The 115,343-nt window shown below is 57.6% G+C and carries 98 protein-coding genes, 3 tRNA genes and 1 riboswitch (2 of these 102 cut by a window edge); of the genes, 73 read left to right on the forward strand and 28 right to left on the reverse strand.

The annotated features are described in order from the left end of the window. Window positions 1-13: the beginning of a polyphosphate kinase 2 gene (ppk2, locus tag ASF69_RS06065; RefSeq protein ID WP_062587173.1), read on the reverse strand. It extends 869 nt beyond the left edge of the window; 13 of the gene's 882 nt are visible here — the first part of the coding sequence; the start codon lies at window positions 11-13; its stop codon lies off the left edge, out of view. 202 nt (window positions 14-215) lie between these two features. Between ppk2 and phoR the strand changes: the two genes are divergently transcribed. The 10 genes from phoR to ASF69_RS06115 all read left to right on the forward strand — a co-directional run bounded on the left by phoR (window position 216) and on the right by ASF69_RS06115 (window position 9,926). Beyond that, on the forward strand, window positions 216-1,484 hold the full coding sequence (phoR, locus tag ASF69_RS06070) for a phosphate regulon sensor histidine kinase PhoR (RefSeq protein WP_062587174.1): 1,269 nt from the start codon (window positions 216-218) through the stop codon (window positions 1,482-1,484). Window positions 1,485-1,700: 216 nt separating this feature from the next. Continuing rightward, window positions 1,701-2,735, forward strand: a complete 1,035-nt coding sequence (locus tag ASF69_RS06075) for a substrate-binding domain-containing protein (protein WP_062586360.1) — start codon at window positions 1,701-1,703, stop codon at window positions 2,733-2,735. A 275-nt stretch (window positions 2,736-3,010) separates the two neighbouring features. Then, on the forward strand, window positions 3,011-4,495 hold the full coding sequence (gene pstC / locus ASF69_RS06080; protein ID WP_062586362.1) for a phosphate ABC transporter permease subunit PstC: 1,485 nt from the start codon (window positions 3,011-3,013) through the stop codon (window positions 4,493-4,495). Continuing rightward, window positions 4,492-5,814: a phosphate ABC transporter permease PstA gene (gene pstA / locus ASF69_RS06085; RefSeq protein ID WP_062586363.1), complete on the forward strand. Its 1,323-nt coding sequence runs from the start codon at window positions 4,492-4,494 to the stop codon at window positions 5,812-5,814. The genes pstC and pstA overlap by 4 nt, the downstream gene beginning before the upstream one ends. Before the next feature lie 68 nt (window positions 5,815-5,882). Then, the gene (gene pstB, locus ASF69_RS06090) at window positions 5,883-6,698 is read left to right on the forward strand and encodes a phosphate ABC transporter ATP-binding protein PstB (protein WP_062586365.1); all 816 of its coding nucleotides are present in this window, start codon (window positions 5,883-5,885) and stop codon (window positions 6,696-6,698) included. An 86-nt stretch (window positions 6,699-6,784) separates the two neighbouring features. Beyond that, the gene (phoU, locus tag ASF69_RS06095) at window positions 6,785-7,501 is read left to right on the forward strand and encodes a phosphate signaling complex protein PhoU (RefSeq protein WP_062586367.1); all 717 of its coding nucleotides are present in this window, start codon (window positions 6,785-6,787) and stop codon (window positions 7,499-7,501) included. Between the two features lie 131 nt (window positions 7,502-7,632). Continuing rightward, window positions 7,633-8,316: a phosphate regulon transcriptional regulator PhoB gene (phoB, locus tag ASF69_RS06100; protein WP_062586368.1), complete on the forward strand. Its 684-nt coding sequence runs from the start codon at window positions 7,633-7,635 to the stop codon at window positions 8,314-8,316. A 524-nt stretch (window positions 8,317-8,840) separates the two neighbouring features. After that, window positions 8,841-9,050 (forward strand): cold-shock protein, encoded by a 210-nt coding sequence (locus tag ASF69_RS06105; protein ID WP_045229895.1) that lies wholly within the window; start codon window positions 8,841-8,843, stop codon window positions 9,048-9,050. A gap of 226 nt (window positions 9,051-9,276) precedes the next feature. Next, window positions 9,277-9,498 carry a hypothetical protein gene (locus ASF69_RS06110; protein WP_062586370.1) on the forward strand — a complete coding sequence of 74 codons (222 nt, stop codon included), beginning with the start codon at window positions 9,277-9,279 and terminating at the stop codon, window positions 9,496-9,498. Between the two features lie 38 nt (window positions 9,499-9,536). Continuing rightward, window positions 9,537-9,926, forward strand: coding sequence for a DUF6481 family protein (locus tag ASF69_RS06115; protein ID WP_062586372.1), 390 nt, complete (start codon window positions 9,537-9,539; stop codon window positions 9,924-9,926). 467 nt (window positions 9,927-10,393) lie between these two features. On the opposite strand, the gene ASF69_RS06120 is transcribed toward ASF69_RS06115, so the two are convergent. Further along, the gene (locus tag ASF69_RS06120) at window positions 10,394-10,927 is read right to left on the reverse strand and encodes a GcrA family cell cycle regulator (protein ID WP_062586374.1); all 534 of its coding nucleotides are present in this window, start codon (window positions 10,925-10,927) and stop codon (window positions 10,394-10,396) included. A 434-nt stretch (window positions 10,928-11,361) separates the two neighbouring features. Between ASF69_RS06120 and ASF69_RS06125 the strand changes: the two genes are divergently transcribed. The 3 genes from ASF69_RS06125 to ASF69_RS06135 all read left to right on the forward strand — a co-directional run bounded on the left by ASF69_RS06125 (window position 11,362) and on the right by ASF69_RS06135 (window position 14,867). Continuing rightward, window positions 11,362-12,558, forward strand: a complete 1,197-nt coding sequence (locus tag ASF69_RS06125; protein ID WP_062586376.1) for an aspartate aminotransferase family protein — start codon at window positions 11,362-11,364, stop codon at window positions 12,556-12,558. A 54-nt stretch (window positions 12,559-12,612) separates the two neighbouring features. Continuing rightward, window positions 12,613-13,530, forward strand: a complete 918-nt coding sequence (gene argF, locus ASF69_RS06130) for an ornithine carbamoyltransferase (protein WP_062587175.1) — start codon at window positions 12,613-12,615, stop codon at window positions 13,528-13,530. Between the two features lie 344 nt (window positions 13,531-13,874). Further along, complete coding sequence (locus ASF69_RS06135; RefSeq protein WP_062586377.1) at window positions 13,875-14,867, forward strand: Hsp33 family molecular chaperone; 993 nt, start codon at window positions 13,875-13,877, stop codon at window positions 14,865-14,867. A gap of 39 nt (window positions 14,868-14,906) precedes the next feature. Here ASF69_RS06135 and ASF69_RS06140 read toward each other — a convergent pair whose 3' ends face one another. The 3 genes from ASF69_RS06140 to ASF69_RS06150 form a co-directional block, all read right to left on the reverse strand. Beyond that, the gene (locus ASF69_RS06140; protein ID WP_062586379.1) at window positions 14,907-16,481 is read right to left on the reverse strand and encodes a tannase/feruloyl esterase family alpha/beta hydrolase; all 1,575 of its coding nucleotides are present in this window, start codon (window positions 16,479-16,481) and stop codon (window positions 14,907-14,909) included. 110 nt (window positions 16,482-16,591) lie between these two features. Then, the gene (gene apaG, locus ASF69_RS06145) at window positions 16,592-16,984 is read right to left on the reverse strand and encodes a Co2+/Mg2+ efflux protein ApaG (protein WP_062586380.1); all 393 of its coding nucleotides are present in this window, start codon (window positions 16,982-16,984) and stop codon (window positions 16,592-16,594) included. A gap of 287 nt (window positions 16,985-17,271) precedes the next feature. Next, window positions 17,272-18,456 (reverse strand): O-succinylhomoserine sulfhydrylase, encoded by a 1,185-nt coding sequence (locus ASF69_RS06150; RefSeq protein ID WP_062586382.1) that lies wholly within the window; start codon window positions 18,454-18,456, stop codon window positions 17,272-17,274. A gap of 43 nt (window positions 18,457-18,499) precedes the next feature. Continuing rightward, a riboswitch (SAM riboswitch) is annotated at window positions 18,500-18,578 on the reverse strand. Between the two features lie 74 nt (window positions 18,579-18,652). On the opposite strand from ASF69_RS06150, the gene ASF69_RS06155 reads away from it, so the two are divergent. The 3 genes from ASF69_RS06155 (at window position 18,653) to ASF69_RS06165 (ending at window position 20,284) form a co-directional block, all read left to right on the forward strand. Beyond that, window positions 18,653-19,747 carry a 2'-deoxycytidine 5'-triphosphate deaminase gene (locus ASF69_RS06155; protein ID WP_062586384.1) on the forward strand — a complete coding sequence of 365 codons (1,095 nt, stop codon included), beginning with the start codon at window positions 18,653-18,655 and terminating at the stop codon, window positions 19,745-19,747. Between the two features lie 55 nt (window positions 19,748-19,802). Then, a tRNA-Gly gene (locus ASF69_RS06160) sits at window positions 19,803-19,876 on the forward strand. An 84-nt stretch (window positions 19,877-19,960) separates the two neighbouring features. After that, on the forward strand, window positions 19,961-20,284 hold the full coding sequence (locus tag ASF69_RS06165) for a BA14K family protein (RefSeq protein WP_062586386.1): 324 nt from the start codon (window positions 19,961-19,963) through the stop codon (window positions 20,282-20,284). Between the two features lie 74 nt (window positions 20,285-20,358). Here ASF69_RS06165 and ASF69_RS06170 read toward each other — a convergent pair whose 3' ends face one another. Beyond that, a complete protein-coding gene (locus tag ASF69_RS06170; RefSeq protein WP_244475437.1) occupies window positions 20,359-22,254 on the reverse strand; it encodes a glycosyltransferase family 2 protein in 1,896 nt (631 codons plus the stop codon). A 208-nt stretch (window positions 22,255-22,462) separates the two neighbouring features. Here ASF69_RS06170 and ASF69_RS06175 point away from each other — a divergent pair, with 208 nt between their 5' ends. After that, window positions 22,463-23,224 (forward strand): transporter substrate-binding domain-containing protein, encoded by a 762-nt coding sequence (locus tag ASF69_RS06175; RefSeq protein WP_062587176.1) that lies wholly within the window; start codon window positions 22,463-22,465, stop codon window positions 23,222-23,224. Between the two features lie 50 nt (window positions 23,225-23,274). Here the strand turns inward: ASF69_RS06175 and ASF69_RS06180 are convergent, their stop codons facing one another. Together ASF69_RS06180 and ASF69_RS06185 are read right to left on the reverse strand one after the other, a co-directional pair. Next, window positions 23,275-23,943, reverse strand: a complete 669-nt coding sequence (locus ASF69_RS06180) for a helix-turn-helix transcriptional regulator (protein ID WP_062586390.1) — start codon at window positions 23,941-23,943, stop codon at window positions 23,275-23,277. 108 nt (window positions 23,944-24,051) lie between these two features. Next, window positions 24,052-24,702, reverse strand: coding sequence for a response regulator transcription factor (locus tag ASF69_RS06185; RefSeq protein ID WP_062586391.1), 651 nt, complete (start codon window positions 24,700-24,702; stop codon window positions 24,052-24,054). A gap of 224 nt (window positions 24,703-24,926) precedes the next feature. Here ASF69_RS06185 and ASF69_RS06190 point away from each other — a divergent pair, with 224 nt between their 5' ends. Next, window positions 24,927-25,280, forward strand: coding sequence for a DUF952 domain-containing protein (locus ASF69_RS06190; RefSeq protein WP_062587177.1), 354 nt, complete (start codon window positions 24,927-24,929; stop codon window positions 25,278-25,280). After that, window positions 25,280-26,368, forward strand: coding sequence for a quinone-dependent dihydroorotate dehydrogenase (locus tag ASF69_RS06195; protein WP_062586393.1), 1,089 nt, complete (start codon window positions 25,280-25,282; stop codon window positions 26,366-26,368). The genes ASF69_RS06190 and ASF69_RS06195 overlap by 1 nt, the downstream gene beginning before the upstream one ends. Window positions 26,369-26,976: 608 nt before the next feature. On the opposite strand, the gene ASF69_RS06200 is transcribed toward ASF69_RS06195, so the two are convergent. Beyond that, on the reverse strand, window positions 26,977-27,474 hold the full coding sequence (locus tag ASF69_RS06200) for a CAP domain-containing protein (protein ID WP_062586395.1): 498 nt from the start codon (window positions 27,472-27,474) through the stop codon (window positions 26,977-26,979). A 1-nt stretch (window position 27,475) separates the two neighbouring features. Further along, a complete protein-coding gene (locus ASF69_RS06205; RefSeq protein WP_062586396.1) occupies window positions 27,476-27,742 on the reverse strand; it encodes a DUF6460 domain-containing protein in 267 nt (88 codons plus the stop codon). A gap of 158 nt (window positions 27,743-27,900) precedes the next feature. Here ASF69_RS06205 and ASF69_RS06210 point away from each other — a divergent pair, with 158 nt between their 5' ends. From ASF69_RS06210 to pdeM, 5 genes are all read left to right on the forward strand, one after another. Next, window positions 27,901-28,845, forward strand: coding sequence for a class I SAM-dependent methyltransferase (locus tag ASF69_RS06210; protein WP_062586398.1), 945 nt, complete (start codon window positions 27,901-27,903; stop codon window positions 28,843-28,845). A gap of 194 nt (window positions 28,846-29,039) precedes the next feature. After that, complete coding sequence (locus ASF69_RS06215; protein WP_062587178.1) at window positions 29,040-29,651, forward strand: YitT family protein; 612 nt, start codon at window positions 29,040-29,042, stop codon at window positions 29,649-29,651. 56 nt (window positions 29,652-29,707) lie between these two features. Further along, window positions 29,708-30,349 carry a YitT family protein gene (locus tag ASF69_RS06220; RefSeq protein WP_062586399.1) on the forward strand — a complete coding sequence of 214 codons (642 nt, stop codon included), beginning with the start codon at window positions 29,708-29,710 and terminating at the stop codon, window positions 30,347-30,349. A gap of 39 nt (window positions 30,350-30,388) precedes the next feature. Next, the gene (locus tag ASF69_RS06225) at window positions 30,389-32,908 is read left to right on the forward strand and encodes a ligase-associated DNA damage response DEXH box helicase (RefSeq protein WP_062586401.1); all 2,520 of its coding nucleotides are present in this window, start codon (window positions 30,389-30,391) and stop codon (window positions 32,906-32,908) included. Between the two features lie 38 nt (window positions 32,909-32,946). Continuing rightward, window positions 32,947-33,675, forward strand: coding sequence for a ligase-associated DNA damage response endonuclease PdeM (pdeM, locus tag ASF69_RS06230; protein WP_062587179.1), 729 nt, complete (start codon window positions 32,947-32,949; stop codon window positions 33,673-33,675). 11 nt (window positions 33,676-33,686) lie between these two features. Here pdeM and ASF69_RS06235 read toward each other — a convergent pair whose 3' ends face one another. From ASF69_RS06235 to ASF69_RS06245, 3 genes are all read right to left on the reverse strand, one after another. Continuing rightward, window positions 33,687-34,508: a TIGR02186 family protein gene (locus tag ASF69_RS06235; RefSeq protein WP_062586402.1), complete on the reverse strand. Its 822-nt coding sequence runs from the start codon at window positions 34,506-34,508 to the stop codon at window positions 33,687-33,689. After that, window positions 34,505-35,431: a sulfite exporter TauE/SafE family protein gene (locus ASF69_RS06240; protein ID WP_062587180.1), complete on the reverse strand. Its 927-nt coding sequence runs from the start codon at window positions 35,429-35,431 to the stop codon at window positions 34,505-34,507. The genes ASF69_RS06235 and ASF69_RS06240 overlap by 4 nt, the downstream gene beginning before the upstream one ends. Before the next feature lie 202 nt (window positions 35,432-35,633). Further along, on the reverse strand, window positions 35,634-39,425 hold the full coding sequence (locus ASF69_RS06245) for a peptidoglycan-binding protein (RefSeq protein WP_062587181.1): 3,792 nt from the start codon (window positions 39,423-39,425) through the stop codon (window positions 35,634-35,636). A gap of 368 nt (window positions 39,426-39,793) precedes the next feature. Here ASF69_RS06245 and ASF69_RS06250 point away from each other — a divergent pair, with 368 nt between their 5' ends. The 7 genes from ASF69_RS06250 (at window position 39,794) to ASF69_RS06280 (ending at window position 48,065) form a co-directional block, all read left to right on the forward strand. Beyond that, window positions 39,794-41,590 (forward strand): acyl-CoA dehydrogenase C-terminal domain-containing protein, encoded by a 1,797-nt coding sequence (locus tag ASF69_RS06250; RefSeq protein WP_062586404.1) that lies wholly within the window; start codon window positions 39,794-39,796, stop codon window positions 41,588-41,590. A 92-nt stretch (window positions 41,591-41,682) separates the two neighbouring features. Further along, the gene (locus ASF69_RS06255) at window positions 41,683-42,891 is read left to right on the forward strand and encodes an acetyl-CoA C-acetyltransferase (RefSeq protein WP_062586406.1); all 1,209 of its coding nucleotides are present in this window, start codon (window positions 41,683-41,685) and stop codon (window positions 42,889-42,891) included. Window positions 42,892-42,904: 13 nt separating this feature from the next. After that, window positions 42,905-43,105: a hypothetical protein gene (locus ASF69_RS06260; RefSeq protein WP_062586407.1), complete on the forward strand. Its 201-nt coding sequence runs from the start codon at window positions 42,905-42,907 to the stop codon at window positions 43,103-43,105. A 31-nt stretch (window positions 43,106-43,136) separates the two neighbouring features. After that, window positions 43,137-45,353 carry an FAD-dependent oxidoreductase gene (locus ASF69_RS06265; protein WP_062586409.1) on the forward strand — a complete coding sequence of 739 codons (2,217 nt, stop codon included), beginning with the start codon at window positions 43,137-43,139 and terminating at the stop codon, window positions 45,351-45,353. A 200-nt stretch (window positions 45,354-45,553) separates the two neighbouring features. Further along, complete coding sequence (locus ASF69_RS06270; protein ID WP_062586411.1) at window positions 45,554-45,949, forward strand: hypothetical protein; 396 nt, start codon at window positions 45,554-45,556, stop codon at window positions 45,947-45,949. A gap of 264 nt (window positions 45,950-46,213) precedes the next feature. Then, window positions 46,214-46,289: transfer RNA gene (locus tag ASF69_RS06275), tRNA-Phe, on the forward strand. Window positions 46,290-46,931: 642 nt separating this feature from the next. Continuing rightward, complete coding sequence (locus tag ASF69_RS06280; RefSeq protein WP_062586413.1) at window positions 46,932-48,065, forward strand: porin; 1,134 nt, start codon at window positions 46,932-46,934, stop codon at window positions 48,063-48,065. A 440-nt stretch (window positions 48,066-48,505) separates the two neighbouring features. Here the strand turns inward: ASF69_RS06280 and ASF69_RS06285 are convergent, their stop codons facing one another. Genes ASF69_RS06285 through flgF form a run of 3 tightly spaced genes read right to left on the reverse strand, consistent with a single transcriptional unit; the run spans window position 48,506 to window position 51,210 of the window. Continuing rightward, a complete protein-coding gene (locus ASF69_RS06285; protein ID WP_062586415.1) occupies window positions 48,506-49,063 on the reverse strand; it encodes a hypothetical protein in 558 nt (185 codons plus the stop codon). A 2-nt stretch (window positions 49,064-49,065) separates the two neighbouring features. Next, the gene (gene fliI / locus ASF69_RS06290) at window positions 49,066-50,460 is read right to left on the reverse strand and encodes a flagellar protein export ATPase FliI (RefSeq protein ID WP_062586417.1); all 1,395 of its coding nucleotides are present in this window, start codon (window positions 50,458-50,460) and stop codon (window positions 49,066-49,068) included. 15 nt (window positions 50,461-50,475) lie between these two features. Then, on the reverse strand, window positions 50,476-51,210 hold the full coding sequence (flgF, locus tag ASF69_RS06295) for a flagellar basal-body rod protein FlgF (RefSeq protein WP_062586419.1): 735 nt from the start codon (window positions 51,208-51,210) through the stop codon (window positions 50,476-50,478). 248 nt (window positions 51,211-51,458) lie between these two features. Between flgF and motA the strand changes: the two genes are divergently transcribed. The 6 genes from motA to ASF69_RS06325 all read left to right on the forward strand — a co-directional run bounded on the left by motA (window position 51,459) and on the right by ASF69_RS06325 (window position 56,625). Next, the gene (gene motA / locus ASF69_RS06300; RefSeq protein ID WP_062586421.1) at window positions 51,459-52,331 is read left to right on the forward strand and encodes a flagellar motor stator protein MotA; all 873 of its coding nucleotides are present in this window, start codon (window positions 51,459-51,461) and stop codon (window positions 52,329-52,331) included. Further along, window positions 52,328-53,287, forward strand: coding sequence for a FliM/FliN family flagellar motor switch protein (locus ASF69_RS06305; protein WP_082469648.1), 960 nt, complete (start codon window positions 52,328-52,330; stop codon window positions 53,285-53,287). The genes motA and ASF69_RS06305 overlap by 4 nt, the downstream gene beginning before the upstream one ends. 66 nt (window positions 53,288-53,353) lie before the next feature. Then, on the forward strand, window positions 53,354-53,896 hold the full coding sequence (gene fliN / locus ASF69_RS06310) for a flagellar motor switch protein FliN (RefSeq protein ID WP_062586423.1): 543 nt from the start codon (window positions 53,354-53,356) through the stop codon (window positions 53,894-53,896). A gap of 27 nt (window positions 53,897-53,923) precedes the next feature. Further along, window positions 53,924-54,967: a flagellar motor switch protein FliG gene (fliG, locus tag ASF69_RS06315; protein WP_062586424.1), complete on the forward strand. Its 1,044-nt coding sequence runs from the start codon at window positions 53,924-53,926 to the stop codon at window positions 54,965-54,967. A gap of 123 nt (window positions 54,968-55,090) precedes the next feature. Beyond that, entirely contained in the window at window positions 55,091-56,173 is a 1,083-nt protein-coding gene (flhB, locus tag ASF69_RS06320; RefSeq protein ID WP_062586426.1) for a flagellar biosynthesis protein FlhB, read from the forward strand. 5 nt (window positions 56,174-56,178) lie between these two features. Further along, entirely contained in the window at window positions 56,179-56,625 is a 447-nt protein-coding gene (locus ASF69_RS06325; RefSeq protein ID WP_062586428.1) for a hypothetical protein, read from the forward strand. A 118-nt stretch (window positions 56,626-56,743) separates the two neighbouring features. Here ASF69_RS06325 and ASF69_RS06330 read toward each other — a convergent pair whose 3' ends face one another. Next, a complete protein-coding gene (locus ASF69_RS06330) occupies window positions 56,744-57,916 on the reverse strand; it encodes a pyridoxal phosphate-dependent aminotransferase (RefSeq protein WP_062586430.1) in 1,173 nt (390 codons plus the stop codon). A gap of 111 nt (window positions 57,917-58,027) precedes the next feature. After that, window positions 58,028-58,456, reverse strand: a complete 429-nt coding sequence (gene mscL, locus ASF69_RS06335; protein ID WP_062587183.1) for a large conductance mechanosensitive channel protein MscL — start codon at window positions 58,454-58,456, stop codon at window positions 58,028-58,030. 211 nt (window positions 58,457-58,667) lie between these two features. On the opposite strand from mscL, the gene ASF69_RS06340 reads away from it, so the two are divergent. Then, window positions 58,668-62,177, forward strand: coding sequence for a NahK/ErcS family hybrid sensor histidine kinase/response regulator (locus ASF69_RS06340; RefSeq protein ID WP_062586432.1), 3,510 nt, complete (start codon window positions 58,668-58,670; stop codon window positions 62,175-62,177). Window positions 62,178-62,268: 91 nt separating this feature from the next. Here ASF69_RS06340 and ASF69_RS06345 read toward each other — a convergent pair whose 3' ends face one another. The 8 genes from ASF69_RS06345 to ASF69_RS06380 all read right to left on the reverse strand — a co-directional run bounded on the left by ASF69_RS06345 (window position 62,269) and on the right by ASF69_RS06380 (window position 70,860). Continuing rightward, window positions 62,269-64,113, reverse strand: a complete 1,845-nt coding sequence (locus ASF69_RS06345) for a methyl-accepting chemotaxis protein (RefSeq protein WP_062586434.1) — start codon at window positions 64,111-64,113, stop codon at window positions 62,269-62,271. Window positions 64,114-64,367: 254 nt separating this feature from the next. Next, window positions 64,368-64,712, reverse strand: a complete 345-nt coding sequence (gene mnhG, locus ASF69_RS06350; protein ID WP_062586435.1) for a monovalent cation/H(+) antiporter subunit G — start codon at window positions 64,710-64,712, stop codon at window positions 64,368-64,370. Then, the gene (locus ASF69_RS06355; protein WP_062586437.1) at window positions 64,709-64,990 is read right to left on the reverse strand and encodes a K+/H+ antiporter subunit F; all 282 of its coding nucleotides are present in this window, start codon (window positions 64,988-64,990) and stop codon (window positions 64,709-64,711) included. The genes mnhG and ASF69_RS06355 overlap by 4 nt, the downstream gene beginning before the upstream one ends. Beyond that, a complete protein-coding gene (locus ASF69_RS06360; protein WP_062586439.1) occupies window positions 64,987-65,475 on the reverse strand; it encodes a Na+/H+ antiporter subunit E in 489 nt (162 codons plus the stop codon). The genes ASF69_RS06355 and ASF69_RS06360 overlap by 4 nt, the downstream gene beginning before the upstream one ends. Beyond that, entirely contained in the window at window positions 65,472-67,118 is a 1,647-nt protein-coding gene (locus tag ASF69_RS06365; protein ID WP_062586441.1) for a monovalent cation/H+ antiporter subunit D, read from the reverse strand. Before ASF69_RS06365 ends, ASF69_RS06360 begins: the two co-directional genes overlap by 4 nt. After that, window positions 67,115-67,450: a Na+/H+ antiporter subunit C gene (locus ASF69_RS06370; protein ID WP_062586443.1), complete on the reverse strand. Its 336-nt coding sequence runs from the start codon at window positions 67,448-67,450 to the stop codon at window positions 67,115-67,117. The genes ASF69_RS06365 and ASF69_RS06370 overlap by 4 nt, the downstream gene beginning before the upstream one ends. Then, entirely contained in the window at window positions 67,450-70,368 is a 2,919-nt protein-coding gene (locus ASF69_RS06375; RefSeq protein ID WP_062586445.1) for a monovalent cation/H+ antiporter subunit A, read from the reverse strand. Before ASF69_RS06375 ends, ASF69_RS06370 begins: the two co-directional genes overlap by 1 nt. 93 nt (window positions 70,369-70,461) lie before the next feature. After that, on the reverse strand, window positions 70,462-70,860 hold the full coding sequence (locus ASF69_RS06380) for a hypothetical protein (protein ID WP_062586447.1): 399 nt from the start codon (window positions 70,858-70,860) through the stop codon (window positions 70,462-70,464). A gap of 481 nt (window positions 70,861-71,341) precedes the next feature. Between ASF69_RS06380 and ASF69_RS06385 the strand changes: the two genes are divergently transcribed. The 15 genes from ASF69_RS06385 (at window position 71,342) to ASF69_RS06455 (ending at window position 93,952) form a co-directional block, all read left to right on the forward strand. Then, a complete protein-coding gene (locus tag ASF69_RS06385; protein WP_244475415.1) occupies window positions 71,342-72,949 on the forward strand; it encodes a methyl-accepting chemotaxis protein in 1,608 nt (535 codons plus the stop codon). Next, window positions 72,949-73,242, forward strand: a complete 294-nt coding sequence (locus ASF69_RS06390) for an STAS domain-containing protein (protein ID WP_062586448.1) — start codon at window positions 72,949-72,951, stop codon at window positions 73,240-73,242. The genes ASF69_RS06385 and ASF69_RS06390 overlap by 1 nt, the downstream gene beginning before the upstream one ends. A gap of 2 nt (window positions 73,243-73,244) precedes the next feature. Next, window positions 73,245-73,610: a chemotaxis response regulator CheY1 gene (gene cheY1, locus ASF69_RS06395; protein WP_007753206.1), complete on the forward strand. Its 366-nt coding sequence runs from the start codon at window positions 73,245-73,247 to the stop codon at window positions 73,608-73,610. 15 nt (window positions 73,611-73,625) lie between these two features. Continuing rightward, complete coding sequence (locus ASF69_RS06400) at window positions 73,626-75,887, forward strand: chemotaxis protein CheA (protein ID WP_062586450.1); 2,262 nt, start codon at window positions 73,626-73,628, stop codon at window positions 75,885-75,887. 12 nt (window positions 75,888-75,899) lie between these two features. After that, a complete protein-coding gene (gene cheR / locus ASF69_RS06405; RefSeq protein ID WP_062586452.1) occupies window positions 75,900-76,808 on the forward strand; it encodes a protein-glutamate O-methyltransferase CheR in 909 nt (302 codons plus the stop codon). Beyond that, entirely contained in the window at window positions 76,805-77,860 is a 1,056-nt protein-coding gene (gene cheB, locus ASF69_RS06410) for a protein-glutamate O-methylesterase CheB (RefSeq protein WP_062586454.1), read from the forward strand. Before cheR ends, cheB begins: the two co-directional genes overlap by 4 nt. Then, window positions 77,860-78,249 (forward strand): chemotaxis response regulator CheY2, encoded by a 390-nt coding sequence (gene cheY2 / locus ASF69_RS06415; protein ID WP_027673738.1) that lies wholly within the window; start codon window positions 77,860-77,862, stop codon window positions 78,247-78,249. The genes cheB and cheY2 overlap by 1 nt, the downstream gene beginning before the upstream one ends. Next, the gene (gene cheD, locus ASF69_RS06420; RefSeq protein ID WP_062586456.1) at window positions 78,246-78,791 is read left to right on the forward strand and encodes a chemoreceptor glutamine deamidase CheD; all 546 of its coding nucleotides are present in this window, start codon (window positions 78,246-78,248) and stop codon (window positions 78,789-78,791) included. Before cheY2 ends, cheD begins: the two co-directional genes overlap by 4 nt. Before the next feature lie 83 nt (window positions 78,792-78,874). Next, complete coding sequence (locus tag ASF69_RS06425) at window positions 78,875-79,258, forward strand: hypothetical protein (RefSeq protein WP_062587185.1); 384 nt, start codon at window positions 78,875-78,877, stop codon at window positions 79,256-79,258. A gap of 234 nt (window positions 79,259-79,492) precedes the next feature. Then, window positions 79,493-81,544, forward strand: a complete 2,052-nt coding sequence (locus ASF69_RS06430) for a glycosyl transferase (RefSeq protein WP_062586458.1) — start codon at window positions 79,493-79,495, stop codon at window positions 81,542-81,544. Window positions 81,545-81,661: 117 nt separating this feature from the next. Further along, window positions 81,662-82,819: a UDP-galactopyranose mutase gene (gene glf, locus ASF69_RS06435; protein WP_062586460.1), complete on the forward strand. Its 1,158-nt coding sequence runs from the start codon at window positions 81,662-81,664 to the stop codon at window positions 82,817-82,819. 300 nt (window positions 82,820-83,119) lie between these two features. Beyond that, complete coding sequence (locus ASF69_RS06440; protein ID WP_062586462.1) at window positions 83,120-90,295, forward strand: hypothetical protein; 7,176 nt, start codon at window positions 83,120-83,122, stop codon at window positions 90,293-90,295. A 122-nt stretch (window positions 90,296-90,417) separates the two neighbouring features. After that, window positions 90,418-92,106, forward strand: a complete 1,689-nt coding sequence (gene fliF, locus ASF69_RS06445) for a flagellar basal-body MS-ring/collar protein FliF (protein ID WP_062587186.1) — start codon at window positions 90,418-90,420, stop codon at window positions 92,104-92,106. A 356-nt stretch (window positions 92,107-92,462) separates the two neighbouring features. Then, window positions 92,463-93,194 carry a helix-turn-helix transcriptional regulator gene (locus ASF69_RS06450; RefSeq protein ID WP_062586464.1) on the forward strand — a complete coding sequence of 244 codons (732 nt, stop codon included), beginning with the start codon at window positions 92,463-92,465 and terminating at the stop codon, window positions 93,192-93,194. A 116-nt stretch (window positions 93,195-93,310) separates the two neighbouring features. After that, window positions 93,311-93,952, forward strand: coding sequence for a helix-turn-helix transcriptional regulator (locus ASF69_RS06455; protein ID WP_244475438.1), 642 nt, complete (start codon window positions 93,311-93,313; stop codon window positions 93,950-93,952). Window positions 93,953-94,070: 118 nt separating this feature from the next. On the opposite strand, the gene ASF69_RS06460 is transcribed toward ASF69_RS06455, so the two are convergent. Next, on the reverse strand, window positions 94,071-95,990 hold the full coding sequence (locus ASF69_RS06460) for a glycosyltransferase family 41 protein (RefSeq protein ID WP_062587187.1): 1,920 nt from the start codon (window positions 95,988-95,990) through the stop codon (window positions 94,071-94,073). 384 nt (window positions 95,991-96,374) lie between these two features. On the opposite strand from ASF69_RS06460, the gene ASF69_RS06465 reads away from it, so the two are divergent. The 17 genes from ASF69_RS06465 to fliQ all read left to right on the forward strand — a co-directional run bounded on the left by ASF69_RS06465 (window position 96,375) and on the right by fliQ (window position 112,752). Continuing rightward, window positions 96,375-97,250 carry a flagellin gene (locus ASF69_RS06465; protein WP_062586467.1) on the forward strand — a complete coding sequence of 292 codons (876 nt, stop codon included), beginning with the start codon at window positions 96,375-96,377 and terminating at the stop codon, window positions 97,248-97,250. Window positions 97,251-97,523: 273 nt separating this feature from the next. After that, entirely contained in the window at window positions 97,524-98,402 is an 879-nt protein-coding gene (locus ASF69_RS06470) for a flagellin (RefSeq protein WP_062586469.1), read from the forward strand. 317 nt (window positions 98,403-98,719) lie between these two features. Next, window positions 98,720-99,601, forward strand: a complete 882-nt coding sequence (locus tag ASF69_RS06475; protein ID WP_062586471.1) for a flagellin — start codon at window positions 98,720-98,722, stop codon at window positions 99,599-99,601. A gap of 260 nt (window positions 99,602-99,861) precedes the next feature. Continuing rightward, complete coding sequence (locus ASF69_RS06480) at window positions 99,862-100,827, forward strand: flagellin (RefSeq protein WP_062586473.1); 966 nt, start codon at window positions 99,862-99,864, stop codon at window positions 100,825-100,827. Between the two features lie 189 nt (window positions 100,828-101,016). After that, window positions 101,017-101,664, forward strand: a complete 648-nt coding sequence (locus ASF69_RS06485; protein WP_062586479.1) for a hypothetical protein — start codon at window positions 101,017-101,019, stop codon at window positions 101,662-101,664. Continuing rightward, window positions 101,657-102,946: a MotB family protein gene (locus ASF69_RS06490; RefSeq protein ID WP_062586481.1), complete on the forward strand. Its 1,290-nt coding sequence runs from the start codon at window positions 101,657-101,659 to the stop codon at window positions 102,944-102,946. The genes ASF69_RS06485 and ASF69_RS06490 overlap by 8 nt, the downstream gene beginning before the upstream one ends. Window positions 102,947-102,954: 8 nt before the next feature. Next, window positions 102,955-104,190 carry a chemotaxis protein gene (locus ASF69_RS06495; RefSeq protein WP_062586483.1) on the forward strand — a complete coding sequence of 412 codons (1,236 nt, stop codon included), beginning with the start codon at window positions 102,955-102,957 and terminating at the stop codon, window positions 104,188-104,190. A 1-nt stretch (window position 104,191) separates the two neighbouring features. Further along, window positions 104,192-105,640: a flagellar hook-length control protein FliK gene (locus tag ASF69_RS06500; protein WP_062586484.1), complete on the forward strand. Its 1,449-nt coding sequence runs from the start codon at window positions 104,192-104,194 to the stop codon at window positions 105,638-105,640. Further along, window positions 105,570-106,151: a transglycosylase SLT domain-containing protein gene (locus tag ASF69_RS06505; RefSeq protein ID WP_082469649.1), complete on the forward strand. Its 582-nt coding sequence runs from the start codon at window positions 105,570-105,572 to the stop codon at window positions 106,149-106,151. Before ASF69_RS06500 ends, ASF69_RS06505 begins: the two co-directional genes overlap by 71 nt. 280 nt (window positions 106,152-106,431) lie before the next feature. Further along, a complete protein-coding gene (locus ASF69_RS06510) occupies window positions 106,432-107,103 on the forward strand; it encodes a winged helix-turn-helix domain-containing protein (protein ID WP_062586486.1) in 672 nt (223 codons plus the stop codon). A gap of 277 nt (window positions 107,104-107,380) precedes the next feature. Next, window positions 107,381-108,649 (forward strand): flagellar hook protein FlgE, encoded by a 1,269-nt coding sequence (locus tag ASF69_RS06515; RefSeq protein ID WP_062586488.1) that lies wholly within the window; start codon window positions 107,381-107,383, stop codon window positions 108,647-108,649. Window positions 108,650-108,665: 16 nt separating this feature from the next. Next, window positions 108,666-110,108: a flagellar hook-associated protein FlgK gene (flgK, locus tag ASF69_RS06520; RefSeq protein WP_062586490.1), complete on the forward strand. Its 1,443-nt coding sequence runs from the start codon at window positions 108,666-108,668 to the stop codon at window positions 110,106-110,108. Window position 110,109: 1 nt separating this feature from the next. Next, window positions 110,110-111,123 carry a flagellar hook-associated family protein gene (locus ASF69_RS06525; RefSeq protein WP_062586492.1) on the forward strand — a complete coding sequence of 338 codons (1,014 nt, stop codon included), beginning with the start codon at window positions 110,110-110,112 and terminating at the stop codon, window positions 111,121-111,123. 52 nt (window positions 111,124-111,175) lie between these two features. Beyond that, window positions 111,176-111,523 carry a flagellar biosynthesis regulator FlaF gene (gene flaF, locus ASF69_RS06530; RefSeq protein WP_062586494.1) on the forward strand — a complete coding sequence of 116 codons (348 nt, stop codon included), beginning with the start codon at window positions 111,176-111,178 and terminating at the stop codon, window positions 111,521-111,523. Then, complete coding sequence (gene flbT, locus ASF69_RS06535) at window positions 111,520-111,966, forward strand: flagellar biosynthesis repressor FlbT (protein WP_062586496.1); 447 nt, start codon at window positions 111,520-111,522, stop codon at window positions 111,964-111,966. Before flaF ends, flbT begins: the two co-directional genes overlap by 4 nt. Next, window positions 111,960-112,382, forward strand: a complete 423-nt coding sequence (gene flgD / locus ASF69_RS06540) for a flagellar hook assembly protein FlgD (protein WP_062586498.1) — start codon at window positions 111,960-111,962, stop codon at window positions 112,380-112,382. The genes flbT and flgD overlap by 7 nt, the downstream gene beginning before the upstream one ends. 103 nt (window positions 112,383-112,485) lie before the next feature. Further along, window positions 112,486-112,752, forward strand: coding sequence for a flagellar biosynthesis protein FliQ (fliQ, locus tag ASF69_RS06545; RefSeq protein ID WP_062586500.1), 267 nt, complete (start codon window positions 112,486-112,488; stop codon window positions 112,750-112,752). Between the two features lie 102 nt (window positions 112,753-112,854). Here the strand turns inward: fliQ and ASF69_RS06550 are convergent. Beyond that, a tRNA-Thr gene (locus ASF69_RS06550) sits at window positions 112,855-112,929 on the reverse strand. A gap of 153 nt (window positions 112,930-113,082) precedes the next feature. On the opposite strand from ASF69_RS06550, the gene ASF69_RS23550 reads away from it, so the two are divergent. The 3 genes from ASF69_RS23550 to ASF69_RS06565 all read left to right on the forward strand — a co-directional run. After that, window positions 113,083-113,307 (forward strand): hypothetical protein, encoded by a 225-nt coding sequence (locus ASF69_RS23550; RefSeq protein WP_062586501.1) that lies wholly within the window; start codon window positions 113,083-113,085, stop codon window positions 113,305-113,307. 177 nt (window positions 113,308-113,484) lie between these two features. Beyond that, the gene (murA, locus tag ASF69_RS06560) at window positions 113,485-114,777 is read left to right on the forward strand and encodes a UDP-N-acetylglucosamine 1-carboxyvinyltransferase (protein WP_062586503.1); all 1,293 of its coding nucleotides are present in this window, start codon (window positions 113,485-113,487) and stop codon (window positions 114,775-114,777) included. 188 nt (window positions 114,778-114,965) lie between these two features. Further along, on the forward strand, window positions 114,966-115,343 hold the 5' portion of the coding sequence (locus ASF69_RS06565) for a DUF2948 family protein (RefSeq protein ID WP_062586505.1). Its footprint extends 60 nt past the window's final position; the window shows 378 of its 438 coding nt (coding positions 1-378); its start codon is at window positions 114,966-114,968; the stop codon falls past the right edge of the window.

Below are 115,343 nucleotides of genomic sequence, written 5' to 3' on the forward strand. Positions count from 1 at the left end.
TGTTTTCGCTCATCGTGGCTCCCATTGTGCTGCCGTTGTAACCGGCATGAAAATCCCCTCGTTTGCGAGGCGGACGACCCAGAAATATCTGCAATCCTGTTTCGCAACCGTGAAAGAACTGGCTGTGGAAAAGACATAGTGATGAATCTCTGTCATGAAAGGGCGGTAAAAGGGTCGATACGCTGATTTTCGGCGTCAGAGGAAAGCAGATGGCAATGGCGGTCTCGGAAAGCGGCAGCACGGTTGGGCGGTATTGGGGCGGGCTGCGCCGTAGCTGGTTGCCTATTCTGGTCGTTACCCTTTTGGCAATCGTGGCGATGACGGAGCTGCGCGCACCCTATGTTCCGCTGGCGCTGTGGGCCGGGGCCGTGCTGGCCATTCTCGCCATCGGCCCGGGCTCGGTGGCAAAGGCGCCAAAACGCGCTGCCGTGCAGGAGATCGATGAGGAGCAGGCTGTCAGCGAAAGTCATATTTCGGGTGTTCGCTCAGGTCTCGCTGTTCTCGATACGCCGGTCTTCATTCTGGATCGCAATGCCAGCGTTCTTTTCGAAAACAACGCGGCGGAACGGGCGTTCGGCACTCTTCCTGTGGGCTCGCATATTTCCGGGCGCCTGCGCTCGCCGGGTCTGCTGGATGTCATCAGGGAAACGATTGCCACCGGTCAGCCCAACCAGGTGGAACATTCAGAACGTCTTCCTTCCGAACGCGTCTTTGTGGTCAGCATAGCGCTTGCCGCGGCGCAGGAGCAGGCCGGGCCACCGCTCTATATTTTGTCCTTCCGCGATATTTCGGAGCTTCGCCGCATAGACCGTATGCGCAGCGATTTCGTCGCCAATGCAAGCCACGAACTGCGTACGCCGCTTGCGTCTCTTCGCGGCTTTATCGAAACCATGCAGGGACCCGCCCGGGATGATCCCAAGGCGCGTGAACGCTTTCTCGGCATCATGCTGGATCAGGCCACGCGCATGAGCCGTCTGGTGGACGACCTGATGTCGCTGTCGCGGCTGGAACTGCGCGCCAATATTGCACCCGACCAGAAAGTCGATCTGGTCCCGCTTCTGGGCCATGTGCGCGACAGCCTTCTGCCGCTGGCCGAAGAACTTGGTATCGAGATTAACCTTCATGTTCCCGATGGCAAGGTGGAGGTGACGGGAGACCGGGACGAACTGGTGCAGGTCTTCCAGAACCTTGTCGAAAATGCCTGCAAATATGGTCAGGATGGCAAGGTGGTCGATGTGTTCCTGCGGGCCGAAGCCGGTAAACCTGTTGAGGTCGGCGTGGTCGACAAGGGGCCTGGCATTCCGGCAGAGCATGTTCCCCGGCTGACCGAGCGGTTTTATCGCGTCAGCGTGGCCGATAGTCGCTCCAAAAAAGGCACGGGTCTGGGCCTTGCCATCGTCAAGCATATTCTCACGCGCCACCGCGCGCGCCTCATAATCCGCTCGGAACTTGAGGTGGGTACGGACTTTACCGTGCGTTTTTGACATAAAACCCGTATCACGTGATTTTGTGAAATAAAAAACTGTTTCTATTCAGAAACTTAGGCTGTCACAAATACTTCATCGAAGTGACATAAAAGGGTGTGGCAAGACTGGTTAAGAAGAGGCCGCCGGGGCAGCCCAGATTGGGCCAGCGGGTAAAAAGCTACTGCCGGCAGCGTTCACAAAAGCCCATTACAGGGCCCCATACGGGAGAGTCACATGAATATCGTAAAATTGTCCGCAGCAGCCCTGGTGGCTTCCGTTGCCTTCGCAGGCGCCGCCGCTGCTCGCGACCAGATCCAGGTTGCTGGTTCCTCCACCGTTCTGCCTTACGCAAAGATCGTTGCTGAAACTTTCGCTGAAACCTTCCCTGACTTCAAGGCTCCGGTCGTTGAGTCCGGCGGCACGGGCGGCGGTCTGAAGGCATTCTGCTCTGGCGTTGGTGAAGGCACCATCGACATTGCAAACGCTTCGCGCAAGATCAAGGCTGACGAACTCGCAGCCTGCAAGGCAGCTGGCGTTACCGACGTTCAGGAAGTCAAGATCGGTTACGACGGCATCGTTTTCGCGATGGACAAGTCCAACAAGGACGTCAAGCTCGAGCCAAAGGATCTCTACCTCGGTCTCGCAGCTGAAATCGTCAAGGACGGCAAGCTCGTTGCCAACCCTTACAAGAAGTGGTCCGAAATCAACAAGGAACTGCCTGATGTAGCGATTGCTGCTTACATCCCAGGTTCCAAGCACGGCACACGCGAAGTCTTCGAAGAGAAGATCATGGCTGACGGCTGCAAGGAAGCTGGCGCAACCGACGCCATCAAGGGTCTGGTTCCAGATGCCAAGCAGGCTGCTGCCAAGTGCATCGCAGTTCGCAAGGACGGCATGGCAGTCGACATCGACGGCGACTACACCGAAACGCTCGCTCGTATCGATGCGAACAAGACAGGTCTCGGCGTCTTCGGCCTGGCATTCTACGAAAACAACAAGGACAAGCTGAAGGTTGCAACCGTCAGCGACGTCGTGCCAACAACGGAAACCGTTGCAAGCGGCAAGTACCCTGTTTCGCGCCCACTGTTCTTCTACGTCAAGAAGGCACATGTCGGCGTTATCCCTGGCCTCAAGGAATATGTTGAGTTCTTCACCTCTGACGAGATGATCGGACCTGACTCTCCGCTGGCCAACTACGGCCTGGTTGCTGCACCGGAAGCCGAGCGCAAGGAAATCCGCGCTCAGTTCGAAGCTGGCAAGATCATGTAATCTGTCTGGAAGGCGCGGCTTCATCGTCGCGCCTTCCGTCCATCTTTCTGTTGGCAAGGCGCTGTGTGGGTTGACAGTTCCTATTTATCGTATGACCAAACGGCCGATAAATACGATGTATCAACCCGGAATGCCTGAGCCGAGAAACGCAACATGGCACCTTTCGCAAACCGCTTCCCGGAAACGGGCTCAAGGCTGTTTGCGATGATCCGATGTGCAAATATTAAAGCTGCCTGATCCCGCATCCATTTTCCGGTGCGCCGAGGAAAGTCTCCATGAACACATCCATTCTTTTGCTGATATTGGCGCTGATCGGCATAGCCAGCTATGTGCTTGGCTCTCGCCGTGCTGTCGCTCTGGCTGGCGGTCGTCCGTCGTCCATGCATTCCCGGGCCGGTTATCATGGCTCCTATGTTCTTATCTGGGCCATTATTCCGTCCGCATTTATTTTAGCAGTTTGGCTCATCGTCAGCCCCATGGTCATCACCTCGGCTGTGCGCGGAGCATTTCCAGAAGACATCAGGTCCCAGTCCGAGGCTCAGCAGAGCCTCAGCTACGGCATGGTCGGCTCGATTGCCCGCGGTCTTGAAAGGCTGACACCAGAAGAGTTCGCCCAGGCCAAGGCCGATCCGGCTTCGCTGCGTCCGCTTTTGGGGTCCAAGGGTGTCGCCATTGCCGGCGATCCGGAGCCCTTCATGGTCGAGGCGGCTGAAACGCTCAATACCATGACGGCGGCCAGCCGCATCGGCATGGTGCTGGTGGTGCTGGGCGCAGCCGTTGGCGGTGCGCTCTATGCCCTGCGCGGTATCGCCCCCCGCTTCCGCGCCCGTAACAATGTCGAAAAGGTCATTCTGGCGGCTTTGCTGCTGGCGTCCTCCATCGCCATTCTCACCACCATCGGCATTGTTCTGTCGATGCTGACGGAAGCGATCCAGTTCTTCAACATGGTCCCGGCCTACCAGTTCTTCTTCGGAACCGTCTGGGACCCGCGCTTTGCCGCCGCTGGCGCGACCGAGAGTGCAGGGCAGTTCGGCCTCGTGCCGTTGCTTGCGGGCACGCTCTATATCGGCTTCGTCGCGATGCTCGTTGCCGTTCCCGTCGGTCTGTTCTCAGCCATCTACATGGCGGAATACGCTTCGCCGCGCTTCCGCTCGGTTGCCAAGCCGCTTCTCGAAGTGCTGGCGGGCATTCCCACCATCGTCTACGGCTTCTTTGCCCTGACCACGGTTGGCCCATTCCTTCGCGACATCTCATCGCAGATCAACGGGCTTGCCACCGGTGATTACACCAACTTCATCCAGGCGCAGAGCGTCATCACCGCTGGCTTCGTCATGGGCATCATGCTGATCCCCTACGTGTCGTCGCTTTCGGATGATATCATTACCGCCGTGCCGCGCGCCCTTCGCGATGGTTCGCTCGGTCTTGGTGCCACGCGCTCGGAAACGGTCAAGCGGGTCATTCTGCCTGCCGCTCTGCCCGGCATCGTCGGCGCGATCCTGATGACCGCCTCACGCGCCATCGGCGAAACCATGATCGTGGTTCTGGCCGCAGGCGTTGCCGCCCGCCTTCAGCTCGATCCGTTCGAGCCGATGACGACGGTAACGGTCAAGATCGTCAGCCAGCTGACGGGTGACCTTGAATTCACTTCGCCGCAGACGCTCGTTGCCTTTGCGCTCGGCATCACACTCTTTGCCATTACTCTTTGCCTCAATATCTACGCGCTCTATATCGTGCGCAAATACCGGGAGCAGTACGAATGACCGAGGTCGTTACCCAGGGCTTTGCCGCCCCAGCCGCAACGAAGAAGGTCCGTCGCGATATCGGCATCAAGCGCCGATACGCAGCCGAGCGCCGCTTCCGCACCTACGGCCTTGCCGCCATTTCCTTCGGCCTGCTGTTCCTGTTCCTGCTTCTCTGGTCGGTCGTCGGCAAGGGCTATACGGCATTCCAGCAGACCATGATCACCGTGCCGGTCGAGTTCTCGCAGCAGATCATTGACCCGGACAATGTCCGTGCCCAGAACCCTGGCAAGCTGATGACCGCGAACTATCCCGTGGTTGCCCGCAATGCAGTGGCAAAGGCGCTCGGCGTATCCCTGGATGATCGTGATGCCCTGAAGGCCGTCAATTCCCTGATCTCCGACAGCATCCGCGGACAGTTGCGCGACCTGGTTGTGGCCGATCCAAGCATCGTTGGAACCACCCGCACCGTTGCCCTTCTGGCTTCGGGCGATCTCGACAGCGTGGTCAAGGGTCAGGTCGACGTTTCCGTCAACGAACAGAACCGTCGCATCTCCGATCAGCAGCTCGCATGGGTCAAGCAACTGACCGACGCCGGCCAGCTGGCCAAGGAGTTCAACACCGGCATCTTCTTCAACGGCGCATCCAGCCGTCCGGAAGCCGCAGGTGTCGGCGTGGCCCTCATCGGCTCCTTCTACATGATGATGATCGTTCTGGTCCTGTCGCTGCCCATCGGCGTTGCCGCCTCCATCTATCTGGAAGAGTTTGCACCGAAGAACCGCCTGACGGACCTTATCGAAGTCAACATCAACAATCTGGCTGCCGTACCGTCCATCGTTTACGGTCTGCTTGGCCTGTCGGTCTTCATCAACTTCATGGGCTTCCCGCGCTCGGCTTCGCTGGTCGGTGGCTTCGTGCTGACGCTGATGACCCTGCCGACCATCATCATCGCCACCCGTGCGGCGCTGAAGGCGGTCCCGCCATCCATCCGCGCTGCGGCTCTGGGCCTTGGCGCATCCAAGATGCAGACCATTTTCCACCATGTGCTGCCGCTGGCCATGCCCGGCATTCTTACCGGCACCATCATCGGCCTGGCACATGCCCTTGGCGAAACCGCACCGCTGCTGCTGATCGGCATGGTCGCCTTCGTCGCGAATTATCCGACAACGCCGATGGATCCGTCCACAGCCCTGCCGGTGCAGATCTACATGTGGGCGAACGAAGCGGAACGTGCCTTTGTCGAGAGAACGTCAGGCGCCATCATCATCCTGCTTATGTTCCTCATCGTCATGAATGTGGGTGCAATCCTGTTGCGTCGCCGCTTCGAGCGTCGCTGGTAGGCCATCACAACGTGCCGACCGGTTTTTCGTCCGGAAATGCGATAAAACAAACACCGGGAGCTTTAATTATGAATATGTTGTCGGAAGCAGCAGTTGAGAAGGCGCTGGACAAGAAAATGAATGATGTAATATACAAGATGATTGGTAAGGACGTTTCCGTTTATTACAGCGAGAAGCGTGCTCTTTACGACGTGAACCTGAATGTCCGCGAGAACACGGTCACCGCGTTGATCGGCCCGTCCGGTTGCGGAAAATCAACCTTCCTGCGCACGCTCAACCGTATGAACGATACGATCGACGGCTGCCGTGTCACGGGCAAGATCACGCTCGATGAAGACGATATCTACGATCAGTCCATCGACGTGGTGGAACTTCGTGCGCGCGTCGGCATGGTGTTCCAGAAGCCGAACCCATTCCCCAAGACGATCTATGAAAACATCGCCTATGGCCCACGCATCCATGGTCTTGCCCGCAACAAGGCGGATATGGACCAGATCGTCGAGTCCAGCCTGCAGAAGGCCGGTCTGTGGAACGAAGCCAAGGACCGCCTGCATGAATCAGGCACCGGCCTGTCCGGCGGCCAGCAGCAGCGTCTGTGCATTGCGCGCGCGATTGCTGTGTCTCCTGAAGTCATCCTGATGGACGAGCCATGCTCGGCGCTCGACCCGATTGCGACGGCAAAGGTGGAAGAACTCATCCACGAGCTGCGCGCAAACTACACCATCGTCATCGTCACCCACTCCATGCAGCAGGCAGCCCGCGTGTCGCAGCGCACCGCCATGTTCCATCTGGGCCATCTGGTCGAAGAAAACGACACTGACAAGATGTTCACCAACCCGGATGACCAGCGCACGCAGGACTACATCATGGGCCGCTTCGGCTGATCTGCCGCAGTTAAAACCATTCGCGTGGCACCGCTTGAGCCCGTCCGGGCTTGCGGGCCAGCGCATCGAAACTGGAGATTTCGTACATGCCGACACATTCCCATATCATGTCCGCCTATGACGAGGAGCTGAAGTTCCTCACCCGCCGCATCGCCGAAATGGGCGGTCTTGCGGAACAGATGTGCGCCGATGCGGTGCGCGCGCTCGTCAATTCCGACGCAGCACTTGCCCAGAAGGTCATATCCGACGACACGATCCTCGATCATGCCGAGCGTGAGATTGGCGACAAGGCCATCGTCACCATCGCCAAGCGTCAGCCCATGGCTGCCGACCTTCGTGAAATCATCGGCTCGCTGCGTATCGCTGCCGATCTGGAGCGCGTGGGCGACCTTGGCAAGAACACCGCCAAGCGCGTCATCGCGGTTGCCGGTACCGGCGTGCCGCGCAAGCTGGCCCGTGGCCTGGAGCACCTGTCGGAACTGGCGCTGGTGCAGCTCAAGGAAGTGCTTGACGTCTACTCCACCCGTTCGGCGGAAAAGGCCCAGGCCATCCGCGAGCGTGATGAAGAGATCGATGCCATGTACACCTCGCTGTTCCGCGAGCTCTTGACCTACATGATGGAAGATCCGCGCAACATCACGACCTGCACGCATCTCCTGTTCTGCGCCAAGAACATCGAGCGCGTTGGCGACCACGCAACCAACATTGCCGAAACCATCTACTACATGACCACCGGCAGCCAGCCGGAAGGCGAGCGTCCGAAGGACGATAGTTCCAACACGCTTGGCGCAGTAACCGAGTGAGTTGCAGCATCGGCGCCGAAGGTCGAACATGACCTTCGGTCGGCCCGATGTGTCGATCAACATGCCAGAGCGGCCGCAATGCGCCCCGAAGAACGCCTTGCGCTCTGGTCAGACTGGCGGAGTTCAAATCCATGGTGCCGAAAATCGCAGTTGTCGAAGATGAAGAAGCGCTCAGCGTTCTTCTCCGCTACAATCTGGAATCCGAAGGTTATGACGTCGACACCATTCCCCGTGGCGACGAGGCGGAAATCCGCTTGCAGGAACGCACTCCGGATCTTCTGATCCTGGACTGGATGTTGCCGGGCGTCTCCGGCATCGAGCTTTGCCGTCGCTTAAGAATGCGCCCGGAAACCGAACGCCTGCCGATCATCATGCTGACGGCGCGCGGCGAGGAGAGCGAGCGCGTGCGGGGGTTGGCGACCGGCGCTGATGATTATGTGGTCAAGCCGTTTTCGACCCCAGAGCTGATGGCACGCGTCAAGGCCATGCTGCGCCGTGCCCGCCCGGAAGTTCTGTCCTCCATCCTGAAATGCGGCGATATCGAACTCGACCGCGAAACCCACCGCGTGCACCGCAAGACCCGCGAAGTGCGTCTGGGGCCAACCGAGTTTCGCCTGCTGGAGTTCCTCATGGTGTCCCCCGGTCGCGTCTTCTCGCGCTCGCAGCTTCTGGATGGCGTGTGGGGTCACGATATCTATGTGGATGAACGCACTGTGGACGTCCATGTCGGCCGTCTGAGAAAGGCGCTCAACTTCTCCAATATGCAGGATGTCATCCGCACCGTGCGCGGCGCGGGCTATTCCATGGAAGCCTGACGGGCCTTTCGACACCCTTTTGAAGCACAACGCGCGCAGGATGTTCCGGCTGGAACACGGCGCGCGTTTCCTGTTTTATGCCAGGATCGAACAGCTACCCGCCGAGGGAACCGTCGTTTGCGTTCATCGCCAGGATAAATTCTCAGTTTCTGGCGGCGGCTCCAAACTTCGCCCTCGGGTGCGAAAAAGGGCAGGGCGCGCTTCCCTCCTCTAAGCGATTTTTCTGAGTAAAAACAACAGACAGACGCATTGCGGAAATTGAAATAGCGATACGGATAATTATTCTTCTGACCGTGCCTTTACGTTGCAAGATAAAAGCGAATTTCAATTATCTGTAATTTAAGGTTTGACTATCAGGGAATAACCCTCTATCAATTGGTCATCGATATTTTGCTTGCTGAGCTTTGGTTGCCGCGCGATTAGCACCGCGTTTTGAACTAACCCTTTCCTTCAAAAAAATCGCTATACTCGCACACAGGGCGTCAGTTCTGTGATCTATCACTTATGCTTTGAAAGGGTTCATTATGACCACAGGCACAGTAAAATGGTTTAACTCCACCAAGGGCTTCGGCTTCATTCAGCCAGACAACGGCGGCACAGACGCATTCGTACACATCTCCGCTGTAGAGCGTGCAGGTATGCGCGAAATCGTTGAAGGCCAGAAGCTGAGCTACGACCTTGAGCGCGACAACAAGTCGGGCAAAATGTCGGCTTGCAATCTCCAGGCTGCTTAAATACGGAATCTGCTTTCCTTTGACCACGGATGTACTGGCACTGTCGAAAGTATGAGACCAACCGAGGTCAGGCACGTTGCCTGGCCTTTTTTTGTGCCGCAGCTCGGCACATGCGCCAGAGCGTTTTTCATTTGCGAAAACCGCCTCCGGCCACCCAATCCACTCCGCATCGGCATTTTTTTGAAATCGATCCCGATCTCAGCCGAAGCGACAGGAAGGAAAATCCATGTCCGAAACACACAGCAAATCTCGCCAGCAGGCTGAGAAGGCATTCGGCGCCACGCAGACGCAGTTCTTCGCTCGCGGCCACGCCGTGGACGAACTCAACTCGATTGCGCAGGCGCGCGATGAAAAGACCCAACGCTTGCGTGAAGCGCGTCTTGCCAAGGAATTGCAGGATAGCCTGAACCCACCGCCAGCGCCCACAAAACGCGGTAAAAAGTCCTGATCGCGAGATCGGAATGACCCTTCAACTGGAATAGAGATTTGAGAAACACAAGAAACGCCAGAACAAACGAAGTTGCCGACCGTCGCGGCGCCGCTGCTGACGCCAAGGCCGCACTTTTGCAGGCCTACAAGGCAGCCAAGGAAGCCGCAGCGCCGATGCTCGAAGCCAAGCAGGCCGAGCAGATTGCCGTTGCCGACGCCCGCAGGGCCCGCCAGGCTGAACGCGAGCAGCAAAAGCGCGACGAGAAAATCCGCATCGAAGCAGAAGCCGCTCAAAAGCAGGCAGAACTCGATGCCGCCGCCAGCGCCGAAGAAGATGCCCGCAAGCTGGCCGACAAGAACCGCATCGCGCGTGTCATCGAAGACGAAGCGGCGCGCAAGGCAGAACGCGATCGCCGTTATGCCAACCGCAAGGCCCGCCAGGGCTAATCCGGCTACAGGCGTTCTCGTCAAACATAAAGCGGGCCACCCGGTCCCGCTTCAGCCTGCCGGCAAATGCGCCGCTGGCGTTACTTCGGGGCCAGCCTCCCTTTCCTCCGACTGCCCGGTCGATACGAGCAGCACTTTCGTTCGTTCCCATTGCGCCCTTTCGTCATTCCGTAGGTAAGCCTCAAAACGGCTGATGCGCGTCTGTTATGGCGGCAATCGCTGCGGTTCACGGCGCTGGCCTGGCCGGACAAGAAACCATCCTGTCTTACTCCAACGTGCCGCCTCCCGCAGCTGGCTCCTGTTTGCCATGAGGGCATGGTGATTTCTCACCAGCCTTGAGCGGCACAGTACATGTCGGCGGGTAACAGCCATTCGACACGGTCAGCCTCAGCCCACCGTACAATCTCTCTCCACAAACAAAAAAGCGGGCCAAATGGACCCGCTTTTGCTGTTCTAAAAGAGTTCGCTCAGGCCCTGCGGCGTTCGCTGACAGGCTGGTAAGCCATCTTCGCGTGGAACTTGCAGTAAGGAGAGGACTCGGAAGCTTCACAGCCACAGAAGTGGAAGTCGTCCTTCAGCGGATCGCCAACCGGCCACTTGCAGGTGCGCTCGGTCAACTCGGTCAGCGTCAGACGCAGCGAGGTTGGCAGCGATGTGTTGGTAACGGGCACATATTCCAGAACCTGAGCCGTATCGATCGACTGATCGTCCTTCAACGCCGTGGCGCCTGCGGTGCGGGCGGCAGGGCGGGCAGCGGCCGGGCGCGCCTGAAAATTGGTTGCGCGTGGCGCGGTTGTCGTTGCAGCAGGGCGCTTGGCCGCAGGACGTGCGGTTGCAACCGTGCCGCCAGCCTTCGCGCGACCTGGCAGGTTGAGGCGGTGAACCTTGCCGATGACGGCATTGCGGCTGACGCCGCCGAGCTGGGCTGCGATCTGACTGGCGCTCAACCCTTCGGACCACAGTCTTTTGAGTTTTTCCACTCGTTCATCAGTCCAGTTCATACAGCTTCTCCGCTCGTAGCGCAGGCAGAATCTTTCCCCGATGCCGTGGAGCAAACCACGCGCAGAGTATCCGCCAGATTGTAGGTGACTAGGTCCGCCGCTTGCAGTCTAGTAATTGAGAGTTAACCTAATCGTAGGCAGACTCCGTGACAAGAGTCGGGAGAATCATCTGGAATCGATTTTCCGGTTTTCCCCAACTTGCTTTCCGCGTGAGTCAGAAAAGCAACACTTTGTAGCTCGGTAAAAACCCTCTACCATGGCTTGAGAATGCCTGCTAACGCGGACTTTTGTTGACATCCACAGGTGAAGTGACAATAGTGCGCTCGACGTACAGAAATGCCCCAAGCCGCCGCGAGGCGGCGTTTTTGATTTTCAGGCACGGGATAACCGGTAAGCCCTATTGACAGCGCGTTTGCGCAAGGAGTGATACAGCCATGGCCGACACCGCGCCATTGTTCGATACGTTTTCCAGAGCCCCGTTGCGGTTTGAGCGAGGAGAGGGCGTTTGGCTCGTTACAGAGAGTGGCGAGCGATATCTGGATTTCGGCGCGGGCGTGGCTGTCACCTCGGTTGGCCACAGCCACCCGCATATGGTTGAGGCTTTGAAGGCCCAGGCGGAAAAGGTCTGGCACCTCTCCAATCTCTACGAAGTCGCAGGGCAGGAAGTGCTGGCCAGACGGCTCGTGGATGCAACTTTTGCGGATAAGGTCTTCTTCACCAATTCCGGTGCCGAGGCGCTGGAATGCGCCATCAAGACCGCACGCCGCTATCATTATACCCACGGTAATCCGGAGAAATTCCGCATCATCACCTTTGAGGGCGCGTTTCATGGTCGCACGCTGGCAACCATCGCTGCCGGTGGCCAGCCGAAATATATCGAAGGCTTCGGCCCCAAGGTCGAAGGTTTCGACCAGGTGCCATTCGGCGATCTCGACGCTCTCAAGGCTGCAATCGTGCCGGAAACGGCTGCATTGCTGATCGAGCCCATTCAGGGTGAAGGCGGCATACGCGTTGTCGATCCAGAGTTTCTGCGGGCCATGCGTGCCCTGTGCGATGAGCACGGCCTTCTTCTCGTTTTCGATGAGGTCCAGACCGGCGTCGGGCGTACGGGCAAGTTCTTTGCCCATGAATGGTCGGGCGTGACGCCAGATATCATGGCTGTTGCCAAGGGCATCGGCGGTGGTTTCCCATTCGGCGCGTGCCTTGCAACGGCTGAAGCTGCGTCCGGCATGACGGCAGGTGTCCATGGCACGACCTATGGCGGCAACCCGCTTGCCATGGCGTGCGGCAATGCCGTGCTGGATATCGTGCTGGCCGATGGCTTCATCGATCACGTGCGCGATGTCGCTCTGGTTTTCCGTCAGGGACTGGCCTCCCTCAAGGATCGTTTCCCCGATGTCATCGAGGAAATTCGTGGCGAGGGACTACTGCTCGGCATCAAGGCCAAGGTGCCGTCTGCCGATCTGCTTCATGCCATCCGTGCGGAACATCTTCTGGCGGTTCCCGCTGGCGATAACGTCATCCGCCTGCTTCCGCCGCTGGTGGTCACCGCGCAGGAAGCGCGCGAGGGCCTCGCACGTATCGAGAAGGCTGCAGAGGCACTCACGACGAAACTGGCGAAAAGCGCCTGAACGCACATGTCCAGGCGCGCAAAGGCGCAGCCTGCATTGATGGGACAGCATAAAATGGCATCAGCAAAACATTTTCTCGACCTTTCGGCCGTCGGTTCGGAAGACCTGAGAGTCATCATGGACGACGCGCGTGCGCGCAAGGTTGCAACGAAGAACGGCACTGCCGAGAAGCCATTGGCTGGCAAGATGCTGGCGATGATCTTCGAAAAGCCCTCCACCCGTACCCGCGTCTCCTTCGATGTGGGAATGCGCCAGCTGGGCGGCGAAACGCTGTTTCTTTCCGGCACCGAAATGCAGCTTGGCCGCGCCGAAACCATTGGCGATACCGCCAAGGTTCTGTCGCGTTATGTCGATGCCATCATGATCCGGACCACGGACCATTCCCGTCTGCTGGAGCTTGCGGAGCACGCAACCGTTCCCGTCATCAACGGCCTGACGGATGATACCCATCCCTGCCAGATCATGGCCGATATTCTGACCTTCGAAGAGCATCGCGGCCCGGTCAAGGGCAAGACGATTGCCTGGACAGGGGATGGCAACAACGTTCTGCATTCGCTGGTGGAAGGTGCCGCGCGTTTCGGTTACCGCATGAACATGGCGGTGCCGATGGGTTCGGAACCGCACGACCGCTTCCTCAACTGGGCGCGGAACAATGGCGGCGATATCATGCTGTGCCACGATGCGGAACGCGCTGTCACGGGTGCCGATTGCGTTGTTACGGATACCTGGGTTTCCATGAACCAGGAGCACAAGGCGCGTGGCCACAACATCTTCCAGCCCTATCAGGTCAATGCTGGCCTGATGGGCAAGGCCAACAAGGATGCCTTGTTCATGCACTGCCTTCCCGCCCATCGCGGTGAAGAGGTGACGGACGAGGTCATCGACGGGCCGCAGTCGGTGGTCTTCGATGAAGCGGAAAACCGTCTTCATGCGCAAAAGTCCATCATTGCATGGTGCATGGGCGTCATCTGATCCGGCACGGCTTGCTGCCACGCCTGTCGCTTGAATTTCAGCCGTGGCTTCCTATTTCTAGCCGAGTTCAACACCGCCGCTTGTTACAAGCGGCGGCTTTTCATCAATTGTTCGCCGCATCAATGGCCGCATAGCTGTCCGCTTCCGGAAAAATGCGGGTCGGCAAGCGCAAGGCTGTTTTCGGACGATCCGCCCTTTGAGCGAAAGTTAAAGTGGCGGAGTGGTTCCGTTTTCGTCTTTCACGGGCTATCAGTGCAACACGAACATTATGCCTTCCAGTCGGTGCCTTTGCAGGCCTCGATCATCCGCGCGGCAGCGCGGGCAGGGCGTCAAGGAGTAAGGAAATGGCAGACGCAACAGTACAGCTGGACGAGCTCCAATTTGCCGGTGATGACAAGGTCGTTCCCTTTCAGGTCGAAGGGCTGGACGTGCGCGGTCGCGCCGTGCAGGTCGGGCCGCTTTTGAACGCCATTCTGGAACGGCACGAATATCCGCCCGTTGTCGCCTGCCTTCTGGCCGAGGCCGTTGTCCTGACGGCATTGATCGGCACGTCGCTCAAGTTTTCCGGCAAGCTGACATTGCAGACGAAGGGTGATGGCCCGGTGGATCTGCTGGTTGCGGATTTCACCGCACCGGAAAACATGCGCGCCTATGCCCGCTTCGATGAGGAGCGGCTGGAGCAGGCCATCGCTGCGGGAGAAACCTCGCCGGAAGAATTGCTCGGCAATGGAATTCTGGCCTTTACCATCGATCAGGGCGTGGGAATGCAGCCATATCAGGGCATCGTTCCGCTGGATGGTTCTTCGCTGGAAGACATTGCCGGCGTCTATTTCCGCCAGTCGGAACAGTTGCCGACCCGTGTCCGGCTTGGCGTTGCCGAGCTTTATGATCGCGATGCCGATGGCAAGCCACGTCACAACTGGCGCGCCGGCGGCATCATCGCGCAGTTCCTGCCGCAGGCACCGGAACGTCTGCGCCAGCGCGATCTGCACGGCGGCGATGGTGATGAGGGTGCGGCGGAATATTCGCAGGACGACGCATGGACCGAAGCCGTGACCCTGATCGATACCGTCGATATGGACGAACTGACCGATCCGCAGGTGCCAGCAGAAAAGCTGCTCTTCCGCCTGTTTCACGAGCAGGGCGTGCGCGTCTACGAACCGCAATCCATTGTCGACCGCTGCAATTGCTCGCGGGAAAAGATCAAGGGTGTTCTGTCAGGATTTTCCGCCGAGGAGATCAACGACAGCCAGGAAGACGGCGTCATTTCCGTGACCTGCGAGTTCTGCTCGACCACCTACCGCTACCCGGTAGACGAACTGGTCGCGGCTGATTGATGAGAAAAGGCGGGATTATCTCCCGCCTTTTTTGTCGCCTCAGGGTATCTTGCAGGTGAAATTCGCGGCATCGTTGACCTCGCCTTTGCCGGAATAGACGGCGGCCTGCGGGTGCGGGCAAAGCGGACGCGTCATAACGGTCTTCCTGTCCACGATCTTGGCCGCATGGATGACATCAGGCGCCTTGCCGTTTTCAACCCAGTCCATCAGCGGCGTGAAGGCGTCGAATGTGTCGGTGCCATAACCCATCCGGCAATGGAACATGCCCGGCACCATGAACAGGCGGTAGAATTCGCTGGTTTTCTCCGCGCCCATCGTCTTGCGCACGGACTCGTAGTAATCCAGACCCATCAGCGGATTGAGCGCCGGATCGGACCATCCGAAATAGGTGATCATCCGCCCGCCGCGCTTCTGGAAGGCGCTGAGATCGGGATTGTCGGCATCGACAAGTTCACGCACGGCCACTACCTTCTCATATTGCGTATCGAAATCGAATGACTTCCAGTCGATCGCCTTGCCGGAGGCGGGCAGCATGGCCATGTTCTTCACGAATGTATCGCCATAGGCCAGCTGCCTGCTCGGGCCGTTTTCCGAAATCACCCACTGGTCCCAGCCGCTTGCGCCTGCCGCATCCAGCCCTTCCGTGCCCGCAACCACGCCGGGGAACACCGTCTTGCCTTTGACGGTGACACCCTTTGCAAGCGTCTTGAGGGTTTCGACCTGCTCCTTGCTGAAGCAATCATCGCCGCCATTTTCGCAGATTTTCAGATCCTTGGCCGGATCGAAACTGCATTGTCTGGGGTCGGAAATCAGGCCATCCTTCACGCCATCAACGGCATCGCACCTGTCCATCACAGCCTTGGCAAGCGCCGGAAGCTGGGCCTTGCGGATGGGCGCCTTCAGCAGCGCCTGCGCGTTCCAGATGTTCCACAGGCCGGTATCGCTGAACCGCAAAACCGGTGCGCCTGCCAGAATACCATCGAAATCGCCGGGGTATCGCTGCGCTGCCATCAAGCCCTGTCGCCCGCCGGTCGAGCAACCGTCCCAATAGGAAAAGGTCGGGCGCCGGTCGTAATAGGTTGCAGCGACGGTCTTTGCGGTCTGGACGGTAACGTGGACCGCACGCGACCCGTAATCGACAAGCAGCGCCAGATCCGAGGCGAAATCGCCGAGATCATAGGTCTTTGCGTCATGGCCCGTATTCTGCTGCACGGTGAGGAAGCCCCGGGAAAGGGCAGCGTCGCGCGTCTCGATACGTGATGGCGCCGCCAGATCTTCGCCGGCATAACCGCCATTGCCGAACATATAGACGCGCCTGTTCCACTGGTCTGGCAGTGCCAACTCGAACCGGATCTGCGGGCGGATATAACCCGTGACGTGGCAGAAGCCGGGCAGGCCCTTGCCAGCCTCCACATAACGGGCCGTCAGCGTCGTGACGTCATCGAAAGCGCGGCTTTGCAGCATTGTGCAGCTCAAGGCAGCCGAGACAGTTGCCGATGTCAGATCGGGCCTGTTTCCACTATCGATGAAGCTGCTGCGGTTTTGTGCCTGTGCGGAAGCGGAAACCAGCAGCGCCAATAGCGTGCAGGTTCCCAAGCCTATGGCTCGCGTCATCCATTTTCCTCCCAGAAAGGTTGTGACGCGATCAAGGTGCCGTATCGGGTCCAGCGGGACAAATAACGAAACGGGCGAAATACATAACCGGAGGTTTCAGAATCCGGCTATCAATTCAAAATGCGTGTCAAACCCGGGCTGTCCAGCGAGAATGCGGGAATGGCAACGCTGAAGACTTCGCCATTGTCGGCCTTCATCTCATAATGTCCGAACATCAGTCCGGATGGCGTATCGAGTGGGCAGCCGGAGGAATATTCATAGGTGTCGCCCGGCTCCAGATAGGGCTGCTCGCCCACCACGCCGGGGCCGGAAACTTCGTCGACCTGGCCGTTTTCATCGGTGATATGCCAGTAGCGATTAACGAGCGTAACAGCCCTGTCCGAATTGTTTGAAATCACGACCGTGTAGCCCCAGACGTAGCGATTGTCATCCGGGTCGGACTGCTCTTCAAGATAATAGGGGTCGACCGTGACCTCGATATCTCTTGTCAGTGCACGATACATTCACAGGGCCCTACGTCGTTGTTGTTTTATTATTCTACACTACAGGCATGGGCTTAGGTCAAGAAACCCGGATTTCATATTGTATTTACTTTACCGGCGATGGTAAATTTTGGCTGCGGTCGAAGGAGAGTGTCACGCGCCTGGATGATGACAGTGCCATAACATCCGTGCCCTGCTTTCCATAATGCTTATTGCAGGGCCTATGGAAATTTTTCGAGGCGGCGATTGCGGTCGCGAATACAGGGGCGGGTAGGCGGCCCGGCACGAGGCCGGACCGTGGATGTCGATCAGGCCGAGACCTTGGCGAGTGCTGCTGCGAAATCCTCCAGCAGATCGTCTGTGTCTTCGATACCGCAGGAAAGGCGCAATGTGCCGCCGGAAATGCCCAGTTCGGCGCGGGCTTCATCCGTCAGGTTCTTGTGCGTCGTCGTGCCCGGATGGGTGATGAGGCTCTTGGCATCGCCGAGATTGTTGGAAATCTTGACGACCTCCAGGGCGTTCTGCAGCTTGAATGCCGCTTCCTTGCCACCTTTCAGCTCAAAGCAGACGAGGGTCGATCCACCCGTCATCTGCCGGGCAATGATGTCGGCCTGCGGGTGATCGGCTCGGCCGGGATAGATGACCTTGGCCACCTTGGTCTGCTCTGCCAGAAAATCGGCGATCTTGCCGGCATTGGCGGTCTGCTGGCGCACGCGAAGCGGCAGGGTTTCCATGCCTTTCAACAGTGTCCAGGCGTTGAAGGGCGAAAGAGCCGGGCCGGTATGGCGGAAGTAGTCCTGAAGCTCTTCCTCGATCCAATTCTTGTCGGAAAGAACCACGCCGCCAAGGCAGCGTCCCTGACCATCGATATGCTTGGTCGCCGAATAGACGACGATATGCGCGCCCAGTTCCAGCGGCTTCTGGAAAAGCGGCGTCGCAAACACGTTGTCGACAACCAGTTTTGCGCCGATCTGATTGGCAAGCTTGGCTACGCCTGCGATATCGACCACTTCCAGCGTCGGATTGGTCGGGCTTTCCAGGAAGAACAGCTTGGTGTTGGGCTGGATCGCCTTTTCCCAGTTGGCAAGATCGCGACCGTCTACCAGCGTGCAGCCAATGCCATATTTGGGCGCAAGCGTTTCCACCACCCAGCGGCAGGAGCCAAACAGCGCGCGCGCGGCAACGATGTGATCGCCCGCTTTCAGCTGGCACAGAATGGCGGCGCTGACGGCAGCCATGCCGGAGGCCGTGGCGCGGGCATCTTCGGCGCCTTCCAGCATACACATGCGCTTTTCGAACATGTCATTGGTCGGGCTTGCGTAACGGGCATAGATAAAGCCATCCGTCTCGCCCTTGAAACGGGCTTCTGCGGCTTCAGAGCTGTCATAGACGAAGCCCTGTGTGAGATAAATCGCCTCGGATGTCTCGCCATAGGCAGAACGCAGTGTGCCGCCATGGACCAATTGGGTTGCCGGGCGCCATTTCTTGCTCATGTCATCACCTTACAAACAAAAAAACCGGCCGCAAAAGCAGACCGGTTACAAGCACCCGGTCTTTTTAGCCACTTATTTAACGTGGCTGCAAGCCGACCGGCCAAATCACCACGGGATAAGATTGCCATAACTCCGTTAACGACTTGCGTCAATGCCTTGCTTTTGGTTTTGTCGCACATGAAAAAGGTGGTGAGCGATGACGAGAACAACAGGCATTTTGGCAGATGGAGCGATCCGCGAGCTGTTCCAGGCCGGTCAGTTGACCAGCAAGAAGGCGCTGGATTCAGATCAGGTCCAGCCTGCCAGCCTAGACCTGCGCCTGGGTACCAAGGCTTACCGTGTCCGGGCCAGCTTCATGCCCGGCCCATCCACCCAGGTTATTGAAAAGCTGACCCGCCTCAGCCTTCACGAGATCGATCTCAGCGAAGGCGCGGTGCTGGAAACAGGCTGCGTCTATATCGTGCCCCTGATGGAGGCGCTGGCGCTTCCGGCAGGCATGTCTGCTTCCGCCAACCCGAAAAGCTCGACAGGCCGCCTCGACATCTTCACCCGCGTCATCACCGATTATGCGCAGGAATTTGACAAGATCCCGGCGGGATATCACGGTCCGCTCTATCTCGAAATCAGCCCGCGTACCTTCCCCATCGTCGTTCGTCAGGGCTCGCGCCTGTCGCAAATCCGCTTCCGCATCGGCCACTCCGTTCTCAACGAAGGTGAGTTGCTGACGCTGCATGAAAACGACACGCTGGTTGCAAGCGAAACCCCCAATGTATCGGGCGGCGGCATTGCCCTGTCGATCGATCTGCAGGGCTTCGGCGAACAGGGCCTGATCGGTTATCGCGGCAAGCATCACACCGCCGTGGTCGATGTCGATCAGAAAGCGGCGCATGACGTGCTGGACTTCTGGGAGCCAATCCATGCGCGGGGCCGCGCCGAACTGATTCTCGATCCGGATGAATTCTACATTCTCGTCTCCCGCGAAGCGGTGCACGTTCCACCGCTCTATGCCGCCGAAATGACGCCCTACGACCCGCTGGTAGGCGAGTTCCGCGTACATTACGCCGGCTTCTTCGATCCCGGCTTCGGCCACGCCAGCGCCGGCGGAACCGGCAGCCGCGCGGTTCTCGAAGTCCGAAGCCACGAAGTCCCCTTCATTCTCGAACACGGCCAGATCGTCGGTCGCCTGGTCTACGAACACATGCTGACCAAACCGGAAGGCCTCTACGGCACCGGCCTCGGCTCCAACTATCAAGCCCAGGGCCTCAAACTCTCCAAGCACTTCCGCGCCTGATAGACCCACAACAAACTTGACAGCCCACCACAACTGTCAGACTTTTGAATGCCATGCGGGTGTAGCTCAATGGTAGAGCAGCAGCTTCCCAAGCTGAATACGAGGGTTCGATTCCCTTCACCCGCTCCAGGCGTTCTTTCCCCTATATTTGCGATCTTGGAACAAAACTCCGTCGAGTAACGTTGGTTTTCCGAATAACAAAAGGAAGTACCGATGTTTAAGATGGTAAAACTGATGTCAGTGGCTGCCATGAGTGCTGGGTTTTGTGGCGTTACTGTTCTGCCTGCCCATGCATTGAGCGTCATTTCTCCGGCCTATGAAGAGCAGGCGCCAGCTCCCGCCGCCACCTACAGCCATCCGCCTGTTGCCTTTACCGGCGGCGTTGGTGAGGCCGCAAATTCCCAGGGTTTTGCGCTTTCTCCTAACGAGATTCAGCACGTTCGCTGGTGTGCGCAAAACTACACTTCTTATCACGCGACCGATGACACCATCGATAATGGCGAGGGCGCTCGCACTGCCTGCAAGTCGCCTTACTGATCCTGCTCTGCGCTACGAATTCTGGAAGATATCTACCAAATTAAAAATATACTCTTATTGACCTAGAAAATACTTCATTTATTCTTTTTGACGGGGTTATGCGGTGTTTTGTTCCAGACAAAGGGCTTGTAGCGCAACTCATAGATCGCTCGCCAGGCTGCAAGTGAAATCATCAGCCAGTATGCCGGTGTCGCCAACCATTTGCTTCCCACCATGTTTTTCTCATGGTCAATCATGGCCCGACTGCCCATAAGCAGGAAGACTGCGTAGCTTCCAAGAATGTTGAGAAGATCGATTGTAAATAGCCAGAACTGGATCGTCGACAAGGCGTCCGGTCCCTCCGTCAGCATTACCTTTGCCGTCAGTGCCACCGTCACGATGAACAATGGATGCGTGAGCGACGACAGGAGCATTCCTCCGATGAGAAGCTGGAAGACGGCATAGGCTTTCCAGCCCATTTCGTTGGCTACCCGCAGGGGAGATCGCATCATGACGAGCCACGTCTGCAGCCAGCCCTTAAACCATCGCGTTCTCTGGTTCAGCCAGACGGAAAACTCTGTTGGAGCATCCTCGAGCGTGGGGTAACTTATGACATCCGACTGGTGGCCCAGGCGATAGAGCCGCAAACCGAGATCTGCGTCTTCTGTAACGTTGAAGGGGTCCCAGGCCCCCACATTGCGCAGGACCGATGTTCGAAAATGATTGGAGGTTCCGCCCAGAGGCATTGGCATCCTCATTTTTGCCAGCATGGGCAAAAGACGCCGAAAAAGCGCTGAATATTCCAGGGAAAAGGACGCGGTCATCCACGATGTGTTGGCATTGCTGATAATGAGTGGAGCCTGCAAGCTTGCCAGATTGTCACAGCCTTGCTGAAACCGGGCGTAGGCTTCGCGCAATTGCTTGGGATGCGGGCGATCCTCGGCATCGTAGATGGCGGTGAATTCGCCGCGCGCGCCTGCAAGCGCATAGGTCAGTGCCTTGGGTTTTGTCCGGGGCAGGGATGGCGGCACCCGGATGATTTCGAATGGTGGACCGAGATCGAGCCGCTCGATGGCGGACAGGGTACCAAGGTCATCTGCTTCACAGACAAGCTTGACGTCCAGCTGCGACTTGGGCCAGTCCAGCCTGTTCAGTGCGGTGACAAGCTGCTCAACGACGGTTTGTTCGCGGTAGAGTGCGACCAATACGCTGTAGACCGGCAAAGCTTCATCGTCGTGCTTTTCGACCAGCGCCAGGGTCCGGCGATCGGGCTTTGCGCGCAGCGGTGCCAGCTTGAAAAGGAGGGCACTCATGTAAAGCACGGCGGTGACGATGTGCAGCAACTGGAAGGTAAGCGTGGGTGCCGCAATGAGTGAGCCCAGAAAACAGGTCGCCCCCACACCCAGCAGAAAGCCCTGCTTGCCGTGCAGGGTAATCCGCGCCGAATATAGAGGGGTCTTGTCGAAGAGAGCATGGATCGTATGGCGCGTTCGGCGTCCTTCTCCAGCCTTCCAGACCGCCTGCCGGAGCGCAGAGGGAGTGGTGACGACAAGGTCGCCAGCCAGATCGGGAGTGGCTTGAAGCGCCCGCTTCAATCTTGCGATGCTTTGTAGATCCGGCACGATGGCCATATGAGGCATGGCATCCTGAGGCGACAGCCGCACCATACGCGTATCCCGAAGTTGAATATCGAGAGACGGGGTGTCCACGATAACGGCATGGTCCAGCTCGCCCACGAAGGGCAGCCGCAGGGACCGTGCAAAAGCGCCGAAATAGCCATCTTCAGTGACAAGGCCGCTTGAGAGAAGCTCCGCCTCGAATGTCGAGCCATGGAGAGACGCCCGTCTCGAAAACATCTCGATATAGGGTTTGCCAAGACCAAGCGTTTTCAGGAAAGCTGCATCGTCGCTTTCCGGCACATCGGCATCGGCATACGACGGGGAGCGACTGTCGAGTGGCTTGAAAGCAATAATTTCACTTTTCACAAGCATCGCATTGCGCGATATTTGTGTATATTCGTCGAATTGCGACATACGCGTTCCCGGCCGCTGCCTGCAGCGGCACCCTATATCCCCGTAACGGATGTTATCTATGCGCTCTTGGGCTGCACTACTAAAATTAACGGGTATTTTCATCTACTCGGCCGTTGTTGCGCCGTCTCACGGGCTCGCTGCGGAAAACCTGCCTGATGCCGGTCGGCTGCCTGTTCTGTTTGACGCGCAGGAGCGGCTTCCGGGCGCGGATCTGTCAAAGGTTCCGCGTGTTCGCTTCCTGATGTCGGTGGATTTTCCGCCTTTCAATTTCACCGATCAGGACGGCCGGCTTGTTGGCTTTCATGTGGATCTGGCGCGGGAAATCTGCGCGCAGCTGAAAATCGAGAGCAAGTGCCAGGTGCAGGCGCTGCCCTTTGACGAATTGGAAGCGGCGGTGGAAATGGGCGAGGGTGAGGCTGTCATGTCCGGCATCGCCTCCAGTGCGGATTTGCGCAAGAGCTTCAGCTTCACGAGGCCTTACATTCTTCTGCCCGCTCGTTTTGCCGTCAACAAATCCGCGAGACTGGAAGGGCAATCCGCCGCAGCGCTCTCCGGCCGCAAGGTTGGCGTCATCACCAATTCCCGCCACGAAACGATGCTGAAGGCCTTTTTTCCCAAGGCCGCAGTCAACGGCTTCGATGGCTATGAACCGATGTATGAGGCTTTGAAGACGGGAAAGATCGACGCCGTCTTTGCCGATGGGCTGCGACTTCCATTCTGGGTCGCGGGCACGGCTTCGGAAGGATGCTGTGCCATGTTCGACGGCCCCTATATGTCGGATCGATTCCTCGGTGAGGGCTTCTCGATCATGACGGTCGATCCCGAAAACAAGCTCGTTCCGGCGTTCGATCAGGCGCTTGCCGCATTGTCGCGCAACGGGCGACTGGAGGAAATCTACCGCCGCTATTTCCCATACGGCTTGTTCTGAGCAGCTTTATGGGGCGTAGAGTGTCCCATCCGGCACGGGACGCTCCGGAACTATTGGCTGGCCCAGATGATGCGGGCCACCCACTCGACATCGGCGAGGTCGAAGCTGCGATTGGGGTGCTCGGGGTTAAGCGAAAAAAGCTCGATTGTCTTTGCCGTCTGGCGGGCCAGAACCTTGGCCATGACTTCACCGTCGCGACTTTTCACCACCACACGGTCACCGCGCCGAACCTGCGCGCCGGGCTCCACGATCAGCACATCGCCATCGCGATATAGCGGCATCATGCTGTCGCCCTGAACCTCGAGTGCATAGACACCGGGCCTGTTGGCAGGCGAGGCGGGAAAATCGACAACATCCCAACCCTGGCCGGCGGGAAAGCCGCCATCATCGAAAAATCCACCGGATCCTGCCTGGGCAAAGCCCAGAAGCGGAATGGACCCCATTTGCGGCGGGAAGTTGCCCTCCGGTATGGTGTTGTTCCTGTGGGCATGGCTCAGCGCAAAGCCAAAGAACTGGTCGATTGTTGCGCCTGTCGCTTCCAGCACCTTGGAAATCGATTCCGTGGATGGCCAGCGCTGGCGCCCGTCCGGCCCCTGGCGTTTGGACTTGTTAAAGGATGTCGGGTCAAGCCCGGCCTTGCGCGCCAGGCCCGAAGGAGACAGCTGGTTACGATCCGCAAGGGTATCGATGGCGCTCCAGATATTTTCGTGTGACAGCATGGTTAACGGCCCGGGTGGAGCGGCGTCGTCACGCGGCTCTTCAGCAACTGCCGAAATTTACCCAAAGCCGAACCAAGAGTAAAGTGCAAAAGGAATAAAATCCTTGTATCAGGCCACAAGCGTCGACATGGTAATCTTGGAAAGCTGAATGACCGCCTGCGTGCGGCTGTCCACTTTCAGTTTCAGCAATATGGCCGAGACATGCGCCTTGATCGTGGCTTCGGAAACGCCCAGCTCATAGGCAATCTGCTTGTTGAGCAAGCCTTCGCCCAGCATCGAGAGAACGCGGCTCTGCTGCGGGGTCAGCGTCCTCAACCGGCTGATGAGATCCGCCAGCTCGGGGTCGTGCTCCTGTCCGGATTGGCCGCAAACGGGCATCCATATGTCGCCTTCCAGAACGGCGCGAATGCCGGCGCGCATGTCCTCGATGCCTGCGGATTTGGAAATGAAACCGGATGCACCGAGTTCTATGGCGTGGCGCATGGTCGCCGGGTCGTCGGTTGCCGAAACGATGACGATGGGCAGACTTGCAAATTCTGCCCGAAGCGACATCAGCCCGGAAAAGCCGCTGACGCCGGGCATGGCCAGATCAAGCAGCATCAGGTCTGTGTCTGGATAACGCTTGGCGGCGGCCTTCGCAGCGTCGAAGTCACCCGCTTCGACAATGGTGTTTTCGCCCTCAAGCCCGCTTACCGCCTGCCGCAAGGCGCCGCGAAACAGAGGATGGTCGTCTGCAATGATGATGGTGAGTTGTGACATGCCGCGCCCCCTCCCAAGAGCATTTCATGTTCGCCTCATATTTTGGCGCAGTTTCCCTGTGCGTCAAGTCTCCACATCCAAGGATTGCGCCAATTTCCCCGCGAATTCAAGCGCTCAATTGGCCACTCACCTCGGCCTTGCCGCAATGGCACGAAAATCTGCGTGAAGTGATGGACAAGCAGGGTCATTTGCGGCAAACCCCAGGGCATCTGAAGGAGATGCCGATGAGTGAAACGCCCCCCGTCATTTACAAGATCGTGGATGCCGCCTTGTGGCAGGAAGCTGCGGAAACGGGTGTTTTCATGGGCGCGGCCATCGATCTTCAGGATGGCTATATTCATTTCTCCACAGCGAGCCAGCTGCACGAAACCGCGCGCAGGCACTTTTCCGGCAAGGACAATCTCGTCCTCGTTGCCGTGGATGGCGGTGCGCTTGGCGACAAGCTGGTTTTCGAACCTTCGCGCGGCGGTGAAGATTTTCCACATCTCTATGCGCCCCTACCATTGAGCGCGGTCCTTTGGGAAACACCTCTCACCCTTGATGACGATGGCTCCCACCAGTTTCCGGAGATTGCATGATGAGCGGATTTTTTTCCTCGATCGGTCGCCGTGGCCTGTTTCTGATGGATCCGGAAGTGGCGCATGGCATGTCGATCGCTGCGCTGCGTTCGGGCTTCATTCCCACCTGCCATGTGCCGCATGATCCGCGCCTGCAGCAGACGGTGGCCGGGCTTGTTTTCCCAAATCCGCTCGGCATGGCGGCAGGCTATGACAAGAATGCGGAAGTGCCGGGTCCACTGCTCAAGCTGGGCTTCGGCTTCACCGAAATCGGCACGGTCACGCCGCGGCCGCAAACGGGCAATCCCAAGCCGCGCATTTTCCGTCTTGTGGAAAATGAGGCGGTCATCAATCGGCTGGGTTTCAACAATGAAGGTCACGCGGCTGCTCTGGCGCGCCTCATGGCAGCCGGGCTGCGCGGCATCGTCGGCGTCAATATCGGCGCCAACAAGGACAGCGAAGACCGTGTTGCGGATTACGTGAGGGGCATCGAGACCTTCTCCTCCGTTGCCTCCTATTTCACGGCCAATATCTCCTCTCCCAACACGCCGGGCCTGCGTGACCTGCAGGCGCGGGAGAGCCTGTCGGCACTGTTAAAGGCCGTTCTGGAAGAGCGCGATGCACAAGCGCAAAAGCTCAACCGCCGCCTTCCCGTCTTTCTCAAGATCGCGCCCGATCTGACAGAGGAAGGGCTGGACGATATAGCAGCCGAAGTGCTGGCGCATAATCTCGACGGCCTGATCGTTTCCAACACAACGCTGTCTCGCAACGGGCTTCGCCCCGGCGCCAACAATCGGGAAACGGGTGGGCTCTCCGGCAAGCCGCTGTTTGATCTCTCCACCACCGTGCTTGCAAAAATGCGCAAACGCGTCGGTCCCGACCTGCCCATTATCGGTGTGGGCGGCGTGTCCTCCGCCGAAACCGCACTCGAAAAAATCCGCGCCGGTGCCGATCTCGTGCAGCTCTATTCCTGCATGGTCTATGAAGGCCCGGCACTGCCCGGCCGTATCGTGCGCGGGCTGTCGGCATTGGTCGAGCGTGAACGCGTCGCCAATATCCGCGAGTTGCGTGATACCACGCTCGACCGCTGGGCCGACCGGCCACTCTAGTCCCCAAACCACCACCTTCACGCCGTAGCGCCCACCCTCCGTCACCCCGGACTTGATCCGGGGTCCAGCGGGTGCGCGTCTGCGCGCCGGGAGATGTCTTTTTCCGACAGCTCCGTCGTTTGAGTCCTCTCGCCTTGCAGACGCAAGGCGGCTGGATCCCGGATCAAGCCCGGGATGACGGAGGAGAGGGGGGCCATCAGATATCGAAGGAGAGGTGGTGCCTCAGGACGCCGAAGGTGGTGTCGTTGAAGGAGAGGGAAGGTGCTGGTGGGGCCGGGTGCAGAGGTAATTGACGAGGAGACAAGTGCCTGTCGTCTGTTGGGGGGGCGGATGCGGGGAGGGCGAAAGCAGACATGTGCGAAGTGGCGGAAGACAGCCATCATACCGCTCGTGGCGATTGAGCGGGGCGACGGCAGCAGGGGGTATTGGAGGAGCCAAAAGAGTAGTAAGTTAACCTCAACCAAACACCGCCACGCCCACCCCACCCTCCGTCACCCCGGACTTGATCCGAGATCCAGCGGGTGCGCGTCTGCGCGCCGGGAGATGTGTTCATCCGGCGGCACAGCGTCGGACCTGCGACAACCGCAGTCACCTATTGGCGCGCGTTATTACCGACACAGCACCATGGCCCAATAGGGCCGGTTCTTCGCCGTCGCATCATAAGCAACGGCCACTCCCAGTCCACCGTAGTTGCCCAGCATGTTCTCCAGATGGTGCGGTGAGCCGATCCAGGCCTTGACGACACGCTCGACGGTATCCTGTCCGGCGGCGACATTTTCCGCCGCGGGCAGGGGCACGCCGCCATCTTTCATGCGGATGAGAAAGCTGTCGGTGAGGCCGATGAGGTGCGCCATTTTCTGGGCCTTGACCATGCGGTTGGCCTGATAGGCGGCGGCCTGCTGGGCGGCGCTGTTGGCAGAAAGCGGCGAAAGTCCCTTCGAGCGGCGAAGCTCGTTGACCATGGGCAGCGCTGCTGCAGTCTCGTCGCGCGTGCCGGCGGCCACGCCCTTGTTGGTTGGGGTAGAGACGCAGGCAGACAGCGCGGCACCGGCGGAGACGAGCACGAAACCGCGTCGCGAAAGCGTGAAGACTGAAGGCTGGGTCATATTATCGGCGGAAGCTCAAAAGGCGCAGGATGATGAAGACGGGCACGACGATGACGGCACCCGCAAGCAGGTAGTCGCCGATGCTGCCCAGCGCGCGGAAACCGGTGTGCCACAGATCGAGCACGAAATCACGCAAGCCGTAAATGATGTTCCATGGCGTCAGGCCGAACACAGCCATGACGAAACCGACGATCAGCGACACGACAAGCAATTTGACGATTGTCCGCGCGACACTATCACCCAGCACCTTATCGACCTCACCGGCCATAGCAGTTCTCCTAACTTCCGGCCAAGACATATGAAGCATCGCCGCACTATGCAAGCTTCAGGGCTTCTCCGGCACCATATTTGCCGCTGCCATGAAATAGGACTTGAGTTTTTTTATGGCTTGAGGAAAGACAGCGCACCTCTTTCAGGGATTTGCGAATGGCCTCAAACCAGTTTTCCTCCGGCGATGCCATCGCAGACCGGCGCGCCGATTATGCCCGTATGCTCGCCGAAAGCGGAGATAACCCGGCTGCTGCGGAATTGATCGAACAGGCGCTGGAACTTGCGCCATCCTGGGCCGCAGGCTGGGTAAAGATGGGGGATTATTGCCAGAAGGCCGGGCAGCGGGAAAAGGCCATTGCCGCCTATGAAACCGTGGACCGCCTTGACCCCGAGGGCATTTTTGCCGCGTCCCTGAAGCTTGCCGTGCTGGGTGCGGCGGAAACGCCGGAGCAGCCGCCAAGTGCCTATGTCGAGGGCCTTTTCGATGATTACGCCGATCGTTTCGAAACATCGCTGGTCGAAAAGCTGGAATACAGCGTGCCGCAAAAACTGGCGGCGCTGATCGAAACCGCCAGACCGGCCAGCGGGCAGTTTGCCTGCATCGTCGATATCGGCTGCGGCACCGGCCTGCTCGGCGTGGAACTTCACGCCTGGACGCAGCGGCTGGAAGGCTTCGATATTTCCACCAATATGCTGGCCAAGGCTGAAGAAAAGGCGATCTATCACCATCTGGCGCAAGCCGATCTTTCGTTGCCTGCGGACACATCCGGCCTTTTTGCAGATGGCCTTGTCCCCCACCGCGCCGATCTGGTCGCGGCTGCCGATGTCATGATGTATCTGGGAAGCCTCGAAACCGTCATGCCGCTCGTTAATGCCCTGCTTTCACCCGTTGGCGTCTTTGCCTTTTCCGTTGAAGATGCGGGAGCCGGTGACGGCTTTGTGCTGCAGCCATCGCTTCGCTATGCGCATTCGGAAACCTATGTGCGGGGCCTGCTGGCCTCTGCGGGTCTGAGAATCATCGATATACAAAAGACGACCATTCGCAAGGACGCCGGAAATCCCCTGTCCGGCATTCTCTTTCTTGCCGGAAAAGCGGCCTGATCTTTTCATTTCTTGCCATTTTGGCAATAGGTCAGCCTTGCTTACGTATCGCTCTTGATACGCAACGTGTTGCAGTGCAAAATATAGCCTATCAGCGCCTCCCCCTCGTCATGATCGGGCGCGGCGATGCACTCTCACACATTCTTTCTGGTTTCGGGGTAGCGCGCATGGCATTCACAAGAAGCGTCTATGGCATGTGGAGTGTCGATCCGGCAAAGCACGCGCCGGTCGAAGACATTCAGGGTATAGTCACCGGCAGCATCGTGTCGGCCCTTGGGTTTTACCTGCTGGCAAAGGTTGGCCTTTTGACCGGTGGCACGGCGGGCGTTGCCTTCCTCATCCATTATGCCTTTGGAATAAGTTTTGGCCTGCTGTTCTTCCTCGTCAATCTGCCGTTCTACTACCTGTCCTTCCGTCGGCTCGGTCTTGCGTTTTCGCTCAAGACCTTCATTGCCATCGCCCTCGTTTCGGTGCTGACAGAGCTGGAGACTCGCTGGATGGTGGTGGAAAGCATCAATCCGCTCTGGGCCGCGCTTCTGGGCGGTCTGTTGCTGGGTTATGGGCTGCTGGCGCTTTACCGTCACCGTGCGAGCCTCGGCGGCATCGGCATTCTCGCCATCTACATACAGGATCGCTTCGGCATTCGGGCCGGTCTCATCCAGCTTGCATTCGACAGCTGCGTCATGATTGCCGCCTTCTCGATCATCAACCCGCAGACGGTGATCTATTCCATTGTGGGCGCCTTCGTTCTCAACCTGTTCCTGGCCATCAATCACCGCTCGGATCGCTATATCGTCGTTCGTTGATCTCTTGAATTTTCACCCGCTACAGCGCAAAGAATAACAGGCATTGCGGGGTGATCATGAGCGACATAGCAGAAAGCAAACGTATCCGTTTCTGGGCATCGACGCCTGATCGGCATTCCGTGGTAGAGGATGCGCAGGCGGTTATTGCGGGCAGCATGTTGGCGTCGCTCGGTGTCGTCCTCCTGTCCGGCGGTGGCCTGTTGACGGGCGGTGTGGTTGGCGTCGCATTTCTTTTGCATTATGCGACCGATATCAGCTTCGGCCTTTTGTTCTTTCTTGCCAATGTGCCCTTTTATTTTCTGGCCTTTCGGCGACTTGGGCTCGCCTTTACCATCAAGACCTTCTGTGCGGTTGCGCTGACCTCGCTGCTGTCGGAATATCTCCCGCAGCTTATCGTGCTTGAGAACGTCAATCCCATCGTCGCCGCCCTGTTTGGCGGGCTGGTAGTTGCGGCCGGAATGCTGGCGTTGTTTCGCCACCGCACCAGCCTTGGCGGCTTCGGCATTCTGGCGCTCTATCTGCAGGATCGCTTCGGCATTCGCGCCGGTCTTGCGCAACTGGCCTTCGATTGCACCGTCCTCGTCTGCGCTTTCTTCGTCGCAACGCCTTTCATCATTCTCTGCTCCATCCTCGGTGCGCTGGTGATGAACCTCGTCATTGCCGTCAATCACCGCAATGACCGCTATATCGCCATGTGAGGCCCTTCTTTTTCGCCAGCATTTCACTACTTTAGTGCTGTGAAACACACCGAGCCCCCCAGTTCCGGCCTAGATGTCGGCACCCTGCCTTTGTCCTTCCAGAAATGGTTCGGCGAAAAGGGCTGGAGCCCACGCGCCCACCAGCTGGAACTATCCGCACGGGCGCGGGCTGGCGAAAACATGCTGCTGATTGCGCCGACCGGTGCCGGCAAGACGCTGGGCGGCTTCATGGCATCGCTGACTGATCTCGCAGGGCGGGGCAAGGTGCCGCCGGGGTCTGCATTCGTTGGCGTCCACACGCTCTATATCTCGCCACTGAAAGCGCTTGCCGTCGATATCGAGCGCAACCTGATGAAGCCGGTATCGGAAATGGGGCTGCCCATCTCGGTCGAGACCCGCACCGGCGATACGCCGCAGGCGAAACGCCAGCGCCAGAAGCTGAAGCCGCCGGATATTCTGCTGACAACACCGGAACAGGTCTCGCTGCTTCTCGCCAACAAGGAAGCAGAACGCTTCTTCAAGGACCTGAAATATGTCGTGCTGGACGAGCTTCACTCGCTCGTCACCTCCAAACGCGGCCATCTCCTGTCGCTGGCCATTGCCCGCATTCGCAAGCACGCGCCATCCATGCGCACCATCGGCCTTTCCGCCACCGTCGCCGACGCCATGGATCTGCAACGCTATCTCAGCCCGCAACGGGAAGGCGAACCCACCGCCGGTCTCATCACCGTCGATGGCGGCGCAAAGCCTGACATCGCGATACTCGGCACGGAAGAGCGCATTCCATGGTCCGGCCACTCGGCCCGCTATGCCATGCAGGACCTCTATCCGGCCTTGAAAGCCCACAAGACGACGCTGATCTTCGTCAATACCCGCTCGCAGGCCGAGCGTATTTTCCAGGAACTCTGGACCATCAATGACGACAATCTGCCGATTGCCCTGCATCACGGCTCGCTGGATGCGGGCCAGCGCCGCAAGGTGGAAGCGGCCATGGCCGACAACAAGCTGCGCGCCGTCGTCGCCACCTCAACGCTTGATCTCGGCATAGACTGGGGCGATGTCGATCTTGTCGTCCATGTCGGTGCACCCAAGGGTGCAAGCCGCCTTGCCCAGCGCATTGGCCGCGCCAACCACCGCATGGACGAGCCTTCCAAGGCCATTCTCGTTCCCGCCAACCGCTTCGAAGTCATGGAATGTCGTGCAGCGCTGGATGCCAATTACATCGGCGCGCAGGATACGCCGCCGATTGCCGAGGGTGCGCTGGATGTGCTGGCCCAGCATGTGCTGGGCATGGCCTGCGCCGAACCTTTCGATGCCGATGAGCTCTACCGCGAAGTCACGACCGCATCGCCCTATTATGGCCTGCCGCGCGAGACCTTCGATCGCGTGGTGGATTTCACCGCGACAGGCGGTTACGCCCTGCGCACCTATGAACGTTACGCCCGCATCCGCCAGACGAAAGAGGGACTCTGGCGCGTCTCGAACCAGCAGGTGGCGATGCAGTACCGCCTCAACCTCGGCACCATCGTCGAGGCCGCCGAACTCAATGTCCGCATGGTCAAGCGCAATGCCAAGGGCACGGTCGGGCGCGGCGGCATGTCGCTTGGCAAGGTCGAAGAGTATTTTCTGGAGCAACTGGTGCAGGGCGATACCTTCCTCTTTGCAGGCAAGGTTTTGCGCTTCGAAGGCATCAGGGAAAACGAATGTCTGGTCAGCCAGGCCTTTTCCATGGACCCGAAAATCCCCTCCTATGCGGGCGGCAAGTTTCCGCTTTCCACCTATCTGGCGGATCAGGTCCGCTCCATGCTGGCCGATCCCGCCCGCTGGCACGCCCTGCCGGATCAGGTGCGCGACTGGCTGGCCATCCAGAAGGAAAAATCCATCATCCCCAAGCGGGATGAGCTTCTGGTCGAGACCTTTCCCTTCCGCAAACGCTTCTTCATGGTCATGTATCCTTTCGAGGGGCGGCTGGCCCACCAGACGCTTGGCATGTTGCTGACAAGGCGGCTGGAGCGGGCCGGAGCCAAGCCCATGGGCTTCGTCGCCACAGATTATTCGCTGGCCATCTGGGCGCTGGAGGATATGGGTAGGCGTCTGCAATCGGACCGGCTTTCGCTCACCGACCTCCTGGACGAGGATATGCTGGGAGACGATCTGGAAGCATGGTTGGACGAGTCCTTCATGCTCAAGCGCACCTTCCGTAACTGCGCCATCATTTCCGGCCTCATCGAGCGCCGCCATCCCGGCAAGGAAAAGACCGGGCGGCAGGTCACGGTGTCTGCCGATCTTATTTATGACGTTCTTCGCAGCCATGAGCCCGATCACATTCTGCTGGAGGCCACGCGTCGCGATGCCGCAGCCGGACTTTTGGACATTGGCCGTCTTGGCGATATGCTAAGGCGAATCAAGGGTCACACCACCCATTGCGCTCTGGAGCATGTTTCGCCGCTGGCCGTGCCGGTCATGATGGAAATCGGGCGCGAAACCGTGGCCGGTCAGGCGCAGGATGATGTGCTGGCCGAAGCCGCCGATGAGCTGATTGCGGATGCGATGTCATGATGCATCGGGCGCAAGGACATGAAGGACAAAACCGAGACGTGCTGAGCCGACTTGCCTTAAGCGACAAATTTGCCACCGGCTTTGAATGCCTCGGCTCCGAAACCGCCATCAATGGCGTTGCCGGCTGGTGCGATCCGCTGGGCGGGCTTTACTTGCCGGATCTGTCGCTGCTGGTCGTGTCCGATTTGCACCTGGAAAAAGGCGCCGCCTTCGCTCGTCGCGGGCGCCTGCTGCCCCCTTACGATACCATCGCAACGCTGAAGATTCTGTCCTCGCTGATTACCCGCTACGATCCGAAAATCGTCGTCAGCCTTGGCGATAATTTTCATGATCGCATCGGCTCACAGCACCTGCCGCTGCCGCTTCGCGATCTCATCAAGGACATGGCCAAGGGCCGCGAGTGGATCTGGATCAACGGCAACCACGATCCCGATGGCACGGTCGATCTGCCGGGCTCGTCCAGCGACGAATTGTTTTACGGCAATCTCGTCTTCCGGCATGAGCCGAAGCTGGGCGCATCCGCTGGCGAAATCGCCGGGCACCTGCATCCCGCCGCCACCGTGCGCCGCCGCGACAAATCCGTGCGCCGCCCCTGCTTCGCCACCGACGGCACCCGCCTCCTCATGCCAGCCTTTGGGGTGTTGAGCGGCGGTCTGGACTTGCGCCACAAGGCGATGAAGGGCCTCTTCGACCACACCTCGCTCGTCGCGCACCTCATGGGTCGCGACCGCATTTATTCGGTACGATTTGGAAATCTCATCGGCTAGGCCTTGGGCACTTAATCGCGTCTGAACAGAAGGCTTGCGCCCCAGCCGGTTATGACGGCCAGCAATACGCACAGGATACCATAGACGATGGGAGTCTGGTGGGCGGCATCGGTGATGGCCTGTTCCATGCCGGTTTTCACCACGCGCAGCCGCAGTTCCTTTTGCGCAACGGGCGCTCCGCTCTTGAACAGATAGGCGCGGGCGGTGTGTACGCCATTTGGCACATTGGCGGGCAGGCGCAGCGTGGCCCAGAAGAGGCCGGTGCGTTCCAGTCGAACGCCTGTGGTGTCGTTGCGATAGATGCCGCTGGAAAGCTTCAGGCGGCGATAGGCTTCCTGGAAGTCGTAGACATTGTCCGGTACGCCGGAAAACACGGCGCTGCGCAGCGGCAGATGTTCCACCCCAAGACCCATGGCGGTCAGCGTTCCGGCGGTGGCAATGTCCTGAATGTTGCGGGTGCTGGCCATGGAATAGGATTCCGGCAGCGGCGCGAAGGTTATCGCACTGGTGTTGATCCAGATGCCTGCGACCCGGCTTTTCTTGCGCACGGTGGAATATTCATTCGGGCCCTCCAGCGTCACCACGATGTCGTACTGGCCGATGGCCAGCAGCAGTTGGTCGGCATTGTTGAGAGCGCCGAACATGGTGAAGTCGGCGCCGCGAAAATCGGACGCGATGGAGATTTCGGTGGTCGAGGCGCCGATCTCGATGTTTTCCTGCAGGGTGCGAGACTGCCCCGACGCATCCGGCGAAATCGCCAGCGGCGGTGTCTGCGCGAAAGCCGTTCCGCAAAGCGTGCAAAAAAGGGTGGCAAGCAGGGCGCTGCGGATCAATAGCCCAGCCCTCCCACGGCGACGGAAAACAGATCGTCCGGTTTGATGACGAGGGTGATCGCAAGCCTGACGCCGACCGCCAGAACCAGAAGCGCCAGCAGCGCGCGCAGCTGTTCGCCGCGCAGTTTCTGGCCCACGCGCACACCATATTGCGCACCGACCACACCCGCCAGCATCAGGATGAAGGCCAGCACGATATCGACGGAATAGTTCGTCGCGGCCTGAACGATCGTGGTGTAGGCGGTCACGAAAATGATCTGGAACAGCGACGTCCCAACCACGACATTGGTGGGAATGCGCAAAAGATAGATCATGGCGGGCACCATGATGAAACCGCCGCCAACGCCCATGACCGAGGTCAGAACACCGATGCCGAAGCCGAGCACGATGATGGGGATGACGCTGAGATAGAGCTTCGATTTCTTGAAGCGCATCTTGAGGGGCAGGCGGTGCACCCAGTTGTGGTGGCCGGGACGGCGAAGCGGCACCGTCTCGTTGCGGGCGGTGCGGCGAATGGCGGAAATGCTTTCCTTCAACATCAGCGCGCCGACGGTGGAAAGCAGGATGACGTAAAGCAGCGAAATGATCAGGTCCAGCTGGCCGATGCTGCGCAAAAGCGTAAACAGCCATACGCCGAGCGTGGCCCCGCACAGGCCGCCGATCAGAAGCACGGTTCCCAGCTTCACATCCAGCGTGCCACGCCTGAAATGGGAGATGGAGCCCGAGACCGAAGAGGCGACCACCTGGTTTGCGCCGGTTGCCACGGCAACCACGGGCGGAATGTTGTAGAAGATCAGAAGCGGGGTGATCAGGAAGCCGCCGCCCACGCCGAACATGCCGGACAGAAAGCCCACAGCCGCGCCCATGCCGAGAATGATGAAGATATTCACCGAAAGTTCTGCAATGGGCAGATAGACAGTCACATCAGGACCTCGGGCATCGTTCCGTGCAAAAAGGCAAAGCCGCCTCAAGGCAAGCTTCACCACGAATGGGGTGGTATCGGTCGAGAAATGGCAAAGGCAGAAGCCTTGCGACCTTCCACTGTTCATGCCCATGGTGGGCATGACTGTCAATTATTCAACGGGAAATACGTTGATAATTTGGAAAGATCGGCAAACTGCCGGATTACTTGTTGCGAGCCAGCAACTCGGTAACCAGCTCATCGGTAATACGGCCGTCCGGTGTGTGACCGATGGACTTCTGGAAGTCCTTGATTGCCAGAACCGTGTTGCGGCCCAGCTTTCCATCCGGCTCGCCCGCCTTGAAGCCATTGTTGTTTAAGATGGCCTGGATGTTGCGGATCGCCTTCTGCATGTCGACGGATGAGGTCTTGATCTCTTCGCCGCCTGTCCATTCCGCTGGCGGGTTGACGGAGTTCGCATCATCATTGAGCGGGGTGACCTGCCAGGCATTGACAGCGGCCTTGGCGGTATCCAGCTGCGCGGGCGTCATGGCCTTGGCCACGTCGTCGCGCTTCTGGCCGGCATCGGCATCGCCATCACGGGCGGCAATTGCAAACCATTTGTAGGATTCTTCAAGGCTCCGGGCAACGCCGCTGCCACGCGCATAGAGAATGGCAAGGTTGAACTGGCTGTCACGAACGCCGAGGTTGGACGCGCGGATGAACCACTCTGCCGCCGCATTGAAATCCGGTGCGCCTGCAGCGTCGGAGGCGAGCAGAACGGCTAGGTTGTGCATGGCGCCCGCATTGCCCTGATCCGCGGCCAGCTGGTAGTACCGCTTGGCTTCGGACAGGTTGCGCTCGACACCGTTTGCCTTCTCATACATGTTTCCGAGGCGATACTGAGCCGGTGCGAGGCCGCGGTCTGCCGCAAGCTTGTACCACTTGGCAGCCTCGGCACGGTCGGATGGGACGCCGCGGCCATCGGTGTAGCGTGCGCCGATTTCAAACAAAGCCAGCCGGTCGCCCTTGGCAGCTGCGTCCGCCAGGGACTGAGGTGCAATGCCTGCCGGAACGGCAATCGTTTCGGCTGGTTGAGCGGCTGCGTCCTTTTTGAACTGGGCCTGCTGTGCGTCGGAGACAGCGGTTGCGGGCTGCAGGTGCTCCACTACGCCGGTGGACCGGGCGGCTGGCGCAACCGAAATCGTCGGCGTTTCCTGCGGAAGGCGCGCGCCGCCAATCGGCCTTGTGTCGATCAGATGATCGCCCTTGTCGGCTTCGGCCTGCATCCGTTCGCCCGCAGCTATGGCGTTTTCATCCATGGTGCTGTCAGAGGGAAGCGTCACGGCAGGGTCTACACCGGCGGGCTTTGCCTCGACCGGTACAACGGAAGCAGCCGGCGCCTCGACAGGCGCCTGGGCCGGTGCCGGTGCAGAACCGCTCGATGCTGGTTCGCTTGAGGATGGCTCGGTGGTGAGGGCGGGCGGGGCGGTCTCGCTACCGACGAGCGACTTGATCGCAGGCATTGCCATCATGGCCAGAAGAATGGCGCCAATGCCCAGAAGCAGGGGACGGCGGTAACGGGAAAGGGCGGAGCCTTCCTTTTCGGCATTCGTCGTCTTGGCACGCGGAGAACGTTGCGCGGCACTCCGGTCGGGCACGCTTTCCTGCGCGGCGGCCTGGGCAGCACGGCGGGCGGCCGCAATGAAGTCGGCACGGCTGTCGCCCTCGACGGTGCCATTGCGGGCAGCAGCCGTCTGGCTGGCACGCACACGCTCGAGAATCTTCTTGATGTCAGGCGCACCGGAGCCGGGCTCCAGCAGCTCGGTTTCCATGTCCGCCTGCAGCGTGTCGACGGGGTCGAGCGCCGGTGCAGGATCGATCTGCTGGCGCTGCGCGGCCTTCGGCGTTTCTGCTTCCTGCGTCTTGGCGGCGCTGGATTTGAAGCGACGGGTCAGCCCTGAGAGAATGCTGCGTTTTTCAGGAACAGCCGTCTTTTCTGCCTCGGGCGGCAGCGGCGCATCGGAAAGCAGCGCGGTTTCGGCGTCTACCGCTGTTTCAAACGAAGAACGGTCGTCCCTGGCAATCAGCCCTTCTGCCGGAAAGGTCGCGGCAGGCATACGTGCCACGCTTTCGTAAGCGGCCCAGTCATCTGCCGGAAGCGATGCGGATTGTGCAGCCGTCGGGCGATTGTCGAGCGTGTCGAGACGTCCGGCAATCTGGACCAGCGTTTCATGCAGCGCTTCGAAAGTCCGGTGCGTGCGCTCTTCTGTGTTGCGGCTGAGACCTTCCAGCTTGCGCAGATCATTGGCAAGCTCGGTCAGGATGACCATGTCCGCATTGCTGGCGGTCTGCGCCAGATTGTTGCGCGTATGCGCCTCAAGAACAGCTTCCGCCGCCTGACGTGCAGCCTCGATGATATATTCGTCGCTGGACGCCATATAGTCTTCGATATTGGCCATGCGCCGGTCGAGTTCCGGCGACATCTCGCCAGCACCAGCCGCGGGTGCTCGGGTCTCATCCAGCTTGGTGGCAATGTCGCTCAGGCGGTCTTCGAGGCGCTTGAAGGCCGTGTCATAGGACGCGTTGGATGGCGCGGCAGGCTTGGCTTCGATCTCTTCGATGCGCCGCGCGATCTTTTCCAGCCGCTCGGCCAGCTTGTCGTTGACAGCGCCATTGCCGAGTTCATCGATCTTGCGGGAAATCTCGGTCAGGAAGGAGGTCAGTTCCGGCTGGCTGGACGGGCGCTGCGAACGCTCCAGAAGCAGCGAAAGCTGATCCAGCCGGTCTCCCAGTTGCGAGACGCTGCGGTCGGTAGACAGCTCCTCGATGCGGGTCGTCAATGCATCCAGACGCGCGCCGAGGGCGTCCGCTGGCTTTTCCTTTGCCTCTGCTGCGCGCTTCAGCATCTCGATCTGCGAGGTGAGACTTTCCAGCCGGTCTTCCAGGCGCTCCGCCATGGAGGTATCGAAGGAGGAGGCCGCGCGGCTTCCCGTCGCGGATATCGCCCGGCTGATCTCGTCAAGACGCTCGTCCAGACCGGAGAAATGTTCGCCAAATGCCTGTTCGTTCGGCTGGATGTGACGGCCCAGCTGCTCGACTGCGCTGGCAATGGTCAGCAGTTTTTCTTCGAGTGCCCGGACGGCAGAGGAATTGCCGCTCATCGAACCCAACTGGCCCTTGATATCGTCCAGGCGGTAAGCGAGTGAAACGATCTCTTCCTGCAGCGGGGCGGTGTCGAAACCGCGCAGCGTGTCGTTGACGCTATCGAAGCGCTGCTCCATGCGGTGCATACTGTCTTCGCGCGCTACTTGGTCCATCAGGCTGCGCAATTCCTCGAATTCGCTGCGAAGGGCCTGCGCATCCGGCAGGGAGCTTCCACCCATCCGCTCGATGCTCGCCGCCAGCCGCGCGACGTCCTCGCGAATATCCTCGGCGAAATCCTGGTTTTCGGCAAAGGAGCGAATGTTGCGCAGCTCGGAGCGCACACCCTGCATTTCGCGGGCAACGCCTTCGGTAATCTCGTGCTTCAATTCCTGACGCAGGCTGACCAGTGCTTCCGCCACTTCGCGCAGCGCCGCATCGCCCTGACTTGGCGCTGGCGGTGCCGCGCGCTCGATACGGGCCGTGGGGCGTGGCCGTGAAGCTGGAATGGCTGTGGAGGAGCGATAGTCACGCTCGACATAGCGGCGGTCATGATCGCGCTCGGCCACCATGTCAGCACCACGGGCAGTGTCCGCCTGCTGTCGCTCCCAACGGGCATCGAGCGCCTGCTGGCGCTGCCGGATTTCGTTGACCGGATCAAAACGCGGCTTTGCCGGGGCATGGGCCGGGCTATCCTGAAATGCGGGGCGTTCGCGCTCGGAGCGCGTAGAATGATTGTCATAGGATGGGCGAGCGGCCTTCGCGCCCAGAAGATCCTCGATACGGGCCTCCAGGCCTTCAATGGTGCGGTTAAGCGCGTCCAGAGATGATCTGTCGTTTTGACGATGGGAATTCGATCGTAATCCGTTCATCTTCCTGCTCGCTTCGTCGTTGCCCGGTTTGCCTGTCTCGCTGCCCATGGGGCCGTGAAACACTGAGTTCTTGCTATTTGTTTGGTGGAACACCCCATGTGCGAAGCAGTCCGTCCACTAGGAACATTTCGCCATATTTGGTAAACAATTGGTTAACCATGTTGCGGCTTATTTAACTTTTTCTTCATATATCGAGGAGCAGTCATCTCTCAGCCCTGAAAACCCTGGTCTTTCCCGAGGTTTCTAAAGAATACACTGCCGTCCATATTTATCGTGAAAGCTATTTGACGTTTACGCGCACGTCAAATATTGTAAGCCCCATGTTGGTGCCGGAGCAGTCCGGCGAACGGTGCGGAGGATCATCGGTAATGCCTGTTTACAAGGCCCCAGTTAAAGACACCCTTTTCATTCTCAATGATGTGCTCGGCATAGAGCGCTACAACAATCTTCCCGGTTTTGAAGATGCCACGGCCGATATGATCGAAGCGATCACCGGCGAGGCGGCGAAGCTTGCCGAAGAGCAGCTCTTCCCGCTCAACCTGTCTGGCGACAGCCAAGGCTGCAAGCGCGCCGAAGATGGTTCGGTCTCTGTTCCCGATGGTTTCAAGCAGGCCTACGATGCCTATTGCGAAGGTGGCTGGACCGGCCTTGCCGTGCCGCCTGAATATGGCGGGCAGGGGCTTCCCTACACACTTCACGCTGCTATCGGCGAGTATATGTCATCGGCCAACCTGTCGCTGATGATGTATCCAGGCCTCACGCAAGGCGCGATCGCTGCCATTCTGGCGCATGGCTCCGAAGAGCAGAAGCAGACCTATCTGCCGAAGATGGTCGAGGGCACATGGTCCGGCACCATGAATTTGACAGAGCCGCATTGCGGCACTGATCTCGGTCTTCTGCGCACCAAGGCGGTGCCGCAGCCGGACGGCTCCTACAAGATTTCCGGCCAGAAGATTTTCATCTCTGCTGGTGAACACCCCATGACCAGCAACATCATCCATCTGGTCCTCGCCCGCATTGAAGGCGCACCGGAGGGGACCAAGGGCATTTCGCTCTTCATCGTGCCGAAATTCCTCGTCAACGGCGATGGCTCGGTCGGTACGCGCAACGGTGTGGTCTGCGGCGCGCTTGAGCACAAGATGGGCATTCACGGCAATGCAACCTGCGTCATGAACTATGATGATGCGACGGGCTATCTCATTGGCGCGGAGAACAAGGGCCTTTCGGCCATGTTCGTGATGATGAACGAGGCTCGCCTCGGCGTTGGCCTGCAGGGCCTGTCGGTTGGCGAAATCGCCTATCAGAACGCCGTCGAATATGCCCGTGAGCGCATTCAGGGCCGCTCTCTCTCCGGTGCGAAGGCGCCCGAGAAGAAGGCCGATCCGATCATCGTTCACCCCGATATCCGCCGCACGCTGATGACCATCAAGGCCTATAATGAGGCTGGCCGCGCTTTCCTTCTGTGGACCGCCCTGCAATCGGACATCGCCCACCGCGCAGCCGATGAAAAGGAACGCCAGACGGCGGATGACCTGCTTGGTCTTGTCACCCCCATTCTCAAGGGTGTGCTGACCGACAAGGGCTTCGACCATGCCGTGATGGCGCAGCAGGTGTTTGGCGGCCACGGCTATATCGAAGAACATGGCATGAGCCAGTATGTGCGCGATGCGCGCATCACCATGATCTATGAAGGTGCCAACGGCATCCAGGCGCTCGACCTCGTGGGCCGTAAGCTGGGCCTCAATGGTGGCCGTGCGGTCATGGCGCTCTTCAAGGAAATCGGTGATTTCTGTGAGGAAAACCGTGCCGATGAGAACCTGACGCTTTACACCAAGGGCCTGAAGAAGGGCCTGAACGACCTGCAGGCCGCGACCATGTGGTTCATGCAGCACGCCATGGCTAAGCCCGACAATGCCGGTGCCGGTTCCACCGACTACATGCACCTCTTCGGCCTCGTCGTTCTGGGTTACATGCAGGCGCGCATGGCAAAGGCTGCCCAGGCGGCACTGTCGTCGGGCTCTTCCTCAGACGAGGACTATCTCAAGACCAAGCTGGTGACGGCAAAGTTCTTCATGGAGCGAATCCTGCCGGAGACGGCATTGCGCAAGACGCGCATCGAAGCCGGTGCCGACACAATGATGGAACTGGCTGCGGAAGCGTTTTGACGGTGGAGCTTGAAGTCCTCTCATTGAAATGAGGGGGCTGCCTGCGCACCAGAAATTTCGAAGGCGCCCACGCGCCGACAGGGAGATGAGACATGACTGACGTTTATATTTACGACCACGTCCGCACGCCACGCGGGCGCGGCAAGAAGGACGGTTCGCTGCACGAAGTGCCTTCCGTTCGTCTGGCCGCCAAGACGCTGGAGGCGATCCGCGACCGCAACGGGCTTGATACCGCAACCGTCGATGACATCATTATGGGCTGCGTCGATCCGGTCATGGATGCTGGTGCCGTCATCGCCAAGGGCGCGGCCTTTGAGGCTGGATATTCGACCAAGGCGCCGGGAATGCAGATTTCGCGGTTCTGCGCATCGGGTCTGGACGCCATCAACTTCGCAGCTGGCAAGGTTGCCGCCGGTTCGGATGAAATCGTCATTGCGGGCGGCGTGGAAAGCATGTCGCGCGTTGGCATGGGCATGTCCGGTGGTGCCTGGTACATGGATCCTTCGGTCAGCTTCCCGGCCTATTTCATGCCGCAGGGTGTCTCCGCCGATCTGATCGCGACCAAATACGGCTTCAGCCGTGACGATGTGGATGCCTATGCGGTAGAAAGCCAGAAGCGCGCAGCGCATGCCTGGGAAAACGGTTACTTCAAGAATTCCGTCATTCCCGTGAAGGACCAGAACGGCATCACCATTCTTGACCGTGACGAGCATATGCGCCCCGGCACCGACATGCAGGCGCTCGCTTCGCTCAACGCATCCTTCCAGATGCCCGGCGAAATGGGTGGCTTCGAGGCTGTCGGCATCATGGCGCACCCCGAAGTGGAGCGTATCAATTACGTTCATCACGCGGGCAATTCCTCAGGCATCGTCGATGGCGCGGCTGCCGTGCTGGTTGGTTCCAAGGCCGGTGGCGAGAGCATGGGCCTGAAGCCACGCGCCCGCATCCGCTCCTTTGCCAATATCGGCTCCGACCCGGCGCTGATGCTGACCGGTCCTGTGGATGTGACCGAAAAGCTGCTGGCGAAGACCGGCATGTCGATTGCCGATATCGACCTCTTTGAATTGAATGAAGCTTTTGCAGCCGTGGTTCTGCGTTATCTTCAGGCCTTCGACATCAGCCACGACAAGATGAACGTCAATGGCGGCGCGATTGCCATGGGTCACCCGCTGGGTGCCACCGGCGCGATGATCCTTGGCACGGTTCTGGACGAGCTGGAACGCCGCGATCTCAACACCGCACTGGTCACGCTCTGCATTGGCGCGGGCATGGGCACGGCAACGGTTATCGAGCGGGTTTGATTGGGGCACGAGCATGGCGGGCTATCAGAACGAGACGAAGCGGCACTTCCAGACGAGGCAACTCGACAAGGACATGGCCGAGGCTGCTGAAGCAGCCGGTCACGTTACGCCTGCCGCCAGCCACGCACGGATGAAGGCAGAAGGACGAGGACTGATCATTGTTCTCGCTCTGCTTGTCGTTCTGCTTTGCTACCTGCTCGGCGTCTTCGGTTAGCACAAGAAATTCAGGGAAGAGGAATCCCAAGATGAGCACTTACACCAATTTCACCGTCGAGACCGACGCAGACGGCATTGCCCTTGTGACATGGGACATGCCGGAAAAATCCATGAACGTCTTTACGGCGGAAGTCATGGAAGAGCTGAACGCAATCGTTGACGCCACCGTTGCAGATGCGGCGGTCAAGGGCGTGGTCTTCACGTCTGGCAAGAGCAGCTTTTCCGGCGGCGCGGACCTGTCGATGATCAAGTCCATGTTCTCCTTCTACAATGAAGAGAAGGAAAAGGACCCGGATCAGGCAGCAAAGAAGCTGTTCGATCTGGTCGGCAAGATGAATGGGCTGTTCCGCAAGATTGAAACCAATGGCAAGCCCTGGGTTTCCGCCATCAACGGCACCTGCATGGGTGGCGCGCTGGAACTTTCGCTGGCCTGCCATGGCCGTGTCGCTTCAAATGCAAAGAGCGTCAAGCTGGCGCTGCCAGAAGTCAAGGTTGGCATTTTCCCCGGTGCCGGTGGCACGCAGCGTGTTTCCCGCCTGACTGATGCGCAATCCGCCCTACAGATGATGACGACCGGCCAGTCGCTGACTGCGAGCCGCGCCAAGGCCATGAACCTCGTGCATCAGGTGGTGGAGCCGGATCAGTTGATCCCCGCCGCCAAGCAGATGATCAAGGATGGACTGAAACCCGTCGCCCCGTGGGATGAAAAGGGCTTCAAGGCCCCCGGCGGCGGGATCTGGACGCCAGCGGCCGCCCAGCTCTGGCCTGCCGCACCGGCCATCCTGCGCCGTGAAAGCGCTGGCAACTACCCGGCAGCACTTGCCATCCTGAAATGCGTTTATGAGGGCCTGCAATTGCCCTTCGACACGGCCCTGAAGGTGGAGCAGCGCTACTTCACGGAAATCCTTCGCTCCAAGGAAGCCTTCGGGATGATCCGCTCGCTGTTCATTTCCATGCAGGAACTGGGCAAGGGCGCACGCCGCCCCGCCGGTCAGCCCAAGAGTGATCTGAAACATGTCGGCATTGTTGGTGCAGGCTTCATGGGTGCTTCCATCGCTTATGTCACTGCTGTTTCGGGTCTTGATGTGACCCTGATCGACCGTGATGACGAAGCCGCCGCCAAGGGCAAGGCCACCTGCGAAGGTCTGGTGAAAGACTCGGTCGGCAAGGGCCGCATGACGCAGGATGAGGGAGCAGCCATTCTCGCCCGCATCACGCCAAGCTCCGACTATGCCTCCCTCAAGACAGCAAATCTCGTCATCGAAGCCGTGTTCGAGGACCGCGATGTGAAGAAGGGCGTGATCGAAGCCGTCGAAGGTGTTCTGCCGGAAGGCGCTATCTTCGCCTCCAACACGTCAACCTTGCCCATCACCGGGCTTGCACAGAACTCCATGCGCCCGAGCGACTTCATCGGCATCCACTTCTTCTCGCCGGTTGAAAAGATGATGCTGACGGAAGTCATTCTGGGCAAGGATACAGGGGACAAGGCGCTCGCCGTGGCGCTGGATTACGTTGCCAGAATCAAAAAGACGCCGATCGTCGTCAATGACACGCGCGGCTTCTTCGTCAACCGCTGCGTGCTGCGTTACATGGCCGAAAGCTATGACATGCTGATCGAGGGCGTGCCTCCGGCAATGATCGAGAATGCTGCGAAGTTCGCGGGGATGCCGGTAGGCCCGCTGGCGCTCAACGACGAGGTGGCGATTGATCTTTCCTACAAGATCCTGAAAGCCACCATCGCCGATCTGGGCGACAAGGCCGTCGATGGCAGACATATGGAACTGGTCAAGAAAATGGTGGAAGGCGAGGGACGCTTTGGTCGCAAGAACGCCAAGGGTTTTTATGAATATCCCGCCAAGCCTGCCAAGAAGTCGCTCTGGCCCGGCCTGAAGGACATGTATGCGCAGAAGAAGCCTGAAGATGTTGATATGGATGTGCTGAAACAGCGCTTCCTCGTTACCATCGCGCTGGAAGCCGCCCGCACGGTTGAAGAGGGCATCGTCACTGATCCCCGCGAGGCCGATGTCGGCTCCATTCTCGGCTTCGGCTTTGCGCCTTACACCGGCGGCGCTCTCTCCTATATCGATGGCATGGGCGTGAAGGTCTTCGTTGATCTGGCGGAAAAACTTGCAGAGTCCTATGGGCCCCATTTCAAGCCCACACCGCTTTTGAAGGACATGGCCGCAAAGGGTGAAACCTTCTACGGACGCTTTGATCCTTACGGCAATGCTGCCCAGGCAGCATGAAGCCATCTAGATCATACAATCGACAGGCCCTGCGGGGCCTGTTTTCGTATCCTGTCTGCTAGAACTTCTGCTCCCCTGCCGACGCATTGAAGACCATCGTCATTTTGCATCCTTTTTCCCGCTGCTGCGTTTGCAGGACAGTCACCGTCCGCACGCGATTGTCGCGTCGGGAATCGCTGTTTACCAATGAGGAAAATCGAATGAGGGCGCCAGTACGATCCCATGGTTTCGACAAGCCATCCGACCTTGAAGACGAGCTTTCCGAGCTTGACGAGACCTTGAGCAACGAGCCGAAACATCCGGCGCTAAGAGCAAGGACACAGGACACGGCCCCTTCGCCAATCCAGCTGGAGCTTGACGATCTGCGCCAGCAAATTGAAGACATTCGCATCGACATCGAAAACCTCAAGGCTTCGAGATCGGCAAAGAGCCGCAAGAACAACAGCGCTGCCTCTGACGTCGCCAACTGGCTCCCGGTCGTGCGCTCGGTCGCCATCACATCATTGGCGGGCCGCATATTCGCATCGTCACCCATCATGGCATTGCTTGTCGCAGGAGTTCCCTTCGCGCTAGGCCTGTCTGCAGGCTCTAAATAACCGTGGTGGCAGAGGGTAGGGCGGTAACCTGCTGTCACGCCCTCTGCCCCACCCATCGCATTTGAAATACTGGCGCCGAATGCGACGATTGCAGGTCTCCGCTTTGCCTATCCACAGGGCCTTTCCAGCGCTTCCAAAAAACTGTCAAAAAAGTTTCGTCTGGTGCTTGCCATGGCCGAACAAGATGTTATAACCCCGCTCACTTCCGGGGCAGCAAGCTTCTCCGGCGCTTGAAAAAGCGAAGGTTCTTCAAGAGCCTGTAGTGCCCGGATAGCTCAGTTGGTAGAGCAGCGGATTGAAAATCCGCGTGTCGGTGGTTCAAATCCGCCTCCGGGCACCATTTAAATCCCTAAGTCGTTGTTGGTGCTTGACTCGCTACAGAATTCTTTCTGTTGCTGCTGAGAGTACCTGTTCTATTGCTGCCGCAACTCGAGGGAAGGTTGCCTTGGCGTTGTCTTTTCGAACTCTGGCATGATTCTTAGTGCGCCGATAAGAAACTTCCGCATCTCACACGGCACGTGACACTACGACCTCTTGTCGACCTCCTGAGAATTCCCTGTTCAGCCACGCGGCCGCATAAGCGTCTGCTAAGATTACGGACGCGCGAACACCTCGGTCGATTTGTGGCTTTCTGAGGCGGATGCCCTCCCACGGCCAGAGAGTGCGAGAAATCATCGTGACATGGAGACCGGCGCCGATTTTCCTTATTTTTCCCGCATCGGACGGTGTCTTATTCCGGCCTCGCGGCTCATCCCCAACGCAAAAGTTACCAGTCTATTAACAGAAAACGCACACCGCGCACCTCCGGTAACGTGAGTTGTAACTAAAATACAACAGGTGGGTCGTTGCGTACTTTCAAATATGACGAAATTCGACTCTACAAGGTTGCGAGGTCCGGCAACATTCTGTCTATTCGAAATCCGAAGCGGGGGGCATCTCTAAGATTGTTCCGCTTTGTAACGAAACATGACTGGAGGTCATTATGAACATCAAGAGCCTTTTGATCGGCTCCGCTGCCGCTCTCGCAGCAGTATCCGGCGCACAGGCCGCTGACGCTATCGTCGCTGCAGAGCCTGAGCCCCTCGAATACGTTCGCGTTTGCGACGCTTTCGGCACTGGCTTCTTCTACATCCCAGGCACCGAAACCTGCCTGAAGTTTGACGGCTACGTTCGTTTCCAGACGGAATTCGGTCGCGACCGTTCCGGCACGTCTGACTGGGATTCGTTCACACGCGCTCAGTTCAACATTGACACACGTACAGACACCGAACTCGGCGCTCTGCGTGGCTACATCGGCTTCCGCGGCAACGCTGACTCCGGCGTTGGTGGTTCGCTTGCTGGCACTTCCGGCAACTTCGGTTCTGGCGTATTCGTAGAGCAGGCCTTCATCGAACTCGGTGGACTGAAGGTCGGTAAGTTCTACAACTGGTGGGACGATGGTCTCTCTGGCGAAACTGACGATCTGTCGAACAACACCCTGTTCAACTCCATTCGTTACACCTACGACGCAGGCTCTTTCTGGGTTGGCGTTTCGGTTGACGAACTGGAAGGCACGAACGAATTCGTTACGCTTCAGACATTCGACCCAGCAACCGGCATTGGCACCTTCACAACTGAAGGCGACAACAATGTTGGCGTATCTGCTGGCATCGGTTCGAAGCTCGGTGGCGCTACACTCGCTCTGATCGGCGGCTACGACGTTGACCAGGAAGAAGGCGCTGTTCGCCTGATCGGCACTGCAGACATCGGTCCTGGCACGCTTGGCCTCGCAGGTGTTTGGGCTTCCGGTCCTAACGCTTACTTCGCACAGGCTGAATGGGTTGTTGCTGCTGAGTACGCAATCAAGGCAACCGACAAGCTGACCATTACCCCAGGCGCACAGTACTACGGCAACCTTTCCGGTTCTGTTGACGTGCTTGACGTAACCGGCACGACCGTCATCGGTTCCGGTATCGTTACCAACGACTGGACAAACGACGACGCTTGGAAGGCTGGCGTAACTGTTGATTACAAGATCACAGACGGTCTCTCCACAAAGGTCGCTGTCAACTACATCGACGCCGACAATGCTGACGACCAGGTTACTGGCTTCGTTCGCCTTCAGCGTTCGTTCTAATCAAGTCTGACTTGATCTAGGAAATGGAAAACCCGGCCTTGTGCCGGGTTTTCTAATTTAGTAAATATCAAAAAATTAGTAGACAAGTTTCTTTTTTAGCCCCAAGATATATGCGGTCAAATGGCGTGATCCACAGCGCTAAGCTTCGTCAGTTGACTCCAGTCAAGCCCCATCAACCACCCTTGGTTGATGGGGAGGACTCGTTTCCTAGGCTGATCGCTAACAAAGCGGATCGCCGCAAGCTCTCCAATAGTCCAATTCGCACTTTCCCAGATCCGCGAAGTCGTGGACTTCGGGGTATTTTTCACTGAGCATTGGCTGATAGCGGAGAGAACTGGTGTCGCGGTGGTGCGCACCGATATGGTTCATTGAAGCCTCTGGCGGCGTGTGTTCACGCAACAGCACTGCCAGCAAAATCCAGAACTGGTTTTATACGCAGTCTACTCGGCGTAAATCTCACCCGAGGACGTCACGATCTGCCATTTTCCATCGACATTGCTCATGGAAATCAACTTGCTTTCGTCGGGCAGGATTGAGCCGATCTGGACCAGGAACATTCCCGATTTGTCTTCAATGAGCGCACGCCCGTTTGAGACATGCAACAGTTTGAACTTTGTTCCGCCGGGAAAGGGTTGGGATTTTCCTTCTCCAATGGTGTCCTGCTCGGCACCCGCAGTCGGGACGGTTGCCGTTGTCAGGGCGTCGAGGTTCATATCAGGCGTTTCGTCCTGACCTTCAGAGGTCATGCCTTCATCGACATGGGGAATAATGGCGGCAACACCGCCGCCTTCGCGCTGGGGAACATGTTTGAGAGCTTCCCAGCCAGCGCCACTGATGCCGAATTTGTCAGGGTTGAAAAAGACGTACCAAGGAAGTGCCGCTGCAGCACCGGCCATGATGATAAGGCTGGTGGTAAGAACCCGGTCGAAATCGCGGATCGAGCGTCTGCGCTGCGCATCGCGATCCATGCTACCCGGCTTTTTCGTGAGAAGATTCATTGTTAGGCTCCCCGTCGCTGCATGGGTGCTGGTTGGTTGTTGACCGGTGCGTTTCGAAGAGCGTTAGCGAGCTCCGCATAGGCATCGATCACCGTCGCATCACCGGGCGACTGCTTGAGAACATCGTAGACGAAGGGCACCTGCTTGACGGCCATGTCGAGTTCCGGGTCAACACCGGGTCGATATCCGCCGATGAGACGCAGATCCTTGGTTTCTTCGAAATTATGAATTAGCGATTTGAGGCGCGAGACAAGCTTCTGCTGATCGGGCGTCCATGCCTTGTGGGAAAGGCGGGAAATGGATGCGAGCGGATTGATCGGCGGATAGCGACCTTCGTCGGCTAGAGACCGGTCCAGAACGATGTGGCCGTCCAGAATACCGCGTGTCGAATCGGCGATTGGGTCGTTGTGATTGTCACCATCGACAAGAATGGAAATGATCGCCGTAACGGTGCCCGCGCCCTCGGCGCCGGGGCCCGCGCGCTCCAGAAGTCGCGGCAGTTCGGTAAAGACCGAGGCCGGATAGCCACGGGCAATCGGCGGCTCGCCCGCTGCAATCGCGACTTCACGAATGGCATGGGCGAAGCGGGTGATACTGTCTGCAATGAACAGAACATTTTCGCCCTTGTCACGAAAATGCTCGGCAACGGTCATGGCAACCAGAGGCGCCATCTTGCGCAACATCGGGCTTTCATCGCTGGTTGCGACAATGGCGATTGATTTCTTCATGTTGTCACCGAGCGTATCCTCGATGAATTCGCGAACTTCGCGGCCTCGCTCGCCCACCAGCGCAATCACGACCTTGTCGAACGCATCGGCACGCGCGAGCATCGACAACAACGTGGATTTGCCGACGCCCGAACCTGCGAAAATACCCAGTCGCTGCCCCAGGCACAGGGGCGTGAAAATGTCGATTGCCTTTACGCCAGTCCGGAAGCCGACCGTGACGCGGCTGCGCGTCATCGAAGGTGGCGGCAAGGTCATGACCGAACGCTTGTGCGGCCCCTTCAGCAAAGGCCCCTTGTTGTCGATTGGCTTGCAAAGAGAGTTGATGGTCCGTCCGCACCAGCTGTCATCGGGCTCAACGCGGAATTCGCCTTCCCGCAAGACAACGTCGTTGACGCCAATGGGATCGCCCGGTTCGATGGGGCAGACATAGATCAGATCGGGCTCAACACGGACGACTTCACCGAGATGCAGCCCTGCCGAGCTTTTGTGCACGACGAATTCACCAAGCCGCACGTGTTCCGAAAGTCCGCTGACCGTGTAGTGACCAGCGGCAATGGTTCGCACGCGTCCGCCGCGCGACATCGGCATACCGGCCGCAGCCTGCGCTTCGATGATCTGCGCCAAGGATTCCAGCTTAGGGAAAATATTGGGTTGAACCTGGGTTTCCATGTGTGTCAAGCGCCGTTACTGCCCACCACCCAGCGTGCGCACTGCCTGTGAGAAAGAGTCCTCGGTGGATTTCATCATGGATGAAATGCCTTCGAAGGCCCGGTTCACCTGAATGAGCTGTGTCATCTGGTTGATGGCGTTGACGTTGGATTGCTCAACATAGCCCTGCATGACGCCGACAGAGGAATCGTTGACGACAGGCTGCGGCGCCTGGGAAAAGATAATGCCGCTGTTTTCATAGCGCACAAAACCCTTCGATGCGTCGGCGGTGAAGAGGCCAAGCTGGGCCACCGTCGTTCCGTTCTGGACAACGCGTCCATCGGACCCGACGGTCGGCTCTCCCGCTGCGGGATTGAGCTGGATCGGCGCACCACCCGCATCAAGAACCGGATAACCCTGGGTGGATACCAGCTCGCCTGTGACAGCCATGGAAAACCGGCCGTCGCGCGTCATGACCTGACCGGCAGGCGTATTGATGGCGAACCAGCCATCACCCTTGACTGCGAAATCGAACGAGTTGCCGGTCTGGATCATTTCGCCATTGCGGGTCGAAAGATAATCGTTGCCCTGCGTCACGAAGGCGATGTCGGCCTTCAGGTCGTTGCGCGTCTGGCTCATGACCTGGTCGAATTTGACCTCTGTTCCCCGGAAGCCGACAGTATTCATGTTGGCAATATTGTCAGCGATAGTGGTGAGGCGACGTTCCAAGGCGATCTGGGAAGAAATCCCGACATAAATACCAGATTGCATGTTAGTCTCCTGCGCAGAACCTGAGGAAAAGGCGCAGTGACGACACGGCAGCCTAATATTGGCTGAAACTATGAGTGTTTGCTTGTGCGAAGCTTTTGACGGGGAGCGCCCACTTTAAAGCGGCCGATTTACAGGCCAGTGGCGGGGGCTTCAGGACAAAGTCTGCAACATGGACGCGCAAGCCAGCCTCGCACAAGGCATGTCCCATATCCCTGACATGCGAAATTGGCATCAGACGCGAGCTTCAGATGAACATTATTATCGGACTAGTCATAACCTTTGGCTGTATTATCGGCGGTTACATGGCCATGGGCGGTCACCTGGACGTGCTGGTGCAGCCATTCGAGCTCGTCATCATCGGCGGAGCGGGCCTGGGCGGCTTTATCATGGCCAATCCCATGAAAGTGGTGAAGGACAGCGGCAAGGCTCTCGGCGAGGCGTTCAAATTCGCCGTGCCGAAGGAGCGTCACTATCTGGATGTGCTGGGCGTGCTCTACTCGCTGATGCGCGATCTTCGCACGAAATCGCGAAACGAAATCGAAGCTCACATCGACAATCCGGACGAATCCTCGATTTTCCAGCTTGCACCATCCGTTCTGAAGAACAAGGAACTGACCTCTTTCATCTGCGACTATGTTCGTCTCATCATCATCGGCAATGCGAGAAGCCATGAGATCGAAGCCCTGATGGACGAAGAAATCGAAACGATCCTGCATGACAAGATGAAGCCGTACCACGCCATCACGGCAATGGGTGACAGCTTCCCGGCAATCGGTATCGTTGCCGCCGTTCTCGGCGTTATCAAGGCCATGGGCAAGATCAACGAATCGCCCGCCGTCCTTGGTGGCCTGATCGGTGCTGCGCTCGTCGGTACCATGCTCGGGATCATCCTGTCCTACTCGATCTGTAACCCGCTTTCGGCACAGATCAAGATCGTTCGCACCAAGCAGCACCGCCTCTACATCATCGTCAAGCAGACGCTGTTGGCCTACATGAACGGCTCCGTTCCCCAGGTCGCGCTTGAGTACGGACGCAAGACCATCTCCAACTACGAGCGCCCGTCCATCGATGCTGTCGAGCAGGAGATGATGAACCCCGGTGGCGATCAGAAGGCGGCTTGATGATGGCGAATGCTGCACAGACAACTGCTTCGACGATGGATCCGGCCCTGCTCGCAAAGCTGACCGGCGGCCTTGGCGACAGCAAGCGGATAGCCAAGATCGGCACCGAGATAGGTCAGATCTACAGCAACTTCCTGCCTGATATCTTCCACAGCGAAACCGGCATCGCAATCGAGGTGGATTATATCGGTTGCCAATCCGGCCTGATGACGGATCTTATCCAGCAACTGGGCAAGGAATTTGCCGTTGCGGATTGCTCCTTGCGCAATTGGTGCCCCAATTTCATGCTGGGCACCGGCACGGCCTTCATCATGGCCTTGATGGAGCGCATGCTCGGTGCAGCGCCCGAGACCATCATGGAGCCGGAAGTTCGTGCACTCTCGCAAATCGAGCTCGATCTGGCCGCACTGGTCATCGGGCGGGTTGGAGACGTCCTTCGCTCGGCGGTGAACGCGCCGGGCGGATTTGAGGCAACAGTGGAGCCGCCGTTCAACGGCAATGGCAAGAGCGCCTTCGAAGAGGCGATGGCCGCCCAGTTCGGGCTGATGATCCGTCTGAAGGTGGACATCGGCAAAGTTTCGTCCGAGTTCGCGCTGGTCATTCCACAACGTGCGCTCCTGAAGACCAATATCGTCGCGCCGAAACCATCTGCTCAGGCGTTGAAGAAGCAGGAAGAATGGGTGGAGATGATCTCCGAGCAGGTCAAGCGGTCCCAGGTGACACTGGAAGCGAGAATAAGGCTGCAAAGCCTGACACTCAAGACCATTGCGCGTCTCGTCGAAGGCGACGTCATCCCGTTCAGGGATGCCAAGCAGGATGATATCTGCGTCGAAGTCAGCGCCAACGGCGCCAATATGTACAACTGCGAGTTTGGACGGGCCGGAGACAGATACACGGTCCGGGTCAAGAATAACGTCAGCACGGACGACGAAATTCTTCGACATTTGATGGGTTAAAACTTGAGCATGCCTTTTGCGAGGTATGGGCAGCTTGACGCAAGTTTCAAAGGGAATAATTAGCGCATGGCTACGAAAAAGACACCAAAAACCGACGATGATTTGCTGCCTTCGCTCGATGATACAGGCGATCTGGATCAGGCGATCGGCGATCTGCGCGGCGTGCTGAAGACTGATTCGGAAGGATCGCTCGGGGATTTTGGCGATTTCGGTGACTTCGGTTCGGACAGCGCCGAGCCTGTCGTCAACGATCTGGCCTCTTTCGGCGACGGAATGGACAGTTTCGGCGCGTCGGACTTCGGTTCCTCCGCCGCACCTTTGGCCGCTTCGCCATCGCCTTTGGGGAGTGGACTGTCGGATAATCTTGATCTGATCATGGATATTCCGATCGATGTTCAGATCGTTCTCGGTACCAGCCGTATGCTCGTATCGGGATTGATGGGATTGGAAGAAGGTGCGACAATCGCTCTTGAGCGCAGGATTGGCGAGCCGGTGGAAATCATGGTGAATGGTCGTTGCATTGCGCGCGGCGAAATCACCGTTCTGGAAGACGACGATACGCGTTTCGGCGTAAAGCTGATCGAAGTGATGAGTACCAAGAAAGCCTAATCCCTGTGGGGACGGAGAGGAAAGACCATGATGGACTTTGAGGATTTCGGTAACCCTGTGATGGGGAAACCGTTGTCTCAGGCTGATAAGGCCGCCGCCGTGCTGCTGGCGATGGGAAAAGGCGTGGCCGGAAAACTCCTCAAGTTTTTCACGCAGGCCGAGCTGCAGACCATCATCAATTCGGCTCAGACGCTTCGGGTCATCCCGCCTGACGAGCTTGCGCAGATCGTGGCCGAGTTCGAGGATCTCTTCACCGAAGGCACTGGCCTCATGGACAATGCCAAGGCGATCGAAAGCATTCTGGAAGAGGGTCTGACGCCCGAGGAAGTTGACGGCCTTCTGGGGCGCCGCACCGCTTTCCAGGCCTACGAGACCTCGATCTGGGATCAGTTGCAGGAAGCGGACCCGCAGTTCATCGGCAAGTTCCTGATGCGCGAGCATCCGCAGACCATCGCCTATATCCTCTCCATGCTTCCTTCATCCTTCGGTGCCAAGGTGCTGCTGACCATTCCCGACGAGCAGCGCGCCGACATCATGAACCGTACCGTCAACATGAAGGAAGTCAGCCCCGCCGCGACGCAGATCATCGAGAAGCGTGTGATGGCCCTGATCACGGAAATGGAAGCAGAGCGCAACGCAGCCGGCTCCGCAAAGGTCGCCGACCTCATGAACGAACTCGAAAAGCCGCAGGTCGATACCCTGCTCAGCTCTCTCGAAACGCTCAGCAAGGAATCGGCAAACAAGGTCAAGCCGAAGATCTTCCTGTTCGAAGACCTTCTGTACATGCCACAGCGCAGCCGCGTATCCCTGCTCAACGATGTCTCGGCCGACATTCTCACCATGGCGCTTCGTGGCGCCACGGGAGAGATCAAGGAATGTGTGCTGTCCAGCATCAGTCCACGCCAGCGCCGCATGATCGAGTCGGATCTTGCAGTGCCGATGGCCTCGCTCAACACACGCGAAGTTGCAATCGCCCGTCGCGCTGTCGCACAGGAAGCCATCCGTCTGGCCAATTCGGGCCAGATCGTTCTCAAGGAAGCGCAAACGCCGGACTCTTCCGCGGCGGCCTGACGCCGCCCCGGATAGAATCTGTGGGGCCGGGCTACAACCGCTTGCGGGAGGCCGGCACCACCTATACCCTTGCCATCAACGGCCTGCCGGTTCCGGCGGGCCTTTTTGTTCAGGGGACGTGTCTTGTCAGACGGCGAAGACAAAGAGAGTAAAACAGAAGAACCAACAGAGAAAAAACTTCGCGACGCGGAAGAGAAGGGTAACGTCCCGTCTTCCCCCGAAGCCTCTCTCTTTGCGTCGACGCTTGCTTTCTATGTCTATCTCGTCTTCTTTGCGCCGGACGGAATAAAGCGGCTGGGCGAAACGCTGGAAGACATCATCGAGCGGCCTGAACAATGGCGGCTGAACACCGCAGCAGACATGGTGTCCCTCGGGCTCCATCTCGCCAAGGAGATGGGCAGTCTTCTTCTGCCGGCGGGCGTCATGTTCATGGTCTTCGGCCTGGGGCAATCCTTCGCGCAAAATCTGCCGCAATTCGTTCTCGACCGGATCACGCCGCAGGCCTCGCGAATCTCTCCGGTTCAAGGGTTCAAACGCATCTATAGCGTCAACGGCCTGGTCAACTTTGCCAAGTCTCTTTTCAAGGTCGTCGTTGTTTCGATCATCATGGTGATGGTGCTGAAGAACGACTACTACCGGCTTCTCGATTCGTTGGTGACCGACCCCCACAGCATGATGGCGACGGGTTTCGAGATCCTGAAGAAAATGGTGATCGTCGTTCTGTTTTCGACCGGACTTCTGGCCGTTGCCGACTACTTCTGGGCCAACCATCGCTGGTACACCGAACAGAGGATGACGAAGCAGGAAGTCAAGGACGAGCACAAGCAATCGCAGGGCGACCCTGTGGTAAAGGCTCGCCAGCGCTCCATCGCGAGAGATCGCGCGCGACGCAGAATGATGGACGGCGTGCCACGCGCAACGCTGGTCATCACCAACCCCACGCACTATGCCGTTGCCCTGCGCTACGTGAAAGAGGAAAGCGACGCGCCCATCGTCGTTGCCAAGGGGCAGGACCTGATCGCTCTGAGGATCAGGGAGATCGCGACAGAGAACGGCATACCTATTTTTGAAGACCCGCCGCTCGCCCGCTCCATGTTTGCGCAAGTCTCGGTGGATAGTGTCATCCCGTCAGTATTTTATAAGGCTGTGGCGGAACTCATTCACAAGGTTTACGCCGCGCGCCAAAACAAAAGACGGGTAAACTGATCAATATGAAAAAATGCTCATATTCGGCTGAAAGAGAAGAAATATTGGCTCGCGCAATCAGCCCTGTGGCTGCCGAGCTCCGACTGATCGATGCGGGAGATCTGATTTCTCTCCTGAAGTTCGAATATTACAGCAGCCTGGCCGACCTGGTCGATTCGGCGGCCGAACTCTATTTCCATCCCGGAACGGTCTTTTTCGGGATTGGCGGAGACTACAAGCTCGACTGGGATACCTATCCCTGCATTACGCTCGATCTTGAGATCAAGCCGAAGGGCGTGACCATTTATGCGCAGCTGATGCTGGAAAAGGATCGCGCAGGGGTCAATATCAACTACATAAACTTCCAGAATCCTTCGAGCGATCCCAACGAAAATACCGCGTTCCTGGCCGATAGCCTGCGCCACGCGACCTTTTATCGTTCCGCTGCACCCGCTGCCAGCGTCAGCCACTGAAAATTCGAGACATGTGCCAACCAGCTGCACATGTGATGCGGCTGGATGAGCATTGTCGTGTCGATTTCTGAAATGACACCGCCCCGACAGCTTCACGGCTGCCGGGGTGGTTCCGTTCTCAGGCGCGTTTGCCAGTGATGTAGTGAGACAGTCTCTGCGCCGCATCCTCGATCTGCGCCGGGTTTCGCAAGAAGCACGCACGCAGGAACAGTTCTCCGCCCGGACCAAAGGCAGTGCCGGGTGCGAGCCCCACACCGACCTTGTCGACAATATCGAATGCGGCCAGGCGACTGTCCGTGACACCATCGATCTTGAGGAAGGCGTAAAGTGCGCCATCGGGCTTGAGCGTTTCGACGCGGTTCGTGGCAATCAACGCGTCGCAGAGGATATCACGCGACCGCGTTGCGCGGGCGATGTTCTCGCGGATGAAGTCATCGCCATGGTCGAGTGCGGCAACAGCACCACGCTGCATGAACTGGGCTACGCCGGATGTGGAATATTGGATGAGGTTTTCAATTACCTGACCCATTTCCGGTGGCGCGACCAGCCAGCCCACTCTCCAGCCGGTCATCGACCAGTTTTTCGAAAAGGAATTGGCAAAGATGATCCGGTCGCCATCTTCCATGATATCCAGAAAGGACGGGGCGCGATGCGCACCATAGTGGTAGAGGGCGTAAATCTCGTCGGCGATGATCCAGAGGCCATGTCGGCGTGCCAGCGCCAGAATGTCCCGCAGATCTTGCTGCGTGGCGGTCCACCCGGTGGGGTTGGATGGCGTATTGATGAACAATGCCCGGGTCTTCGGCGTGACCGCCTGTTCGAGCTTTGCGACATCGATAGTCCATCTGCCGTTGGTGAAATCGATGCCAACCGGGACCGCCTGCGCACCGGCAACACCGATAGCCGACACGATATTCGGCCACGTCGGGGTAAGATAGATGACGTCATCGCCTGGCGAGGTCAGTGCCTGCACGGCAAGCACGATGGCCTGCATTCCCGATCCCGTAACGTAAAAATGCTCCGCCGAAAGTTCGGCGGAGAAATGACGCTGGTAATATCGGCTCAGCGCTTCTCTTAATTCCGGAATGCCGCGTTGCCAGGTGTAGAAGGTCTCCCCGGCAACCAGTGCGTCTGCCGCAGCCTGTGCGATGAAGGCAGGCGTTGGAAGGTCACCTTCGCCTACCCAGAGCGGCAGCAGGTTTTCCCTGTCATGTGCGTATTTCTTGACTTCGACAATTCCGCTTTCAGGTGCTGCCAGCGCGCGGGCACTCAGATTATCCAGTACAGACATGAAAAAGGCACTCCATTTCGAGTGCCTTCCATATCGCATCTGAGAGATGCGGTGCATGATATTGTGTGAAGAAACCACCTAATTCGCTGATGGATCACCCACCCGATGCAATCAGCGGGTCTTCAGCAGATCGCGAATTTCGGTAAGCAACCGTACATCTTCCGGTGGAGGCGCAGGGGCCTTCTTTTCTTCCACCTTCTGGCGCTCGACCGATGACCGCAGCTTGTTTACGCCCTTGACCATGAGGAAGATGATCCAGGCGAGAATGAGGAAGTTGATGACGACGGTCAGGAAATTTCCATAGGCAAAGACAGCACCCTGCTCGCGCGCAGCAGCAAGCGATGTTGCCGTCACCTTCGACGACAATGGCAGGAAATAATTGGCGAAGTCGAACCCGCCGAAGACTGCGCCGACGATTGGCATGATAAGATCGTTGACGACGGAATCGACAATCTTGCTGAAGGCTGCACCAATGATGACGCCGACGGCCAGATCCATGACATTGCCGCGGGCAATAAACGTTTTAAATTCGTTGAGCATTTCGAAGTCCCTCTTGCAAACCCTCTCCTTGCCGACGTCTGGCGTGCGGCAGACAAAACAATAACATTCAATTTTCGAATGTGCAGATATATGGCGAAAGAACCCGGTTGGTTCCATGATCATTAAACTTAATGACGAGACCCGGCCAATTCTCATTTCCCCATAATTGTCCTATGCTTGCACAAGAGGACAGGGGGGAGAGAACAGAAAAGTGCTTCCTGGGTGGGTCATATTCGGTTCGGCATTTGCCTATATCCTGCTGCTGTTTGCAGTAGCGAGTTATGGTGACCACAAAAGCCGCCAGAAGCCTGTGTCGAGCAAGGGCAGGCCCATCGTCTACGCGCTCAGCCTGGCAATCTATTGCACCTCCTGGACCTATTTCGGCGGCGTCGGGCTGGCCTCGGAACGTGGCATCGAGTTTCTGGGAATCTATACCGGTCCGATCCTTGCGTTTACGCTTGGAATGCCGATCCTGCGGCGGATCGTGGAGCTGGCCAAGGCCGAGAAGCTGACGTCGATTGCCGATTTCATTGCGGCAAGATACGGCAAGAACCCCACGGTCGCCACGCTCGTCTCGATCATCGCGCTGGTGGGTGCTATCCCTTACATTGCGCTCCAGCTCAAGGCGGTTTCCAATTCGGTTGCGGCCATGGTCGATCCCAGCGACTACGGCATTGGCAGCGGCAACCTCTATTTTCTCGATCTGCCCCTGCTGGTTACCGTGGTCATGGCAGGCTTTGCCGTCATTTTCGGCACCCGCCATACCGACGCGACCGAACATCAGGACGGTCTCATTCTGGCGATCTCCATGGAGTCGGTCGTCAAGCTGCTGGCGATCTGCACCGTAGGTGTCTACGTCGTCTTCTTTCTTTTTGATGGGCCATCGCAACTGTGGCGGCTTGCTTCCGAAAACGAGCAGGTCGTCGAGGCGATGTCCTACCAGACGCCGATCAGCCGCTGGATCGTGCTGACGCTGCTGTCTGCCTTTGCAATCATTCTCCTGCCGCGCCAGTTTCATGTGACCGTCGTGGAAAACCGCACGCCCAACGAGCTGCGCATGGCGGGCTTCCTCTTCCCGCTTTACCTCATCGCCATCAACATCTTCGTTCTGCCGATTGCGATTGCGGGGCTGCTGACGCTCGGCGGCAATGGCAATGCCGATCTCTACGTTCTGCAATTGCCGCTTGCCAACGAAATGCCGCTTGTTTCGCTCATCGCCTTCATCGGGGGCTTTTCTGCTGCAACCGCAATGGTCATCGTTGCCTCCGTCGCCCTGTCGATCATGGTGTCGAACGACATCGTCATGCCAATTTTCCTGCGCCAGAAACTGCTGAACCGGTCATCCCACCGTGATGATTTTGCCAAGACGCTGCTCAATATTCGGCGCACCGCCATTTTTGCTGTCCTGTTGCTGGGTTATGCCTATTACAGGGCCGCCGACAGCACCTCGGGGCTGGCATCCATCGGCCTTCTCGCATTCGCCGCCATTGCACAGATGGCACCCTCTCTTCTGGGCGGGCTGGTATGGCGGCGGGCGAATGCCCGTGGCGCAATCGCCGGGTTGAGCTCCGGCTTTTTCGTCTGGGGCTATCTGCTTTTTCTGCCGAGCCTTGGCGGGCCGGACAATTCCCATATAGCGGCCACCATCCTGAGTTTCCTGCTGCCCGGCACGACGGTTTTCAGCAATCCCGGTGCCGACCCGCTGGTGAATGCGGTAACGCTCAGTCTGCTGGTCAATTGCCTTGCGTTTTTGCTGGGCTCGCTGTCGCGCAATCCACGGCCGGTCGAACGGATACAGTCGGGCATTTTCGTGAAGCGCCATTCCAAATCGCAATTTGCGACCCGTGGCTGGAAAACCCGGATCAGCGTTGGAGACCTGAAGACCGCGATTGCACGCTATCTGGGCGAGGAACGGATGCTGCGCTCGCTGGCCACCTACGAAAAAACCGCCGGGCGTAAACTGGAAGACGAACAGCCCGCAGACATGGCGCTGATCCACTTTTCGGAGCAATTGCTGGGCAGCGCCATCGGATCGTCCTCCGCGCGGCTGGTGCTGTCGCTGATCCTGCAGAAGGTTGAAGATACGAGCGCCGATACGGTCTGGCTGCTGGATCAGGCAAGTGAAGCGTTGCAGTATAATCAGGATATGCTGCAGACGGCACTCGCCCAGATGGATCAGGGCATTGCCGTGTTCGACAGTTCGCAACATCTGACCATATGGAACCGCCGTTTCCGCACGCTGCTGGATCTTCCCGAGCAATATGGCAGGGTAGGCCTGCCGCTGGTCGAAATCGTCGCCATGCTGGAAGAGCGCGGCGATATCGCAGCCGGTGAGCAGCGCAACACCATCGATCTCTTTCTGACCATGGACATGCCGTTTTCGCTGGTGCTGGCAGGTGGTGCCCGCATCATCGAAGTGCGCTCCAACGCCATGCCCGACAAGGGCATCGTTGCGACCTTTACGGATATTACCCAGAGAGTGGCCAGCGATCAGGCACTCAAGCAGGCCAATGAAACGCTGGAGCAGCGTGTCGAGGAACGCACGGGACAGCTGACACGGGTCAATCACGAGCTTGCGGAGGCTCGTGCTGCCGCCGAAGAGGCCAATATCGGCAAGACCCGCTTTTTCGCCGCGGCAGGCCACGATATTCTTCAGCCGCTCAATGCGGCAAGACTCTATTCCTCGGCGCTGGTGGAGCGGATGGGCGATTCGGACAATGGCTCGCTTGTCCAGAATATCGACTCGGCTCTGGAATCCGTGGAAACCATTCTGGGTGCCGTGCTGGATATTTCACGGCTGGATACGGGCTCCATGAAGCCTCGCATGGCGTCTGTTTCCCTCAACGATCTTCTCAAACGTGTCGAGACCGATTTCGCGCCGATGGCGCGGGAGAGGAACATAAAACTCGTCGTCATGCCGACATCGATGACGGTGAAGTCCGATATCAATCTGCTGCGTCGTCTCGTTCAGAACCTGGTGTCCAACGCCATCAAATACACGATTTCGGGCAAGGTCGTCGTTGGTGTGCGCCGAAAGGGCAAGGAAGCCGTCATTCAGGTTTCCGATTCGGGAATTGGCATTCCCTCTTCCAAATTCCGGACGATTTTTAAGGAATTCGCCCGGCTTGAAGAGGGCGCAAAAACCGCCGCCGGACTGGGGCTGGGGCTTTCCATCGTCGACCGGCTGTCGCGTATTCTGCATCACCCGGTGCACCTGTCATCCATTGAGGGGAGGGGCACGACGTTCAGGGTTCACATGCCGCGTGAGGTTGCCAATGCCCGCGCCATCAAGACTGCGGAGCGACAGCCGCCGCAAGCGGTCGGTCAGCGGATGCAGGGCTTCCGCGTTCTGTGCATCGACAACGAACCGAAAATCCTCGAAGGCATGGCGCTGCTTCTGTCCGGATGGGGCTGTGACGTCCTTCAGGCGGGGTCTTCAGGCGCAATCGACGAGATGCTGACAACATGGACAGTGGCGCCCGATATGATCATTGCCGACTATCATCTCGACGATACCGACGGTGTCGACGTCATCGTCTCGCTCAGGCGGTTCTATCAGCGGGATATTCCCGCACTTCTGATTACCGCCGACCGCACGTTAGAGGTTCGGGCACAGGCGGAAAAGGAAGGGATTACCGTGCAGCACAAGCCCGTGCGGCCAGCAGCGCTGCGCGCCTATATCAACCAGGTTTACAGCGTCGTACGGGCCGCTGCCGAATAGGCACGGAGAGCGCAAGCAGGCCGAAGAAACGCAGAAGGGGCCGCCTGCATGGTGTCAGGCGGCCCCTTTTGATTTGCTGTCGCCATTCAGCTTATGCGGCGCGGCTGTAGCGATCCTGCTGCATGCTGTCCTGACCGATGCGGAAGCGTTGTACGAGGGTGAGCAGGGCTTCTACCTCTTCCGACAACATCTGTGTTGCAGCGCTGGACTCTTCGGCCATGGCGGCGTTCTGCTGCGTCATCTGGTCCATCTGGTTGACGGAGCCATTGACCTCCTGAAGCGCCGACGACTGGTCCTGCGTTGCCGTGGCAATGGTTTCGACATGCTTGCTGACGACGACGATCTGCTGGCTGATATCGGAGAGCACCTGTCCTGCTTCCTGAACCAGCTGCGCACCGGTGCCGACCTCATTGGTAGACTGGTTGATCAGCTTCTTGATTTCGCGTGCAGCATCGGCTGAGCGCTGGGCAAGTTCGCGAACTTCCTGGGCGACAACGGCAAAACCCTTGCCGGCTTCGCCTGCACGTGCCGCTTCGATACCGGCATTGAGGGCAAGAAGGTTCGTCTGGAACGCGATGTCATCGATCACCTCGATGATCTGTTCGATCTGCTTCGAGGCGCCTTCGATGCGTCCCATGGCGTCGATTGCATTCTTGACAACGGTACCTGAGCTGTCTGCACTCTTCTGTGTGATGCGCACAGCTTCGTTGGCTTCGCGGGCGCGTTCGGCGGAGGACTTGACCGTAACCGTGATTTCCTCGACCGCTGCTGCTGTCTGCTCCAGCGATGCTGCCTGCGATTCCGTCCGGCGCGAGAGATCGTTGGACGATTCCCGCATCTCCATGCCGTTGTGCTGAATTGTCAGCGTTCTCGTGCGGATCTGCGCAAGCACATCCTTGAGGTTTGCAAGCGATGTGTTGAAATCGGTGCGAAGCTGCTCCAGGCGACCGGAGAAAGGTGTGTCGATGTTCTGTGTAAGGTCACCCTGCGAAAGACGAGCAAGACCAGCGGCAAGCTGCGTGACGGCGAAGTCGATCTGACGATCAGTCTCGCGCTTTTCGGCATCATTGCGGCTGCGTTCTGCCTCTGCCTGAACACGCTCTTCAGCGCTGCGGCCTTCAATGACCAGCTTCTCATGGGCATTTTCGCGGAAAACTTCGAGCGCTCTGGCGATATTGCCGAACTCGTTCTTGTTCCTGGTATATGGGATTTCCGTTTCAAGCTTGCCTTCGGACAGGGATTCGACCGCATTCGTCAACAGGCCGAGCGGACGTAGTGCCCGGTTGATTGCGAAATAGCCAAGGATGCCGAAGACGAGCATGACGGCAAAGCCGCACCAGAGCACGATGCTGCCGAGGCCATCGATATGTCCCTGATAGACAGTCATCGGGACGCCGACGAAGAGAATGCCAACAGTTGCACCGGTCTTGGACAGCACCGGCATATAGGCCGTCATATAGTCCGTGCCAAACAGGGTCGCCTGACCGAAATAGGGCTCGCCCTTTGCCATTTTTGCATAGGCGGGGCTGTCGGCTGCCAACTTGGTTCCGACTGCGCGCTCACCCTTTTCGTTTTTCACGTTGGTTGAGATGCGAACATAATCCGACCCCTGGGCCTGGAACACCGTCGCAACGCCACCATTTGCAATGCCAGTGCGGTCAACCAGATCGAAATCTAGAAGCGTGCCGATGCTGGGGCGGTTGATGGATTTGAGCTCGCCATTGTCCATCGTGACTGTCGCGCCGCCGACCTTCATTTCATAGAGGATCGCCATGCTTCTGACAGCGCGCCTTGTGTCGAGCAGCGCGCTCTCCATAACGTCGTCTCTCAGACGCACATAGGTGGATGCCCCGACAGCAAAAATGCCTAGAAAAATAAGCGCGATAGTCAGACACACCATCTGAATGACTATCGATCTCGAAAAAAAACTCGCCATACATATATCCCCGAGAATGACCGAATGTGGCCATAATGCGGGAAAACCGTTAAAATTCAGGGAATATCAGCGATTGTAAGTATCAGTGATTATTCGGCTTTTTTAGCAATTTGATTTTGGTCAAATGCCGGATATCGCTCACTTATTTGCAAAAAATGCTGCCTGACCTGTTTTACAGCTGGTCAGGTTTTTTTAATTCCTGCAACCTTTTACACCTGAAATCAAGTTTATCGGATGTATCGAGTTGCATGCCATCAGAGGCTCTGGCGGCTATTGGGGTTCTGCTCGGCTCTATCCCGGTAGAGCGCTGCGCGTCCAAGCAACATCAGCGACACCGGTGTCGTGATGGTCATGAAGATACCAATAAAGATTTCATGGAAGACCGGGCGTTGGCCCGACACCGAAAAATAGATGATGGAAGCCATGACGATGCCGCCGGTACCCCAACTGGTACCGAGGGTGGGGGCGTGCAGCCGTTCGTAAAAGCTTTGCAGGCGCGCAAAGCCGATTGTTCCGATCAACGCCAGAGACGAACCGAGCAGGATGAAGAAGGCCACGAGGATCGCGGCCCACAGAGGGAATTCGGCAGCTTCGCTCATTCTATCACCTCACCACGCATCATGAACTTTGACAGAGCAACCGTGGACACGAAGCCGAGAATGGCGATCAGCAGGGCCGCGGCGAAGTAGACATCATTTCCGGTGCGCAGCCCGAAAGTGAGGACCAGCAGCATGGAGTTGACATAGAGCGTATCCACGCCAAGCACGCGGTCTTGCGCACGCGGGCCAATGGCAATGCGATAGACGGATATCGACATGGCAATGGCAAGGAACAATTGTGCGATCGAAAACGACCAGAAAAGGATAACCGAACTCATTCGAATATCTCCATCAGCATTTTTTCATAGCGGCTCTTGATGAGATTTTGCCAGTGCGCTTCGCTGACTTCGTCAAGGACGTGGATAAGCAGCGTTCCCTGTGAGGAATTGTATTCCAGCCACGCGCTGCCAGGCGTTGCCGTAAGGACGATGGCAAGAACGGCAAGGCCCATGGGATCGCGCAGGTCGAGCGGTATCGTCAGGAAGCCTGCTTTGACCTTGCGATTGCGCTGAAACAGGATGATCGTGGCGACCGCAATGTTCGAGCGAACGATATCATAGAGCACGATAGCGGTGAGTTTCACCACCAGATGCCAGTTGCGAATACGCGGCTTCGGTGGACGAAGCGACGCCATAGCCCAGGACGCAACAATGGCAACCGCTGTCCCGAGCAGGAGATGACCCGGCGAGAAGCTGTTGATCGTCATCCAGAAGAACATCAGCGACAAGGTCAGCAGCGGATAGGGCAGGAAGCGGGATCTCATGGTATGGCCTCCTGACTTCTTTCCGCGCGCGGCGCCGTCATCACGCCCTGAATATAACTTTCCGGAAGGTCGAGGATTCTGGCTGTTTCCTGCATGTAACGCATGATCGGCCCAGCCGCGATCGTCATTGCCAGTGTCATTCCCAGCAAAAGCAGGATTGGGGCGATTTCGATGACGAGAACCCGGGGCACCGTTCCTTCCAGCGAGCCCCAGAAGGTACGGATCCCGGCGCGCGTCATGGATATCAGGGCAGCAAGGCCCGAAAAGACGATGAGGAAGACAATCCACCAGGAAAGGGTCGATACAGTGTCATTGGCGCCCAGCCCGGACGGGTTGAGAATGGCCGACAGCATCGAAAATTTCGCGATGAAGCCGGAAAGAGGCGGCAGTCCCGCCAGAAGAATGCCGCAGGCAGCAAAGCACGTACCAAGCACGGCCATCGTGCCCGGCATGGTTACTCCAACCTCGTCTTCCTCCTCATCCTCGTCGCCCTCGCCGTAGGCTTCCATCGTGACCGCCAGAACGTTGGCACCGGCATCCTGGCCACGCTCCACAAGCTCGATCAGCAGGAAGAAGGCACTGATCGTCAGCGTCGAGGAAACCATATAATAGAGCGCACCGGCAGCCACCATCGGATTTCCGGTGCCCATCGCGGCAAGAAGCGTCCCTGAGGATACAAGCACCGAGAAGCCCGCCAAACGGCCAAGCGCCTGCGAGGCAAGAACGCCGATCGTGCCGAAGACGATGGTCGCGATGCCGCCGACGAGAAGCGCATCATGTCCGAACCCTGCCGACATCCCAGCCGTCTGTCCAAACAGCAGGAAGGTCAGACGAGCAATGACATAAATGCCGACCTTGCTCATGATGGCGAAGATGGCTGCAACAGGAGCCGATGCGGCGCTGTAAGCGGATGGCAGCCAGAAATTCAACGGCCACATGCCAGCCTTTACCAGAAAGGCTATGCCAAGCACGGCCGCGCCCGTTTCCAGCAGCATTCGCTGATCGGGATTGAGACCGGCGATGCGTTGCGCCAGATCGCCCATGTTGAGCGTGCCCGTGACGCCATAGATGAGGCTGACGCCGATGAGGAAGAACAGTGCTGCAACCAGGTTGATGGCGATGTAGTGCAGACCGGCCTTGACCCGCAACTGGCCGGAACCGTGCAGCAACAGGCCGTAGGATGCGGCAAGCATGACTTCAAAGAAGACGAAAAGATTGAACAGGTCACCCGTCAGGAAGGCACCGTTGACGCCCATGAGCATGAGGTGAAAGAGCGAATGAAAATGGGCGCCCGACCTGTGCCACTTGGCAAGCGAATAGATGAGCGCGGGCAGGGCCAGAAGCGCCACCAGCAGCACCATCAGACCCGACAGACGATCCGCCACAAGCACGATGCCGAAAGGGGCTGGCCAGTTGCCGAGCAGATACACGCCTGTCGAGATGACGGCGGCAACTTCGGTGCTGACCGTCGAATTCACTTCCATGAACAGCGCAACTGCCACGGCAAGCAGCACCAGACTGGAGACAACGCTGACAACCGCTTTGAAGTTACGCTTTCGTTCATCGATGAACAGGAGGATGGCGCCAGTGATCAGCGGCACCAGAATAGGTGCAACGACGATATGGGGAGGCAGGGAATTCACTTCGTTTCCCTCCCGTCGACATGGTCGGTACCCGTCAAGCCGCGAGCGGCCAGAAGGACGACGAGAAAGAGGGCGGTTGTTGCAAAGCCGATGACGATGGCGGTGAGCACCAGAGCCTGCGGCACGGGATCGGTGAGGGTGGAAGTGATGACACCATCCAGCAAAAGCGGCGGCGCATTGGTTTTGATGCCTCCAACCCCGAAAATGAAGAGGTTGACGGCGTAAGAGAGAAGAGAAAGGCCGATGATGACCTGATATGTGCGCGGGCGCAGGATGAGCCACACGCCCGAACCCGTCATCACACCGATGCCGATGGCAAGAATAAGCTCCATTACGCTTCCTCCGCTTTTGCGGCGTCTGGCGTACGTATCTTGTAGTTACGCAGCGATTGGTGCGCCAATGCTATAAGAATAAGAACCGTTGCTCCAACGACGAGCGCAAACACGCCGAGGTCGAAGAGCAGTGCGGTGGCCGTCGGCATTTTGCCGATATAGGGCAGCTCCGTATATTGGAAATAGGAGGTCAGGAACGGGTAGCCGAGGTACCACGAGCCCATGCCTGTGGAAGCGGCCATCAGCAGGCCGAAACCCATCCAGCGCAGCGGCAGGATGCGGATCCGGTCCTCGGCCCAGCGCGTGCCGCCCGCCAGATATTGCAACAGGAAGGCAACGGCCATGGTGATGCCGGCGGAGAAACCGCCGCCCGGCAAATCGTGCCCGCGTATGAACAGGAAAATCGAGAAGGTGACGATGACGGGGAACATCCACTGCATGATGATGGAAGGCACAAGCAGGTAGTCGCGTACCGTATCTCCTTTGCTTCGTTCGGGGCTTTCCGCGTCGAAGGCATTCTGTATCAATTGTTGCTCAGGCAGGCCGATACTTTCGTGTGCCGGGCGGAAACGACGCAGCAGCGCAAAGACGGTCAGGCCGACAATCGCAAGGACCGCGATTTCGCCAAGCGTATCAAAGCCGCGGAAATCGACCAGAATGACATTGACGACGTTGGTGCCGCCACCTTGGGAATAGGCATTGTCCAGAAAGTAATTTGCAATCGTGTTGGGAACGGGCACCGTCATGACGGCAAAGGCAATAACGCTCATCCCGATGCCGCAGAAGACGGCCAGAAGGAAATCTCGTCCACGGCGAAGCTGTGCAGGGAGTTCGGTGTTGTTGTCGATCTTCTCCATTCTTTTCGGCAACCAGCGCAGGCCAAGCAGGATGAGAACGAGAGTGACGATCTCGACAAGCAACTGCGTAATCGCCAAATCGGGCGCTGAAAGCCAGACAAAGGTCAGGCATGTCACCAGACCGGCAACGCCCAGCATCACCAGAGCGGCGAGCCGATGATATTTTGCCTGCCACGCGGCGCCCATGGCAGCAATCATGCCGATGCCCCACAGAATGGCAAAGATCGGGTCAAACGACGTCACGCTGGGCAGCGTCAGCGAAAACTGCGATGCGGCAAGCGGGGAAAAGCCTGCAATCAGGGCAACAAGGATCAACATGCGCAGTTGCGGCTGCAGACGGCGCGTTCCAAGCGTGCTTTCCAGCCAGCGCGCCCACTTCCAGGAGAGGGTAACCAGAATGCGCTCGAAAATGCGCTGGCCCCGCAAATGCCGGAAGACCGGCGGACCGTCCTCGCATCTGGAGAAATACCCGCCAAGTACGGCGTAGATCGCCACCCCGCCGACAAGCGCCACGAGGCTCATCATCAGCGGCACGTTGAAGCCATGCCAGATGGACAGGCTGTAAACCGGAGTCTGTGGTCCGAGCACCGACAGAACCGCCGAATGCAGGAAGGGGCCGATCGAAAGGCTTGGCACGATGCCGACGATCAGGCAGGCAAGAACCAGGAACTCGATGGGAAACCGCATCCAGCGAGGCGGTTCATGCGGCTTTGGATTGGGAATGTCATGGGGCGGCGGTCCGAAGAAGACCGTGTGAATGAAGCGCAGCGAGTAGGCAACCGCAAAGGCGCCGGACAGGGTTGCGACATAGGGCAGGGCCTTGTCGAGAAGCGAATCCGCATGGGTTTCGACGGCTTCGGCAAAGAACATTTCCTTTGACAGAAAGCCGTTGAACAGGGGCACACCCGCCATCGCCGCACTGGCCGCCATGGCAAGCGTCGCGGTTGCCGGCAGGAAGCGATAGAGCCCGCTCAGACGCCGCATATCGCGCGTCCCGGTTTCGTGATCGATGATGCCGGCAGCCATGAACAGCGACGCCTTGAAGGTGGCATGGTTCATCATGTGGAAGATGGCCGCAACGGCAGCCAGGGGACTTCCCAGGCTTAGCAGTGTGGTGATGAGGCCAAGATGACTGATGGTCGAATAGGCCAGCAGGCCCTTCAGATCCTGCTGGAACATGGCAAAATAGGCGCCGAGCAGCAACGTCGTGACGCCCGCAAAACCGACAAGCCAGAACCATTCCTGCGTACCTGCCAGAACCGGCCATAGCCGCACAAGCAGGAAGACCCCTGCCTTCACCATGGTGGCCGAATGCAGATATGCAGAGACAGGCGTCGGTGCCGCCATGGCATTGGGCAGCCAGAAGTGAAACGGGAACTGGGCACTCTTCGTCAAGGCGCCGATCAGGATCAGCACGAGCGCAGGGACATAGAGTGAATGAGCCCTGATATCGGGACCTTTGGCGAGAATATCGTCCAGATCGTAACTGCCCGCCATATGCCCAAGGATAAGCAGCCCGGCCAGCAGGCAGAAGCCGCCGATGCCGGTAACGGTCAAAGCCATGCGCGCGCCATCTCGGGCGGTTGCGTTGTGATGCCAGTATCCGATCAGCAGGAAGGAGAAAACACTCGTCAGTTCCCAGAAGATCGACAGCAGAATGACGTTTCCGGACAGCACGATACCGAGCATCGATCCCATGAAGGAAAGAAGAAAGGCAAAGAAACGCGGGATCGGATCGTCCGAAGACATGTAATATCGAGCATAGAGCACGACCAGCAAACCAATGCCGGTGATGAGAACAAGAAACATCCATGCAAAGGCGTCGAGCCGGAGCGTGAAATTCAGCCCCAGTTGCGGCAGCCATTCGACATCATATTTGATGACCGCGCCGCCCTTGACGCTGGTGTAGAGAAACAGTGTGCTGACGAAACTGAAGAGAGCAAGCCCTCCAGCCACGGCAGCGGGAGCACGTGCGGCGCCATCCCTGGGCATTGCAGCTGTGATGATGCTGCCAATGAAAGGGAGGGCAATCAGAATAGGAAGAAGGACTTCAAGTCTCATAAAGAATGGCAATTTCTATGGCGTTAAATTTATCCGAATCCAGACCGCCAACGTCGCCACTTTCATCTGTGGAATGAAAAATGGCCTTGGCACTTAAAGTTGTGTCGAAGGCGGGCCGCGTGGCGACACGATCCCTGAAATGACGGAGCCATGCACACTGGCGCGATCTTCCTTCTGGCCGATCCGGCATTGCGCGTCACCGATGATCAGTGGATCGACAGGTGAAAACGAAGGCATCCCGTCATGATGGATGTGCTGGTGGAGAAACCGCACAAGGAGTTGGCTGTCAGTTCCGGTTGAAGCCCGGGCGGACGATGGAATTGCTGCCTGTGGTTGAGACGTCCGTTCCAGCCGGTGGGGTTTCAGAACGGGCGACGCGCAGGCGTTGGTCTGAAAGCCTATGAGGACGAGAATGCCTGCGGCGAAGACACTGATCAGCCTTGTGGATTGAAGCGGAGCCCATCGGCTTTTCCCCATCCATGGCAAAATCATATCTCCTCAGTCGTCGTCGGCGTTTCGTTTAAACATCACCATGGAAGCGAATATCAGTGCTGCATTGTTTTTAGGGGAACGGTATTGCCATTGTCCAGCACGGCATCAAAAAAATCAGAAATCTTTTCCATAATTTACGATTCACGAATGAGTTATGTGCATGTTACATACTCGTTCGTACCAAATTGCAGCAAATTCTATCATTTCTAAGTCCAATGTTGATTTCTTAACCTTCAAGCAAGGAATTAACCATAAAGATTGGATGTATTTCACGGCGGAATGGGGATGCAACCATCTTCTTCCAGGCATGACGCCGCCCTGCCGTACCGGGACTGATCCGGTATTTCGTTGATTGCAGAAGGCTCAGCTATGTCGATGCGACACCGCTTTGGTGCGCAAACTCGTCAAATATCCCTGCGGATACTGGCATTCTCAATCGGTCATGAGCCGGGTTATCCGGCGAAGTTGTTGGGGACGTCGCTTGGGGCAGGAATTGCCAACAGATCAGTCGCGAAAGGCCACAGGCGGAAGCCTGGCAGGCAGATTGCGCTTTGCTGGTCTTGACCAAGACCAGTGCGATCTGCTGCGCCGTTACCGGACAATGCTCGAACCTCACGTCAAGGCGGGCCTGCGCGACCTCATGGTGCGCTTCCAGTCCATGCCCGACTGTTCCCCATCCTTCGAAAGCGAAAACCAGCTTGACCGGCTGCACGATCTTCAGACGGCACATTGGAGCGTGCTTACAGATGCGCGTTTTGACGCCGTCTATGCCGAGCGCATCAAGGTCCTGTCCGATACGGAAAGCCGCATGGGGCTCGACCCGCGCTGGCACGTTGCGGGTCATGCCGTTGTTCTGGAAAATCTGCTCGGCGGTCTGATTTCCGACAGCGCACCGCGCTCACTGCTGCCCGGCACGCGCAAGCGGCAGAAAGAACTTGCAGAAGCGGTCAAGGCCGTCGTCCGGCTGGTCATGGTAGACACAGAAATCGCCGTGTCGCTCCGGTTTAACGAGATGCGCCTGCGCCACAACCAGGAACTTGCCAAGCAGCGGAACGACGATCAGTCCGATGCCAAACGGTTGCTGGGCGACGCGCTGAATGCATTTGCTGTCGGCGATCTGACGGCGCGCATCACGGGCGATATCCCGGAAGCCTATCGCGAACTGGCCGAGGCGTTCAACGCCGCACTTGCAAAGATCGAGGCGTCGATGTCGGCGGCTCAATCCGGCATCGATGATGCCCGCGCCGCAACCGAACGGATGGCGGGCGAAGGCAAGGCCATGGCCTCGACTTCGTCGCAGCAGGCACAACGCTTCAGCAACGCCTCCGAAACTCTTGGCTCCGTCATTGGTGACGTCAGCACCAGCAGCGAACGCATCACGGCGGCTGAAAGCGCCGTCCAGCAGGCGCGCAATGCCGCGACTGCCAGCGGCACTGCCGTCGGTGAAGCGATCAATGCCATGGCCGGTATCGAACAGTCGGCAGAACAGATCGGCCGTATCATCGGATCGATTGACGAGATCGCGTTCCAGACGAACCTGCTGGCGCTCAATGCGGGCATCGAAGCCGCACGTGCGGGTGAAAGCGGGCGCGGCTTCGCCGTCGTTGCGCAGGAAGTGCGTGCCCTTGCCCAGCGTTCCGCAGACGCGGCGCGCGAAATCAAGAACCTCGTCAACGGGACCAAGACCCAGGTGGATGAAGGCGTTCGCATGGTCAACCGAACCCAGGAAGCCATCGGCGGCGTTGTCCGCCAGGTTTCGGACGTCAGCGAGATGATCGGCGATGTCGCACGGCGCACCGGTGAAAATGTTGCCAGCCTTCGGGATGTCGCCAATGAGCTGACCTCGATCGGCAACGACACGGACCGTTCGGCAACCCGCTTTACGGCTGCCGCGCAGGAAGCCGACGACCTTCATACCGTCATCCTGGAACTGGGACGGACGGTTCGGGAATTCCGCATCGCCCGCCAGCAATATGCTGCGGACGAGCCGGTTTCGACACACCACAGGCACAACGTACCGCCCTTACGTGAGGACCGCATGGACTACGGCTATGTGCACCAACAATTCAGACGCCAAGGAGTGATTTGATGGCAGGCAGGAAAGCAGCGCAGTCGACATTGAAACTGTCACCGGTGCTGGACCTCAATCAGGCATCCGTCTTGCACGGAAAACTGATGGAGATGAGGGGTGCCCCGCTTGCGGTGGACGCCTCCGAGGTCGAGCGCGTGGGCGTACAATGCGCCCAGGTTTTGATGGCTGGCATAAAGGCCTGGGAAGCTGACGGCAAACCATTCACTTTTTCCAAGGCATCCGATGCCTTTGACAAAACCCTTAAACTGATCGGCGTTGATATCGATCATATGCTCCCGAAGGAGATGTAGAAATGAAGAAGAAGGTTCTTACGGTCGACGACTCCCGAACGATCCGCAACATGTTGCTCGTGACGCTCAACAATGCGGGTTTCGAAACGATCCAGGCTGAAGATGGCGTCGAAGGACTTGAAGTCCTCGAAGGCTGCAATCCCGATGTGATCGTTACCGACATCAACATGCCGCGTCTCGACGGCTTCGGTTTTATCGAAGGCGTGCGCCGGAACGAGAAATACCGCGCTGTCCCGATTCTCGTCCTGACGACTGAAAGCGACGCTGAGAAGAAAAATCGTGCCCGCCAGGCGGGAGCGACCGGCTGGATTGTAAAGCCGTTCGATCCTGCAAAGCTGATCGATGCCATTGAACGTGTAACTGCCTGATACGGGACCATCACGATGGATATGAACGAAATCAAAGAAATCTTCTTCCAGGAGTGCGAGGAGCAGCTCGCTGAACTGGAATCGGGTCTTCTGAAATTAAACGACGGCGACCGTGACCCGGAAACCGTAAATGCTGTGTTTCGTGCCGTTCATTCCATCAAGGGTGGCGCGGGCGCGTTCGGTCTCGACGATCTTGTGGCATTCGCCCACGTCTTCGAAACGACGCTGGATTGCGTTCGCTCGAACAAGCTCGAACCAAACCAGGAAGTTCTGAAGGTCATGCTGAAATCGGCTGACGTTCTGGCCGATCTGACCAACGCCGCACGCGATGGCGGCAGCGTCGAAGACAGCCGTACGCGCGGCCTCGTCAAGGAACTGGAAGCGCTCGCCCATGGCGAAATGCCGTCGGGCGCTGCGACATCGGAACCTGCTGCGCCAAAGCCAGCCGCAGCGCCGGCAGCTGCCGCGCCGCCAAAGCCAACCGACGACAGCGGCTTCCAGCCAGTTGCGTTTTCTTTCGGCGAGTTCGAAGACGATACCACGCCGTTGATGGAAACGCCGACGTTCAACGTCGTTTTCAAGCCGCAGACATCGCTCTACACCAAGGGCAACGAATCGGCCCTGTTGCTGCGCGACCTCTCCCGTATCGGCGAGATGAGCATCAACTGCGACATGAGCGCGCTGCCGGCCCTTGAGAACCTGGATCCGGAAACCGCATATTTCCAATGGAAGATTTCCATCAAGACGGACAAGGGTGCCGCTGGCATTCGCACGGTCTTCGAATTTGCGGAATGGGATTGCGATCTGGAAGTTTCTGAAGTCGTCGCCGAGACGCCGGAAGAAGAATTGCCGATGGTTCCGGTCCCGTTCGATCTTTCCGCTCTCGACGAGGAAGTGAACGAGGAACCTGCCGTTCAGTCCGCTCCGGCTGAGGAGACAGTGGCTCAAAAGACGGTATCGACGGCTGTTGCCGCAACTGAGGTAACGCGCGCTGTTTCAGCCGCTGCCGAAAAGAAGGAATCGCCAGCAGCCGCGGCCGCTAACGCTGCTGCCGCAGCCAATGCGAGCGCTGGCCAGACGATCCGCGTCGATCTCGACCGCGTCGACCGCCTGATCAACCTCGTGGGCGAGCTTGTCATCAATCAGGCCATGCTTTCGCAGAGCGTGATCGAGAACGACACGACCGGCACTTCTGCCGTCAATATGGGACTGGAAGAACTTCAGCAGCTGACGCGTGAAATCCAGGATAGCGTCATGGCCATCCGCGCGCAGCCCGTGAAGCCGGTCTTCCAGCGCATGTCGCGTATCGTCCGCGAAGTTGCCGACATGATCGGCAAGCAGATCCGCCTGATCACGGAAGGTGAAAACACCGAAGTGGACAAGACGGTCATCGACAAGCTGGCCGAACCGCTGACGCACATGATCCGTAATGCCGTCGACCACGGCATCGAGACACCGGAAAAGCGCGAAGCTGCTGGCAAGAACCCTGAGGGCACCGTCAAGCTTACCGCCAAGCATCGCTCTGGCCGCATCCTCATCGAACTCCACGATGACGGTGCCGGTATCAACCGCGAGCGTGTGCGCCAGAAGGCAATCGATAACGACCTCATCGCTGCAGATGCCAATCTGACCGACGAAGAAATCGACAACCTGATCTTTGCGCCAGGCTTCTCTACCGCCGACAAGATTTCCGATATCTCGGGTCGCGGCGTTGGCATGGACGTGGTCAAGCGTTCTATCCAGGCACTCGGCGGTCGTATCAGCATCACGTCGCGTCCCGGTCTTGGCTCCACCTTCACCATGAGCTTGCCTCTGACGCTCGCCGTTCTCGACGGCATGGTGGTCACGGTCGCAGGCCAGACGCTGGTCGTGCCTTTGACGGCTATCGTTGAAACGCTGCAGCCGGAAGCCGTGAACATTCACTCCTTCGGTTCCAACCAGCGCCTGATCTCGATCCGCAACTCGTTCTGCCCTCTGGTGGACGTCGGTCGTATTCTCAACTTCCGCAACACCCAGGCCAACCCGGTCGAAGGTGTGGCACTTCTGGTCGAATCGGAAGGCGGCGGACAGCGTGCTCTGATGGTTGACGCCATCCAGGGACAGCGCCAGGTCGTCATCAAGTCGCTCGAAGCCAACTACACCCACGTTCCAGGCATTGCTGCCGCAACCATCCTTGGCGATGGCCGCGTAGCGCTCATTCTCGACGTGGATGCGGTGGTCGGTGCGTCTCGTGGCCAGTCGCTCAAGCAAGAGATGTCTCTTGCGGCAGCCGGTTGAAAGTGGTGAAGAATGACAGCCCATAAATTCAACGACTCACGCCAATCCCCGGACGAGGTGCTTGCCAGCGGAGAATATCCGCTGACACGCCGAGATCTGTCCGAAATTGCCGCGATGATTTATGCCGATGCAGGTATCTATCTGAACGACACAAAGGCTTCGCTCGTTTATTCGCGGCTGTCGAAACACATTCGTAATCTGGGATTGCCTGGATTCCGCGAATATTGCGCTCTCGTTTCCTCTCAGGAAGGAGCCCATGCTCGTCGCGAAATGCTCTCGCATCTGACGACGAACTTCACGCGCTTTTTCCGCGAAAACCACCACTTCGAGCATATGCGCGATGAGGTTTTGCCTGGTTTGATAAACCGGGCAAAGGCGGGTGGCCGAGTCCGTATCTGGTCTGCGGCCTGCTCCGATGGCCAAGAGCCCTATTCGATCGCGCTGACGGTTCTTTCCTTGTTCCCGAACGCTGCCGATTACGACTTCCGGATTCTGGCAACGGATATCGATCCCAAGATTCTCGCTCAGGCGAGGGCAGGGGTTTACGATGATAACGCCCTTGAGACCGTTTCTCCGGCCATGCGCAAGCAGTGGTTCCAGGAGGTCGACGTCGGCGGGCGCCGCAAGCACCAGATCAGCGACAAGGTCAAAAAGTTGATCACGTTCAACGAGCTGAACCTGATGACGCAGTGGCCCTTCAAGGGCGGTTTCGACGTCATCTTCTGCCGCAACGTGGTCATCTACTTCGACGAGCCGACCCAGGTAAAAATCTGGGCGCGGTTTGCGGGTCTGTTGCCGGAAGGCGGACATCTCTACATCGGCCACTCCGAACGCGTTTCGGGGGATCCGAAGGCGCTGTTCGACAATACCGGCATCACGACCTACCGCTACATCGGAAAATCGAGCGGGAGGAAAGCATGAGCGCGCCCGCAAGAGTTCTTGTCGTCGACGATTCACCGACCATGCGCGGCCTGATCTCGGCTGTTCTGAAGGCCGATCCCGATGTTCTCGTGGTCGGTCAGGCAGGCAATGCCATGGAAGCCCGCGCGGCCATCAAGGAGCTCAATCCTGATGTCGTGACCCTGGACATCGAGATGCCGGAAATGGACGGTCTCGAATTCCTAGAAAAGATCATGCGGCTTCGGCCCATGCCCGTCATCATGGTTTCGACGCTGACACAGCGCGGTGCCGGTGCATCTCTTGCGGCGCTGGAAATCGGCGCGTTCGACTGCGTCAGCAAACCGGCACCCGGCGATAGCAGGCCTTTTGGGGATCTGGCTGAGAAGGTAAAGGCTGCAGCCCGGTCCCAGCATCAGAGCTACCGCGTCACTGCGGCCGAAAAATCGCCCGCTCCGCAGCCCATGGCCGTAAGCGACTATCGCGTGGGCCGCAAGATCGTGGCGATCGGTTCGTCGACCGGTGGGGTTGAGGCTCTCATCTCTGTCCTGCAAAAATTTCCGGCCAATTGCCCGCCGACAGTCATTACGCAACACATGCCGTCCACCTTCACCAAGAGCTTTGCAGAGCGTCTCAACCGGCTCTGCGCGCCAGCGGTGGAAGAGGCAACCGACGGGGCAAGGCTGCAGACCGGGAAAATCTATCTCGCACCCGGTGGTGAGCGGCATTTGCAGGTCGTTAATCATTCCGCACCAAGTTGCAGGCTATTGGACAGGGAACCTGTTAATGGCCATCGTCCATCGGTAGACGTCCTGTTCGACTCCGTGGCGGAACTGGCTGGCCGCAATGCCGTTGGTGTCATCCTGACCGGGATGGGACGCGACGGTGCTGCCGGTCTGCTGAAAATGCGCCATGCGGGTGCGCGTACCGTCGGCCAGAACGAGAAGACCTGCGTCGTTTATGGAATGCCGAGGGTCGCTTACGAACTTGGTGCGGTTGAACAACAGCTTCCGCTCAATGCCATTGGCGAAGAAATTCTGAAACTTACTGCTGCCCGAAAAGAAGGTTCTGACTAATGTCTCTTGCAGAAAAAATCAAAGTTCTGATCGTTGACGATCAGGTCACCAGTCGTCTCCTGCTCAGCGATGCGCTGACGCAGCTCGGCTTCAAGCAAATTACTGCTGCCGGCGACGGTGAGCAGGGAATGAAGATCATGGAGCAGCAGCCTCATCATCTGGTGATCTCGGACTTCAACATGCCGAAGATGGACGGTCTTGGCTTCCTGCAAGCGGTTCGCACAAACCCGACCACCAAGAAGGCTGCCTTCATCATTCTGACCGCACAGGGTGACCGCGCGCTCGTTCAAAAGGCCGCACAGCTCGGTGCAAACAATGTTCTGGCCAAGCCGTTTTCCATCGACAAGATGAAGGCAGCTATCGAAGCCGTATTCGGATCCTTGAAATGAACGAAACCGCAGCCAAGCGCGTGCATATAATCCAGGGCGAGTACAAGATCGCCAATGATCCTGACGTGGTCATCACGACCATTCTCGGCTCGTGCGTGGCTGCGTGTCTCAGAGACCCCGTTGCGGGCGTCGGTGGCATGAACCATTTCTTGCTGCCGGGTACGGGGGGTATGGGGGGTGGAGATGCAACCCGTTATGGGGTGCATCTCATGGAGTTGCTGATCAACGGCCTGCTCAAGCAGGGGGCTCGCCGTGATCGTATCGAAGCCAAGATATTTGGCGGAGCAAAGACCATTGCCAGTTTCTCCAACGTTGGAGAGCAGAATGCCGCATTTGCGGTACAATTTCTGAAGGATGAAGGTATCCGTCTCGTCGGTTCTTCGACGGGTGGTGAACAAGGCCGCAAGGTGGAGTTCTGGCCGGTTTCCGGACGCGCGCGCCAGCATCCGCTCAGCGGTGCCGAAACGCAGACGACGGTTGCGCTGGAAAGACGTCCAGCACCAGCACCAAAGCCCGCGGCCAGCGACATCGAGTTTTTCTAAAGCGGGACTTCCCGTTCCATTATTGTTCAATTCCGGACTGAAACGAAGGTTTCCGGTCCGCCGTTATGGCCACGGAGTATTTTATGCAGATCGCCGAGCACGCGGAATTTTCAGCCTTTGAAGAAGCTCTCCCCGACGTTTTGATGCGGGTGGTTTCCGAACTGCATGACGTAGCCTATCTCATTGAACGTATCGAGCCGCAATTGCTCGAAGCGACGAATGGCGCGGTTACCACCGAGGGAATGCGGTTGATGCAAGGTATCGATCTTGCGGTTCAGAAAGCCCGTGGCCTTGCCGAGTTCATCGATACGATCACCGGCTCTATCCCCCTGGACTGGGTGGTGGATGTTTCGACCGCATTGAGTCTCGTAAAGCTGGCGGAGATGCAAAAGGCCCTGGGTGCGGGAATGCGTCACGGACATTCACAGCCTCTCGACAAGGCTTCCGGCGATTTCGACCTGTTTTAGACGCTGGTGGCAGGCTGCGGCCATGCCTCGTCTGCTGGATACGCGAACATCGAATTGATGAAAGGGGCTGCCATGCAGCCTCTTTTTGGCTTTTATCCGCTAAATTGTGGGCACTAAAGCATCATTTTCATGCAAGTAAAGCGCCGCGCAAGCTTCAAAGTATTAATCTGACCCCAAATTCTTACAGACAATGGTTTGTTGCCATTCGGCACGCCTGATCCGGGGTTCTGATTTATGAATAGTGTCTCAAACAGTGCCTTTTCCAGCGCATTGCTCCCAAACCTTCTGGAGCTGGCGAGAACGCAGCGTCTGGCTCTGTCGGATGTGATGAAGTTTGCGGAAGACTTCAGCGGGCAGGGGCGCCTCCAGGAGGCTGCTGCCCTTTACAAGACCTGGTTGGCGTTCAATCAGAATCATCCAGCCGCCCAGATGGTGTATTTCAATTTCTCGGTTCTGCTGCGTCAGCTCGATGATCTCGCGGGCTCCATCAATGCCATGCAGGCGGCCCTGAAGATCGACCCAATGTTTGGCCCCGCCCACATCAATCTGGGTCGCGCCTACGAAGACAGCGGCGTTGCCCCCATGGCAATCCAGCAGTGGCAGAGCTTTGCCAACAGCACATCGGAAACGACAGCGGAGCGCGTCTCGTATAGGGTGATGGCACTGCAGCACATCGGCCGTGTCATGGAAAATGCCGGGCTTCTGGAAGAAGCGGAGACCGTGCTGTGGCAGGCCATGGAAATGCGCCCGGACAAGCTCGAGACGGGACAACATTGGAGCGCCATTCGCCAGCGCCAGTGCAAATGGCCAGTCCTTACGCCTTCGACGCACGTGTCCCAGCGCCAGATGATCGATTCCATGTCGCCCTTGACCCTGGGATGCTACTCGGACGATCCGATGTTTCAGCTCGCCCGCGCCCATGATTACAACAAGGGTTTCGTCGGTCGTCTGGACATCAACAAAATCCCTCGCCCGAGCGTCAAGCAGAAGACCGGTACGGGCGCTCGCCTGCGCGTCGGCTATGTCTCGTCGGACCTCAGAGATCACGCCGTTGGTTTTGCGCTGCGGGAAGTTCTGGAACTGCATGACAAATCGAGCGTCGAAATCTTCGCCTATTACTGCGGAGACCCCGTTGCGGTGGACGAAACGCAGAGCCGGATGAAGGCCGTCGTCGATACCTGGCGCGAAATCGGCGCTCTGACGGATGAGGCTGCCGCACGCCAGATTGCTGCAGACGAAATCGACATTCTCATCGACGTCAATGGCTACACAAAACATGCCAGAACGAAGATCTTCGGTTATCGCCCGGCGCCTGTCGTGGTCAATTTCTGCGGCTATCCGGGCTCCATCGGCAGTCCCTTCCATCAGTATATGATTGCTGATGCGCAGATCGTGCCTGTTGAAAGCGAAATCTACTATTCGGAAAAGGTCTTGCGGATTGCTTGCAACCAACCGATCGATCGCAAGCGGACCATTGCCGAAAAGCCGACGCGCGAACAGGTTGGTCTCCCGAACGACGCCTTTGTATTTGCCTGCTTCAACGGAATGCAGAAAATCAATGCCAGCACGTTCGGCCATTGGCTGACAATATTGAAGGCGACACCGAACAGCGTGCTGTGGCTGTTGAGCGGAAACGAAAAGGCCGATGCACGGCTGCGTCAACTGGCGGTGGAGGCAGGCATTGCGCCGGAGCGCCTCATCTTCGCGCCAAAAGCCGGCAATGCTCAGCATCTGGCGCGTATTGCCGTCGCCGATCTCTTCCTTGATACGTTCCCATACGGTGCTCATTCCACCGCAGCCGACTCGCTGACGGTTGGATTGCCCGTCCTGACATTCCCTGGAAAGAGCTTTGCGGCCCGCTTCTGCAGCAGCGTGGTCGCGGCAACCGGTGTGTCCGAGCTGATTTGCGAGGGCCCACAGGATTATGTCGCCAAGGCAATTGCCTTTGCCAAAGACCCTGAGACCTTGAAGGTTCTCCGCGACAAGCTTCAGGCCAACCGGGAAACGAGCGCACTGCGTGATATTCCAGGCCTCGCCCGTCGTCTGGAAGAGCTTTACTGGCAGATGCAGGGCGATGCGGAGCGGGGTGAAATACCCGTGCCGGACTTGCGGAATCTGGATGTCTATTACGAGATCGGCGCCGAACTCGTCATGGAAAATCTGGAGTTTGTCGATGAGCAGACCTACCGGGCGCGGTATCTGGAGAAACTGCGTGAATGGCACGCGTTTTCACCCATCCCGTTTGATAATCGCTTGTGGACGCCAGAGGCCTCCGCTAGGGCTTGAGAAACGGGAATCGACTGTCACGCACGTGATAGTCGTAGGGAGCAGATTTCGGTTTGCTTTCAGGCGCCTCAAAGGCCGTGAAAGCAGACCGTTGCAAAAGCACAAGGCAGGTTGCGAGTGTCTCAGTCCAAGAAGATTGCTATTGTCGGTGCCGGGCTTTCCGGAGCAGTGATTGGTCGCGAGCTTGCGCAAGCAGGTCATCACGTCGAGATATTCGACAAGCGAGATCACATTGCCGGCAATTGCCACACGGAACGGGACGCTGAGACAGGCGTGATGGTGCATGTCTATGGTCCGCATATCTTCCACACGGATGATGCGGAAGTGTGGGACTACGTCAACCGCTATCAGACCTTCATGCCCTACAAGAACCGTGTGAAGACGACGAGCAGGGACCAGGTCTTCTCCCTTCCGGTCAATCTCCACACCATCAACCAGTTTTTCGACAAGACATTCAGGCCGGACGAGGCGAAAGCCTTTATCGAGGATCAGGCCGACAAATCCATCGAGGATCCGCAGACCTTCGAAGAGCAGGCGTTGCGGTTTGTCGGGCGCGATCTCTATGAAGCTTTCTTTGAGGGCTACACCCAGAAGCAATGGGGTTGCTCACCGAAGGACCTGCCTGCGTCGATCCTCAAGCGCCTGCCGGTGCGTTTCAATTATGATGACGACTACTTCTTCCACAAATTTCAGGGAATGCCTGAAACGGGCTATACGCCCATGGTCGAGCGCATTCTCGATCATCCCAATATAAAGGTTCATCTTGCCCGCAACGTAGGGCGCAACGATGTGAGCGGATACGACCACACCTTCTATTCCGGTCCGCTGGATGGTTATTTCGATTATGCGAACGGGCGGCTTGGTTACCGCACGCTGGATTTCGAACGCTTTACCTATGAGGGCGACTATCAGGGTTGCGCCGTAATGAATTACGGGGAGGTTTCCGTTCCCTATACGCGCATCACCGAACACAAGCACTTCTCGCCGTGGGAGCAGCATCGCGGCTCGGTCTGTTACCGCGAGTTTTCCAGAGAATGCGGACCCGATGATGTGCCATACTATCCCATCAGGTTGGTGAAGGAAAAAGAGCAGCTTGCGCAGTATGTTTCGCTGGCCAACCAGGAGACATCCGTGACCTTCGTCGGCCGCCTCGGCACATACCGCTATCTCGACATGGATGTGACCATCCGTGAGGCGCTGGATACCGCGCGTCTTTTCCTCTCTCTTGCACAGGGCGACACTACAATGCCGTCCTTCTTGAATCCGCCCCTCTGAGAAACGCCGAAACCTCTCATCGCATCGCTCGACGCTCCCCTTGAGAGGAGCATCGGCGATTGCGCCCCTATCATCCCCAAACACCGGGACTGGGTGGGCGTCATAACGAGAGACGGCACAGCTTCGCACAAGCAACGAAACCTAGGATTGCCCCTGGAGAATGCCGACCTTGGCCGAGAGCCATGAGGCATTCATAGGGACACCGCGGACGGAAGCACGCATCTTTGTTTCCGCTCGTTACCGGGGCTCTTGAGCTTCGCTGGTTGTTTCAACGTTTGTACTCGCGATGAAGGCCGGTAAATGACTTCTATCATCTCTTCCTTTGCTCCAAGTCAGATCAGCAAAATGACGACTTCGGCGCTTTCGGCTTGGACTACGGAAGACATGGCCGAGCTTTCGACCGAGCAGATCAAGGCCTTGTCCTCCAAGCAGATCAACGTTTTCTCATCGCAGCAGATCGCGGCCCTCGAGGTTGAAGATCTGCGGGCGATGAGCACGTCACAGCTTAATGGTATCTCGACGAGTGGCATGGTTGGATTGACGCTCGACCACATTGCTGCATTAAACAGGATTTCGGTCGCAAGTCTGGGTTCGGGGCAAATTGCGGCGCTCACCACCGACCAGGTGAAAAACCTGTCGACGGAACAATCCGAAGCTCTGACCCCGGCGCAGATCGCTGCCATGAGTTCCGATCAGATTGCCGCTCTCGATATTGAAGATCTGCTCGAATTTTCAACATCCGACTTTGCTGCGATTTCCCTGAAAGGCATTGCAGGCATCGGGACGCAGGGTGTGCATCTGTTTAGCAATGAACAGATCGGGGCCTTGAGTCCCAATGCCATCTCAGGAATGAACACCGATACGTTGGTGGCTTTGTCGGAAGAGCAGGTTGCTGCCCTAAGCACGGCTTCCATCTCACGATTGACAACCGATCAGCTGGTACGGCTGGAAACGACGCAGTTAAGCGCCTTGACCTCTAGCCAGGTTGCCTCGCTCAAAGCTGCCCAGATCACAGCGCTCAGTCCAGACTACGTGGCCAAATTGTCTGCGTCCGGGATCGCGGGCCTTAGCACCACCTCCATTGCAAGCCTGACGCCAGAACAGCTGAGTGGCATGTCAACGGTGCAATTCGCGGGCCTGACGACGAAACAGATCAACGCTCTTAAGTCGTCTCAGCTTGAAAGTCTGCCGACCACTCATTTGGCCGCGCTGTCACCCGCTCAGATTGCGGCGTTGAACACTCGAGCAATACCAGGCCTGACGCCTGCGCAGGTCGAGGTGTTTTCTGCCACGCAGGCAGAGGCACTGACGCCCGCCCAGGTCAAAGCAATGACCGCATCGCAGCTGGAGACATTCGCTGAGGATGAAATCAGGCAGTTTTCGACTGCGGACATAGCCGCAATCAGCGCAAGCACCTTTGCAGAGCTCAGCACAACGACCCTTGGGGCGTTTACAACAGCTCAGATCGCGTCGATTGGCGCAAGTACGTTTTCGAAGATGACCATAGAGCAGCTCAATGCGCTTGACGGTGAGCAGTTGGGCGCACTGACATCGACGCAGATGGCAGCGTTGACGTCGCTCCAGGCGTCGTCTCTTTCGACCGATGAGGTCGCGTTTCTTTCGACATCCGCACTGGCCGCGCTGTCTGGAAAATCGATCGCCGGCTTTGCGACCGACGTTGTGGCCAAGTGGACGCCCGAGCAGATTGCCGCACTGTCCACTGGCGCGATTGTAAAACTGACGTCAGACCAGCTCGCGACCTTGTCGACTGCGCAGGTCGAGGCACTGACCTCCGCGCAGATCAAGGTTCTCAGCTCCGTCCAGATCGGCGCGCTGAGTGCGGCTGCAATCGGCACATTCACGCCGTCTGAAATTGCGGCGATTTCGACGAAGGCGCTTTCAGCACTTAGAACCGACGCGGTTGCGGGTCTGACGAATGATCATATTATTGCGCTCAGCGGATCGTCCGTTGCGGCCATGTCTTCCGATCAATTCGCCGCCCTGACATCTGGTCAGCTATCGGTTCTAACGTCGAAGCAGCTGAGTGCGCTAAAGACGACGCAAATCAAGGCGTTGTCATCCGAAGCAATCGCAGGTTTTTCAACCGCACAGATATCTTCGCTGAGCACCAGTGCTATTGCAGGCCTTTCGGCCTCTCAATTTGCCGCCTTGCAGGATGACAAGATAGACGCGCTGACCTCGTTGCAGATCAAGGCGTTGAACTCGGCGCAACTGGCTGTACTCGGCACCGATGATATCGCCAAATTCTCCACCGCAGAGATGGCCGCGATCAACTCGAGGGCGATTACGGGATTGAGCGGTGAGAATCTCGCCAGTCTCACTTCGGCGCAAATGAGCGCCATCAGCGCCGCTGCGGTTTCTGCCCTGAAGGCAGATCAGGTGGCTGCGCTGACAGCAACGCAGATTGCTGCCATTTCCGCCAGCCAAGCGGCTGCGCTGACATCTGGACAACTCGCCGTTCTGGACAAGGCTGATATTTCGGCCCTGTCAACGACTGCCATTGCAGCCCTGGGCACCAAGGCGATTTCCGGAATATCGCCAGCCCTGGTGGCCGAGCTCACGACGGCGCAGGCCGCAGCGTTGAATGCGAGCGCGGTCTCGAAGATGTCCACCGATCAGATCGAAGCTTTGACGCCGTCCCAGGTCGCCGTCATGACCACCGCTCAGATAAAGGTCATGAGCTCAAGCCAGGTCGGAGCTTTTTCTGCAAGCGCCATTGCAGCCCTGACATCGACACAGATTGCGGCCATCCCGACCAAGTCGCTGGCCGGTCTGACTGCAACTGACATCGGCGACATGACGACTATACAGCTCGCCGCATTGACGACGGCGCAGATTGCTGCATTGTCTTCAAGCCAGCTTTCTGGCCTCAAGTCCGAGGACATCGCTGCGTTTTCTCTCGACGATATTCGCGCGATTGGCGCAGCCGGCATCGGCGGCTTCTCGACCGATGTCATCGCCGCTCTGGACAGTAAGCAGATTGCAGCACTCAGCGTTGTGGCAATTGGATCACTAACGTCCGATCAGGTCGCAGCCCTTTCCACGCTGCAGGTCGATTCGCTGACGACAAATCAGATAGCGGCCATGAAGTCCACGCAGACAGCTGCGCTTGGCGTCGAGGATTTGAAAACTTTCTCCTCGCAGGACATAGCTGCCTTGTCAGGACGGGCAATCGGCGGTTTCGGCACAGGTGTCATCGCCTCACTTGGCACGGACCTTGTTGCGGCATTTTCGACGTTTTCGATTGCAAGTCTGACGACGGAGCAGCTTGATGCCCTAACCTCGCAGCAATTCGTCGCGATGAAGACGAGCCAGATTGCGGCCTTGTCTTCCGCGCAAGCCAGCGCGATCAACCCAACTATCCTTGCATCGCTGTCTTCGGGACAGATCGCTGCGCTAGGAAGCGTTGCGGTGACCAACCTGACCGGCGCTCAGATTGCGGCATTGACGTCCACCCAGTTGTCGAGCCTCTCCACATCACAGATGGCCGCCCTGAGTTCCGCGCAAGTCAACGCACTGGGCACAGAACATGTCGCTGCCCTGTCGACCGGCCAGATTGCAGCGATCGGTACAAACGGCATTGCGGGGCTTTCCTCAAAACAGATCGCCGCGCTTACCACAGATCAGGCGGCCGCGTTTACGAGCCTGCAGGTCAGGGTGCTCAGTGAGGACCAGATTGCGGCACTTGGCGCCGACGACATCGCGACGTTCACGACCAAGGAAATCAGCCTTATCGGAACGGCTGCCATCATCGGTCTGTCCAGCGCGACATTGGAATCGCTTTCGACAGATAAGATTGCGGCCATCAACGCAGACAGCCTCGCAGCTTTGACAACCCGGCACATCGCGTCTCTTGGCAGCGCTCAGATCGGTGCGTTGACCACAAAGCAATTGTCAGGTTTGACTGCCGATCAGGTCTCAGTTCTGAGCACAGCCGACATAAGTGCGCTGTCAACGTCAAAAATATCGGCTCTCAGCGCAGCCGGGATTTCAGGCCTGACGACGACCCAGCTTTCAAAACTGTCGACATCGCAAATTGAGGCGTTGACGAATATTCAGGTTGGAGCATTGACGTCTGCCCAGCTCGGGGCGATTGGTCTGGAAGGTATCTCCAAATTCTCGAGTGCCGATATCGCCGCCATCAATGCCAACATCATCGGCTCGTTGCCAACAAGCACGATTGCCGGGCTTACGGCAGATCAGATATCATTCCTGAGCGCCCAGGCGATCGCAGGATTGACGACGAACCAGATTTCAGTTCTCAGCACAGGGCAGGTCGCGTCGCTCGGAACCAAGCAGATTGCGGCGATGACATCCTCGCAGGTTGCTGCACTTGGAACCGATGATCTTGCGTCGCTGAAAGATGCTGCAATCGGCGCGATCAGTTCTTCCGCCATTTCCGGTTTGTCGACGGAAACATTGGGCAAACTCACCGGATCACAGTTGTTGGCAATCAGCACAGCTGCTGTTTCGGGTCTTTCCGCCAACCAGATAGGGGCGCTGACGTCAAGCCAGATCGCGTCCTTGTCCAACAAGCAGATTGCGGCGCTGACATCGCGCCAGGTTGCTGCACTGGGAACAGCTGGTGTTGCCGCGCTCGATACCAATCAGATATCGGCCTTGAGTTCCAGCGGGGTTGTCGGGCTGTCGACAGAGCAGATCGACAAGCTTACTGTCGCACAGGCGGAAGCGTTGACGGCGGATCAGGCGGCAGTTTTGAGCTCTGCCCAGGTCAGTGCACTGGGCACCGACGATCTTTCGCGCTTCTCATCAAAGGAGATCGCATCGCTATCCAGCGGCAGCCTCGCTGGCCTGTCGACGGAGAAAATTGCCTCTCTTGACCCTTCGATCATAGGCGCGCTGTCGTCTGTCGCGATCCCCGGCCTTTCAACGACACAGGTCGCTTATCTAAACAGCGCGCAGCTTGCGGCATTGAATACGGCTCAGGTTGGAGCGATGAGCTCCAGGCAGGTCGCTGCCCTTGGAACAGGTGGAATCACAGTGCTGTCGTCAAGCCAGATAGCCGCGCTGAGCACAGCCGGTATCCCTGGCCTCACTGCCGAGCAACTCGATGCCATGGCAACCGACAAGCTCGAAGCACTTACGACCACTCAGGTCGCAGTATTGAATTCAGTGCAGACGGGTGCCCTTGGGACAGAGGATCTTGCGGTCTTCTCGAAGGCGGAACTTGCGGTGCTCTCGTCGAGTGCTGTCCTCGGCTTGTCGACAGCCGTCCTGGCAAGCCTCTCGGCTGACAGGCTTGCTGCACTTGGAACCGCCAGCCTCTCTGGACTGTCGAGCGGACAACTTTCGTCGCTGACGACAGAGCAGGTTCAAGGTCTCAGCACGTTGCAGGTTGCCGCACTCAGCTCCAAGCAGCTTGCTTCACTTTCCACGGCAGGTGCAGGCGCCTTCAGCCCCTCGCAGATTGCAGCATTGAGTTCGGGAGCGATAGCAGGTCTGACAACGGCGCAGATCGCTGCTTTGTCTGTGGCGCAGATCGAGGCGTTCAACACCGGACAGGTCGCCGCCTTGACGTCAACGCAACTGAGTGCATTCGGCACCGAAGATATTGCGGCGCTTTCGACCGAAGAGCTTGCGGCCCTGACATCGAACGCCATCGCGGGACTGTTGCCCGGCACCATCGCTGCTCTGCCTCTCGAACGGATCTCTGTTCTTGGCACCGCGAGCATCGCGGGTCTGACATCAGCTCAGATCTCCGCGCTTACAACGCAGCAGCTTGAGGCATTCTCGACGGCTCAGATTGGGGCTCTCGGCTCCAAGCAGATTGCAGTTCTGGGAACGGCCGGGGTTGCGGCCATGTCGCCGGCGCAGATCGCGGCGCTCAGCACCTCTGCGATTGCGGGGCTTTCCAGCGCCCAGATCGACACGCTATCCAGTGACAAGGTGGAGGCTCTGACCCCAACCCAGATTGCCGCACTGACCTCCGTGCAGCTCTCGGTTTTCGGTGTGGACGATATCGACCTCTTCTCCACCGACGATCTGGCGGCCATTCCTGCGCACGTCATACAAGGGCTTTCTACGGCAGCGCTTGCAGCAATGCCCGCGAGCAAGATTGCGATACTCTCGACATCCGCCGTCTCCGGCCTGACAAGCGATCAGATGAAAGCCCTGACAGCCGATCAGGTGGAGGCGTTCACCAGCGATCAGGTGGGTGCGCTTGGCTCAAAGCAGATGGCTGGATTGAGCCTCGATCACCTCAAGTCTTTCACGAAAGCGGAAATCGGTGCCATCAGCGCCGGAGCAATTGTCGGCATCAGCACTGCAATAATGGCTGCGCTGCCACAGGATATCGTGTCGGCGTTGTCTGCCAGCGGCGTGTCAGGACTTTCCACCGCACAGGTTCGCGCTCTCACCGTCGATCAGCTCACGGCGCTTTCGCCAACGCAGGTTGCCGCATTCACCTCACAGCAGGTGTCGGCCTTCAAGGCGAGCGATCTTCCGACATTCTCGACGGCACAGATTGCCGCTATCAGCGCTGCTGGCATAGCTGGCATGTCGAGCGATCAGGTCGCTGCTCTCAATCTGGAGCAACTTCACGTCTTGACGACGTCGCAGGTCAATGCGCTGACGTCATCGGCCGTTTCCGGGCTTTCTGCAGAAGAACTCGAAACCCTGAGCGCTGCCCAGATCGCTGCGATCAGTTCTTCAGCCATAGGAGGGCTGACGACCGAATTTATCGGCGGGCTTTCTGCCACGGAACTGGCACGTCTTGGCACTGCGGGTATTTCCGGTCTGACCGGCAAGCAGGTCGCGGCCCTGAGCAGGGATCAACTGGACTCCCTGTCGACGGCGCAGATTGCAGCCTTGAGCGCGGACGGCCTGTCCGGTCTCACGACGGAGGGAATGTCGACTTTCTCGGCCTCCGAAATCGCGGCCATCTCAGCCTCGTCGATCAGGGGTCTTTCAACCCAGATCATCTCTCGATTGACGAACGCAGAAATCCAGGTTCTGACACCGGCACAGATTGGAGCGATGGGCTACAACCAGATCGTCGCTCTCAGTACATCGCAAGTGGATGCGCTCACGACGGCCCAGCTGGGCGGGCTGAACGCCATCCAGGCGGCGGCACTCGGTACCGAAGACATCAGCCTGTTTACGACAGAAGACATTTCCGCACTGGGTACAAGTGCCGTATCGGGCCTGACAGCCGGTGTGATAGCAATACTGACGACAGCTCAAAGCGAGGCATTGACCCCTGGACAGGTCAATGCGCTGACGTCAGGGCAGGTGGCCGCCCTTTCCAAGGACAATCTGGCGAAGTTCTCGACCGCCGATATTGCCGCGTTCAACTCGTCCGGCGTAACGGGTCTTTCCACGGACACGCTTGTCAGCCTGTCCAGCGATCAGATCGGGACACTTATGGGCACACATATGGGATCGCTGACACCGGCTCAGATCTCAGCGATCATTTCCGTCTATGTCGCAGGCTAAAAAACGGAGCGCGAGCGTCTTCCCCTAAAAGCCCTACGGGAAACGCTCGCGCAAGCTTCGCCGTCTAGTTTGGTATCGGGACCAGAAGGTCTCGGACTCTTTGAATGACGGTGCGGGACAGAATGAATCTGTTAAATCAATTCCCTCAGGTTTTTAAAAACTTCGCGGCCCTTGGGCAGACGCGGCTTTTGGTGCTGGGTGGTGTGGGCGTTCTGTCCATGGCGATCATTCTTGCAGCCGCGCTCTATGTGAACAAACCTGCTTACGAAACACTTTATGTCGGCCTGGAGACGATGGATCTGAACAAGATCAGCATCGCTCTTGCGGAGTCGAACGTCGATTTTCAGGTCGGTGCTGATGGAACGAGCCTGCAGGTTCCCGTCGGTATGACCAGCAAGGCGCGGCTTCTGCTTGCCGAGCGGGGGCTGCCAGACAGCGCCAATGCCGGTTATGAGCTGTTCGACAATGTCGGTTCGCTTGGCCTCACCTCATTCATGCAGGAAGTTACCCGCGTTCGTGCGCTTGAAGGTGAAATCGGTCGATCGATCCAGCAGATCGACGGTATCGCAGCAGCACGTGTCCACATCGTCATGCCTGACGTCGGAAACTTTCGTCGCGGCGAACAGAAGCCGACCGCATCGGTCATGATTCGCGCAAGCGCAGCTGCTGGCCGCAAGGCTGCTTCGTCCATTCGTCACCTTGTCGCCTCGGCTGTTCCCGGCCTGGAGGTTGATGACGTGACGCTTCTCGACTCGACCGGCCAGCTGCTCGCATCCGGCGACGACGTTGGAAACGGTGCACTCAATCGCTCCCTGACCCTGTCGCAGAATGTACAGCAGGAACTCGAAACCAAGATCGACAAGGCGCTGGCGCCATTTCTCGGCATGGACAACTTTCGCTCGACCGTTACGGCAGAGCTGAATACCGACAGCCAGCAGATCCAGGAAACCGTTTTCGATCCCGAATCGCGTGTCGAGCGCTCCGTGCGCACGACCAAGGAAGACCAGAAGTCTCAGGAAACCACGCCGGATACGGCAGCAACGGTAGAGCAGAACGTTCCGCAGGCCGCGCCGCAGGGCGGTGGTGGCGGTCCGAAGTCTTCTGACGAATCGGCCAAGAAGGAAGAGCAGACCAACTACGAAATCAACTCCAAGACCACTGCGACAGTCCGCAATGGCTACACGGTCGACAAGATTTCGGTGGCGGTCGTCGTCAACAAGGGTCGCCTTGCCAAGATGATCGGTGAACCCGCCGACCAGGCAAAGGTCGATGCCTATCTCGCAGAAATGCAGAAGATCGTCGCTTCGGCTGCCGGTATCTCTACGGATCGTGGTGACGTGGTCACGATCACGGCCATGGACTTCCTTGAGACGCAATTGCTGGATCAGGCAGTCGCCGGCCCGGGCTTCATGGAAGTCATGAGCCGCAACTCCGCGGGCATCATCAATTCGCTGGCATTCGTCGCTGTTGCCTTCCTGGTTGTCTGGCTCGGTGTCCGTCCGATCGTCCGCTCCATGTCTTCAGGTTCTGCAGCTACCGCAGAACTCGGTCAGGAAGCAGCAGGCCTCGAATTGCCCGACTTCTCGCCGGGCCTGGGTGGCGGCGCTGCCGCTGGCGGCCTCATGGACGGGTTCGGTGCGGATTTCGGCTTCGACAGTACCGACGACCTCCTCTCAGGCGACAGTGGCGAAGGCGACTTCAATCGTCGGGTCCGCGAAGGACCGGAACGTCGCCTGTCCCGCATGGTGGAAATCAGCGAGGAAAGAGCCGCCAAGATCCTGCGCAAGTGGGCAGTCGAGAAAGCCGCATAAATCAAAGGCCGGGTTTGCCCGGCCTTTGTCGTTTTATCTCTTGCATCACGCCAAGGCACATGTACTGTTTTGATACGGAATTTACCATTTGTTCATCAGTTGGACAATTTACGTTGGAATAATGAAATCAGCGCTGTCCGATACCGAGAACATGAATATGCTCTTGGTTGCATGACAAGGGACGAAAATGCGGGGATGTCGTCGAATGACGATGGTGTTTCGCGTAGCCTTTCCTAAAATGCGTTGATTCGGTCACCAGGGACGCGGTGCTGCTCGAAGGGGTTGCGTTTCTGAATGGAAATGATTTCCATCCCGGTTAAATGATCTCCGAAAGGAGAATAAGAGGGCGTAGGCTATTGAAGGTGGATGTTGATGTTCGCAGGCTGTCGGTCGCGCCGTTTGATAGATCGGTGAAGGCGTTGCCGCGCGATCAGCTGATCCGTAACATTGCAATTGCGGCTTCTGACGGCAACGTTACAGCTGCAGTGGAGATGATTGCGTCTTTTGCCGGAGCGTCGCACTATCTTCTGGCGCGCGAGGACCTGTTACAGGAAGCCGGCCTCAATTTTATCATCACCTCTGACTGGCCTTTCGATCTTGTTCGCCGGTTAGGGTCTGAACTGACGAACAATCAGAATCGTGTTAGCGAGATGGAGAAGTGCCTGGCGCTTCTCAAGCCGCGGATGCTGTTTTTGCCGGAAGATGCCGTCATTCCCCACGGGGTGGACCGCAAATATTGCTCATTGACGTTCTGTGTCGGTCGGGTCCGGTTTTCACTGTTGCTGCTGTTTGCGCAAGAGAATGTCCCTGTCGATGATCGCCTGCGTGAGGCTGCCATGCTGACGGGTTATTTTGCGAGCTCCGGTATCGTCGCCGAATCGCGCGTTGAACGTGACATCGACCTGACGGAACGCGAGCTTGAGTGCCTTTTCTGGATTGCAGAAGGCAAGACCAGCGACGAAATGGCAACCATTCTCGGCATTTCCCGCAATACCATCAATAATTATATCACCAGCGTCATGCGCAAGACCGCAACCAAGACCCGCTCGGAAGCGATTGCCTACGCGGTTCGCAACAATCTCGTATGAGGGTCGTTCGGATGGGGTACTACAAGGAAACGGATGGGTCGCTGCTGGAACCGGGCGCGCCTGCGCGAGCGGCAACCGCCGCCAGCCGTTCTGACCTGTTTCCACGGTTGGTAGCGATGCAGCGCATACTGGGCGCCAAGAATTTCGTCGTGCTGCGCGCCGTTGCGTCGGGATTTCCGAACAAGCGAAAACTCCTGTGCGAAATGGAAAACTGGGGCATGAATGCGACCGAGCAGAGCGCTCGCCTCGTTCACGTCATGGGAGAACGTCTGCAGGAACATCTCGAGCGCTCGCTCCTGCCTGTCATCTGGAAGAGTGAGAGCGGCACTGGCTTCTCCGACATTCCCGACGTGGCCGCCTTGATGCTGAGGCTTTCCAACAGCGACTTGTCCTATGCCGGACTGGCACTGCCCGTGCGACTTGGTACCATCGGCAACGGCTACGTGGTCTTCTGTGGCGGCAGTCTGCTTCTCGACAACGAACTTGTTCTGGAACAGCACATCAAGTGCACGGAGATCATGGTCGACCTGCTTGCTCTGGACGAGCGTCGCGTCACGCCGGCGGAATCCTTGAGCGAGCGGGAAGTGGCCTGCCTTCAACTGGCAGGTGACGGTCGTATCAGTGAAGAGATTGCGGTAAAGCTCGGTCTTTCCGTTCACACCGTGAACGCTTACCTCGGCTCCGCCACCATCAAGCTCGATTCGGTCAATCGCATCCAGGCAATCGCAAAGGCGATCCGCATGGGGTATATTCACTAGAGCGATCTCTTCCCGCTGGCTAAACGCGCTCCGCCAGCAGAGGCTGCCGACGCGCTAACGCTTGGCGCGTCCGCTAAGGATCGCGCCGACCTCGGGCAGACTTCAGCGGTGTCTTCGACTATCGGACCATGAAAGGTTCGGTACGCGGGGGAAGGGCCGGGACATCAAAGTGATCCGGCTCAATGCCAGCCTTCGCCTTATCGATCATCGTAACATAGGCGGCCTCGAGATGACGGCAGAACCGCTCTGCGTCAAACAGCGGCATCCTGAAGCGATTGGCGTCGATCCGGTCGCGAATTTCCTGAAGTGGCGCAGGATCCAGCGCGTAGGATACGGCCTGCTCTACGTAGTCCTCGTCATCCTCCGCAATCAGTTCAGGCGTGCCAATGGCGTGCAACAGGCTCTCGCTGACCCGCGACGCGAAGTTCGTGCCCTTTCTCGTCAGCACCGGAAGACCGGACCAGAGCTGCTCGGAGGTCGTCGTGTGACCGTTGACCGGGAATGTATCAAGGCCAAGATCTGCCACGGTAATACGGTTGAGGTGAAGTTCGAACTCCAGCTTGGGCATGAAGAACACGCGCTTTGCAGCTATTCCCATTGCCAGAAATTTCGTGAGGATGTTCGTCCGGCTTTCCGCATTGTGACTGAGTATCCAGATCACACTGTTTGGAGCGCGCTTGAGAATGCTGGCCCAGAGTTCCACCGTCTTTGGCGTGATCTTTCGGTTGGCGTTGAAGGAAGCAAAGACGAATGCATCCTCCGGCAAGCCTGCTTCGGAACGGGATATCTTCTTGGCAAGCGGCCTGTTGACCGGATCATTCGGCTGGTAGGTTTCCGGAAGCCTGACGAATTTCTCGTAGTAATGCGGCTTGGAGCTCTCGGGAAGCACGTAATGGTCCCCAATCGCATAGTCCAGGTCGACATTGACGGTTGAACCGGGAAAGCCGATCCACGCGACTTGTACGGGGGCCGCAGCCATATTGAGAATGGAGGTGCGGTTTCCAGCGGTGTGACCCTTCAAATCGACGAGAATGTCGATGCCGCGCGCCTTTATTTCCGCCAGAGCCTCTTCGTTGGTCATGTCTCTGATGGTCACGACGTGACCCCACAGCTCACGATCCGCTTCATTGGTGCGCAGCATGTCGGGGTCGGAATGGCAGAACAGGGTCACGTCGAAGCGATTTCGATCATGCAGTTCCAGCACACGTCGGATGAGCTTCATCGTCGCGTGCTTGTCGAAGAAGTCCGAAGACAGATAGCCGATGCGGATCTTGTCGCTCCACTCGTGCGGCATCTTCCGCCGAGCGATCGTCATGTCAGGAGAGAAGGCCGGGGTATTGCTACGTGCGAGCTGGTTAAGATGCTCGTCGCCCGTCCAGTGCAGATTGAAGAAGGTCCCGTCCAGGGAGATGAAGGACAGTTCACCGGAGCTGATTGCGGCATCGATGATCGGCTGATGCTTCTCGATGGCGTCGAACTTGCAGTGCTCGCGGCAAAACACAAGATACATCAGGCGCACGGCCTGTTGACGCGGCAGCTTGGCCAGGAGCAGCCTTGCCGTCTCGATATCCCTGTGGTCGAAGAGATCCCATGTCGTGATCGCAATGCGCGCTCCGAGCTTCATGTGCTCGATGGAATCGCTCTTCATCAACACGCTTTTCAGCGCGCGGGCAATCCTGGGCTCGCCCCGCTCCAACAGGATGGTGCCGACGATGTAACAAATATCCGGGTATTTATGGAATCTATGGACCAGCTTGTTGGACAGCGCGAGCGCTTTATCCTTCTGTCCGCAATCATAATAAAGCTTGATGCTGTCAACCAGGTAGCTTTCTGCGTCAATACCGTCTTGTTGATAGGCAAGCTCGTAAGAGGTTGCAGCCTGTTCGGGCATTCCGATTTGTAAACACGTCTTCGCAAGCAGCGCATAGGTGCGCGCATCGCGTTTGACGTCGATCAGCTTGTTGAGCGTTTGAAGCGCCTGTGTGTATTGCCCGGTCTTGAAATGCTTCGAGGCGGTCGAATAGCTGATATCGTTCAACTTTATTTCCGTTCTGTCGTCTTGCCGCTTTGCGTTTGAGTGTGCGCTCATCCAGGCGCGGCCTTTCTGATTCAGGGCTTTTGGAAATAATATCCGCCGAACCTTGCTTGAAACAGGTCTTCCGGTCGGGGAGGGGCCTGCGCGTTTCACGGTTAATGCGAGGTCGCAGCGTTTGCGTCGTATTAACCATTAGAATCAACGGGGTTGGCGAGACCTGTAAAATTAAGAACTTCGAAATGCTTGGGACGCATTTTGATCCTTACGTGACGGGTTTGGTATCCAGCAGAAAAAAAGGAACCGAGTGGCATGATGCCGAACCGTTCGCGCCGGTACTAGCAATCCGGCATGTCCCTCTCTTGTACCGCGTTTTAAAAGGGGCAACTTATGTCTAGCATCAACTTCAATTCCAGTGCCAACAACGCACTTCAGACGCTGCGCTCTATCAACACGAACCTCGAAAAGACCCAGGACCGCGTGTCCACGGGCCTCAAGATTGGCGATGCTTCGGATGGCGCCGCTTATTGGTCGATTGCGACCACGATGAAGTCTGACAACAAGGCACTCGGTGCAGCGACAGACGCGCTCGGCGTAGGTGCGGCCAAGGTTGACACAGCTTATGCAGCGATGGACAGCGCCATCGATGTCGTCAACGAAATCAAGGCAAAGCTCACAGCTGCCAGCGAAACGTCGGTTGACAAGGAGCAGGTTCAGCTCGAAATCACCAAGCTTCAGGAACAGCTTTCCGCAATCGGTCAGGCAGCTTCGTTCAACGGCGAAAACTGGGCCGTTCAGGCAGCAGCTTCCACGACAACCGTTGTTGACGGCTTCATTCGTAACTCCGACGGCACCGTCAAGGTTACGACCGCGACATTCAACGCCGGCGATTACGCCATGTTCGAATCCATCACGAGCGGCGCTGGCACAGGCGGCATTCTCGCTGGTGTGATGACAATCGCACTGACAAACACATCTTCGCAGGGCGCGATCGACGGGTTCCTGTCGACTGTCGAGACTGCACTGGATGAACTGACCAAGGGCGCTGCCGCTCTCGGCGCACTGTCTTCCCGTATCGACCTGCAGGACGAATATTCCAACAAGCTGAGCGACGCGATGGAAGCCGGTATCAGCCGTCTGGTCGACGCCGACATGGAAGAAGAATCCGCACGCTTGTCTGCCCTGCAGACTCAGCAGCAGCTGGCCGTCCAGTCGCTGTCGATTGCCAACTCTTCTTCGCAGAACATTCTCACTCTGTTCCGCTAAGCATTTCAAATCCACGAAAAGGAGGCCGGACCTTTTGGTCCGGCCTTTTTTTGTGTTTTAAATCATTAACAGAGTATTACCAAATTAATTTGCAAATTAACTCTTTTTTTATTTTATGTTTGGAAGTTTTTAACCTTAATAGAGTTAGATGGATCTATCGAAACGGCGGCCGAAGGTTAACTATATTGCCCGGCAGGCATGAGGCTGATCGTCGTTTACCGGTAAATCCGGAATGTCCCTTCAATTGTACTTGCCAAAGGGGCAACTTTTACTATGACGAGTATCCTTACTAATACTTCTGCTATGTCTGCACTCCAGACCCTGCGTACGATCAACTCAAACCTTTCCACGACGCAGGACCGTGTGTCTTCGGGCCAAAAGGTTGGTGATGCCTCTGATAACGTTGCCTACTGGTCCATCTCCACGACGATGAACTCCGACAACAAGGCACTCAATGCTGCGACGGATGCTCTCGGCGTTGGTGCGGCCAAGGTCGACACAGCCTATGCTGCGATGGACAGCGCCATCGATGTCGTCAACGAAATCAAGACAAAGCTGACAACCGCCAGCGAAACATCGGTCGACAAGCTGCAGGTTCAGCTCGAAATCACCAAGCTTCAGGAACAGCTGACCGCAATCGGCCAGGCTGCTTCGTTCAACGGCGAAAACTGGGCAATCCAGGGTTCCGGTTCTTCCACAACGGTTGTCGATGGCTTCATTCGTGACTCCGCCGGTTCCGTCAAGGTAACGACCGCAACGTTCAACGCGGGTTCCTACGCGATGTTCTCCACCATCACCTCAGGTGTTGGTAGTGGCGGTATCCTCGCTTCCGTCATGGACATCGCTCTGCAGAGCAACTCCACACAGGGCGAAATCGATGCATTCATGACGACTGTGCAGACCGCTCTTGACGGTCTCACCGACGGTGCTGCTGCTCTTGGTGCGCTCTCTGCTCGTATCGACATGCAGGATAGCTATTCCAGCAAGCTGAGCGACGCCATCGAATCGGGTGTCAGCCGTCTGGTCGACGCCGATATGGAAGAAGAATCTGCACGCTTGTCTGCCCTGCAGACACAGCAGCAGCTGGCCGTTCAGTCGCTGTCGATTGCGAATTCGTCGTCGCAGAACATCATGTCTCTCTTCAGAGGCTAATCCGGTTCACGGAAATGGAAAAGCCGCGCAGTTTGCGCGGCTTTTTTTTTGAAAAAATTAAGCTTCCTTAAGAAAAATATTCATCAATATTTACAATAAATTAGCTCAGATTAATGGCTCTGTCAGGTCTTAATCCTTCCTTCATATAGGTAAAAAAATCCCTTCGATTAAATCTTTGTTAACCATAAACCTGTCTTCTGTGGTCATCGAAACAGCGCACCGAGTTTTTAAGTCGGTAAGCATGAAGCTGCCTGCTGCGTTTCCCGGCTTGACCGGAATGTCTCTTCTTAAAGAATTGCCAAAGGGGCGCCCTGAAGATGACCAGTATTTTGACAAACACCTCTGCAATGTCTGCCCTTCAGACGCTGCGTTCGATCAACACCGATCTTTCCAACACGCAAGATCGCGTTTCGTCCGGTTTTCGCGTTGGTCAGGCGAAAGATAACGTTGCCTATTGGTCCATCTCGACGACCATGAACTCCGATAACAAGGCCCTCAACGCTGCGTCCGACGCTCTGGGCGTTGGTGCTGCAAAGGTCGATACGGCTTACGCTGCTATGGAAAGCGCGATCAGCGCCGTTGACGAAATCAAGTCAAAGCTCGTCACCGCCAGTGAGCAGTCGACCGACAAGTCTCAGATCCAGCTCGAAATCGGCAAGCTGCAGGAACAGCTCTCGGCCATCGCCCAAGGCGCTTCGTTCTCTGGTGAGAACTGGATGGTGCTGGGCAACGCTTCCGAGGCAAGTGTTGTTGACGGTTTCATTCGTACTGCCAGCGGCGGAGTGAGTGTTACGACAGCGAAATTCAACATTGCATCCTATGCAATGTTCGCGACGATCAACGCCACCGGCGTTGGTGAAGGCGGTATCCTCGGCAGCGTCATGTCCGTTGCATTGACCAGCATATCGACCCAAGGCGAAATCGACGCGTTCATGGACATCGTTGAAGCCGCCATGAGCAACCTGACGGACTCGGCTGCTGCTATCGGCGCGCTTCAGACCCGTATCGATCTTCAGGATGACTACTCCGCCAAGCTCTCCGACGCCATGGAATCCGGTGTCAGCCGTCTGGTGGATGCTGACATGGAAGAAGAGTCGGCAAAATTGTCGGCGCTGCAGACGCAGCAACAGCTCGCGATCCAGTCCTTGTCGATTGCGAACTCCAGCGCACAGAACATCATGTCGCTTTTCCAGCAATAATTATCTTCGCAAACAGGTGGAAACCGCGCTCTCTGAAAAGAGGCGCGGTTTTTCTGTTTCGTGGTGGTTTTTCCACGGGTCGCGCCCATTGCGCAAGTTTCGCCATAGCTTGATCCTGTAAGGTGGTTGCCACAGGTTTTACCTTTCGTTAACCTTGGCCAAGGCAGCGCCTGTTGGCGCGTCCCACCTTCTCATGATGAGAGGACGGCCTCTCGCCAGTTGCCTGGCATGTCCCGTCGCTTTCTTCAGATGCAGGTATCATGACCAAGATAATTTCTTCCGGCTATATTCAAAGCGCGCTTCAGACGCTGCTGTTCAGCGACGATACCTTGTCGAAGACACAGGAGCGGGTTACGTCTGGTTTGAAGATCGCTTCGGCTGCGGACAATTCCGGTTACTGGTCGACCGCCACTAATCTCAAATCGGATTCGAGTGTCTTGAGCAGCGTGGGGGATGCGCTCGACCTGGGGGCTTCGAAGGCGGATACGGCTTATGAAGCGGTTACATCATTGATCAGCGTTGTCGATCAGATCATGTCGCAATTGACGACCGCACATGAAACCGGGACGGACCGGTCACAAATCAACAGTTCAATCAATGCATTGAAAGAAAACCTGCACTCCGTATCGCAAGCGGCAAGCTTTTCCGGAGATAACTGGCTGTTCAATACGTCGGAGCTTCTGTCGGAGACGAAATCGGTGCCCTACGCCTTCACGAAAAGTGCGTCGGGCGCAATCGACCTTCAGTATCTCAGTGTCAGCACGCAGGAAACCACGATGGTTGACACGAACGATGCCAGCCGCGGCTTGTTGACGGCGTCCATAGACGCGAGCGCCCGCAACCCCGATTCCAGCACGGGGCCGAGGAATTACTACCTTTTGAATGCCGACTCGACAAACCCGGCCGATGGCACGGAGATTTCGATATCGCAGGCAACGACCGCCGAGGAGCTTGACGATATGGTCTATGCCGTCGCCCAAATATCGGCACGTCTCAATCAACTGGGCGCGTCGCTCGGTACGCTCTCAAGCCGGATCGACCAGCAGACGGAATTCGTCGCTTCACTTGGAGATTCCATGGACAAAAGCGTAAGCCGACTTGTCGATGCCAATATGGAAGAAGAGTCCACAAAGTTGAAGGCGTATGAAACGCAGCGCGATCTGGCGGTTCAGATTGTGTCCATTGCCAACAATCACCGCAAGAGCTTGGCAAATCTCTTCGCGTAATCTGCGGCAGGGGTTCATCCTCGCACAAGTTTGAACCTCTACTTTAGAAATCGAATTGCTGCCGGGATTTTGCGCACCTTCGGGTGAGACGGAATTGTCCCTGTCGCTCCTTTCTGAATGCCTTGCGGATTGTTTCATGACTTTCTTATCCAGAGAAAAGACAAGCGCGATAGCGGTCGAGGTTCGTCCATGAGCGGAGCGCTGACTAAATATCTCAAGGATTTCAGCCAGTTCGTTCCTCCGGAAGTGCCTGCGCCGGCCTTTGAGGTTGAGCTGCCTGTCGCCTCTTTCGAAAGCGGCTGGCTGTCGGAGCCTGAGGTCACAGTCGATCTGGAAGAGGAAAAGCGCAAGGCTTTTGCCGAGGGCGAAGAGGCCGGCAAGCAGCAGGCAATGGCCGAGAACGAGGCCGCAATGGAAGCCATGCGCTCCCGGCACGAAGAAGAGATTGCCGCGATGCAGACCCGCTACGAGGATGAAATCGCAAATCATCTGGCTACGTCGGTCATTTCCATGAAGCAGACCATCGCGGCGAATATCGAGCAGGCGTGTCTGCGTCTGTTCCTGACCGTGATGGAGCGGGAGCTCGCGGCTAATACCGCGTCCGAACTTTCCCGGCAGATCATCACAGAGATCGAAGGCGGGTTTGCGGGCACGATCAAGGTCACAGGACCTGAACGGCTCCTGTCCCGGATGCGCGAGGAGCTCGGCTCGGTCGACCACCACATCGACTACGATGTTTCGAACGATATCGACGTCAAGGTTCAGCTGGATGGCTCGATCCTGATGACGAGGCTTTCAGAGTTTTTCCAGAGCGTAAGAGGTTTGGCCGATGAGTGAAGGCGAAAATCACCATCACGGCAAAAATGAAATCATCGTCGTGAAACGTCACAAGGGCGGTCACGATGGTGCGCATGGTGGCGCCTGGAAAATCGCCTATGCTGACTTCATGACCGCCATGATGGCCTTCTTTCTCGTCATGTGGCTGGTCAATGCCGCCAACGAACCGACGAAGGCCTCTGTCGCGAGCTACTTCAACCCTATCAAGCTGACGGATGAAAAACCGGCAGACCGGGGCATGAAACAGCCGGCAAAGACAGCCAAGGGTGAGCAGACGCAACAGACATCCGATACCAAGTCTGAAAAGCCCCAGGACGCCGCCGCCGCTGCAAGCGGTGAGGATATGACGGCGTCGTCTGGCGACAAGACAGCCTATTCAGAGGCTGCATTTTTTGAAAACCCCTATGCGGTTCTGGCAGAGATCGCCCAGGAAGTGGGGCAGCAGGCCAATGTGAGCGCCAAGGGCGAGGGCGGTGCCAGCAATTCCGGGCCTTCCACCGGCGCATCGGGTGGGGAGGCATATCGCGATCCCTTCGACCCCGATTTTTGGAGCAAGCAGGTCGATAGTCGTCCTGAGCAGGGTGCTGTCGCAATTCAGGATACCGCGCTGCCGGACACGCCAAAGAAGAAGACCGACAAGAAACCCGCCGAAGCGCCGCAGGATCGGGCAAGCGTCATAGCCGACAGCGAAACGGCAACGCCGACCGAAATTGCCAATGCCAAGCCACAGACGGTGAAATCCGGGGCCATCGATGAAATTGGCGATCTGCCACCGAAGCAGGGCCAGACCGCAGTTGCCAAGGCGGATGCTTCCGCTGCCCAGGAAAAGACGACCGACGAGTTGCGCGACGAAATCGCGCAGCAGGTCTCGGGCGTCGCAGGCAAACTTGCCGAAGGCATCGTCGTGACGCCGGCAGAGGGCGGCACGCTGATTACGATTTCAGAGAAATCCAACACGTCCATGTTCGATGTGGGTTCGGCTGTGCCGCAGAAGGACCTCGTATTGGCGATGGAAAAGATCGGTGAAGTCCTGAGCAAACAGAAGGGCGCGATTGTCATTCGCGGCCATACGGATGCCCGTCCCTACAAGTCGGGCGCAAAGGACAACTGGACCCTGTCGATGGATCGTGCCCATGCGGCCTACTACATGCTGTCGCGTGGCGGTCTGGACGAAACGCGCATCAAGCAGCTTTCAGGATTCGCAGACCGACGCCTGCAGAGCACGGACGACCCATTGAATGGCGCGAACCGTCGCATCGAAATATTGCTCGAGGATAGTTGAGGCAGCGGATGACAAAAGCGACCCGCATTGCTGTCTTGCTGATGAGCATGTCCTGGCTGGCCAGCGCCAGTTACGGACACGCCCAGAGCGACTTGCCGCCTGCAAAAATCCTGCGGTCGTTGCAGTTCGTGCAGGATTCGGTCGTGATGGGCGATCACGCCGCCAGAGAGATGCAGAAGTATCTCCTTGAGACGATCGACACGACCTTGAGAACGGCAGACGCATCCATCTTCGAGGATTCGCGAAACGCGGATGCAGCGCTTGCCTATATCATGAGCGGTGGCAATCCGCAGACACTGGACTATCTTGTTGCACGCGACGTACAGGGTCATTTCGACTCCCGCATCACGAATATCCTGCAGAAATATCTGAACGGCCGCGGCATACAGGTCGAGAAGATACTCGCTGATATCCTGCCGGAGTATCGCAAGGGTGTCCTCGGTCCCTATCTCATGTTGATCGCCGGTAATATCGCAACGACGCGCGATCCGGCGGCCTCACTGGCATTTTTCGATGATGCGCGCGTCACGGCGCCGGGTACGATCATTGAAGAAGCAGCCCTGAGGCGCTCGATCATTGCCATGGTTCAGGTCAAGGATCACGGCAAGGCTCTGGTTTACTTAAGAAAATACGCGGTGAGATTCCTTCACTCGCCCTATGCCTCTCAGTTTGCCGATCTCTTCGTCAACTTTGCGATAGACGGCGCCGGGACGGTGACGACCGACAATATTGCGGAAATTACCGCCTTGATGGACCCGGAGCGCGCAGAGGAAATCTATCTGCGCATTGCCCGGCAGGCCTCATTGCGCGGTGAGATCGCGCTTGCGCAATTTGCGACGGATCAGGCGGCGGCGCTTTCCTCTCAGACCGGCGATGTATCGCGGGCTCCCTTGTCCAAGCTCTATTCAGGTCTGGCGACTGTTCCAAGCGCGGATGTGAAGAGCGCCAGCGATGCATTGGCAAGTATTCCAAACGATGAATTGTCCGAGCGCGATCTGGCTCTGCGCGATGCCGCGAAGGCCATAGCGGAACAGATTGTGAGAACGCCTGAAGCGGCAGAGAAAACCTCCGGAAATGGCGCAGATGCTGCCAGCCAACCTGCCGTTCAGGCAGCTGCGGAGGACACAAGGGTACAGCAACAGACAGGGCAGGCCACGGCCGCCCCTGAATTGCGGGATTTTTTTGACAAGAGCCGAGCTCGTTTGAATGAGATAGATTCTTTGTTGGAGCAGGAGGAGAAATAGGATGAATGTGGTAAAGACCATCGTTCCCGGCAGCCCTGACGCCATTGCCCAGGTCGGTCGGCAGAGTAAGGATAATGCCTCTAAACGTGGCGATTCCGGCTTCTCCGATACGTTGGGATCGCTCGACAAGGGAAACTCGTCCAAGCAGGCTCCATCCGCGTCAAAGACATCAAGCGATGCTGGCGGAAAGCAGGCGGCTGCGCCTGCAGATGCGGCGGCTGTCTCACAAGCTCAAGAGCAACCGAGCGGTTCGTCCGCCCCGGTCCAATCAGCCGGCAAAATTGTCGATGCAGCGGCTCTTCCGAATCTCGATCCGGTCACTGACCCTGCAATGCCCATAATTGCCGACAGTATTGTCGCGCCGAAGGGTCCCGAAGTTGCGTCCGCACCGGTCAATCCTCCTGTTCTGACAGCAGCTGACGAAGCTGAGAGCGTGCCGGTCCTGTCGGATCTCGCGATGCTCGTCACCGCGCTCACAAAAATCGCGTCGTCGACATCTGAGACGGCAGAGCCCTCCACATCGGGTGATGAACCCGTTGATGGTGAGCAGGCTCCGGAAACCCTGGATACGACTGGCGGAAACCAGGATCTCCTCTCGCTTCTTGCCGCGACGATTATGCCTGTCGAGCCGCAGGCTCAGCAGAATGGGCAACCATCACCGCAGGGTGCCAACTCCGTCTCGGGACTACCCACCATGACGGCTCCGGACGATGGTTCTCTGCCTGTCATCGAGCCAGCCGCTCAAACAGTGGTCAGATTGCAGAAGGAGAATACGCCCTCCATCGATTTTCATATTGAAAGCCAGGAAGATGGTACGGCGAAACTCGATGTATCCGCAGCTGTCGGCGATGTTAGTGATGTTGTGCAGGTCGTTGAAAGCAGGCGCTTTGTCGGGCTTGCTGCGCCCACCAACGCCACCGCAATAACCAGCGCAATGGCTGCGGACCCGGATTGGGCAGCGACCATGGCGGGGCAAACCACCAATTCTCCCATGATCTCAAGCACAGGGCAGGTGGTCCACGTGTTGAAGATCCAGATGAGCCCTGTCGAGCTTGGGCACGTTACGGCCGCTCTCAAGCTGGTTGGTGATGAACTCAGCGTACAGCTCACGGCCCACACTTTGAAGGGTTACAGCGAGCTGCAGAAAGACAGCACCGGCATTCTCGACGCCCTGAAATCGCAAGGTTTCAACGTCGAGCAGGTGACGGTCACTCTCGCCAACAGTGCGGACCGACAGGATACGAACAGCAGCGGCAATCGCCAGTCTCAGGATACGGGACAGCAAGGCGCCCAGCAGGGGCAGCGTGGCAATGAAGAACGGGCTCAGGAAAGGTTTTCCAGACAGCCTGGCCCTACGAGCCGAGAGGACACCGCCAGTTATGAAACAACGTCGCAGCCTGAAGCACCTGCTCGCAATTCCGCTTCTCGTCCTGGTCTCGTCTACCTGTAATGCCTCGCAAGTCGCTTCCAGAGCGGACTGTGAACGACAGATTCAAGCTGCGGCAGGCCGATATGGCATACCGGAAGGTATCCTCTATTCCGTTGGCCTGACGGAGACTGGCCGAAAGGGATCATTGAGCCCTTATGCCATCAACATCGAGGGAAAGGCCTATTTCCCGTCCAGCGTTGCGGAAGCCTACCAGCTGGTCGAGAACGCCCGCAAGGGCGGTGCCAAACTGATCGATATCGGGTGCATGCAGATCAACATCCATTTTCACGGCGCAGAATTCGCGTCCGTGGGCGAGATGTTTGACCCCGCCAAGAACGTGGCCTACGCCGCGCAATTCTTGAAACGCCTCCACGACCGCCACGAGACCTGGACGATGGCGGTAGCCAGATACCATGCCGGCCCCAACAACGACCCCGCTCAGCAGCGTTATGTCTGCCGCGTCATCAGCAATCTCATCGCAACGGGCTACGGGCAGTGGACCGCCAATGCGAGAAATTTCTGCCTGAGTTGAACACCCTCAGGTTGAGTGGGGATTAGCCTGAATGGGCTAAAACCAAATGAGGCGAGATTCAGCCAAAAAAGGCAGTGCAAGCGTTAAGTGGGTTGACTCGCACTTTTCCCCGGAAAAAATATCCCGATTTTTCGAGAGGCATACTATATATAGATCAAATCGGGACAATATGGTTAATCAATTATTAATTAATGCCTGTGCTTTTTTGTAGTTGTAGGAGAATCGCGCGATTCGTACACCCTAGCATGTAGATTGGCTACACTGATTCGGAGGCGGACGAATGATCGTGGTAGTTGATGAGCGCAAGCTTGTTAAGGACGGGTACACTGCCCTATTTGGGCGAGAGGGAATTCCCTCAACTGGATTTGATCCAGCAGAATTTGGCGAATGGGTTAATACTGCGGCGGATTCCGATATTGCAGCAATCGAAGCATTCCTGATCGGTCAGGCGGAGACAACCTACGAGTTGCCGCGCACGATCCGGGATCGTTCTCAGGCGCCGGTCATTGCCGTCAGCGATCACCATTCGCTCGACGCGACCTTGGCGCTGTTCGATTGCGGTGTGGACGATGTCGTGCGCAAGCCGGTCCATCCCCGGGAAATTCTGGCACGCGCAGCGGCAATCCGCCGTCGCCTGTCGGTCCTTACACAGTTTACGGATGCAGGTCCGATCCGCGTGTTCTCCGATGGACGCGATCCGGAAGTCAGCGGTGAAGTCTTCCCGTTGCCACGCCGTGAGCGCCGTATCCTCGAATACTTAATCGCAAATCGCGGTCGCCGGGTTTCCAAGGCGCAGATCTTCAACGCCATCTACGGCATCTTCGACGAAGAAGTTGAGGAAAATGTTGTCGAAAGCCACATCAGCAAACTGCGCAAGAAACTGCGCAAGAAGCTCGGTTTCGATCCGATCGATTCCAAGCGTTTTCTTGGCTATTGCATCGACTGGAGCTGACACTTCCGCGCTGATATCCAGGTTGGATATCAGAGGGGGACGAAATTCGGGGACACTGACGCGCCGTAGGTTTCATAGCCTGCGGCGTTTTCTTTTGCTCAGTGACTTTGGTTCGGTCGGCGTCGGTTGCAGCAATCGAAACCATAAGTCGTTACGGACAGAAAGGTTCCCTGACTGTTTGTGTTTTTCCCAAAATCTTTCTCGAGATAGAAAAACAGACAGCCTCACGCAAGGCTTGCCACCTAACTTCACCTTAGATGAGAACAGAGGATTCGGAATGAGCCTTTTTGGAACGATGAAAACCGCCGTATCCGGCATGAATGGTCAGGCTAACCGTCTGGGCACTGTCGGCGATAACATCGCCAACGCCAACACCACCGGCTACAAAAGCGCGTCGACGTCGTTTTCCTCGCTGGTGCTGTCCTCCAACGGAGGCAACTACAATTCCGGCGGCGTTATCACCAACGTCAATTATTCCATATCCCAACAAGGCGCTCTCCAGGCAACGCAGTCTTCGACTGACCTTGCGATCAAGGGCGATGGCTTCTTCGTCGTGCAGGATACTGCAGGCAACATCTTCCTGACACGTTCAGGCTCGTTCACCAAGGATGACGGCGGGTTTCTCGTCAACGATGCTGGCTACAAATTGCTCGGCTACGAATATACCGGCATCGCGCCTACAACGGTCATCAACAGCTATGAGGGGCTCGTTCCTGTCAACGTTTCAGCGAACGATCTGACGGCGACACCGTCCACATCAGGTTACCTCAAGGGTAACCTTAGCGACGCTGCACCCGCAGCGGCTGTATCTGCCAGTGAGAACACTGCTGACGTTGTGGTTGATCAGAAAAGCGTCTTCAAGACGTCTGTAACTGGATACGACGCCAAGGGTAACTCGATTAAGTACGACTTCTACTTCTCCAAAACCGCTGATAGTGAATGGACCGTTTCGGTTTATGATGCGAAGTATGCGAGCAGTACGGGTGGCTTCCCTTATGCGGACGAAGGTGTCATCGATAGCTTCGACCTCAGTTTCGATGATTTTGGCAAATTGCTTAATGATCCTGGCTCGATAGAGTTCGAAGATCCGAATAATGGAACGAAGATTACGCTCGATATTTCGAGCATGACGCAGCTCGGAACCGAGTTGTCGTCGGTTGCCGAAGGTGGCGTCAATGGTAACGCTGCCGAAGCAGTTCAGTCCGTCCGCGTAGACGCAGATGGTACGGTTTTTGCGACATACGCAAAGTCTGCCGCAAGGCCACTGTACCAAATCCCGCTTGCCGATGTCGCCAGTCCCGACAACCTCTCCGTCCTCTCCGGCAATGTCTTTCAGACCAGTGCAGACTCAGGCGTGGTGACGCTCGGATTTGCAGGCTCGAACGGATTTGGAACAATCGCATCCTCTCAGCTCGAGTCATCAAACGTGGACATCGCCACGGAGCTGACCGAGATGATCCAGGCGCAGCGCAGCTATACCGCCAACTCCAAGGTCTTCCAGACGGGTTCCGATCTGATGGACGTCCTTATCAATCTGGTTCGGTAATTTAAAGGACAGATGAATGTCGCTTGCTTCAGCGCTTAATACGACAAAGGCAACTCTGAGCAACACCGCTCTGCAGAGCAGCGTCGTTTCGAACAATATCTCGAATGCCAGTTCGACAAGCTACAATCGGCGTGCAGCCGTGACGACGACGGACACCTCGACCGGTGCCATTGTTGTCAAGGTTGAACGGGCAGAAGATGAAGCGCTTTTGAAGCAGGCTTTGGCCGCCACTTCTGATGATGCGGGCAAACAGAAATTCCTGGATGGCATGAATTCGCTCAGTGTCGTTCTGGGCGGCGAGGAATACACCGCCGCTCCCTCGACCTACCTTGCCTCTCTGCAAAACGCGCTGCAGACCTACGCAGCCTCGCCAAGCGATGTAACCTTGGCTTCTGCTGCCGTCAGTGCAGCGAGCGATGTTGCGAATGCGCTCAACACGTCCACTCAGGCCGTTCAGCAGCTCAGAACAGACGCAGACGGAGAAATTTCCGATACTGTTGACAAGCTTAATCAGCTGTTGTCGGACTTCGAGAAAGCCAACAACGAAGTCACATCGGCGACGGCCGCTGGCAGAGATGCCAACAACGCCATCGATCAGCGCGAAGGTCTGCTGAAGCAGATCTCCGGCATCGTTGGCATCTCAACGGCTGTCCGCACGAACAACGATGTTGTGATCTATACTACTGACAGCACGACGCTGTTCGAAACGACCGCACGCAAGATTTCGTTCGAACCGATGGCGGCTTACGACGCCAACACGACCGGCAACAGCATCTATATTGACGGTGTTGCGGTAAAGACGGGCGAGGGAAGCAACACATCGGCGAAGGGCAGTCTGCCAGCACTCTTGCAGCTGCGAGACGAAGTCTACCCAGGCTATCAGTCGCAGCTGGATGAAATTGCTCGTGGCGTCATGGGTGCCTTCGCGGAAACGGATTCTGGCGGAAATTCTATCGCAGGACTGTTTACGACAAAGGATGGTTCGGAGCCCGATTTCACGACTGCTGAAGTCGTTCCGGGTCTTGCAGGTCTGATCTCCGTCTCATCTGAAGCGAAGGCGACACCTGTCAAGCTTCGTGATGGTAACATCGCAGGCGACACTCCCAATACTGACGGTTCGACGGGCTATTCTGACCTACTCTTCAAATACGCGTCCGCTCTGAACACGCAGATCGAATTCGATCCCAAGGCCGGCATCTCGACCAATGTTACGCTCTTGAGCTTTGCAACGGACTCCGCTGGTTGGGTTGAAGAATATCGTAGCAACGCCACGAGCTCTGCGGAGAGCACGTCGGCAATGCTGACGAAGTCGACAGAGGCCTATTCCAACTCCACCGGTGTGAACCTGGACGAGGAGCTGATCCAGATGCTCGACATCGAGCAGTCCTACAAGGCAGCTGCAAAGCTCATGTCAACGATTGACGAGTTGTTGAAGACATTGATGGAGGCCGCGAACTAACATGAAAACAACGCCCATTTCCTCACTCTCCATCAGCACGGCAATGCAGTTGACGGTTTCCAATGCGCAAACGGAAATCACCAAGCTGCAGAAGGAGGCCGTCACTGGCACCTACGCCGACGTGGGCCTTGAGCTTGGGACGCGCACATCCACGAACCTGGATTACTCGCGTGAAAGCAATCGCCTGCAGGCGAATATCGATGCAAATGCAGTGGCGGAGCAGCGTATGGACGCTTCGCAGCTGGCCATGGAAAACATGTCGGCTTCGGCACAGAGCCTTCTCAATTCCGTCATTGCGCTTAGCGGTAACACGGATGCCAGCAGTTTGAGCGTTGCCCAGACGACGGCAAAGGCGACCCTTGAAAATTTCGTGAGCTATACGAACACGGCGGTTAATGGCGAATATCTCTTCTCTGGCATCAATACGGACGTCCAGACGTTGAGCGACACCTTCATCGACGACATCACGGCCGATTTCAACGCCGCCTTTTCCGCTCAGTTCCCGGACCCATCTGCCGTCACGGCCGATGAGATGCAGACCTTCCTGACGGATTATCAGGACGGCCTCGACTGGTCCTCATGGACGGGCGCTTCCGAAACAACCATGAGCAGCCGCATTAGCAGTTCGGAAACCGTATCCACATCGACCACAGCCAACTCGGATGGATTCAAAAGCCTTGTGCTCGCAAGTGTGATATCCTCGCAGCTGGTAAACTCTGGATTGAATGCGGACGCGCTTTCCGTCGTCAACAACACCACCACGAGCCTGACCGGTTCTGCGATTTCCGGCATTGATACCCAGCGTGCGCAGATTGGCCTGTCCCAGGAGCGAGTGGAAAAGGCGAACACGTATATGAGCTCTCAAAAGACGATCATTGATACCCAGCTTACCAATCTGATTGGTGTCGATACCTATGAAGCGTCTACGCGCCTGACGACACTGCTGAACCAGGTGGAGACGTCCTACACGATCACCTCGAAGATCCAGGGCCTCAGCTTGGTAAATTATCTCTAAAGAAAACAGACGCCTATGATGGGTGGCAAGTAAGACCATGAAGGAAAAATGAATGTTCCAGTTTTCATATGCGGAGATAATGGAGGATGATCCCAGTATCGCCCGCGATAGGGAAAGACAGATTCTAGAAAGATCGATCGAACTTCTTGCTGTTGCCAAGGAACAGGAAAACTACGGCAAGGACGGGATCGAAGCAATTTTTTATACGAGGCGCGTTTGGACAAGGCTGATCGATGATCTCAAACAGCCGGAAAACGAGCTTCCAGTCGAACTGAAAGCCAACCTGATATCCATCGCTATCTGGATTCTTAGAGAGTGCGAGCAGATACGCAAACGTAAATCGAAGAATTATCAGGGCATTATTGACGTCACAACCATCATCAAGGATGGATTAAAATGAAAAGTACGCTGCGGATCTCTTTGAAGTCTGGGGAAAAAATCTTCATCAACGGCGCTGTTTTGCGTGTTGACAGAAAAGTGTCTCTGGAATTTCTAAATGACGTGACATTCCTTCTGGAAAACCACGTTCTTCAACTGGAAGACACGACCACACCTTTGCGGCAGCTCTACTTCATCGTCCAGATGATGCTGATCAATCCAGAAGGCAAGGAGCAGTCACTTTCTCTGTTCCGCAAGTCGATCACCATGTTGCTGACCACGTTCAAGAACGAGGAAATCCGCTCGGAACTGAAGCGGATCGATGCGACGGTTTCGTCTGGCCGGCCTTTCGACGCGCTCAAGACCATTCGTGGTCTCTATGCCAAGGAAGAAGCCATTCTCAACAGCCATGAAATAACACCTGCCGTCGTCAATGAGCTGAGACGGGAAATTGCACCATGGTAGACTCGGTCGGAAGCTCTACATCCACCAACACGGCGACGACTACCCCCGCTTCAAAGACGGATGCGAACAAGGCCTCGCTGGATTATGATGCTTTCCTTCAGCTGCTGATCGCGCAGATGAAAAATCAGGATCCGACGGACCCGATGGATGCCAGCGAGCAGATCTCGCAGCTCGCAACCTTTTCTCAGGTGGAGCAATCCATCAAGACGAACACGCATCTGGAGAGCCTGCTGTCTGCCTCCTCCCTGTCCAACGCGTCTTCCTATATTGGCAAGACCTTGACCTCGGCTGACGGGAAGACGACCGGCGTAGTTGCTTCGATTGAGGTGGCGTCCGATGGTCTTACCGCCACCACGACGGCTGGCGGCAAGATCGTTATCACCGAAGGCATAAAAATCTCCAGTACCGCAGCTTAACTGCCAAGCTCGAATCATATAGCGTCTGAATCGACGCGAACGGCGTCACGTATCTTCCTAGTGAATTCGGCTTCGTGACGCCGATTGAATCGAGCGGACTGAGATGAACGAGGCCGACGCTCTCGACATAATGCAGAATGCGATATGGACGGTACTGATTGCATCAGGACCGGCTGTCATGGCCGCAATGGCCGTGGGCATTCTGATCGCCTTCGTGCAGGCGCTCACCCAGATTCAGGAAATGACCCTTACCTTCGTCCCCAAGATCATTGCGGTCATGGTTGCGATCGGCATTTCCGCGCCATTCGTCGGCGCCCAGATATCGATGTTCACGAATATGGTATTTTCCCGCGTCCAATCCGGATTCTAGCGGTCTTTCAAATCCAAGAACGGCGCAGTGTCGGTACACTCGCAATCAATCAAATGACTGCAAGTTTTCGTCGGAGTAGCCATGAATTGCTGGATTTATGAATGGTGCTGCGAAAGAGGATTGAACTCTCGACCTCTCCCTTACCAAGGGAGTGCTCTACCACTGAGCTACCGCAGCATCCCGTGCCGAAGCATCTGCTCGACATCAAGTGGGCGCCTATTGCCATAGGTTTCTGATCAGTGCAAGCCGCAATTTCAGTCTTCGTCATTCAACGGGACAAAAATCATCAAGGGCTGTTGAAAAGACGGATTTTCGGTTATTGGTGCGCTCATGGACGATCATCACGACATTCCCGCAGATAAAACTGCCTTGCCCGCCGGGCAGGGCGGCCCGGGAGAAAGAGCAAAACGGCAGGAAGCCGAACGCAAGGCGCGCGCGGCAAAAAAGCTGCGCGAAAATCTTGCCCGGCGCAAGCACCAGGCCCGTGCGCGGCGCGCGGGCGAGGCGGACGAAACAAATGGTCTGCCTGCCGCAAAAACGGACGAATCGTGCTGACAAGAAACATTTAGCGGAAAATTGAATTGGGGCAGAGTTTTCTCTACTGCATGGCCTGAAATATGCAGCAGAGCCCTCTCACAGCCATTTCAGACCGGACATCACTCATCGGATAGGCAGGAGAGGCCATCCGCTGCAAGCACTCAGGAAAGGCGGGCACAAAGCCCGTAGGGACGTATGGATCGCATCAGAATAACAGGCGGCAATGAACTCAACGGCATCATCCCCATTTCGGGTGCAAAGAATGCGGCCCTGCCGTTGATGATCGCCTCGCTTCTGACGAGCGACACATTGACCCTCGAAAACGTCCCGCATCTGGCAGACGTTGAACAGCTCATTCGTATTCTGGGCAATCATGGCGTCGACATTTCCGTCAATGGTCGTCGCGAGAGCCAGGCCGAAAGCTATTCCCGTACGGTCCATTTCACCTGCCGCACCATTGTCGATACCACGGCTCCCTATGAGCTGGTTTCCAAGATGCGGGCGAGCTTCTGGGTCATTGGCCCGCTTCTGGCGCGCGAGGGCAGGGCACGCGTTTCCCTGCCAGGCGGCTGCGCCATCGGAACACGCCCGGTCGACCTTTTTATCGAGGGTCTTGAGGCGCTCGGTGCGAAAATGGAGATCGATAGCGGCTACATCAATGCGACGGCACCTGCGGGCGGCCTGGTCGGCGCAACCTATACTTTCCCGAAAGTGTCCGTCGGCGCGACCCACGTCATGCTGATGGCGGCATCGCTGGCGCGTGGCACAACTGTCATTCACAATGCAGCGCGTGAGCCTGAAGTCGTTGATCTCGCCGATTGTCTCAAGGCCATGGGTGCGAAAATCGAAGGTGCGGGCACGTCCACCATCACTATCGAAGGTGTGACATCGCTTTCCGGCGCACGCCACCGCGTCCTGCCGGATCGTATCGAAACCGGCACCTACGCCATGGCGGTCGCCATGACCGGCGGCGATGTCGTGCTGGAAGGAACCCGTGCCTCGCTGCTCGACAACGCGCTCGAAACACTGAAGCTTGCCGGTGCGACCATTACGGAAACCGAGAGCGGCCTGCGCGTTGTTCGCAACGGCAATGGCATCCATCCCGTTGATATCGTGACCGAGCCTTTCCCGGGGTTCCCGACGGACCTTCAGGCGCAGTTCATGGCGCTGATGACGCGGGCCCAGGGCGTTTCACACATCACGGAAACAATCTTCGAAAATCGCTTTATGCATGTGCAGGAACTGGCACGTCTTGGCGCGAAGATTTCGCTCTCCGGCCAGATGGCGCGCATCGAAGGCGTTTCGCGGCTTAAGGGCGCACCCGTGATGGCCACAGACCTTCGCGCCTCCGTCTCTTTGGTCATTGCCGGTCTCGTTGCGGAAGGGGAGACGATGGTCTCGCGCGTCTATCACCTTGACCGCGGCTTTGAGCGTCTGGAAGAAAAACTCAACCGTTGCGGTGCACAGGTCGAGCGCGTCAGCGATTGATCGGCAACACCTGGAACCCCGGCCTAACTCTCTGTAGCGGAGGTTCTGGTCGTCCGCTTTGACGTCTGGCGGCCAATACGTGTCGCTCACTGAAGCTCGCAGGTTGTAGAGCGGGCTTCAACTGCCTATCTCCAAGTCATCGATTGGAAATACGCGGCACCGTCCGCACGAAGAGGACACAGGAAACGATGAGCGGCCTTAAATTGATGGCGCTTGACGGAGAAGATCTCTCTGTCATCTCAACCCACATGCAGGATAGCGTCTTCAAGCTGAAAGACGTGTCCCTCGATCTCCGTAGCGGGCAGTTTTTGCTGTCTGCGAACCGGTTCGTCTGGGAAAACGCAACCAGTAAAGGCCAGTCGCCTGAGCGTTGCCGCAGTGTGCTGGCGCTGAAACGGGTCGGCCACGCACGTTCGCACGGTTTCGACCGAAACGACAAGGAACAGGTGCTGTCTCTGCTGGCTGTGCGCTTTGCCCAGAACGGCGAGGGGCCCGACGGGACGATAGAACTGGTTCTGTCCGGCGGAGGCGCAATTGCGCTTGATGTGGAATGCATCGAAGCGCAA

It is taken from the genome of Rhizobium sp. Leaf311, assembly GCF_001423445.1.
Classification (GTDB): domain Bacteria; phylum Pseudomonadota; class Alphaproteobacteria; order Rhizobiales; family Rhizobiaceae; genus Agrobacterium.

What these genes read in the sequence shown, in the direction of transcription:
- phoR (WP_062587174.1), top strand. Translation starts at nt 216, where the DNA reads ATGGCGGTCTCGGAAAGCGGCAGCACGGTTGGGCGGTATTGGGGCGGG.
- ASF69_RS06075 (WP_062586360.1), top strand. Translation starts at nt 1,701, where the DNA reads ATGAATATCGTAAAATTGTCCGCAGCAGCCCTGGTGGCTTCCGTTGCC.
- pstC (WP_062586362.1), top strand. Translation starts at nt 3,011, where the DNA reads ATGAACACATCCATTCTTTTGCTGATATTGGCGCTGATCGGCATAGCC.
- pstA (WP_062586363.1), top strand. Translation starts at nt 4,492, where the DNA reads ATGACCGAGGTCGTTACCCAGGGCTTTGCCGCCCCAGCCGCAACGAAG.
- pstB (WP_062586365.1), top strand. Translation starts at nt 5,883, where the DNA reads ATGAATATGTTGTCGGAAGCAGCAGTTGAGAAGGCGCTGGACAAGAAA.
- phoU (WP_062586367.1), top strand. Translation starts at nt 6,785, where the DNA reads ATGCCGACACATTCCCATATCATGTCCGCCTATGACGAGGAGCTGAAG.
- phoB (WP_062586368.1), top strand. Translation starts at nt 7,633, where the DNA reads ATGGTGCCGAAAATCGCAGTTGTCGAAGATGAAGAAGCGCTCAGCGTT.
- ASF69_RS06105 (WP_045229895.1), top strand. Translation starts at nt 8,841, where the DNA reads ATGACCACAGGCACAGTAAAATGGTTTAACTCCACCAAGGGCTTCGGC.
- ASF69_RS06110 (WP_062586370.1), top strand. Translation starts at nt 9,277, where the DNA reads ATGTCCGAAACACACAGCAAATCTCGCCAGCAGGCTGAGAAGGCATTC.
- ASF69_RS06120 (WP_062586374.1), bottom strand. Translation starts at nt 10,927, where the DNA reads ATGAACTGGACTGATGAACGAGTGGAAAAACTCAAAAGACTGTGGTCC.
- ASF69_RS06125 (WP_062586376.1), top strand. Translation starts at nt 11,362, where the DNA reads ATGGCCGACACCGCGCCATTGTTCGATACGTTTTCCAGAGCCCCGTTG.
- argF (WP_062587175.1), top strand. Translation starts at nt 12,613, where the DNA reads ATGGCATCAGCAAAACATTTTCTCGACCTTTCGGCCGTCGGTTCGGAA.
- ASF69_RS06135 (WP_062586377.1), top strand. Translation starts at nt 13,875, where the DNA reads ATGGCAGACGCAACAGTACAGCTGGACGAGCTCCAATTTGCCGGTGAT.
- ASF69_RS06140 (WP_062586379.1), bottom strand. Translation starts at nt 16,481, where the DNA reads ATGACGCGAGCCATAGGCTTGGGAACCTGCACGCTATTGGCGCTGCTG.
- apaG (WP_062586380.1), bottom strand. Translation starts at nt 16,984, where the DNA reads ATGTATCGTGCACTGACAAGAGATATCGAGGTCACGGTCGACCCCTAT.
- ASF69_RS06150 (WP_062586382.1), bottom strand. Translation starts at nt 18,456, where the DNA reads ATGAGCAAGAAATGGCGCCCGGCAACCCAATTGGTCCATGGCGGCACA.
- ASF69_RS06155 (WP_062586384.1), top strand. Translation starts at nt 18,653, where the DNA reads ATGACGAGAACAACAGGCATTTTGGCAGATGGAGCGATCCGCGAGCTG.
- ASF69_RS06165 (WP_062586386.1), top strand. Translation starts at nt 19,961, where the DNA reads ATGTTTAAGATGGTAAAACTGATGTCAGTGGCTGCCATGAGTGCTGGG.
- ASF69_RS06170 (WP_244475437.1), bottom strand. Translation starts at nt 22,254, where the DNA reads ATGCTTGTGAAAAGTGAAATTATTGCTTTCAAGCCACTCGACAGTCGC.
- ASF69_RS06180 (WP_062586390.1), bottom strand. Translation starts at nt 23,943, where the DNA reads ATGCTGTCACACGAAAATATCTGGAGCGCCATCGATACCCTTGCGGAT.
- ASF69_RS06185 (WP_062586391.1), bottom strand. Translation starts at nt 24,702, where the DNA reads ATGTCACAACTCACCATCATCATTGCAGACGACCATCCTCTGTTTCGC.
- ASF69_RS06190 (WP_062587177.1), top strand. Translation starts at nt 24,927, where the DNA reads ATGAGTGAAACGCCCCCCGTCATTTACAAGATCGTGGATGCCGCCTTG.
- ASF69_RS06195 (WP_062586393.1), top strand. Translation starts at nt 25,280, where the DNA reads ATGAGCGGATTTTTTTCCTCGATCGGTCGCCGTGGCCTGTTTCTGATG.
- ASF69_RS06200 (WP_062586395.1), bottom strand. Translation starts at nt 27,474, where the DNA reads ATGACCCAGCCTTCAGTCTTCACGCTTTCGCGACGCGGTTTCGTGCTC.
- ASF69_RS06205 (WP_062586396.1), bottom strand. Translation starts at nt 27,742, where the DNA reads ATGGCCGGTGAGGTCGATAAGGTGCTGGGTGATAGTGTCGCGCGGACA.
- ASF69_RS06210 (WP_062586398.1), top strand. Translation starts at nt 27,901, where the DNA reads ATGGCCTCAAACCAGTTTTCCTCCGGCGATGCCATCGCAGACCGGCGC.
- ASF69_RS06215 (WP_062587178.1), top strand. Translation starts at nt 29,040, where the DNA reads ATGTGGAGTGTCGATCCGGCAAAGCACGCGCCGGTCGAAGACATTCAG.
- ASF69_RS06220 (WP_062586399.1), top strand. Translation starts at nt 29,708, where the DNA reads ATGAGCGACATAGCAGAAAGCAAACGTATCCGTTTCTGGGCATCGACG.
- ASF69_RS06245 (WP_062587181.1), bottom strand. Translation starts at nt 39,425, where the DNA reads ATGAACGGATTACGATCGAATTCCCATCGTCAAAACGACAGATCATCT.
- ASF69_RS06250 (WP_062586404.1), top strand. Translation starts at nt 39,794, where the DNA reads ATGCCTGTTTACAAGGCCCCAGTTAAAGACACCCTTTTCATTCTCAAT.
- ASF69_RS06255 (WP_062586406.1), top strand. Translation starts at nt 41,683, where the DNA reads ATGACTGACGTTTATATTTACGACCACGTCCGCACGCCACGCGGGCGC.
- ASF69_RS06260 (WP_062586407.1), top strand. Translation starts at nt 42,905, where the DNA reads ATGGCGGGCTATCAGAACGAGACGAAGCGGCACTTCCAGACGAGGCAA.
- ASF69_RS06265 (WP_062586409.1), top strand. Translation starts at nt 43,137, where the DNA reads ATGAGCACTTACACCAATTTCACCGTCGAGACCGACGCAGACGGCATT.
- ASF69_RS06270 (WP_062586411.1), top strand. Translation starts at nt 45,554, where the DNA reads ATGAGGGCGCCAGTACGATCCCATGGTTTCGACAAGCCATCCGACCTT.
- ASF69_RS06280 (WP_062586413.1), top strand. Translation starts at nt 46,932, where the DNA reads ATGAACATCAAGAGCCTTTTGATCGGCTCCGCTGCCGCTCTCGCAGCA.
- ASF69_RS06285 (WP_062586415.1), bottom strand. Translation starts at nt 49,063, where the DNA reads ATGAATCTTCTCACGAAAAAGCCGGGTAGCATGGATCGCGATGCGCAG.
- fliI (WP_062586417.1), bottom strand. Translation starts at nt 50,460, where the DNA reads ATGGAAACCCAGGTTCAACCCAATATTTTCCCTAAGCTGGAATCCTTG.
- flgF (WP_062586419.1), bottom strand. Translation starts at nt 51,210, where the DNA reads ATGCAATCTGGTATTTATGTCGGGATTTCTTCCCAGATCGCCTTGGAA.
- motA (WP_062586421.1), top strand. Translation starts at nt 51,459, where the DNA reads ATGAACATTATTATCGGACTAGTCATAACCTTTGGCTGTATTATCGGC.
- fliN (WP_062586423.1), top strand. Translation starts at nt 53,354, where the DNA reads ATGGCTACGAAAAAGACACCAAAAACCGACGATGATTTGCTGCCTTCG.
- fliG (WP_062586424.1), top strand. Translation starts at nt 53,924, where the DNA reads ATGATGGACTTTGAGGATTTCGGTAACCCTGTGATGGGGAAACCGTTG.
- ASF69_RS06325 (WP_062586428.1), top strand. Translation starts at nt 56,179, where the DNA reads ATGAAAAAATGCTCATATTCGGCTGAAAGAGAAGAAATATTGGCTCGC.
- ASF69_RS06330 (WP_062586430.1), bottom strand. Translation starts at nt 57,916, where the DNA reads ATGTCTGTACTGGATAATCTGAGTGCCCGCGCGCTGGCAGCACCTGAA.
- mscL (WP_062587183.1), bottom strand. Translation starts at nt 58,456, where the DNA reads ATGCTCAACGAATTTAAAACGTTTATTGCCCGCGGCAATGTCATGGAT.
- ASF69_RS06345 (WP_062586434.1), bottom strand. Translation starts at nt 64,113, where the DNA reads ATGGCGAGTTTTTTTTCGAGATCGATAGTCATTCAGATGGTGTGTCTG.
- mnhG (WP_062586435.1), bottom strand. Translation starts at nt 64,712, where the DNA reads ATGAGCGAAGCTGCCGAATTCCCTCTGTGGGCCGCGATCCTCGTGGCC.
- ASF69_RS06355 (WP_062586437.1), bottom strand. Translation starts at nt 64,990, where the DNA reads ATGAGTTCGGTTATCCTTTTCTGGTCGTTTTCGATCGCACAATTGTTC.
- ASF69_RS06360 (WP_062586439.1), bottom strand. Translation starts at nt 65,475, where the DNA reads ATGAGATCCCGCTTCCTGCCCTATCCGCTGCTGACCTTGTCGCTGATG.
- ASF69_RS06370 (WP_062586443.1), bottom strand. Translation starts at nt 67,450, where the DNA reads ATGGAGCTTATTCTTGCCATCGGCATCGGTGTGATGACGGGTTCGGGC.
- ASF69_RS06375 (WP_062586445.1), bottom strand. Translation starts at nt 70,368, where the DNA reads ATGAGACTTGAAGTCCTTCTTCCTATTCTGATTGCCCTCCCTTTCATT.
- ASF69_RS06380 (WP_062586447.1), bottom strand. Translation starts at nt 70,860, where the DNA reads ATGATTTTGCCATGGATGGGGAAAAGCCGATGGGCTCCGCTTCAATCC.
- ASF69_RS06390 (WP_062586448.1), top strand. Translation starts at nt 72,949, where the DNA reads ATGGCAGGCAGGAAAGCAGCGCAGTCGACATTGAAACTGTCACCGGTG.
- cheY1 (WP_007753206.1), top strand. Translation starts at nt 73,245, where the DNA reads ATGAAGAAGAAGGTTCTTACGGTCGACGACTCCCGAACGATCCGCAAC.
- ASF69_RS06400 (WP_062586450.1), top strand. Translation starts at nt 73,626, where the DNA reads ATGGATATGAACGAAATCAAAGAAATCTTCTTCCAGGAGTGCGAGGAG.
- cheR (WP_062586452.1), top strand. Translation starts at nt 75,900, where the DNA reads ATGACAGCCCATAAATTCAACGACTCACGCCAATCCCCGGACGAGGTG.
- cheB (WP_062586454.1), top strand. Translation starts at nt 76,805, where the DNA reads ATGAGCGCGCCCGCAAGAGTTCTTGTCGTCGACGATTCACCGACCATG.
- cheY2 (WP_027673738.1), top strand. Translation starts at nt 77,860, where the DNA reads ATGTCTCTTGCAGAAAAAATCAAAGTTCTGATCGTTGACGATCAGGTC.
- cheD (WP_062586456.1), top strand. Translation starts at nt 78,246, where the DNA reads ATGAACGAAACCGCAGCCAAGCGCGTGCATATAATCCAGGGCGAGTAC.
- ASF69_RS06425 (WP_062587185.1), top strand. Translation starts at nt 78,875, where the DNA reads ATGCAGATCGCCGAGCACGCGGAATTTTCAGCCTTTGAAGAAGCTCTC.
- ASF69_RS06430 (WP_062586458.1), top strand. Translation starts at nt 79,493, where the DNA reads ATGAATAGTGTCTCAAACAGTGCCTTTTCCAGCGCATTGCTCCCAAAC.
- ASF69_RS06440 (WP_062586462.1), top strand. Translation starts at nt 83,120, where the DNA reads ATGACTTCTATCATCTCTTCCTTTGCTCCAAGTCAGATCAGCAAAATG.
- fliF (WP_062587186.1), top strand. Translation starts at nt 90,418, where the DNA reads ATGAATCTGTTAAATCAATTCCCTCAGGTTTTTAAAAACTTCGCGGCC.
- ASF69_RS06455 (WP_244475438.1), top strand. Translation starts at nt 93,311, where the DNA reads ATGCAGCGCATACTGGGCGCCAAGAATTTCGTCGTGCTGCGCGCCGTT.
- ASF69_RS06465 (WP_062586467.1), top strand. Translation starts at nt 96,375, where the DNA reads ATGTCTAGCATCAACTTCAATTCCAGTGCCAACAACGCACTTCAGACG.
- ASF69_RS06470 (WP_062586469.1), top strand. Translation starts at nt 97,524, where the DNA reads ATGACGAGTATCCTTACTAATACTTCTGCTATGTCTGCACTCCAGACC.
- ASF69_RS06475 (WP_062586471.1), top strand. Translation starts at nt 98,720, where the DNA reads ATGACCAGTATTTTGACAAACACCTCTGCAATGTCTGCCCTTCAGACG.
- ASF69_RS06480 (WP_062586473.1), top strand. Translation starts at nt 99,862, where the DNA reads ATGACCAAGATAATTTCTTCCGGCTATATTCAAAGCGCGCTTCAGACG.
- ASF69_RS06485 (WP_062586479.1), top strand. Translation starts at nt 101,017, where the DNA reads ATGAGCGGAGCGCTGACTAAATATCTCAAGGATTTCAGCCAGTTCGTT.
- ASF69_RS06490 (WP_062586481.1), top strand. Translation starts at nt 101,657, where the DNA reads ATGAGTGAAGGCGAAAATCACCATCACGGCAAAAATGAAATCATCGTC.
- ASF69_RS06495 (WP_062586483.1), top strand. Translation starts at nt 102,955, where the DNA reads ATGACAAAAGCGACCCGCATTGCTGTCTTGCTGATGAGCATGTCCTGG.
- ASF69_RS06500 (WP_062586484.1), top strand. Translation starts at nt 104,192, where the DNA reads ATGAATGTGGTAAAGACCATCGTTCCCGGCAGCCCTGACGCCATTGCC.
- ASF69_RS06505 (WP_082469649.1), top strand. Translation starts at nt 105,570, where the DNA reads ATGAAACAACGTCGCAGCCTGAAGCACCTGCTCGCAATTCCGCTTCTC.
- ASF69_RS06510 (WP_062586486.1), top strand. Translation starts at nt 106,432, where the DNA reads ATGATCGTGGTAGTTGATGAGCGCAAGCTTGTTAAGGACGGGTACACT.
- ASF69_RS06515 (WP_062586488.1), top strand. Translation starts at nt 107,381, where the DNA reads ATGAGCCTTTTTGGAACGATGAAAACCGCCGTATCCGGCATGAATGGT.
- flgK (WP_062586490.1), top strand. Translation starts at nt 108,666, where the DNA reads ATGTCGCTTGCTTCAGCGCTTAATACGACAAAGGCAACTCTGAGCAAC.
- ASF69_RS06525 (WP_062586492.1), top strand. Translation starts at nt 110,110, where the DNA reads ATGAAAACAACGCCCATTTCCTCACTCTCCATCAGCACGGCAATGCAG.
- flaF (WP_062586494.1), top strand. Translation starts at nt 111,176, where the DNA reads ATGTTCCAGTTTTCATATGCGGAGATAATGGAGGATGATCCCAGTATC.
- flbT (WP_062586496.1), top strand. Translation starts at nt 111,520, where the DNA reads ATGAAAAGTACGCTGCGGATCTCTTTGAAGTCTGGGGAAAAAATCTTC.
- flgD (WP_062586498.1), top strand. Translation starts at nt 111,960, where the DNA reads ATGGTAGACTCGGTCGGAAGCTCTACATCCACCAACACGGCGACGACT.
- fliQ (WP_062586500.1), top strand. Translation starts at nt 112,486, where the DNA reads ATGAACGAGGCCGACGCTCTCGACATAATGCAGAATGCGATATGGACG.
- ASF69_RS23550 (WP_062586501.1), top strand. Translation starts at nt 113,083, where the DNA reads ATGGACGATCATCACGACATTCCCGCAGATAAAACTGCCTTGCCCGCC.
- murA (WP_062586503.1), top strand. Translation starts at nt 113,485, where the DNA reads ATGGATCGCATCAGAATAACAGGCGGCAATGAACTCAACGGCATCATC.